Annotated in this window: 110 protein-coding genes and 4 tRNA genes (2 of these 114 running past the window's edge); 62 read left to right on the top strand and 52 right to left on the bottom strand. The window is 62.9% G+C overall.

From position 1 onward, the window contains the following. Nucleotides 1-345: the 3' end of a Re/Si-specific NAD(P)(+) transhydrogenase subunit beta gene (gene pntB, locus PU634_RS12930; protein WP_306761210.1), read on the top strand. Its footprint begins 1,032 nt before the window's first position; only the last 345 of its 1,377 coding nucleotides appear in the window; its start codon lies off the left edge, out of view; the stop codon is at nt 343-345. Between the two features lie 121 nt (nt 346-466). On the opposite strand, the gene uraH is transcribed toward pntB, so the two are convergent. Beyond that, entirely contained in the window at nt 467-874 is a 408-nt protein-coding gene (gene uraH / locus PU634_RS12925) for a hydroxyisourate hydrolase (protein WP_306761209.1), read from the bottom strand. A gap of 184 nt (nt 875-1,058) precedes the next feature. Between uraH and PU634_RS12920 the strand changes: the two genes are divergently transcribed. The 7 genes from PU634_RS12920 to PU634_RS12890 all read left to right on the top strand — a co-directional run bounded on the left by PU634_RS12920 (nt 1,059) and on the right by PU634_RS12890 (nt 7,475). Beyond that, a complete protein-coding gene (locus PU634_RS12920) occupies nt 1,059-1,730 on the top strand; it encodes a heavy metal response regulator transcription factor (protein ID WP_306761208.1) in 672 nt (223 codons plus the stop codon). After that, nucleotides 1,727-3,085, top strand: coding sequence for a heavy metal sensor histidine kinase (locus PU634_RS12915; protein ID WP_306761207.1), 1,359 nt, complete (start codon nt 1,727-1,729; stop codon nt 3,083-3,085). The genes PU634_RS12920 and PU634_RS12915 overlap by 4 nt, the downstream gene beginning before the upstream one ends. 321 nt (nt 3,086-3,406) lie before the next feature. Continuing rightward, nucleotides 3,407-4,087, top strand: a complete 681-nt coding sequence (locus PU634_RS12910; protein ID WP_306761206.1) for an AzlC family ABC transporter permease — start codon at nt 3,407-3,409, stop codon at nt 4,085-4,087. Next, on the top strand, nt 4,080-4,409 hold the full coding sequence (locus PU634_RS12905) for a branched-chain amino acid transporter permease (protein WP_306761205.1): 330 nt from the start codon (nt 4,080-4,082) through the stop codon (nt 4,407-4,409). The genes PU634_RS12910 and PU634_RS12905 overlap by 8 nt, the downstream gene beginning before the upstream one ends. A 56-nt stretch (nt 4,410-4,465) precedes the next feature. Continuing rightward, nucleotides 4,466-5,338: a putative selenate ABC transporter substrate-binding protein gene (locus PU634_RS12900; protein WP_306761204.1), complete on the top strand. Its 873-nt coding sequence runs from the start codon at nt 4,466-4,468 to the stop codon at nt 5,336-5,338. After that, the gene (locus PU634_RS12895; protein WP_306761203.1) at nt 5,338-6,009 is read left to right on the top strand and encodes an ATP-binding cassette domain-containing protein; all 672 of its coding nucleotides are present in this window, start codon (nt 5,338-5,340) and stop codon (nt 6,007-6,009) included. Before PU634_RS12900 ends, PU634_RS12895 begins: the two co-directional genes overlap by 1 nt. Next, entirely contained in the window at nt 6,006-7,475 is a 1,470-nt protein-coding gene (locus PU634_RS12890) for a PhnE/PtxC family ABC transporter permease (protein ID WP_306761202.1), read from the top strand. Before PU634_RS12895 ends, PU634_RS12890 begins: the two co-directional genes overlap by 4 nt. Nucleotides 7,476-7,780: 305 nt before the next feature. Here PU634_RS12890 and fabG read toward each other — a convergent pair whose 3' ends face one another. The 3 genes from fabG to PU634_RS12875 form a co-directional block, all read right to left on the bottom strand. Beyond that, on the bottom strand, nt 7,781-8,533 hold the full coding sequence (gene fabG, locus PU634_RS12885) for a 3-oxoacyl-ACP reductase FabG (RefSeq protein WP_306761201.1): 753 nt from the start codon (nt 8,531-8,533) through the stop codon (nt 7,781-7,783). A gap of 215 nt (nt 8,534-8,748) precedes the next feature. Further along, on the bottom strand, nt 8,749-10,011 hold the full coding sequence (locus PU634_RS12880; RefSeq protein WP_306761200.1) for a urate hydroxylase PuuD: 1,263 nt from the start codon (nt 10,009-10,011) through the stop codon (nt 8,749-8,751). A gap of 430 nt (nt 10,012-10,441) precedes the next feature. Further along, nucleotides 10,442-11,008, bottom strand: coding sequence for a tRNA-uridine aminocarboxypropyltransferase (locus tag PU634_RS12875; protein WP_306761199.1), 567 nt, complete (start codon nt 11,006-11,008; stop codon nt 10,442-10,444). Between the two features lie 197 nt (nt 11,009-11,205). Here PU634_RS12875 and prfC point away from each other — a divergent pair, with 197 nt between their 5' ends. From prfC to deoD, 5 genes are all read left to right on the top strand, one after another. Next, nucleotides 11,206-12,795, top strand: a complete 1,590-nt coding sequence (gene prfC, locus PU634_RS12870; RefSeq protein ID WP_306761198.1) for a peptide chain release factor 3 — start codon at nt 11,206-11,208, stop codon at nt 12,793-12,795. 111 nt (nt 12,796-12,906) lie between these two features. Next, nucleotides 12,907-13,671, top strand: coding sequence for a TatD family hydrolase (locus PU634_RS12865; protein ID WP_306761197.1), 765 nt, complete (start codon nt 12,907-12,909; stop codon nt 13,669-13,671). A 41-nt stretch (nt 13,672-13,712) separates the two neighbouring features. Further along, nucleotides 13,713-14,486: a deoxyribose-phosphate aldolase gene (gene deoC / locus PU634_RS12860; RefSeq protein ID WP_306761196.1), complete on the top strand. Its 774-nt coding sequence runs from the start codon at nt 13,713-13,715 to the stop codon at nt 14,484-14,486. A gap of 34 nt (nt 14,487-14,520) precedes the next feature. Then, entirely contained in the window at nt 14,521-15,738 is a 1,218-nt protein-coding gene (locus PU634_RS12855; RefSeq protein WP_306761195.1) for a phosphopentomutase, read from the top strand. Nucleotides 15,739-15,768: 30 nt separating this feature from the next. Further along, the gene (gene deoD, locus PU634_RS12850) at nt 15,769-16,482 is read left to right on the top strand and encodes a purine-nucleoside phosphorylase (RefSeq protein ID WP_306761194.1); all 714 of its coding nucleotides are present in this window, start codon (nt 15,769-15,771) and stop codon (nt 16,480-16,482) included. Between the two features lie 5 nt (nt 16,483-16,487). Here deoD and PU634_RS12845 read toward each other — a convergent pair whose 3' ends face one another. Next, nucleotides 16,488-17,024 carry a hypothetical protein gene (locus PU634_RS12845; protein ID WP_306761193.1) on the bottom strand — a complete coding sequence of 179 codons (537 nt, stop codon included), beginning with the start codon at nt 17,022-17,024 and terminating at the stop codon, nt 16,488-16,490. A gap of 87 nt (nt 17,025-17,111) precedes the next feature. Here PU634_RS12845 and serB point away from each other — a divergent pair, with 87 nt between their 5' ends. Next, nucleotides 17,112-18,089, top strand: a complete 978-nt coding sequence (gene serB, locus PU634_RS12840) for a phosphoserine phosphatase SerB (protein WP_371319645.1) — start codon at nt 17,112-17,114, stop codon at nt 18,087-18,089. Here the strand turns inward: serB and PU634_RS12835 are convergent. Then, entirely contained in the window at nt 18,049-20,310 is a 2,262-nt protein-coding gene (locus PU634_RS12835) for a PilZ domain-containing protein (protein WP_306761191.1), read from the bottom strand. The genes serB and PU634_RS12835 overlap by 41 nt on opposite strands. Before the next feature lie 71 nt (nt 20,311-20,381). On the opposite strand from PU634_RS12835, the gene radA reads away from it, so the two are divergent. Continuing rightward, on the top strand, nt 20,382-21,749 hold the full coding sequence (radA, locus tag PU634_RS12830; protein ID WP_306761190.1) for a DNA repair protein RadA: 1,368 nt from the start codon (nt 20,382-20,384) through the stop codon (nt 21,747-21,749). A 57-nt stretch (nt 21,750-21,806) separates the two neighbouring features. Here the strand turns inward: radA and PU634_RS12825 are convergent, their stop codons facing one another. Then, complete coding sequence (locus tag PU634_RS12825) at nt 21,807-22,166, bottom strand: PilZ domain-containing protein (RefSeq protein WP_306761189.1); 360 nt, start codon at nt 22,164-22,166, stop codon at nt 21,807-21,809. A gap of 9 nt (nt 22,167-22,175) precedes the next feature. Beyond that, on the bottom strand, nt 22,176-22,640 hold the full coding sequence (gene rsd / locus PU634_RS12820) for a sigma D regulator (protein WP_306761188.1): 465 nt from the start codon (nt 22,638-22,640) through the stop codon (nt 22,176-22,178). A 176-nt stretch (nt 22,641-22,816) separates the two neighbouring features. On the opposite strand from rsd, the gene hemE reads away from it, so the two are divergent. After that, nucleotides 22,817-23,884, top strand: a complete 1,068-nt coding sequence (gene hemE, locus PU634_RS12815; RefSeq protein WP_306761187.1) for a uroporphyrinogen decarboxylase — start codon at nt 22,817-22,819, stop codon at nt 23,882-23,884. 61 nt (nt 23,885-23,945) lie between these two features. On the opposite strand, the gene mepM is transcribed toward hemE, so the two are convergent. Further along, nucleotides 23,946-25,301 carry a murein DD-endopeptidase MepM gene (gene mepM / locus PU634_RS12810; protein ID WP_306761186.1) on the bottom strand — a complete coding sequence of 452 codons (1,356 nt, stop codon included), beginning with the start codon at nt 25,299-25,301 and terminating at the stop codon, nt 23,946-23,948. A 191-nt stretch (nt 25,302-25,492) separates the two neighbouring features. Continuing rightward, entirely contained in the window at nt 25,493-26,464 is a 972-nt protein-coding gene (znuA, locus tag PU634_RS12805) for a zinc ABC transporter substrate-binding protein ZnuA (RefSeq protein WP_306761185.1), read from the bottom strand. Between the two features lie 88 nt (nt 26,465-26,552). Here znuA and znuC point away from each other — a divergent pair, with 88 nt between their 5' ends. Together znuC and znuB are read left to right on the top strand one after the other, a co-directional pair. After that, on the top strand, nt 26,553-27,290 hold the full coding sequence (gene znuC / locus PU634_RS12800; RefSeq protein ID WP_306761184.1) for a zinc ABC transporter ATP-binding protein ZnuC: 738 nt from the start codon (nt 26,553-26,555) through the stop codon (nt 27,288-27,290). Beyond that, nucleotides 27,280-28,068 (top strand): zinc ABC transporter permease subunit ZnuB, encoded by a 789-nt coding sequence (gene znuB / locus PU634_RS12795; RefSeq protein WP_306761183.1) that lies wholly within the window; start codon nt 27,280-27,282, stop codon nt 28,066-28,068. Before znuC ends, znuB begins: the two co-directional genes overlap by 11 nt. 87 nt (nt 28,069-28,155) lie before the next feature. Here znuB and PU634_RS12790 read toward each other — a convergent pair whose 3' ends face one another. Both PU634_RS12790 and PU634_RS12785 read right to left on the bottom strand, forming a co-directional pair. After that, nucleotides 28,156-28,728 carry a uracil-DNA glycosylase family protein gene (locus tag PU634_RS12790; protein ID WP_306761182.1) on the bottom strand — a complete coding sequence of 191 codons (573 nt, stop codon included), beginning with the start codon at nt 28,726-28,728 and terminating at the stop codon, nt 28,156-28,158. Continuing rightward, entirely contained in the window at nt 28,728-29,672 is a 945-nt protein-coding gene (locus PU634_RS12785) for a D-2-hydroxyacid dehydrogenase (RefSeq protein WP_306761181.1), read from the bottom strand. The genes PU634_RS12790 and PU634_RS12785 overlap by 1 nt, the downstream gene beginning before the upstream one ends. Nucleotides 29,673-29,820: 148 nt before the next feature. On the opposite strand from PU634_RS12785, the gene PU634_RS12780 reads away from it, so the two are divergent. After that, a complete protein-coding gene (locus tag PU634_RS12780; protein WP_306761180.1) occupies nt 29,821-30,399 on the top strand; it encodes a YjaG family protein in 579 nt (192 codons plus the stop codon). Between the two features lie 14 nt (nt 30,400-30,413). Here PU634_RS12780 and PU634_RS12775 read toward each other — a convergent pair whose 3' ends face one another. Beyond that, nucleotides 30,414-30,887, bottom strand: a complete 474-nt coding sequence (locus PU634_RS12775) for a MarR family winged helix-turn-helix transcriptional regulator (RefSeq protein ID WP_306761179.1) — start codon at nt 30,885-30,887, stop codon at nt 30,414-30,416. 161 nt (nt 30,888-31,048) lie between these two features. Between PU634_RS12775 and hutC the strand changes: the two genes are divergently transcribed. Beyond that, complete coding sequence (gene hutC, locus PU634_RS12770; protein ID WP_306761178.1) at nt 31,049-31,756, top strand: histidine utilization transcriptional repressor HutC; 708 nt, start codon at nt 31,049-31,051, stop codon at nt 31,754-31,756. Nucleotides 31,757-31,844: 88 nt separating this feature from the next. Here the strand turns inward: hutC and PU634_RS12765 are convergent, their stop codons facing one another. Beyond that, a complete protein-coding gene (locus PU634_RS12765) occupies nt 31,845-32,381 on the bottom strand; it encodes a YaeQ family protein (RefSeq protein WP_306761177.1) in 537 nt (178 codons plus the stop codon). A 254-nt stretch (nt 32,382-32,635) separates the two neighbouring features. Here PU634_RS12765 and hutI point away from each other — a divergent pair, with 254 nt between their 5' ends. Genes hutI through hutH form a run of 3 tightly spaced genes read left to right on the top strand, consistent with a single transcriptional unit; the run spans nt 32,636 to nt 37,122 of the window. Beyond that, entirely contained in the window at nt 32,636-33,841 is a 1,206-nt protein-coding gene (hutI, locus tag PU634_RS12760; RefSeq protein ID WP_306761176.1) for an imidazolonepropionase, read from the top strand. 48 nt (nt 33,842-33,889) lie between these two features. After that, nucleotides 33,890-35,584, top strand: a complete 1,695-nt coding sequence (gene hutU / locus PU634_RS12755) for a urocanate hydratase (RefSeq protein ID WP_306761175.1) — start codon at nt 33,890-33,892, stop codon at nt 35,582-35,584. Nucleotides 35,585-35,589: 5 nt separating this feature from the next. Next, nucleotides 35,590-37,122 (top strand): histidine ammonia-lyase, encoded by a 1,533-nt coding sequence (gene hutH, locus PU634_RS12750; protein ID WP_306761174.1) that lies wholly within the window; start codon nt 35,590-35,592, stop codon nt 37,120-37,122. 51 nt (nt 37,123-37,173) lie between these two features. Here the strand turns inward: hutH and PU634_RS12745 are convergent, their stop codons facing one another. From PU634_RS12745 to PU634_RS12720, 6 genes are read right to left on the bottom strand one after another with little or no spacing between them, the layout of a single operon-like run. Further along, nucleotides 37,174-38,391 (bottom strand): type III PLP-dependent enzyme, encoded by a 1,218-nt coding sequence (locus tag PU634_RS12745; RefSeq protein ID WP_306761173.1) that lies wholly within the window; start codon nt 38,389-38,391, stop codon nt 37,174-37,176. Further along, on the bottom strand, nt 38,388-40,154 hold the full coding sequence (locus tag PU634_RS12740; protein WP_306761172.1) for an IucA/IucC family protein: 1,767 nt from the start codon (nt 40,152-40,154) through the stop codon (nt 38,388-38,390). The genes PU634_RS12745 and PU634_RS12740 overlap by 4 nt, the downstream gene beginning before the upstream one ends. Next, on the bottom strand, nt 40,117-41,286 hold the full coding sequence (locus PU634_RS12735) for an MFS transporter (RefSeq protein WP_306761171.1): 1,170 nt from the start codon (nt 41,284-41,286) through the stop codon (nt 40,117-40,119). Before PU634_RS12735 ends, PU634_RS12740 begins: the two co-directional genes overlap by 38 nt. Continuing rightward, nucleotides 41,283-42,980 carry an IucA/IucC family protein gene (locus tag PU634_RS12730; protein WP_306761170.1) on the bottom strand — a complete coding sequence of 566 codons (1,698 nt, stop codon included), beginning with the start codon at nt 42,978-42,980 and terminating at the stop codon, nt 41,283-41,285. The genes PU634_RS12735 and PU634_RS12730 overlap by 4 nt, the downstream gene beginning before the upstream one ends. Next, on the bottom strand, nt 42,977-44,134 hold the full coding sequence (locus tag PU634_RS12725; protein WP_306761169.1) for an ATP-grasp domain-containing protein: 1,158 nt from the start codon (nt 44,132-44,134) through the stop codon (nt 42,977-42,979). Before PU634_RS12725 ends, PU634_RS12730 begins: the two co-directional genes overlap by 4 nt. 38 nt (nt 44,135-44,172) lie before the next feature. Next, the gene (locus PU634_RS12720; protein WP_306761168.1) at nt 44,173-44,943 is read right to left on the bottom strand and encodes an HpcH/HpaI aldolase family protein; all 771 of its coding nucleotides are present in this window, start codon (nt 44,941-44,943) and stop codon (nt 44,173-44,175) included. A 273-nt stretch (nt 44,944-45,216) separates the two neighbouring features. On the opposite strand from PU634_RS12720, the gene PU634_RS12715 reads away from it, so the two are divergent. From PU634_RS12715 to PU634_RS12705, 3 genes are all read left to right on the top strand, one after another. After that, the gene (locus PU634_RS12715; protein WP_306761167.1) at nt 45,217-47,313 is read left to right on the top strand and encodes a TonB-dependent receptor family protein; all 2,097 of its coding nucleotides are present in this window, start codon (nt 45,217-45,219) and stop codon (nt 47,311-47,313) included. A gap of 121 nt (nt 47,314-47,434) precedes the next feature. Beyond that, the gene (locus tag PU634_RS12710; protein ID WP_306761166.1) at nt 47,435-48,103 is read left to right on the top strand and encodes a metal-dependent hydrolase; all 669 of its coding nucleotides are present in this window, start codon (nt 47,435-47,437) and stop codon (nt 48,101-48,103) included. A gap of 98 nt (nt 48,104-48,201) precedes the next feature. Further along, nucleotides 48,202-49,305 (top strand): phosphoribosylaminoimidazolesuccinocarboxamide synthase, encoded by a 1,104-nt coding sequence (locus PU634_RS12705; RefSeq protein WP_306761165.1) that lies wholly within the window; start codon nt 48,202-48,204, stop codon nt 49,303-49,305. Between the two features lie 268 nt (nt 49,306-49,573). Here PU634_RS12705 and crp read toward each other — a convergent pair whose 3' ends face one another. Continuing rightward, nucleotides 49,574-50,212: a cAMP-activated global transcriptional regulator CRP gene (gene crp / locus PU634_RS12700; RefSeq protein WP_306761164.1), complete on the bottom strand. Its 639-nt coding sequence runs from the start codon at nt 50,210-50,212 to the stop codon at nt 49,574-49,576. Between the two features lie 173 nt (nt 50,213-50,385). On the opposite strand from crp, the gene PU634_RS12695 reads away from it, so the two are divergent. After that, on the top strand, nt 50,386-50,790 hold the full coding sequence (locus PU634_RS12695; RefSeq protein WP_306761163.1) for an OsmC family protein: 405 nt from the start codon (nt 50,386-50,388) through the stop codon (nt 50,788-50,790). A gap of 83 nt (nt 50,791-50,873) precedes the next feature. Here the strand turns inward: PU634_RS12695 and PU634_RS12690 are convergent, their stop codons facing one another. Together PU634_RS12690 and PU634_RS12685 are read right to left on the bottom strand one after the other, a co-directional pair. Then, nucleotides 50,874-51,743, bottom strand: a complete 870-nt coding sequence (locus PU634_RS12690; RefSeq protein WP_306761162.1) for a phosphoribulokinase — start codon at nt 51,741-51,743, stop codon at nt 50,874-50,876. 58 nt (nt 51,744-51,801) lie between these two features. After that, nucleotides 51,802-52,026 carry a YheU family protein gene (locus PU634_RS12685; RefSeq protein WP_306761161.1) on the bottom strand — a complete coding sequence of 75 codons (225 nt, stop codon included), beginning with the start codon at nt 52,024-52,026 and terminating at the stop codon, nt 51,802-51,804. A 144-nt stretch (nt 52,027-52,170) separates the two neighbouring features. Here PU634_RS12685 and PU634_RS12680 point away from each other — a divergent pair, with 144 nt between their 5' ends. The 3 genes from PU634_RS12680 (at nt 52,171) to PU634_RS12670 (ending at nt 54,839) form a co-directional block, all read left to right on the top strand. After that, nucleotides 52,171-52,758, top strand: a complete 588-nt coding sequence (locus PU634_RS12680; RefSeq protein ID WP_306763693.1) for a LysE family translocator — start codon at nt 52,171-52,173, stop codon at nt 52,756-52,758. 77 nt (nt 52,759-52,835) lie between these two features. Next, nucleotides 52,836-53,939 carry a 1-acyl-sn-glycerol-3-phosphate acyltransferase gene (locus tag PU634_RS12675; protein WP_306761160.1) on the top strand — a complete coding sequence of 368 codons (1,104 nt, stop codon included), beginning with the start codon at nt 52,836-52,838 and terminating at the stop codon, nt 53,937-53,939. Between the two features lie 48 nt (nt 53,940-53,987). Continuing rightward, entirely contained in the window at nt 53,988-54,839 is an 852-nt protein-coding gene (locus PU634_RS12670; RefSeq protein ID WP_306761159.1) for a LysR substrate-binding domain-containing protein, read from the top strand. Between the two features lie 429 nt (nt 54,840-55,268). Here the strand turns inward: PU634_RS12670 and PU634_RS12665 are convergent, their stop codons facing one another. From PU634_RS12665 to PU634_RS12650, 4 genes are read right to left on the bottom strand one after another with little or no spacing between them, the layout of a single operon-like run. Beyond that, a complete protein-coding gene (locus PU634_RS12665) occupies nt 55,269-56,108 on the bottom strand; it encodes a 23S rRNA (adenine(2030)-N(6))-methyltransferase RlmJ (protein WP_306761158.1) in 840 nt (279 codons plus the stop codon). Between the two features lie 11 nt (nt 56,109-56,119). Continuing rightward, nucleotides 56,120-56,545 (bottom strand): TIGR02444 family protein, encoded by a 426-nt coding sequence (locus tag PU634_RS12660; protein WP_306761157.1) that lies wholly within the window; start codon nt 56,543-56,545, stop codon nt 56,120-56,122. Further along, entirely contained in the window at nt 56,542-58,440 is a 1,899-nt protein-coding gene (locus tag PU634_RS12655; RefSeq protein ID WP_306761156.1) for an ABC transporter ATP-binding protein, read from the bottom strand. The genes PU634_RS12660 and PU634_RS12655 overlap by 4 nt, the downstream gene beginning before the upstream one ends. Nucleotides 58,441-58,470: 30 nt before the next feature. Next, on the bottom strand, nt 58,471-59,160 hold the full coding sequence (locus PU634_RS12650; RefSeq protein ID WP_306761155.1) for an AraC family ligand binding domain-containing protein: 690 nt from the start codon (nt 59,158-59,160) through the stop codon (nt 58,471-58,473). Nucleotides 59,161-59,222: 62 nt separating this feature from the next. On the opposite strand from PU634_RS12650, the gene PU634_RS12645 reads away from it, so the two are divergent. Both PU634_RS12645 and slyD read left to right on the top strand, forming a co-directional pair. Further along, entirely contained in the window at nt 59,223-59,423 is a 201-nt protein-coding gene (locus PU634_RS12645; protein WP_306761154.1) for a YheV family putative zinc ribbon protein, read from the top strand. Between the two features lie 237 nt (nt 59,424-59,660). Then, entirely contained in the window at nt 59,661-60,179 is a 519-nt protein-coding gene (slyD, locus tag PU634_RS12640; protein ID WP_306761153.1) for a peptidylprolyl isomerase, read from the top strand. A gap of 119 nt (nt 60,180-60,298) precedes the next feature. Here the strand turns inward: slyD and PU634_RS12635 are convergent, their stop codons facing one another. Next, the gene (locus tag PU634_RS12635; protein WP_306763692.1) at nt 60,299-60,514 is read right to left on the bottom strand and encodes a SlyX family protein; all 216 of its coding nucleotides are present in this window, start codon (nt 60,512-60,514) and stop codon (nt 60,299-60,301) included. After that, on the bottom strand, nt 60,507-61,502 hold the full coding sequence (locus PU634_RS12630; protein ID WP_306761152.1) for a WD40 repeat domain-containing protein: 996 nt from the start codon (nt 61,500-61,502) through the stop codon (nt 60,507-60,509). Before PU634_RS12630 ends, PU634_RS12635 begins: the two co-directional genes overlap by 8 nt. Before the next feature lie 178 nt (nt 61,503-61,680). On the opposite strand from PU634_RS12630, the gene PU634_RS12625 reads away from it, so the two are divergent. Together PU634_RS12625 and fkpA are read left to right on the top strand one after the other, a co-directional pair. Next, nucleotides 61,681-62,214, top strand: coding sequence for a hypothetical protein (locus PU634_RS12625; protein WP_306761151.1), 534 nt, complete (start codon nt 61,681-61,683; stop codon nt 62,212-62,214). Nucleotides 62,215-62,376: 162 nt separating this feature from the next. Then, complete coding sequence (gene fkpA, locus PU634_RS12620; protein ID WP_306761150.1) at nt 62,377-63,177, top strand: FKBP-type peptidyl-prolyl cis-trans isomerase; 801 nt, start codon at nt 62,377-62,379, stop codon at nt 63,175-63,177. A 13-nt stretch (nt 63,178-63,190) separates the two neighbouring features. Here the strand turns inward: fkpA and PU634_RS12615 are convergent, their stop codons facing one another. Further along, complete coding sequence (locus PU634_RS12615; RefSeq protein ID WP_306761149.1) at nt 63,191-63,514, bottom strand: GIY-YIG nuclease family protein; 324 nt, start codon at nt 63,512-63,514, stop codon at nt 63,191-63,193. Next, a complete protein-coding gene (locus PU634_RS12610) occupies nt 63,511-63,942 on the bottom strand; it encodes a protein-disulfide reductase DsbD domain-containing protein (protein WP_306761148.1) in 432 nt (143 codons plus the stop codon). Before PU634_RS12610 ends, PU634_RS12615 begins: the two co-directional genes overlap by 4 nt. Nucleotides 63,943-64,055: 113 nt before the next feature. Here PU634_RS12610 and PU634_RS12605 point away from each other — a divergent pair, with 113 nt between their 5' ends. Further along, nucleotides 64,056-64,529, top strand: a complete 474-nt coding sequence (locus tag PU634_RS12605) for an FxsA family protein (protein ID WP_306761147.1) — start codon at nt 64,056-64,058, stop codon at nt 64,527-64,529. A gap of 136 nt (nt 64,530-64,665) precedes the next feature. On the opposite strand, the gene PU634_RS12600 is transcribed toward PU634_RS12605, so the two are convergent. After that, nucleotides 64,666-66,018 (bottom strand): MATE family efflux transporter, encoded by a 1,353-nt coding sequence (locus tag PU634_RS12600; protein ID WP_306761146.1) that lies wholly within the window; start codon nt 66,016-66,018, stop codon nt 64,666-64,668. Nucleotides 66,019-66,215: 197 nt separating this feature from the next. Here PU634_RS12600 and PU634_RS12595 point away from each other — a divergent pair, with 197 nt between their 5' ends. From PU634_RS12595 to PU634_RS12580, 4 genes are all read left to right on the top strand, one after another. Beyond that, complete coding sequence (locus PU634_RS12595) at nt 66,216-66,509, top strand: co-chaperone GroES (RefSeq protein ID WP_094279192.1); 294 nt, start codon at nt 66,216-66,218, stop codon at nt 66,507-66,509. Between the two features lie 32 nt (nt 66,510-66,541). Further along, a complete protein-coding gene (groL, locus tag PU634_RS12590) occupies nt 66,542-68,179 on the top strand; it encodes a chaperonin GroEL (RefSeq protein ID WP_306761145.1) in 1,638 nt (545 codons plus the stop codon). A gap of 244 nt (nt 68,180-68,423) precedes the next feature. After that, complete coding sequence (locus tag PU634_RS12585) at nt 68,424-68,921, top strand: putative pterin-binding protein (RefSeq protein ID WP_306761144.1); 498 nt, start codon at nt 68,424-68,426, stop codon at nt 68,919-68,921. After that, nucleotides 68,918-70,876 carry an EAL domain-containing protein gene (locus PU634_RS12580; protein ID WP_306761143.1) on the top strand — a complete coding sequence of 653 codons (1,959 nt, stop codon included), beginning with the start codon at nt 68,918-68,920 and terminating at the stop codon, nt 70,874-70,876. The genes PU634_RS12585 and PU634_RS12580 overlap by 4 nt, the downstream gene beginning before the upstream one ends. Here PU634_RS12580 and PU634_RS12575 read toward each other — a convergent pair. Then, nucleotides 70,860-71,168, bottom strand: coding sequence for a hypothetical protein (locus PU634_RS12575; RefSeq protein ID WP_306761142.1), 309 nt, complete (start codon nt 71,166-71,168; stop codon nt 70,860-70,862). The genes PU634_RS12580 and PU634_RS12575 overlap by 17 nt on opposite strands. A gap of 9 nt (nt 71,169-71,177) precedes the next feature. Then, nucleotides 71,178-72,197 (bottom strand): EF-P beta-lysylation protein EpmB, encoded by a 1,020-nt coding sequence (gene epmB, locus PU634_RS12570; RefSeq protein ID WP_306761141.1) that lies wholly within the window; start codon nt 72,195-72,197, stop codon nt 71,178-71,180. A 40-nt stretch (nt 72,198-72,237) separates the two neighbouring features. Here epmB and efp point away from each other — a divergent pair, with 40 nt between their 5' ends. Then, on the top strand, nt 72,238-72,804 hold the full coding sequence (gene efp / locus PU634_RS12565; RefSeq protein ID WP_306761140.1) for an elongation factor P: 567 nt from the start codon (nt 72,238-72,240) through the stop codon (nt 72,802-72,804). 64 nt (nt 72,805-72,868) lie between these two features. Here efp and PU634_RS12560 read toward each other — a convergent pair whose 3' ends face one another. Next, entirely contained in the window at nt 72,869-73,912 is a 1,044-nt protein-coding gene (locus PU634_RS12560) for a GMP reductase (protein WP_306761139.1), read from the bottom strand. Between the two features lie 228 nt (nt 73,913-74,140). Between PU634_RS12560 and PU634_RS12555 the strand changes: the two genes are divergently transcribed. Further along, nucleotides 74,141-74,557: a VOC family protein gene (locus PU634_RS12555; RefSeq protein ID WP_306761138.1), complete on the top strand. Its 417-nt coding sequence runs from the start codon at nt 74,141-74,143 to the stop codon at nt 74,555-74,557. 38 nt (nt 74,558-74,595) lie between these two features. After that, complete coding sequence (epmA, locus tag PU634_RS12550) at nt 74,596-75,570, top strand: elongation factor P--(R)-beta-lysine ligase (RefSeq protein WP_306761137.1); 975 nt, start codon at nt 74,596-74,598, stop codon at nt 75,568-75,570. A 74-nt stretch (nt 75,571-75,644) separates the two neighbouring features. On the opposite strand, the gene PU634_RS12545 is transcribed toward epmA, so the two are convergent. The 4 genes from PU634_RS12545 to rsgA all read right to left on the bottom strand — a co-directional run bounded on the left by PU634_RS12545 (nt 75,645) and on the right by rsgA (nt 81,460). Then, the gene (locus tag PU634_RS12545) at nt 75,645-76,133 is read right to left on the bottom strand and encodes a DUF4136 domain-containing protein (protein ID WP_306761136.1); all 489 of its coding nucleotides are present in this window, start codon (nt 76,131-76,133) and stop codon (nt 75,645-75,647) included. A gap of 65 nt (nt 76,134-76,198) precedes the next feature. Further along, entirely contained in the window at nt 76,199-79,519 is a 3,321-nt protein-coding gene (gene mscM, locus PU634_RS12540; RefSeq protein WP_306763691.1) for a miniconductance mechanosensitive channel MscM, read from the bottom strand. Between the two features lie 30 nt (nt 79,520-79,549). Further along, the gene (gene asd / locus PU634_RS12535) at nt 79,550-80,407 is read right to left on the bottom strand and encodes an archaetidylserine decarboxylase (RefSeq protein ID WP_306761135.1); all 858 of its coding nucleotides are present in this window, start codon (nt 80,405-80,407) and stop codon (nt 79,550-79,552) included. 18 nt (nt 80,408-80,425) lie between these two features. Continuing rightward, the gene (gene rsgA, locus PU634_RS12530) at nt 80,426-81,460 is read right to left on the bottom strand and encodes a small ribosomal subunit biogenesis GTPase RsgA (RefSeq protein ID WP_306761134.1); all 1,035 of its coding nucleotides are present in this window, start codon (nt 81,458-81,460) and stop codon (nt 80,426-80,428) included. A gap of 89 nt (nt 81,461-81,549) precedes the next feature. Between rsgA and orn the strand changes: the two genes are divergently transcribed. The 5 genes from orn (at nt 81,550) to PU634_RS12505 (ending at nt 82,981) form a co-directional block, all read left to right on the top strand. Further along, the gene (orn, locus tag PU634_RS12525) at nt 81,550-82,095 is read left to right on the top strand and encodes an oligoribonuclease (protein WP_306761133.1); all 546 of its coding nucleotides are present in this window, start codon (nt 81,550-81,552) and stop codon (nt 82,093-82,095) included. A 174-nt stretch (nt 82,096-82,269) separates the two neighbouring features. Further along, a tRNA-Gly gene (locus PU634_RS12520) sits at nt 82,270-82,345 on the top strand. 136 nt (nt 82,346-82,481) lie between these two features. Beyond that, nucleotides 82,482-82,557, top strand: a tRNA-Gly gene (locus tag PU634_RS12515). Between the two features lie 136 nt (nt 82,558-82,693). After that, nucleotides 82,694-82,769: transfer RNA gene (locus tag PU634_RS12510), tRNA-Gly, on the top strand. A gap of 136 nt (nt 82,770-82,905) precedes the next feature. Continuing rightward, nucleotides 82,906-82,981, top strand: a tRNA-Gly gene (locus tag PU634_RS12505). A 44-nt stretch (nt 82,982-83,025) separates the two neighbouring features. On the opposite strand, the gene bluB is transcribed toward PU634_RS12505, so the two are convergent. Both bluB and queG read right to left on the bottom strand, forming a co-directional pair. After that, nucleotides 83,026-83,679: a 5,6-dimethylbenzimidazole synthase gene (bluB, locus tag PU634_RS12500; protein ID WP_306761132.1), complete on the bottom strand. Its 654-nt coding sequence runs from the start codon at nt 83,677-83,679 to the stop codon at nt 83,026-83,028. Nucleotides 83,680-83,718: 39 nt separating this feature from the next. Continuing rightward, complete coding sequence (gene queG / locus PU634_RS12495) at nt 83,719-84,849, bottom strand: tRNA epoxyqueuosine(34) reductase QueG (RefSeq protein ID WP_306761131.1); 1,131 nt, start codon at nt 84,847-84,849, stop codon at nt 83,719-83,721. Here queG and PU634_RS12490 point away from each other — a divergent pair. The 10 genes from PU634_RS12490 (at nt 84,848) to PU634_RS12445 (ending at nt 96,048) form a co-directional block, all read left to right on the top strand. Next, nucleotides 84,848-86,365: an NAD(P)H-hydrate dehydratase gene (locus PU634_RS12490; protein ID WP_306761130.1), complete on the top strand. Its 1,518-nt coding sequence runs from the start codon at nt 84,848-84,850 to the stop codon at nt 86,363-86,365. The genes queG and PU634_RS12490 overlap by 2 nt on opposite strands. Continuing rightward, nucleotides 86,328-86,795 (top strand): tRNA (adenosine(37)-N6)-threonylcarbamoyltransferase complex ATPase subunit type 1 TsaE, encoded by a 468-nt coding sequence (tsaE, locus tag PU634_RS12485; protein WP_306761129.1) that lies wholly within the window; start codon nt 86,328-86,330, stop codon nt 86,793-86,795. The genes PU634_RS12490 and tsaE overlap by 38 nt, the downstream gene beginning before the upstream one ends. Beyond that, nucleotides 86,792-88,108, top strand: coding sequence for an N-acetylmuramoyl-L-alanine amidase (locus PU634_RS12480; protein WP_306761128.1), 1,317 nt, complete (start codon nt 86,792-86,794; stop codon nt 88,106-88,108). Before tsaE ends, PU634_RS12480 begins: the two co-directional genes overlap by 4 nt. Nucleotide 88,109: 1 nt before the next feature. Next, entirely contained in the window at nt 88,110-89,894 is a 1,785-nt protein-coding gene (gene mutL / locus PU634_RS12475; protein WP_306761127.1) for a DNA mismatch repair endonuclease MutL, read from the top strand. After that, entirely contained in the window at nt 89,884-90,828 is a 945-nt protein-coding gene (gene miaA, locus PU634_RS12470; protein WP_306761126.1) for a tRNA (adenosine(37)-N6)-dimethylallyltransferase MiaA, read from the top strand. Before mutL ends, miaA begins: the two co-directional genes overlap by 11 nt. A gap of 36 nt (nt 90,829-90,864) precedes the next feature. After that, nucleotides 90,865-91,131 carry an RNA chaperone Hfq gene (hfq, locus tag PU634_RS12465; protein WP_306761125.1) on the top strand — a complete coding sequence of 89 codons (267 nt, stop codon included), beginning with the start codon at nt 90,865-90,867 and terminating at the stop codon, nt 91,129-91,131. A 69-nt stretch (nt 91,132-91,200) separates the two neighbouring features. Further along, a complete protein-coding gene (gene hflX / locus PU634_RS12460) occupies nt 91,201-92,499 on the top strand; it encodes a ribosome rescue GTPase HflX (RefSeq protein ID WP_306761124.1) in 1,299 nt (432 codons plus the stop codon). A 50-nt stretch (nt 92,500-92,549) separates the two neighbouring features. Next, a complete protein-coding gene (gene hflK, locus PU634_RS12455; protein ID WP_306761123.1) occupies nt 92,550-93,719 on the top strand; it encodes an FtsH protease activity modulator HflK in 1,170 nt (389 codons plus the stop codon). 3 nt (nt 93,720-93,722) lie between these two features. Next, complete coding sequence (gene hflC, locus PU634_RS12450; RefSeq protein ID WP_306761122.1) at nt 93,723-94,610, top strand: protease modulator HflC; 888 nt, start codon at nt 93,723-93,725, stop codon at nt 94,608-94,610. A gap of 139 nt (nt 94,611-94,749) precedes the next feature. Next, nucleotides 94,750-96,048 (top strand): adenylosuccinate synthase, encoded by a 1,299-nt coding sequence (locus PU634_RS12445; RefSeq protein WP_371319602.1) that lies wholly within the window; start codon nt 94,750-94,752, stop codon nt 96,046-96,048. Between the two features lie 184 nt (nt 96,049-96,232). Here PU634_RS12445 and ispB read toward each other — a convergent pair whose 3' ends face one another. Beyond that, on the bottom strand, nt 96,233-97,207 hold the full coding sequence (gene ispB / locus PU634_RS12440) for an octaprenyl diphosphate synthase (RefSeq protein ID WP_306761120.1): 975 nt from the start codon (nt 97,205-97,207) through the stop codon (nt 96,233-96,235). Nucleotides 97,208-97,441: 234 nt separating this feature from the next. Between ispB and rplU the strand changes: the two genes are divergently transcribed. From rplU to folA, 4 genes are all read left to right on the top strand, one after another. After that, a complete protein-coding gene (gene rplU, locus PU634_RS12435; protein ID WP_014291573.1) occupies nt 97,442-97,753 on the top strand; it encodes a 50S ribosomal protein L21 in 312 nt (103 codons plus the stop codon). A gap of 17 nt (nt 97,754-97,770) precedes the next feature. Beyond that, nucleotides 97,771-98,028, top strand: a complete 258-nt coding sequence (gene rpmA, locus PU634_RS12430) for a 50S ribosomal protein L27 (RefSeq protein ID WP_014291574.1) — start codon at nt 97,771-97,773, stop codon at nt 98,026-98,028. A 118-nt stretch (nt 98,029-98,146) separates the two neighbouring features. Beyond that, complete coding sequence (gene cgtA, locus PU634_RS12425) at nt 98,147-99,313, top strand: Obg family GTPase CgtA (protein WP_306761119.1); 1,167 nt, start codon at nt 98,147-98,149, stop codon at nt 99,311-99,313. 4 nt (nt 99,314-99,317) lie between these two features. Next, the gene (folA, locus tag PU634_RS12420) at nt 99,318-99,803 is read left to right on the top strand and encodes a type 3 dihydrofolate reductase (protein WP_306763690.1); all 486 of its coding nucleotides are present in this window, start codon (nt 99,318-99,320) and stop codon (nt 99,801-99,803) included. Between the two features lie 67 nt (nt 99,804-99,870). Here the strand turns inward: folA and PU634_RS12415 are convergent, their stop codons facing one another. Genes PU634_RS12415 through lptD form a run of 6 tightly spaced genes read right to left on the bottom strand, consistent with a single transcriptional unit; the run spans nt 99,871 to nt 106,566 of the window. Next, entirely contained in the window at nt 99,871-100,686 is an 816-nt protein-coding gene (locus tag PU634_RS12415; protein WP_306761118.1) for a symmetrical bis(5'-nucleosyl)-tetraphosphatase, read from the bottom strand. Next, nucleotides 100,686-101,060, bottom strand: a complete 375-nt coding sequence (apaG, locus tag PU634_RS12410) for a Co2+/Mg2+ efflux facilitator ApaG/CorD (RefSeq protein ID WP_306761117.1) — start codon at nt 101,058-101,060, stop codon at nt 100,686-100,688. Before apaG ends, PU634_RS12415 begins: the two co-directional genes overlap by 1 nt. After that, nucleotides 101,060-101,869 carry a 16S rRNA (adenine(1518)-N(6)/adenine(1519)-N(6))-dimethyltransferase RsmA gene (rsmA, locus tag PU634_RS12405; RefSeq protein ID WP_306761116.1) on the bottom strand — a complete coding sequence of 270 codons (810 nt, stop codon included), beginning with the start codon at nt 101,867-101,869 and terminating at the stop codon, nt 101,060-101,062. The genes apaG and rsmA overlap by 1 nt, the downstream gene beginning before the upstream one ends. Continuing rightward, nucleotides 101,862-102,851 (bottom strand): 4-hydroxythreonine-4-phosphate dehydrogenase PdxA, encoded by a 990-nt coding sequence (gene pdxA, locus PU634_RS12400; RefSeq protein WP_371319601.1) that lies wholly within the window; start codon nt 102,849-102,851, stop codon nt 101,862-101,864. The genes rsmA and pdxA overlap by 8 nt, the downstream gene beginning before the upstream one ends. Then, entirely contained in the window at nt 102,848-104,164 is a 1,317-nt protein-coding gene (gene surA, locus PU634_RS12395; RefSeq protein ID WP_371319600.1) for a peptidylprolyl isomerase SurA, read from the bottom strand. The genes pdxA and surA overlap by 4 nt, the downstream gene beginning before the upstream one ends. Before the next feature lie 23 nt (nt 104,165-104,187). After that, nucleotides 104,188-106,566: an LPS assembly protein LptD gene (lptD, locus tag PU634_RS12390; RefSeq protein WP_306761115.1), complete on the bottom strand. Its 2,379-nt coding sequence runs from the start codon at nt 106,564-106,566 to the stop codon at nt 104,188-104,190. Nucleotides 106,567-106,811: 245 nt separating this feature from the next. Here lptD and djlA point away from each other — a divergent pair, with 245 nt between their 5' ends. Beyond that, nucleotides 106,812-107,615 (top strand): co-chaperone DjlA, encoded by an 804-nt coding sequence (gene djlA / locus PU634_RS12385; RefSeq protein ID WP_306761114.1) that lies wholly within the window; start codon nt 106,812-106,814, stop codon nt 107,613-107,615. A 78-nt stretch (nt 107,616-107,693) separates the two neighbouring features. On the opposite strand, the gene PU634_RS12380 is transcribed toward djlA, so the two are convergent. The 4 genes in view from PU634_RS12380 to rapA are tightly spaced (at most 21 nt apart) and all read right to left on the bottom strand, a layout consistent with a single transcriptional unit that may run on beyond the window. Continuing rightward, a complete protein-coding gene (locus PU634_RS12380; protein ID WP_306761113.1) occupies nt 107,694-108,644 on the bottom strand; it encodes a D-2-hydroxyacid dehydrogenase in 951 nt (316 codons plus the stop codon). Further along, nucleotides 108,577-109,377, bottom strand: coding sequence for an HIT family protein (locus PU634_RS12375; protein ID WP_306761112.1), 801 nt, complete (start codon nt 109,375-109,377; stop codon nt 108,577-108,579). The genes PU634_RS12380 and PU634_RS12375 overlap by 68 nt, the downstream gene beginning before the upstream one ends. Then, nucleotides 109,377-110,036 carry an RluA family pseudouridine synthase gene (locus tag PU634_RS12370; RefSeq protein ID WP_371319644.1) on the bottom strand — a complete coding sequence of 220 codons (660 nt, stop codon included), beginning with the start codon at nt 110,034-110,036 and terminating at the stop codon, nt 109,377-109,379. The genes PU634_RS12375 and PU634_RS12370 overlap by 1 nt, the downstream gene beginning before the upstream one ends. A gap of 21 nt (nt 110,037-110,057) precedes the next feature. Further along, on the bottom strand, nt 110,058-112,036 hold the 3' portion of the coding sequence (gene rapA / locus PU634_RS12365) for an RNA polymerase-associated protein RapA (RefSeq protein WP_306761110.1). It continues 895 nt past the right edge of the window; the window shows 1,979 of its 2,874 coding nt (coding positions 896-2,874); the start codon falls outside the window, past its right edge; it ends in the stop codon at nt 110,058-110,060.

Raw genomic sequence — 112,036 nt, 5'->3', positions numbered from 1 at the left:
GGTCGTCTGCCCGGTCACATGAACGTGCTGCTGGCGGAAGCCAAGGTGCCTTATGACGTGGTGCTGGAGATGGACGAAATCAACGACGATTTCGACGACACCGACACCGTGCTGGTGATCGGCGCCAACGACACCGTCAACCCGGCGGCGTCCGAGGATCCGGCCAGCCCCATCGCCGGCATGCCGGTACTGGAAGTGTGGAAGGCCCAGCAGGTGGTGGTGTTCAAGCGCTCCATGAACACCGGCTATGCCGGGGTGCAGAACCCGCTGTTCTTCCGCGAAAACAGCGTCATGCTGTTTGGCGACGCCAAGGACAGCGTGGACAATATTCTGCGCGCGCTGTAATTCGCACGCTATGCCATTCAGGGGCGCTTCGGCGCCCCTTTTTCGTTCCGGTGAACTAAAAAAGAGAGCCGAAGCTCTCTTTCTTCATACACAGGACCTGGTGTGATTACAGCGGCAGGACTCAGTTGCCGCGGTAGGTAGAGAAGCCGTAAGGGCTCAGCAGCAGCGGCACATGGTAGTGATCCAGCTTGCCGTCGGCGCTGAAGATCACCGGGATCTCGGGGAAAAAGGTGGCGGTGTCATGCTGCTCGAACCAGTCACCGGTTTCAAAGGTCACCTTGTAGGTGCCTTTTTCCAGCGTCTTGCCTTCCGGATAGAGGGCGGTAATGCGGCCCTGCTTGTTGGTGACGGCGCTGTTCAGCTCCACCCACTGGTCGCTCTGTTTTTGCTCCAGCACCACCTTTACATCGGGGGAAGGCAGGCCGTTTTCCAGGTTGAGTACGTGTACGCTCAGCGGGTTGCCGGCGGCCAGGGTGAGGGTGGATACACCGGCCATCATGGCGCCGGCCAGAACATGCTTGAGGTTCATGGTTGTTCTCCTGTCAGGGTAAGAAAGCAGGCTGAAACCGGTCAGTGCCGGTGAGCTGGACGCATTCTGCCCGAGCGTGCCTTGCAAACCCCTTACCGCTTTATTACAAAACCGTCATTCAGCCGTCGGCGCGGTTATCAGGTGATAAACTGCCGGTATTCAATTGCACTGAGTGAGGCCAGCCATGCACATTCTGGTGGTGGAAGACGAAGCCAAGACCGCCGATTACCTGAAGAAGGGCTTTACCGAATCCGGTTATCGGGTGGAAGTGGCCAAAGACGGCCTGGAAGGGCGCTATCTGCTGGAAGAAAGCGGCTTTGATCTGGTGATCCTCGACATCATGTTGCCGGGGCTGAATGGCTGGCAGTTGTTGCAATTTATTCGCAGCAAAAGCGAGACGCCGGTGATCTGCCTGAGCGCCCGGGATGCGGTGGAAGACAAGGTACGCGGCCTGGAGCAGGGCGCCGATGATTATCTGGCCAAGCCGTTCTCCTTTGCCGAGCTGCTGGCCCGGGCCCGCAAATTGTTACGCCGGGGCAAGCCGGCGGAGCCGTTGTTTTACCGGCTGGCGGATCTGCAGCTGGATCCGCTGGCGCGCCGGGTCAGCCGGGGCGGACTGCGCATTGATCTCAGCAACAAGGAATTCACCTTGCTGCAGCTGTTGCTGGCTCATCAGGGCGAGGTGCTGTCGCGTACCTACATCGCCTCCCAGGTGTGGCACATGAATTTCGACAGCGACACCAATGTGGTGGACGTGGCCATTCGCCGGCTGCGGGCCAAAATCGACGACAACTTCGAGCCCAGGGTCATTCACACCGTGCGTGGCATGGGCTATGTGTGCGAGCTGCGGGAGTGAGGCGGCTGTTATCGTCATTAAGCTTGCGGCTGGCGCTGATGTTCGCCCTGGTCAGTGTGCTGCTGCTGGGCAGCCTGGGATTTTACCTTTATTACTCGCTGGAGCGGGAGCTGGCCTGGCGGGACGATCAGAGTCTGCTGGGTCGCCTTGAACACATGCAGGCCCTGCTTAATGGTCGCGACAGCATCGAGGAACTGCGCGACCGGCCCACCCTCTATGCCAATATGCTCGGCAATGAAGACAGCCTGCTGTGGGTGCTGAGGCCGGGCGGCGAGGTACTGATTGCGGTCAATCCGGCGGGGCTGGCCGTGCCTGTTGGTCTTCCGGCCGGACAGACCCGGCTGGGCTATAACGAACAGGGTAATGCCCGGCTGGCCTGGCGCCGGCTGGATCAGGATGATCTCAGTCTGGTGCTGGTGGCGGGCAAGCTGCTGGCGCCCCGTGAGCAGATGCTGGCGGCCTACCGGCTGCGGCTGTTGCTGGCCCTGGCTGGCGGCGCCCTGATGGCTTTTGCCCTGGGCTGGCTGGTGAGCCGGCGCGGACTGGCGCCGGTACGGCGGCTGGCGGCACAGGCCAGGGCCATTGAGGTACGCCGGCTGCACCGGCGGCTGAGTACGCGGCAATTGCCCGACGAGCTGTGCGAGTTGGGGGAGAGCCTCAATCACATGCTGTCCCGGCTGGAAGACGGCTTTGGCCGGCTGTCGCGCTTTTCGGAAGATCTGGCCCACGAAATCCGCACTCCCCTCAGCAATCTTGTGGGCCATACCGAGCACACCCTGCGCCGGGCCCGCAGCAGGGAAGAATACGAAACCCTGCTGGCGTCCCATCTGGAGGAGTACCAGCGGCTGAACCGGATGATCAACAGCATGCTGTTTCTGGCCCGCAGCGAGCAGCCTCAGGCGGACATTAAGCTTGAGCCGGTGGCCCTGGCGCCGCTGATTGAGCAGTTGTGCGAGTACTTTGAAGGCATGGCGGAAGAGGCCGGCACCCCATTGTTGAACCGGGCAGCCGGTGAGGTGCAGGCCGATGAAGAGCTGCTGCGCCGGGCCCTGGCCAACCTGCTGGCCAATGCCCTGCGTTACGGCGAGCCGGGCCGGCCCATTACCATTGGCAGCGAGCACACCGCCAATGGCGTGGCGGTCTTTGTGCACAATAAAGGCCCCGCCATTGCCGCTGAACATTTGCCCCGGCTGTTTGACCGCTTTTACCGCTGCGATCCGTCCCGCACCCAGGGCGGTGACACCGGCGGCCTAGGGCTGGCCATTGTCGACTCCATCATGCAGCTGCACGGTGGCGAAGTGAGCGTTCACAGCGACGACGACGGCACCACCTTTACCCTGCGTTTTCCCGCCTGAGAGAAGCAACAGCAGGGTTGCCTCCACCGACACGCTGCACTTTATGCCACTCAGTAAAAAGCCTACTGCGAACATATTTAATGTTCGGTCAGGCCTTTTACTTCGTCACGGCGAGCTAGCTCGCCCCATGTATGCTCGGCACATGCTTCTGACCGCCATGGATGGCGGAAATGCCGAAAATGCAGGAGCAATTTTTCGGCCCTGGCATGTGACGGTCGGTTACGGCAATCCCTGCTATTGCTTGTTTTGGCTTCGGTTTCGGGTCTTGCCCTCCCATCATTAATCCCTTATTTTCAGACAGTTGGAGAGAGGAGAATAATAATGACAAGCAAGCGCGGGCTGGTGTCGCTGACGCTGCCGGTGATGATGGGATATTTGCCGCTGGGGGCCGTGTTTGGCGTGCTCTGGGTGGATGCCGGGCTGACCTGGTACTGGGCACCACTGATGAGCGTACTGGTGTATGCCGGCGCCATGCAATATCTGGCGGTGGGCCTGCTGGCTGCCGGCATTGGCTGGATCGATCTGGCGGTGGCGTCGCTGCTGGTGAATTTTCGCCATCTTTTCTATGGCCTGTCGCTTTATCATTTGTTGCCCAAAGGCGTGATTGGCCGCAACTACTTCATTTTTGGCATTACCGATGAAACCTATTCCCTGCTCAGTGCCTCGGGCCGAGTGAAAGATCCCGAAACCGCGCTCTGGGTGGTGCTGCTCAACCAAAGTTACTGGGTGCTGGGTACGCTCACTGGCATGGCGCTGGCCCGGGGGCTGCCTCCCGGTCTGCAGGGGCTCGACTTCGCCCTCACCGCCTTGTTTACCGTGCTGGCGGTGGAGCAGATCCGTGCCAAAAAAGACTGGGGGGCCGTGGCGCTGGGTGTGGCGGCGGCGGCAGTGGCCGGCATCTGGGTAAGTGATTACTTCCTGCTGGCGGCCTCCGTCATGCTGGTGCTGGTATTGCTGGCCTGGCCCGAGCGCAAGCAAAAGGAGAAGCCGGCCCATGTCTGATTTCGATTATCTGCAGGCTTCGCTGATCATGGGCGGGGTGACCTTTGCCCTGCGCGCCTTTCCCTTTGTTGCCCGGGGCTTTATCGCTCATCATCACCGCATTCAGGTGCTGGGCCGGCGGCTGCCGGTGGCCATGATGGTACTGCTGACCCTGTATGCGGTGGGCGTACACCACTGGGGCTCGCCCGCCGACGGCCGGGATCAGCTGATCGCCGTGGCGGTGGTGGCGGTGCTGCAGTTGTGGCGGCGCCAGGCGCTGACCAGCATTCTGGCCGGCACCCTGGTGTATATGGCGCTGGTCAACGGCTGGCCGGGGCTCTGATCCCCGGGCCATTTTTCGGCTATAATGGCCGCCCTTCTTGTTAAACGGAACCGAACATGAGCATGTCTGTACCTGCCCGCCTGCTGGGCCTGGCGGCCCTGTGCCTGAGTGGCCTGACCCAGGCCGAAACCTTTGTCTTTACCGCCATCCCCGATCAGGATGAGCGTCGCCTGACCGAGCGCTTTGGCAAGATTGCCGATTACCTGGCCGACAAGCTGGACGTCGACGTGAAATACATTCCGGTGAAGAGCTACCCGGCGGCGGTGAGCGCCTTTCGCAACGATCAGGTGCAACTGGCCTGGTTTGGCGGTCTGACCGGGGTGCAGGCCCGGGAGCTGGTGCCCGGCAGTGAGGCCATTGCCCAGGGAGTGGAAGACACCGCCTTTGTCAGTTACCTGATTGCCCATGAAAGCACCGGCCTCAGTGAAAGTGAGCAGTTACCTGCGGAGCTTGCCGGCAAGCGCTTTACCTTTGGCGACAAGGGCTCCACCTCCGGCCGGCTGATGCCCGAGTTTTTCTTGCGTCAGCACTTTGAGCAGGCGCCCGAGCAGCTGTTCTCCCGGGTGGGTTTTTCCGGTGACCACAACCGTACCATCAGCCTGGTGCAGTCCGGTGCCTATGAGGTAGGCGCGGTCAACTACGCGGTGTGGGATGCGGAGATGGAAAAGGGCAATATCGACCAAAGCAAGGTCAGGGTGATCTGGACCAGCCCCGAGTACCCGGACTACCAGTGGAGCATTCGTGGAGATGTGGATGCCCGCTTCGGTGACGGTTTCAAGGAAAAGGTGAAACAGGCGCTGCTGGAGATGAAAGATCCCGAGCTGCTGGCGGCCTTTCCCCGCTCCGGCTTTGTGAACGCCAGCAATGATGACTACGCGCCCATTCGCGACACCGCCGTGGCCATTGGCATCATGGATCCCGATCAGTAATGAGCGAGCCTGCCAGCCTGTTTCACTTTCATGATGCCAGTCTCGGCTATGCCGGCCGGCCGGTGCTGGAGGCACTGAACCTGGAGGTGAAACAGGGCGACAAAATCGCCCTGCTGGGGGAGTCGGGCACCGGTAAAAGCACCCTGCTGCGCCGGCTGCGCGAGCTTCGCCCCGATGACGTGGCCTGGTGTCCGCAGCAGCCCGGCCTGGTGCCGGTGCTGAGCACCTTCCACAACATTTACATGGGCCGGCTGGCACGTAACCCCTTCTGGTACAACCTGATCAATCTGGTGAAGCCACTGGCCACACCCAGGGATGAGATTGCCGGGCTGGCCAGCCGGCTGGGCCTCTCCGGCCAGCTCTGGCGGCCCGCCGGTGCCCTCTCCGGTGGCCAGCAGAGCCGGGTCAGCCTGGCCCGGGCGCTGTATCAGCAAAGACCGGTGTTTATCGGCGACGAGCCGGTGTCGGCCCTGGACGAACGTCAGGCCGCCGATCTGCTGCAACTGGTATGCGAACGCCACCAGACGGTGGTGCTGGCGCTGCATAACGTGGAGCAGGCGCTCACTCACTGCACCCGTATTGTGGGGCTGCGAAAGGGCAGGCTGGTGCTGGATGCCCCCAGTGAGAACCTGACCGCAGCCCAGCTGCGGGCCCTGTATACCACTCTATGAACGCTCAGGCCTCCATGGGGCGCACCAGCCTGCTGTTTGTGGTACTGGCGCTGTTGTGCCTGCCCTGGGCGGACTTTTCCGTGACCGCCGTGGACCCCTGGTTTGAGCTGGGCCGTCTCGGTGCCGGCCTGCTGCTGCCGGCCTGGCCTGGTGCCTCCGTGCTGCTGTCGGCGCTGGCCAACACCCTGGCCTTTGCCCTGCAGGGAGTGGCGCTGGGGGCCGTGCTGGGTTTGGGGCTTGCCTGTGGTTATCGCAGTGCCGGCGTGCGCCGGCTGGCGGCGGGGCTCAGGGCGGTGCACGAACTGTTCTGGGCGCTGCTGTTCATGCAGTTGCTGGGGCTGTCGGCCCTGGCCGGGGTGCTGGCCATTGCGCTGCCCTATGCGGGCACCTTTGCCAAGATTTACGGCGAGCTGTTTGAAGAAGCGGATCCGGCCCCGGAGCAGGCCCTGCCGGCGGGCTTTGGCCGGCTGAGCCGGCTTGTCTATCTGCAGCTGCCGCTGTGCTGGCGGCAAATGGCCACCTACACCGGTTACCGGCTGGAGTGCGGCATTCGCAGCTCGGCGGTGCTGGGCTTTATCGGTCTGCCGACCCTGGGCTATCACCTGGAATCCCTGCTGCGCCAGGGCTATTACGATGAGGCTGCGGCCTTTTTCTATGCCCTGGTGCTGATCATCGCCACCCTGCGCTGGTGGCTGCGGGGCCGGCTGGTGCCGCTGTATCTGCTGGCGGCGCTGATCTGGCTGCCGCCGGTGGCCAGTCTGAACTGGGCGCTGATGGCCCGCTTTTTTACCGAGGACATTATTCCCGCGCCGCTGAGGGCGGGGGACTGGGCCGGGCTCTGGCCCTGGTGGGCACAGTTGTGGCAGCAGCAGGCGGGGCCGGGGCTGGCCAATACCCTGGTGCTGGCGCTGGTGTCGCTGGTGGTCACCGGTGTACTGGCGCTGGTGTGGTTTCCGGCCATTTCCCGGCGGTTCGGCAATGCCGTCAGCCGCCGGGCCAGCCATGGCTGGCTGGTGCTGATGCGCTCGCTGCCGGAATACCTGCTGGCCTTTGTGGCCATGCTGTTGCTGGGGCCGGGCATGCTGCCGGCCATGCTGGCGCTCGGGCTGCACAACGGCGCCATTATCGCCCACCTGCTGGGCCATCATCTCAATACCCTGAGCCTGCGGGAAGACGCGCCCCGAGGCCTGAACCTGTACTGTTTCGAGGTGCTGCCCCGGCTGTATCGCGCCTTTATGGCCTACAGCCTGTACCGTTTTGAAAACCTGATCCGCGAAACCGCCATTCTCGGCATGCTGGGCATTCCCACGCTGGGCTTTTTTATCGACTCGGCCTTCAGCGAATTCCGCTTTGACCGGGCCATGGCGCTGCTGCTGGTGTGCGCCGGGCTTAACATACTGGTGGATGTGGCAGCCCGACGCCTGCGCCAGCGGCTGCACCTGGGCAACCGCGCCGAGGTGCTGTAACACACTCGCCGGTGAGCACTGCGCTTACCGTCGGACACAACTGCTGCGCCGACACGCCGTAAGGATAAGCCACTCAATGTTTCAACCCGCTGCGAACATACTGAATGTTCGGTCGGGCCGAAACATTTCGTCACGGCGAGCAAGCTCGCCCCATGTAGGCACCGCTGCGCATCTGACCGCCATGGATGGCGGAAATGCCGAAAATGCAGGAGCAATTTTCGGCCTTGGCGCAGAGGGTGCGGCGAAGCAGATACCCTGTGCCCTCCTTGGCGGGCATTACACGGGCTGAAAGGGCGATATTGCACTTACAGCACCAGCCCACCATCGATTTTCAGCACCTGGCCGGTAATGTAACGGGCGCGGGCGCTTGCCAGAAACAGCACGCCTTCGGCGATGTCGGTAGGCTCCCCCAGGCGGCCGAGGGGAATGCGGGCGGTCATTTTCTCCAGCACTTTCTGTGGCACCGCCTGGGTCATCTCGGTGTTGATAAAACCGGGGGCGATGCAGTTGGCCCTGATTTGCGCGCCGCCCCGGGCCAGCTCTCTGGCCCAGCCCTTGGTCATGCTGATCACGCCACCCTTGCTGGCGCCGTAGTTGCTCTGGCCGATGTTGCCGTCGGTGCCCACAATCGAGGAAATGCTGACGATGCTGCCGCTTTGCTGCAGTTTCATCAGCGGCAGCATGGCCTGGGTCATCAGGAACACCCCCTTGAGATTGACGTTCAGCACGCTGTCCCAGTCGGCCTCGGTCATGTTGTCGAGCAGGGCATCCCGGGTGATGCCGGCGTTGTTCACCAGCACGTCAAGGCGGCCGTGATCGGCCAGAATGCGGGCGCTGAGGCGGCTCAGTGCCGCGCTGTCGCACACGTCCAGGGGGACGGCGGTGACGTTGTCATATTCCTTCAGCCAGGCCTCTGCCGGCGCCATGTTGATGTCGCAGGCATAGACCCGGGCCGCTCCGGCCCGGGCCAGGGTTTCGCTGATGCAGCGTCCCAGGCCGCGGGCGGCGCCGGTGACCACGCAGATGTTGTTATGCATATCCCGAGTCGTTGCGTTCATGATGGAGTCCTTCTGGCAATGGATGCATGGGTAAGCGCTCGAGTCTCCATGGTAGCCTAATTTTTGCGCTGCAATATTGTGTTTATACTTTTTATTTAAAGGTATTGCCGATGCATGTTTTGCGGCGCAAATGGAAGGGGTCAAGCGTGGGCGGAAGACGGACACAAAAAAGCCCGCGCGGAGCGGGCTTTCTTTTCTGAACGAAAGGGAAAGGCTTACTGGCCGTTCCAGGCGGCCACCAGGGCGCGCTCTTCGTCGGTCATGCCGGTGATGTTACCCAGCGGCATGTACTTGTTGGCAACCACCTGCTTGACGCGCTCTACCTGCAGCAGCAGGTGTTCTTCGCTGTCCAGCATCACACCCAGGGGGGCGGCGGCAAAGCCGGGCTGAGTAGGGTTGGCGGCGTGGCATTGCACGCAGCGGGCTTCCATCACGTCAAGCACTTGGGCGGTGGTCACGGCGGCAGCGGCCGGAGCGGCGGCTTCTTCACCGGCAGCGGCGGTCTCGGACTGGGTGGCCGCGGGGGCCACGGCGGCCGGAGCAGCCACCGGCTTGGGCGCACCCACCCAGATGGCAACCAGGATCAGCGCCACACCGGCAATCGGGTAACCCGGACGAATATGACCGGCGTGCATCAGTACGAAGTACTGACGGATCAGGGCGCCTGCGAAGATGAACAGGGTCATGATCACCCAGGACAGTTCGTGGCTGTAGGTAAAGGAGTAGTGGTTGCTCAGCATCAGCAGCACCACCGGCAGGGTGAAGTAGGTGTTGTGCACGGAACGCTGCTTGCCGCGCTTGCCGTCCAGCGGGTTCGGTGTTTCACCGGCTTTCAGGGCTTTCACCATGCGGCGCTGGCCGGGAATGATCCAGAAGAACACGTTGGCAGACATGGCGGTGGCCATGACGGCACCGGTCAGCAGGAAGGCGGCACGGCCGGCGAAGATGTGAGTGCTCAGGTAAGCCACCACCACCATCATCACGGCCACGGCAATGGACAGTACGCCGTCGTTTTCCATGTTGGGGCTGATGCGCTTGCACAGCTCGTTATACACGATCCAGCCCAGCAGCAGGAACGCCAGGGCGGCGATGTTGGCCTGCCAGCCGGTCATGTTGGCGGCCCACTCCCAGGGAGAATTGGGATTCACCAGGTAGAAGCTGGGCTTGGTCAGGTACAGCAGGGTGAACAGACCGAAACCGGACAGCCAGGTGGTGTAGGACTTCCAGAAGGACCAGTGCAGGTCTTCGGGCAGTTGCTCGGGGCTGGTTGCATATTTCTGGTTGTGGTAGAAACCACCGCCGTGCACGGCCCACATTTCACCGAACACGCCTTTTTTCTTGCATTCTTCAGACTTGGGCGGACGCAGGCCGTTGTCGAGCATTACGAAGTAAATGGATTCCCCTACCCAGGCGATGGCGGCGATGACGTGCAGCCAGCGGAGCAGCAGGTTACCAAAATCCAGCAGATACGCTTCCATGATGGTCTTACCTTCTCTGTTTCATTTTGTTTTGATTGAGACCCTAGCGCATCGAAACAGATGCCCTGCCAGTGGCGGGAGCTGAGACCACATGCGCTGTAGTGTGCTTCCAAACTGTATACAGTTCAAAAATTAAACTGTTGACAATTTGTGAGGTGATTTTTTTCAAAAACATGAACTTTGTCAACATTCATTAACAGTTATTTTTCTTGCATTTGCAACCTTTTTGCCGCTTTGGGTTCGGTAAAAATGCAGAAAGTTACGGTTAATCAAGAGGTTGAGCCTTGGTGTAGGCGGTGGGCGCCGAACTGCCCGCAGTGCGAGCCCAAAGCGGGCGACATCATAGCGCATTTGGTTACGGCTGCAACCGTACACGGATGCAAAGTGGCGCACGATGTTGCAGGCATCTTGTGTACAGCGGGGCGCCGCTTCATGTTTCATCCCGGCCGCCGGCGTGAAACTGGGCCACCCGGTGGGCCAGCAAGTGATGCAGGGGGGCCGGGTCAAAACCGGGACTGAGCCGGTCCAGTACATGAGCCAGGCTTTCCAGGGTGGACAGCGCCTGACCGCCGGGCCCCTTGCGCATGGTGTAGCGGCTTGCCGGAGCCTGGCTGAAGCTGAGGGCGGGCAGGTCGTTGAGCCAGGGGTTGAGGTGATGCAGCCGCCGGGTCTTGCGCCAGGTGCCGTCGAGCACAATGAGACCGCCGATATCGAGGTGGGCCGGTGCCGTGCTATCGATGTCTGCCGCCTTATCGTTGGGGTAGAGCAGCCACCATCGCCCCCGTGGCAAAGGTGGTGGGGGCGTCATGTGCTCGGCCACCACCCGTTGCAGCTCCGGCAGCGCCAGCTGCAGCAGGGGCACAGTGCTTTTGGCGTGCCTGGCTTCCAGCGGATGCTGCAATATGATCACCGGCAACGGACAGGCCTGAGGGTGAACGTGGGCGCACAGGCAGGTGCGTGCCGGCAGCCGGCAGCGGGGGCAGGTGGCGCGGGACATGAACAGACTCCTGGCAGAAAACGGCCCAGTTTAGCGGCGCTGGCAGCGGCGGGAAAGCCGGGGCGGGCGTCAGATCGATTGTGAAGCGCCGCCGAATAGGTGAAAATACTCCCAGTTCAGTTCAACCCAGCGGATTTCATGTTTTCAGGCGCATCGCCGGCAGCCCCGAGTCCGTGTCAACCCAGAAGATAGTATTCATGTCAAACAGCACCATAGCGCAGGAAATTGCCAAGCGCCGTACCTTTGCCATTATCTCTCACCCGGACGCCGGTAAGACCACCATCACCGAAAAGGTGCTGCTGCACGGCCAGGCCATTCAGACCGCCGGCACCGTCAAGGGCCGGGGCTCGGGCCAGCACGCCAAGTCCGACTGGATGGAAATGGAAAAGGAACGGGGCATTTCGGTCACCACCTCGGTGATGCAGTTTCCCTACAACGACCGCCTGGTGAACCTGCTCGACACCCCGGGGCACGAAGATTTCTCGGAAGACACCTACCGCACCCTGACCGCGGTGGACTCCTGCCTGATGGTGATCGACGCAGCCAAGGGCGTGGAAGACCGCACCCGCAAGCTGATGGAAGTGACCCGGTTGCGCGACACGCCCATCGTCACCTTCATGAACAAGCTCGACCGGGACATTCGCGATCCCATGGAGCTGCTCGATGAGGTGGAAACCGAGCTCAACATCATGTGTGCGCCCATCACCTGGCCCATTGGCAGCGGCAAGCTGTTCAAGGGGGTGTATCACCTGCACCGGGACGAAACCATTCTGTATCAGTCCGGCCAGGGCCACACCATTCAGCAGGTGCGCATCATCAAGGGCCTGGACAACCCGGAGCTGGACGAGGCGGTGGGCGACGGCCTGGCCGAGCAGCTGCGGGAAGAGTTGGAGCTGGTGATGGGCGCGTCCCACGAGTTTGACCAAGAGCTGTTCCTGTCCGGTGAGCTGACTCCGGTGTTTTTCGGTACCGCCCTGGGCAACTTTGGCGTGGATCACATGCTCGACGGCCTCACCGAATGGGCCCCTGCGCCCCAGCCGCGCCAGACCCAGGAGCGGGAAGTGACCGCCGCCGACGACAAGTTCTCCGGCTTCGTGTTCAAGATCCAGGCCAACATGGATCCCCGTCACCGGGACCGTATCGCCTTTATGCGCATCGTCTCGGGCCAGTACACCCAGGGCATGAAAATGAAGCACGTGCGCATCGGCAAGACGGTGAGCATCTCCGACGCCGTGACCTTTATGGCCGGCGACCGGGAGCGGGCCGAGGAAGCCTTTGCCGGCGACATTATCGGCCTGCACAATCACGGCACCATTCAGATTGGTGACACCTTCACTCAGGGCGAAGATCTCAAGTTTACCGGCATTCCCAACTTTGCCCCCGAGCTGTTCCGCCGCATTCGCCTGCGCGATCCGCTCAAGCAGAAGCAACTGCTCAAGGGGCTGGTGCAACTGTCGGAAGAGGGGGCGGTGCAGGTGTTTCGCCCGCTCGACAACAACGATCTGATCGTGGGTGCCGTGGGTGTGCTGCAGTTCGATGTGGTGGTGGCCCGGCTCAAGGCGGAATACAACGTGGATGCTCTGTACGAGTCGGTCAACGTGTCCACCGCCCGCTGGGTGTACAGCAAGGACGCCAAAAAGCTGGATGAGTTCCAGCGCAAGGTATCCGCCAACCTGGCCCTCGACGGCGGCGACAACCTCACCTATATCGCGCCTACCATGGTCAACCTGAACCTGACCCAGGAGCGCTACCCGGACATTCAGTTCAGCAAGACCCGGGAGCACTGAAGCGGTTGCCCGTGTCCCCGTACCATACCGATGCCGGGCTTGCCCCGGCATTTTCTTGCCCGGCTTTCTGATACCCTGAAGTCAGTACATCGTCATTTTCCGGGGTTGCCCGTGCTGCTTACCGACACTCACTGCCATTTCGACTTCGACGCCTTTGCCGATGACCGGCAAGCTCACTGGCTTCGGGCGCAGGCGGTGGGGGTGCGCCGGCTGGTCATTCCGGGCGTGGAAGAGGCCCAATGGCCCGGGCTGCCGGGCCTGTGCTCCGAGCTTGAGGGGGTGCGTTATGCCCTTGGCCTGCATCCCTGGTGGGTCGGCTCGGCCTCGGAGCAGTGGCAGCAGCGGCTGGTAGCGGCGCTGGACCGGGCCGGTCCGGCCTGTGTGGCCATCGGCGAAGCCGGGCTGGACATGGCCTGCAGCGTTCCCCTAGCCGAGCAGGAAGCCGCTCTGGTGTTTCAGCTCAGGCTGGCCTGTGAACGCGGCTTGCCGGTGATCCTGCACAGCCACAAGGCCCACGATTCGCTGCTGAAGTGGCTGCGCCGTTTTACCCCGGTGGGTGGGGTGGTGCACGGCTTTGCCGGCTCGCTGCAACAGGCGCAAGGTTTCTGGAAGCTGGGCATTCACTTAGGCGTTGGCGGCACCATCACCTATGAGCGGGCCCAGAAGACCCGCAACACCGTCGCCGCCATGCCTCTGGAGGCGCTGGTACTGGAAACCGACGCCCCCGATATGCCCCTGTGCGGCTTTCAGGGCCAGCCCAACCACCCCGCGCGCTTGCCACTGGTGTTGCAGGCCCTGGCCGACATTCGTACCGAGCCCCTTGCCGCGCTGGCGACAGAGCTCGAAGCCAACGCCGACCGGCTGTTTGCCTGGTAGCGGGTTTTCCGTACACTGGAGTCAGTCACAGGAGAGCAAGCATGACCGCACCGCAACAGCTGGCCCGCCAGGCCCTGAGCCTGATGGATCTGACCCGCCTGAATGAGCACGATACCGAGGCCGATATTGTCGCCCTGTGTCATCAGGCGGTGACCCCGGCCGGTACCCCGGCGGCGGTGTGCATTCACTCAGCATTTGTGCCGCTGGCGCGCGCCACCCTGGCGGAGCTGGGCGTGGCCGGCAGGGTGCGAGTGGCCACGGTCACCAACTTTCCCGATGGCGGCAGCGATATCGCGCGGGCCGAGCGGGAAACACAGGCTGCCATCGCCGCCGGCGCCGATGAGGTGGATGTGGTGTTTCCCTGGCGGGCGCTGCTGGCCGGCGACGAGCACACCGGTCTGGCACTGGTACGCGCCTGCAGGGCGGCCGGCGGTGCGCGCACTCTCAAGGTGATCATCGAAAGCGGCGAGCTGGGCACGCCGGCGCTGATAAGGCGGGCCAGCGAGCTGGCCATTGAGGGCGGCGCCGACTTTATCAAGACCTCCACCGGCAAGGTGGCGGTGAATGCCACCCTGGAGGCGGCCGGCATCATGCTGGAAGTGATTAAACACAGTGGCCGGCCGGTGGGCTTCAAGGCGGCCGGCGGCGTGCGTACCCTGGCTCAGGCGGCGGACTACCTGCGGCTGGCCGCCGGCATCATGGGGCCGGCGTGGATCACCCCGGCACACTTTCGCTTTGGTGCTTCCGGGCTGCTCACCGAACTGCTGCATCCCCTGCAGTTAACGACCCATGACGGCGGCCCTTCCGCTTACTGACGTTCATTCGGCCCAAGGGCCAGAGGAAGACACCATGAAACGCGCCATCGTACTGGTTCTCGACTCCTTCGGCATCGGTGCCACCTCCGATGCGGCGCGATTTGGCGACGCCGGGGCGGATACCCTGGGCCATATCGCCGCCGCCTGTGCTCAGGGGCGGGCCGACGTCGGTCGTCAGGGGCCGCTGCACCTGCCCAACCTGGCCCGGCTGGGGCTGTTTCACGCCCATGCCGACAGCACGGGCAGTCCGGCCGAAGGGGTGACTCTGCCCGCGGATGTGAGCGGCAGCTACGGCCATGCCCGGGAATTATCGTCCGGCAAGGACACTCCGTCCGGCCACTGGGAGATCGCCGGGGTGCCGGTGCTGTTTGACTGGGGCTATTTCACCGATACTCAGAACAGCTTTCCGCCGGCATTGATCGATGAACTGGTCGAGCGAAGCGGACTGCCGGGCATACTCGGCAACTGCCATGCTTCGGGCACCACCATACTGGAGCACCTGGGTGAGGAACACCTGCGCACCGGCAAGCCGATTTGCTATACCTCGGCGGACTCGGTGTTTCAGGTCGCCTGCCACGAGCAGCATTTTGGTCTGGAGCGGTTGTACGCCCTGTGCGAGACCGCCCGGGAGCTGCTGATGCCCTGGAACATCGGCCGGGTGATCGCCCGGCCCTTTGTGGGCGAGACCGCCGCCGACTTTGTGCGCACCGGTAACCGGCGGGATTACAGCATTGCACCGCCGGCCCCCACCGTGCTGCAAAAGCTGGTGGACGAGCTGAACGGCGAGGTGGTGGCCATCGGCAAGATCGCCGACATCTACGCCCACTGCGGCATTACCCGCACGCTCAAGGCCAGCGGCCACGATGCCTTGTTTGACGCTACCCTGAGCGCGTTGCAGGCGGCCGGCGACAATACCCTTGTCATGACCAACTTCGTCGAGTTCGACTCAAGTTACGGCCACCGCCGCAACGTGGCGGGCTACGCCGCCGCGCTCGAGGCCTTTGACCGTCGTTTGCCCGAGCTGCTGAGCCTGCTGAAACCGGAGGATCTGCTGATCCTCACCGCGGATCACGGTTGCGATCCCACCTGGCCCGGCACCGAGCACACCCGTGAGCACATTCCGGTGCTGGCCACCGGTGCCGGTCTGGTGCCCGGCTCCCTGGGGCGGCGGGACACCTTTGCCGATATCGGCCAGAGCCTGGCGGATTACTTTGGTACCAGTCCGATGGATTTTGGCCGCTCGTTTCTCTGAGCTTCACTTTCACCAAGGGGAACAACAACCATGGCAACACCTCATATCAAGGCGGAACGCGGCGACTTTGCCGACACCATACTGATGCCCGGCGATCCGCTGCGGGCCCAGTACATCGCCGACACCTTTCTCTCCAACGTGCGCCAGGTCAACGCGGTGCGCAACATGCTGGGCTTTACCGGCAGCTACAAGGGCCGGCCGGTGTCGGTGATGGGGCACGGCATGGGCATACCGTCGGTGTCGATCTACGCCAAGGAGCTGATCACCGAGTTTGGCGTGAACACCCTGATCCGGGTGGGCTCCTGCGGCGCGGTGCGTGACGACGTCAGGCTGATGGATCTGGTGATCGGCCTCGGTGCCAGCACCGAGTCCAGGGTCAACCGTACCCGCTTTATGGGCCACGATCTGGCGGCCATCGCCGACTTCGGGCTGACTCAAAACGCAGTGGCCGCGGCCAGCTCGCTCGACGTGCCGGTAAAGGTGGGCAACCTGTTCTCGGCGGATCTGTTCTACACCCCCCAGAGCGAGCTGTTTGAACTGCTCAGGCGTTATGGGGTGGTGGGGGTGGAAATGGAAGCCGCCGGGCTTTATGGCGTGGCCGCCGAATATGGCGCCCGGGCCCTGACCATGTGCACGGTGTCGGATCACATACTGCGGGGGGAACGGCTCAGTGCCGACGAACGCCAGACCGGCTTTGATCAAATGATGGAAGTGGCGCTGGAGTCGGTGCTGCTCGGCGGCTGAGCGGGTTAACCGGCAAGCCTGGTCCGCCGGCGCCACCGTAACAGCGCCCAGGCCAGCAGGGCCCCGGCGGTGCCCGTCAGCGGCAGCAGCCAGCCCAGTTGCCGGTGAAGGTGCCGCCACAGCCGGCGCTGCTCGCCGGTCAGCGCCGATTCCGCCAGCTCCAGTTGCAGAAAGCCGGCCACGCGCTCCGCATCGAGCAGCGGCCGCACATAGGCCCGGCCCGGTGCAGAGGCCGGATTGCCGCTGTCGGCCAGCAGGGCGCCGCCGGCGTCGTACAGTCGGGCCGACAGCACCAGCGGCGAGTGGCTCAGCTCGGTGACCAGCAGTTGCTGTGCCTCCCGGTCTTCCGCCGAAAGCGCGCGCAGCGCCTGAAATTCGGCAAAATCCGCCAGCGCCGAGGCCGAGGTATGGTGAGGCAGCCGCTGCCAGCGCTGGCCCAGCTCGTTCAGGCTCAGCCACTGGCGCGCCGCCAGCAGGGTCAGCAGCAGCGCCAGCAGCCACAGCCAGGGCAGACGCCCGCGGTGTGAGTGAAGGTTTCCCATGGCGGCCAATATTGTCTCTTGCCTGCTTAAAAAGCAATACGCTACCCTGAGCGCCGGTTTGTCGTAGTAAAGGGAACAAAAGTGGCACTGTTGCTCAATGAGCTGCCCGAGCGGGTGGTGGAATGGAAAGAGGCGCTGGCACAGCAAGCATGCCGGTGGCGTGAGGGAGTATGGGAAGCCGGGCGCTTGCCCGAGGTGCAGGGGCGGCTGGTGCTGCTGGCGGAGCGCCTGAGCAAACAGGCCCTGGCCCGCAGCCTGCAAGTGCTGGATGACGCCGGTGTGCGTGTCGAGCTGAGTGCCGTTGACGTGGTGGCCGGACGGGAGCTGGCCAGCCTGCGGTTGTCTGCCTGGTCGCCGGAATTGAAAACGGCGCTGCAGCAGGTGGCCACCAACTGGGATCTGGCCTGTGTGCCGGCACTGCCCGACGCCGGCTCGCCCGGCCTGGTGCTGATGGACATGGACTCCACCGCCATTCAGATTGAATGCATCGACGAGATCGCCGCGCTGGCCGGCGTGGGCGAGGAAGTGGCCGCGGTGACCCGCGCCGCCATGGAAGGGGCCCTGCCGTTTTCCGAAAGCCTGCGCCGCCGGGTGCGGGCGCTGGCCGGCGCCGATGCCGCCATTATTGACGAGGTGATCGGGCGCATGCCGCTGATGCCGGGCCTCACCGAGCTGGTAGCCGGGCTCAAGGCCATGGGCTGGAAGGTGGCCATCGCCTCCGGCGGCTTTGTGCCCTTTGCCCGTCATCTGCAGCAGCAACTGGGGCTGGATGCGGTGTTTGCCAATACCCTTGGCATTGAAAACGGCAAACTCACCGGTGAGGTGCTGGGGGCCATCGTCGATGCCGATGCCAAGGCCAACATTCTGACCGAGCTGGCCCACGAGCACGGCATTCCCCTGACGCAGACCGTGGCCATTGGCGACGGCGCCAACGATCTGAAAATGCTGGCCCGGGCCGGTCTTGGCGTGGCCCTGCATGCCAAGCCACTGGTGCAGGAGCAGGCGCCGGTATGCCTGAACCGGCTCAGCCTGGAAGGGGTGCTGGGCCTGTTGCAGGCGCGCTGAGCCGGCAACGCCGTTGTGCCAGGTCGGTGATATTGAACACCTGGCACTGCAGCGCCAGCTCGGCCAGGCTTTGCTCCAGCAGCTGGGTCTTGTACAGGGAGGCTTCGGTCAGCCGATGCCATTCGGGTACATAAAAGTCGAGCTGGCGCAACTGCAGCCGGTTGACCACCGCCAGGCACACGGTGACCCGGCGCTGGCCGTCCAGCAGGCGCTGTTGCTCGGCGGGATCCGGGTTGAGCTGCAGCTGTGGTGAGCCGGAGCCGGCGGCATCGGCTGCCAGCCAGATTTCTGCCACCAGATGGCTTTTGCCATTGGGCCGTTGCAACGTGGTGGCAATGGATTGCAGCAGCTGGCGGGAGATAAGCCGGCCCAGCTGGGCCTGGCCCTTGTCGTCGGTGAGCAGGGTCATCAGCCGCTGGCGCACCGGGCTGGCCAGGCTGCCCTGTACGTAAAAGCCGCCGTCGTTGCGACCCAGTAAAAAGGCCGGCCCGGCCAGCTGCTGCAGGGCCTGGCGGGTCAGCCACATCATCCAGGCCGGTTGCTGAACGCTTTCCGGACGGGCGCGCAGCTTGTCCTGATTCTGGGCCAGCAGTGCCCTGAAAAACCGGCTGGCGGCGTGGCCCTTGCCCTGATCCTGGGCGTGCAGGTGCAGCACCCGCCCGCCCTCACTCAGGTTTACCAGCCGGTAGGGTAATTTCTTCAGGTTCCAGTCCCGGCCCAGCTTGTTCAGTTCGGGCAGGTTGAGCTGCACCAGAGCGGGCAAGGTGAGCTCCACCGGCTGGTTGAGGGTGAGTTTCAGGCCCTCGACCGAGATGTCTTCGGTCACCCCGTTCACGGTGGCACCTTCCAGCAGCAGTTCCACCGGTGTTTCAAAGCGAAAGCGGGTTTCCCGGCGCTGGGAGGGCTGGCGCAATGACACCAGGCGAATGGGCCTGGGCTCGGGGAGCACGCGAAAGGGCAGTAATGGCCGCGCGTTGGCAGGCAGCGGCGTGGCCAGTTCGGGGGCGGGCAGGGGCGTCAGCCACAGCTGCCACTTCAGCGGTGCCAGCCGCTCCCGCCCCAGGGCATCCAGGTTGTCGGCGATCTGATCGGTAAACAGCACCGGACGAATGCCCAGGTGGTACAGCTGCAGGGTGCCGGCGCGCTGGCCCTCGCTGACAAACTGCCCGAGCAGGTTCTCCTTTTCCAGCCGGTGTTGCTCGGCGGCAAAATAGTAGGTTTCCTTTTTGCCCTGCACGCGAAAGCTGTACAGAAACACCGGCTCGTGCTGGCGTGCGGCCATGTCGAGGACGCAGGCCGGAGGCAGCAGGCTGGCCAGCAGATCCCCCGGCCGTTCATGGCGCCAGCTCTCCAGCAGCTTTTTGCCAAAGCGGTTGCACAGCACTTCCTGCAGCCGGCCCTGTTCGTCGAAGAACAGCGACTGGCCGAGGCCGGTTTCCAGCAGCGCCTGCCCCCAGCACTGGGCGCGGGCGGTATCGAACAAGTCCTGAGCGTCGTGGCCGTACCGGCTCTGGTTTTGCTCGATAAACTGCCCCAGGGCCTGATCCCAGGCGCCGTTCTGCTCGATGCGGCGCAGCTGAATGCGGCCCTTGTCGCCCTGGGGCACGGCGGTCAGCCGGTAGCGTTTGGGCTCCACCAGAGCGCCCATGCCCGGTTGCTGGGCCAGCTCGGGAAAGGACACCGCCACTTCTTCCGGCAGGGTCAGCCTGGAGGGTAGGGTGGCCATCAGGCCGTTGACGGAAATATCCAGGCTGTTGGCCTGAATGTCGCCGTCGTCCAGGTGCAGGTGCACCGGGGTGACAAACTGCAGCCTTGGCTCCTGGCGGCGGGTACCGAAGGAGGGCTGGTGCCAGGGGGTGGCATTGAGCATGGCCGGTTGCTTGCGCATGGCGGCCAGCTCGGCAAGCAGGGTTTCATACAGGCCACGGGTATATTCGCCGTTGTACTGGCCCAGCAGCTGCATGAAGCGCTGCTCCAGCCGGGGCGGCAGCATGTGGTTCAACCCCCGGTGGGGCATGGGCCGGCACTGCCCGGGAAACAGCTTGCGCAGGTCCAGCACCCTCAGGCAGGGCGCCTTGAGCCGGTTGAGCTCGGCCAGCAGCTGATAGCGGGTCTGGCTGTCGGCATCGGGCAGCAGACTGGTCAGCAGGGTTTCCGTGTCCTGCTGGTAGCTCAGGGGAATCATCCGGTTGAGCAGGGCTTTGTAGGGGCTGAAGTCCATTCCGGTGCAAGCTTGAGTGAGCGAAAAACTTGCGCCAGTATAACAGCTTGTGAATCAATGAGTGAGACAGCATGGCCAAGTCCAAGACCGCCTTCGTATGTGGTGAATGCGGTGCCGAATTTCCCCGCTGGCAGGGGCAGTGCTCCGAATGCAAGGAGTGGAACACCATCAGTGAAATCCGGCTGGCACCGGCCACCTCGTCCAGCCGCAACGCCCGCTTCTCCGGCTACGCCGGCCTGCAGGAAAACAGGGTGCAGACCCTGAACGAAATCGCCATGACCGAAATTCCGCGCATCGACAGCGGTTTTCGCGAGCTGGACCGGGTGCTGGGCGGTGGCCTGGTACCGGGCTCGGCCATTCTCATCGGCGGCAACCCGGGGGCGGGCAAGAGTACCCTGCTGCTGCAGGTGATGTGCGGCCTGGCCGGGCGCATGAAAACCCTGTATGTGACCGGTGAAGAGTCGCTGCAGCAGGTGGCCATGCGCGCCCAGCGTCTGGGGCTGCCCCGGGATCAACTGCGCATGCTGTCGGAAACCAGTGTCGAACAAATCTGCCACGTGGCCCGGGAAGAGCAGCCGGCGGTGATGGTGATCGACTCCATTCAGGTGATGCACGTGGCCGACGTGCAGTCGGCGCCGGGCTCGGTGAGCCAGGTGCGGGAAGCGGCGGCCCAGCTGACCCGCTTTGCCAAGCTGCAGGGAGTGGTGATCCTGATGGTGGGCCATGTCACCAAGGACGGCACCCTGGCCGGGCCCAAGGTGCTGGAGCATTGCATCGACTGCTCGGTGCTGCTCGACGGCGCCGCCGACAGCCGTTTTCGTACCCTGCGCAGCCACAAGAACCGCTTTGGCGCGGTGAACGAGCTGGGGGTGTTCGCCATGACCGAAACCGGCATGAAGGAGGTGAGCAACCCTTCTGCCATTTTCCTCAGCCGGGGTGAGGAGCAGGTCACCGGCTCCGTGGTCATGGTGATCTGGGAAGGCACCCGGCCGTTGCTGGTGGAGCTGCAGGCGCTGGTGGACTACTCCCAGCTGGCCAACCCGCGGCGGGTGACCGTGGGCCTGGAGCACAACCGGCTGGCGCTGCTGCTGGCGGTGCTGCACCGCCACGGCGGTATGCAGATGGCGGATCAGGATGTGTTCGTCAACGTGGTGGGCGGCGTGCGGGTGGAAGATACCAGCGCCGATCTGGCGCTGCTGCTGGCGCTGGTGTCGAGCTTTCGCGACAAGGCCCTGCCCAAGGAGCTGGTGGTATTCGGAGAGGTGGGCCTGTCGGGGGAAATCCGGCCGGTGCCCTCGGGCCAGGAGCGGCTGATGGAGGCGGCCAAGCACGGCTTTACCCGGGCCATTGTGCCCTGGGCCAACCGCCCCAAGCAGGCGCCCGAGGGCATGGAAGTGATCCCGGTGAAAAAACTGGAGGAAGCGCTGGCGGCGCTGTAATACCGTCGTACCGGGCTTGACCCGGTACCTTGTCTGTACCGCGCCAGTGGAGGGCGCTCAGCCGCTCTTCAGCAACTGCTCAAACTGCCGTTGCAGCAGTTGCTCGTCGCCCAGATTCAGTTCCACCAGCCGGCGCAGGTGGGTGGCGCTGTCCAGGTCGAGGTGCGCGCATTCCAGCCCCACATCGGCACCTTCGTGGTGACGCTGGCGGCCGGTCATGCGAATGGCGCTGCCGTCTTCGAGAGGAATGCGCAGGCTCAGCGCATCGCCGTCCTGCCCCGGCCAGTCATTCACGACAAGCAGGGCGCCGTGCAGGGACAGATCCCGCACCCGGGCCGGCCACTGCCGGCCCGCCGCATCGGTCAGCCGGGCATCGGCACGGAAGTCAATGCGGCAAAAGGCTCTGCGTTCGGCCATGGGGCCTCCTTACGCCGGGGTGCCGGTATCCAGATGGTCCACCAGATCGATGGCCGACACCAGCCGGTCTTCCAGCGAGAAGCGCTCTTCCAGCAGCTCCCCCAGCCGGTTCAGATCCTGATCCAGCTCCAGCAGGGTGTCGTCGTCGGCCTGGGTGTACTTGTCGTGAAAGTTCAGGGCTTCGTCGGTATTGCGCTTGATGCGCGGATAAATACGCTCAGCCAGCACGCGGGCATTGCCCCGGGATGACTCGTAGGCCGCCAGCACGTGATCGTAAATCTCGAAATGGCCGGCGGAGACATAGTCGACCAGCTGGCCGCAGAATTCGTGCAGCTCGTCCTGTGAGGGAAGGCTGTGATGAGTGGAAAGGCGAATATATTCAACGAGCAGGGCCTGGCGGGCATTGAGAAAGGCGTCCAGTGCCTTGTGAATGCCGCCAAGCCTGGCTTTGGTCTGTTCCAGTTTCCCGAGCATGGTTCCCTCCGTGGGCTGCCTGATGGGCTCAGTACTATAAGTAAAGAAAAGCGGTGCCGTGGTCAATAGCCGGTGGTGATTTCGTGACCATTCCGGGGCCGGGTCCGGCTTTTTCGCGTTCCCGGGCGGTAGTGGTACAATGCGGGCAATTTTGCCACCCGATGCGGAACGACGGAATGAAACCACTCAAGAATGATACCTATCTGCGCGCGCTGATGCGTCAGCCCACCGACTACACCCCGGTATGGATGATGCGTCAGGCCGGCCGCTACCTGCCGGAATACAAGGCCACCCGGGCCCAGGCCGGCGATTTTATGTCGCTGTGCCGCAATGCCGAGCTGGCCTGCGAAGTGACCCTGCAGCCATTGCGTCGCTTTCCGCTGGACGCGGCCATTCTGTTTTCCGACATTCTGACCATTCCCGACGCCATGGGCCTGGGGCTGTATTTTGAAACCGGCGAAGGCCCGCGCTTTGAGCGTCCGGTCACCTGCGCCGCCGACGTGGCGCGTATCGGCGTTCCCGATCCGGAAGACGAGCTGGGCTACGTGATGAACGCGGTGCGCACCATTCGCCGCGAGCTGCAGGGCGAGGTGCCGCTGATCGGCTTCTCCGGCAGCCCCTGGACCCTGGCCACCTACATGGTGGAAGGCGGCAGCTCCAAGGCCTTTACCAAAATCAAGAAGATGATGTATGCCGAGCCGCAGACCCTGCACGCCCTGCTCGACAAGCTGGCCGACAGTGTCACCAGCTACCTTAACGCCCAGGTGGCGGCGGGCGCCCAGTCACTGATGATCTTCGACACCTGGGGCGGCGTGCTCACGCCGCGGGACTACAACGAGTTTTCGCTGCAGTACATGGCCAAGATCGTCGACGGGCTGACCCGCGAGGCCGACGGCCGCCGCGTGCCGGTGACCCTGTTCACCAAGAACGGCGGCCAGTGGCTGGAAGCCATCGCCGCCACCGGCTGCGACGCCGTGGGCCTGGACTGGACCATCAATATCGCCGACGCCAAACGCCGGGTGGGTGACCGGGTGGCGCTGCAGGGCAACATGGATCCGTCCATGCTGTATGCGCCCATTCCCCGCATCGAGCAGGAAGTGGCCGGCATTCTGGAAGGCTTTGGCCATGGCCCCGGCCATGTGTTCAACCTGGGCCACGGCATTCATCTGGATGTGGATCCGGCGCACGCCGGCGCCTTTATTGAGTCGGTGCACCGGCTGTCGCGGCCTTACCACGCGGAGTAAGGACGGGACACACCGAACAAAAAAAGCGCCGAATGGCGCTTTTTTATGACCTGGCGCCGGCTCAGCCGGCGGAGAGTTGCTGCTTGAGCTGTTGCACCCTGACCAGGAACTGCTTGCGGGCATTGCCGGTCAGGCCCTCGGCCATGGGCAGCTTGACCTGCATGGGATCCACCGGCCGGTTGTTGACCAGAAACTCGTAGTGCAGGTGCGGGCCGGTGGAGCGGCCGGTGTTGCCCGACAGCGCGATGCGGTCTCCGCGGCGCACCTTATCACCCGGCTTCACCAGGAACTTGCTCAGGTGCAGGAAGCGGGTGGTGTACTTGCGGCCGTGGCGGATCACCAGGTAGTTGCCGGCCAGCCGGTGGCGGGTCGCCTTGACCACCACGCCGTCGCCCGGCGCCAGCACCGGGGTGCCGGTGGGCACGGCAAAGTCGGTGCCCTTGTGGGGACGAATGCGACCGGTGACCGGATGCTTGCGGTGCAGGTTGAAGTTGGAGCTGATGCGGGAGTGGTGTTTCAGCGGAATGCGCACAAAGCCGCGTTCCATGCTGTTGCCCTGATCGTCATAGAAGTTGCCGTCTTCATGGCGGAACGCCTGGTAGCTGCGGCCGTTGTTGATGATCTCCACCGCCTGCAGCTCGGCCTTGCCGGTGCTCTGGCCTTCCACGAATTCGCGCTTGACCACCACCCGGAAGGTATCGCCCTGGCGCAGATCCCGGGCAAAGTTGAGCTGCCACTGGAACAGGTTGGCGATTTTCTGGATCTGGCCGGCGGACAGCCCCGCACTGCGGGCGCTGAGGTAGAAGCTGCCATTGATGGTGCCCTTGAGGCTGCGGCTTTCCCAGTGGCTTTCCTCGGTCTTCAGCCGGCTTTCATAACCCTCGCCGTTGCGGGTAAAAATGCGGGTCCGCATGATGTCCCGCTGGATCTTGAACTCCTGCAGCAGGTTGTTTTCGTCGATCAGCAGATACAGGGTCTGGCCGGGGCGCAGCCCGTCGAGCACCCGGTTTTCGTCGGCATCCAGCAGCTTGTACATGGTGGCCAGAGGCAGGCCCAGACCGTTGAAAATGGTGCTCAGGGTGTCGCCGTTCTGCACCACGTATTCCTGCCATTCCGGCTCGCTGGCGGCGATTTCGTCCAGCGCGTCCACCGGCTCGGCGGCGCCGATATCATCGTTGGGCAGGGTATAAAATTCGGTGCTGTCGACCTGTTCCTGTTCCTGCGGGTGCTGGGGCACATGCAGGCTGGCGGGAATACTGATGCGCACCGGCTTGTCGGTCAGCTCACCAGGAGTGGGCATCAGGGCCGCGGTGGAGAGGGTCAGGCCGCTGAGCAGGACAATACCGTAAAGGTGTCGCCGGGGCAGGGGCGAGGGCATGTCTTGCAGTCTGCTTTGTATCGGGCGGAGAAAATTCATCCGGATTACCTGTGCCAGTGGAATACTACACGATGCATATTGTGACCGTTTATTGTTCGACGTTTTAATAACCAAATTAAATAAGCTGGTCGTCTTTTATTACTAAATGGCCCGAAAACATCGGGCCACTGGTGTTAGTGCATCATTCATCACGAAAGTTCGGCATTATACAAAAATTCGTGTCCGAGTGTTCATCTTTCATTCAACAAACAAACGGCCATGTCGTTGGCCAACTTGAACATGAAGTCGAAATAGCCTTCGGCGCCGTCCTGAATGTCGCTGGCCAGAGGATCCAGTACCGCCACGCGGGCCTGAGTATCCCGCACCACGGCGTTGATCACGGCGGGACGGAACTGGGGTTCGGCAAACACGCATTCGGCGTTGGCCTGTTTCAGCGCCTGGTGAATGCGTGCCACGGTTTGTGCCCCCGGGGCCCGCTCGGGGTTGACGGTGAAATAACCCAGCGAGGGGATCTGATAGTGGGCTTCCCAGTAGCCATAGGCGTCGTGAAACACAAAATAGCCCTTGCCTCTGGCCGGGGCCAGGCGCTCGGTTACACGGGCATCGGTTTCGTGCAACTTTGACTCAAACAGCGCCAGGTTGTGTTGATATCGATCAAGATTGTCCGGATCCAGCTCTCCCAGGCGCTCGGCGATCAGCCGGGCGATGGCCAGGCCGTTGTGGGGATCCAGCCAGATGTGGGGATCCCGGTCACCATGGTCATGTTCGTCGTGAGCATGAGCCTCATGCTGGGCGATTACGATTTTGCCGTTATCATGAGCCGGCTCGTCACCCTGATGATCGTCATGGTGGCCATGTTCATCTTCATCATGGTGTCCGTGTTCATCCCGGTGTTGCTGTTCGGACGGCAACAGCGGCATCAGCGCCAGGCTGTTGCCACGGTTGGCCAGCAGCGGAGTGAGGAATCCTTCCAGATCAGGGCCTACCCAGATCACCAGATCGGCCTGTTGAATACGGCGCAGATCCGAGGGTTTAAGGGCATAGTCGTGGGGCGATGTGCCGGGTTTAAGCAGCAGCCCGGCGGGCTCGCCGCCCCGAGTGATGGCATTGGCGATCAGTTGCAGTGGCTTGACGGTGGTCAGAACTTCAACGGCACTGGCCTGGCCGGCAAGCAGCAGGGTCAGAAAAAGCAGGGCTCTCATGGCAGGCATTCTCGAGTGATTGTGAATGGAATTCGCGTGAACGAGAATGTTATAATATTACAAATATTGAAGTAAAGGCGCATCGCGAATGACCAAACTGGTAGAGCTGACCGAGGTTGGCCTGGAAGCGGACGGCAACGTCATTCTGGATCGAATATCCCTGAGCCTGCACCGCGGCGAGATCCTCACCGTGGTGGGGCCCAATGGTGCCGGCAAGAGTTCGCTTATAAAGCTGGTGCTGGAATTGCGTCAGGCCTCCCGGGGCACACTGTGGCGCAAGCCGGGGCTGCGGGTGGGCTATGTGCCCCAGAAACTGCACCTGGATCCGGTGTTGCCACTGACGGTGGCACGCTTTCTCAGCCTGTCTCGCGGCCGCCGGCTGACCGTGGCCCAGGCACTGGCCCGGGTGGGCGCCGAGCGGCTGGCCGAGCGGGCCATGCAGGCGCTCTCCGGAGGGGAAATGCAGCGTATTCTGCTGGCACGGGCCCTGATGATGGCGCCCGAACTGTTGATCCTGGACGAGCCGGCCCAGGGGGTGGACGTGCACGGCCAGACCGAACTGTATGCGCTGATCCAGCAACTGGCCGGGGAACTGCAATGCGGAGTGCTCATGGTATCCCACGATCTGCATCTGGTGATGGCCAGCACCCATCGCGTGATTTGCCTGAACCGTCACGTGTGCTGCCACGGTGAGCCCGAGCAGGTGGCCCGCCATCCGGAGTTCGCCCGTCTGTTCGGCCGGCCCGAGCTGGCCCAGCTGGCGGTCTATACCCATCATCATGATTGCGACGACGAGCATCACGGAGACGTGCGCCATGTGGGATAGTTTTCTGCTTTACGCCCTGCTGGCGGGGCTGGGTATTGCCGTGCTGGCCGGCCCCCTGGGCAGCTTTGTGGTATGGCGGCGCATGGCCTATTTTGGCGACACCCTGGCCCACTCCTCCCTGCTGGGGGTGGCCATGGGCCTGCTGCTGCAAATTAACCTGACCCTGGCGGTGCTGGTGGCCTGCCTGCTGCTGGGGGTGTTGCTGGCCGGTTTGCAGCGGGGCAGCCGGCTCAGCACCGACACCCTGCTCGGCATTCTGGCCCATACCGCGCTGTCGCTGGGGCTGGTGGCACTGGCCTTTATGGACAATATTCGTGTGGATCTGATGGCCTACCTGTTCGGGGATCTGCTGGCGATTCAGAGCTCGGATCTGGCCTGGATCTATGGTGGCGGCGCCCTGCTGCTGCTGTTGTTGAGACACTTCTGGAGTCCGTTGCTGTCCGTGACCGTCAGTGAAGAGCTGGCCCGGGTCGAAGGCGTGCCGGTGGAGCGGCTCAAGCTGTTGCTGCTGTTGATGATCAGTGTGCTGATCGCGGTGGCGATGAAGTTTGTGGGGGCGCTGATCATCACCTCGCTGCTGATCATTCCCGCCGCTACCGCCCGCCGCTTCAGCCGCACTCCTGAGCAGATGGCCGCCCTGGCCTCGGGCATTGGCGTGCTGGCGGTGCTCGGCGGCCTGCAACTGTCGGTGAGTTACGATACCCCCACGGGCCCGTCCGTGGTGGTGGCCGCCGCTGCCCTGTTTCTGCTATCACAGCTGGTGCCCAAGCGGGGATAATCGGTTGATGCCACTTTTCTCGTTCCCGCGCCCTGCGTGGGAACGCATGCTGGCTCCTGCGCAACCCCCGTAACAATCTTCCGTCTTTCAGCTTTTCAACACCTCATGCACCCGTGCCCGCAGTGCCGGCAGCTCTTCTCGCTCGAACCAGGGGTTTTTAGTCAGCCAGTAACGGTTGCGGGGCGACGGGTGGGGCAGGGGCAGGCGCTCGGGAGTGAATTCCCGCCAGTGGCGCACCGTTTCGGTGAGGGTGGGGTAACGCTGGCCCAGGTAATAACGCTGGGCGTACTGGCCGATCAGCAGGGTCAGGCGAATGTCGGGCAGGGCCGCCAGTATGCGTGCATGCCAGGCGGGAGCACATTCCGGGCGGGGCGGCAAATCCCCGCTCTTGCCCCGGCCCGGGTAGCAAAAGCCCATGGGCATGATGGCGACTTGCTCAGGGTCGTAAAACACTGTCCGGTCGAGCGCCAGCCAGCGGCGCAGGGTATCGCCACTGGCATCGTTCCAGGGAATGCCGGTTTCATGCACCCGGGTGCCCGGTGCCTGACCGATGATCAGAATGCGCGCGCGTTCCCCCAGCTGCACCACCGGGCGTGGACCCAGGGGCAGGTGAGCCTCGCACAGCCGGCAGGCGCGCACCTCGGCGAGCAGGGTTTTCATCAGTAGCCCAGGTCGAAATTTACCAGCCCTTCCATGGTCTTGCCCTCGATAAACTTGAGGTAATTGCGGCTGAAGCGGGTCACTATCTGATCGGGAAAGCTGTAGCCGGAGTTGTGCGGGGTGATCACCACATTGGGCATGTCCCACAGCGGACTGCTTTCGGGCAGGGGCTCGGTGGCGAACACGTCGAGCACGGCGGCGCCAATGCGGCCGCTGCGCAGGGCGTGCAGCAGGGCGGTCTCATCCACCGCATCACCCCGGCCCACGTTAAAGAACACCACGCCGGGCTTGATGTGATTGAGCCGCTCCTCGTTGAACAGCCGCCGGGTTTCGGGGGTGGAGGGCAGAACACTCACCACCACGTCGGCCTGGGGCAGCACCTTGTTCAGCGCCGGCGGCTGGTAGGTACGATCAAAGTTGGGGGCTTCACGGCCGGTGCGGCTGATGCCGAGCACCTGCATGCCAAAGTGGCGGGCGGTGCCGGCCACGTGCTGGCCAATGCTGCCGGTGCCCAGCACCAGCATGGTCTTGCCCGCCAGGCTCTGGTAGGCGATGGGTTGCCAGTTGTGGTGCCGTTGCTGCTCCCGGTAGTGGCGCAGATGGCGGGTGAGTGACAGCAGGTGGGCAAACACGTATTCGCTCACCAGCGGGCCGAAAATGCCGCGCACATTGGTGAGCAGATAGTCCTGGCGGGTGCCCGGGCTCAGCAGCACATCGACCCCGGCATAGGTGGACTGCACCCACTTCAGTTGCCGGGCTTCCTTCAGCCAGGGGCGAATGCGGGCGGGCTCGCCCAGCAGAATGTCGGCCCGCTCCAGACCGGCCCGAATTTCGTTGTCGTTGCCGGGCATCAGCACGGTCAGGCCCGGCAGGTAGGCCTTGCTCAGCAGATCCCGGTAGTGATGATTGTCCTGGCTGAGCAGCAGCAGGGTATGATTGGCCATACCTGTTCTCCTTGAAATGGGGTGTTCGCCGGTTTTGTGAGACAATGACACAGGCAAAATCTTATACCAGTGTTTCCCCCGCAAACTGTGAGCCCGGGAGCAAACGGCCATCGGGCCGCGGGGGAAACCCAACCACAAGGAATTTCGCGTGTTCGGCGATAAATTTTATAAAAAACTCAACAAACTCTCGCCCTGGCAGCAAACCGTGTTCGCGCTGGCGCTGGCGGAGCGCATGTACCCCAACTACCGGCTGTTTGCCGACACCGCCGGCTTTGGCGACGGGGCGCGTTTTCGCCACTGCCTGGACGTGCTCTGGACCTACCTGACGGTCAAGGGGTCGCGGGTGGATCTCTCTGCCGAGCTGGAGTCTTTCGAGAATGTTATTCCGGATCCGAACAAATTTGAATCCTACGGTGCCTGGCCGGCGCTGGACGCCTGCGTGGCCCTGGGGGCGGCCTACAACTCGGTGATCTGCCGTATTGGCGAGGAAGCGATGGAAGCCAGCAATGCCTCGCTGGGCACGGTGGCCGGCTTTGCCGAGCTGATGGCGGAGCGGGAGCTGGAAGAGCAGGAGCTTTACGAACACGAACTGATGGAAGCGGAAATGGAATTTCAGGTGGAGCTGTTGGAGCGGGTGTCCCAGCCGCGGGAAGCCGCCACCATTCTGGCGGTGCGGGACTTCGCCGCCCAGGGCGGCGTCTCCAATATCGGTATCGGTCTGGAATAGGGGCGGCCCCGTGGTTATTCGTGCAGCAGGCTGCCCACCTGCAACAGGGGGGCCACGTCCAGATCGTGGGCGTTCATCATGGATGAGATGCGCTGCACCGAGGACAGCAGCAGGTTCTGCTCCCATTGTTCCAGCGACTGAAAACGCTGAATAAAGCTTTCCTGCAAGGGCCGGGGGGCGGTTTTCAGCTTTTCCACGCCGGCCTCGGTCAGTACCGCATGCACCTTGCGCTTGTCGGTCTGGCTGCGCTCCCGCCGCACCAGCTGCTTCTGCTCCAGCCGGTCGATAATGGTGGTGGCGGTGGCCTGGCTCATGTTGGTGGCCTGGGCCAGCTTGCGCATGGTGATGTCGCCATGCTCGCTGATGGCCTGCATCAGCAGCAGCTGGGGCCCGGTCAGGCCGGAGGCCTTGCTGAGCTGGCGGGAATGGAGATCGATGGCGCGGATGATCTGGCGCAGGGCCACCAGTACCTCTTCATGTTTTTCCACAATCTACCTGTTTTCTGTTGATGATAAAGGGGGCTCGTTGAAATTGCGCGCACCATAGCGCAAAACCGGCAGGCTGGAAAGTTCCGCATCGTGGTTTGCGCCGACGCACCGTGACCCACCGGTAATTGTATGTACAATTGAGCCATACCGCAGGAGGCACCGTGACCCAGTCGATTCCCCTTTATCAGCAGATTAAACAGCATATTCTGGCCCGTATCGAGTCGGGGGAATACCCGCTGCACCAGCAAATTCCGCCCGAGCAGGAGCTGGCCGGCCAGTTTGGCGTGAGCCGCATGACCGCCCACAAGGCCATTCGCGATCTGGTGCAGGAGGGTTACCTGATGCGCCGGGCCGGGCTGGGTACCTTTGTCACCGAGCCCAAGGCGGAGTCGCCCCTGGCCGACATCAACAACATCGCCGATGAGGTGCGCGGTCGCGGCCATGACTATGCCAACCGGGTGCTGGTGCTCGACAGCCGCCATGCCAACGAGGAAGTGGCGCTGAACATGGGGATGCGGCTCAATTCTAAAGTGTTTCATTCGGTGCTGGTGCATCTGGAAAACGGCGTGCCCATTCAGGTGGAAGAGCGCTTTGTCAATCCCCAGCTGGCGCCGGGCTACCTGCAGTGCGATTTTAACCGCCAGACCCCCAACGCCTACCTGATGGCGCAATGCCCGCTGTCGGACATGGAGCATATTGTTGAGGCCCGGCTGGCACCGGTCAATATCAGTGACTGGCTGCAGATTGCTCACGAGCAACCCTGCCTGCTGGTGACCCGGCGCACCTGGTCGCTGAATCAGCTGGTGAGTTTTGCCCGGCTCTGGCACCCCGGCAACCGCTACAAGCTGAGATCAACACTGAAGTTGTAAGTGATGGGAGCGGGGATTAGGGACTGGGGACCGGAAAAATACACACGCCCCCTTGGTCGTCTAATCCCTATTCCCCAATCCCCCGGTCTTAGCGCCAGCGGGTGAGCAGCAGATCCAGGCTGTGGCTGCCGTCGGTGAGCTGCACTTCCTCATCCTGCAGGGTGGCAAACAAGTCCATGCTGCGCTGACACAGTCCCCCCAGCTGCGCCGGTTGGGGATCGGCCAGGTGAAAAATCTCCAGCCGGGGCAGCTGGCTCAGCTCCACCTTGTGCTTGCTCCACCACTCGTCGGCGCTGCGGCCGCCGTAGCTGTAGACAACCACCCGCTCGGCCCGGGACAGTGCCTGCTTGATGCGCTTGACGCTGGGCTCACCCAGCTCCACCCACAGCACAATGCGGCCATCGGGCGCCTTTTGCCACAGCTCGGGCTCGTCGTCGGTGCTGAGTCCCTTGGTAAAGCTCAGTTCTTCGTCGGCGTGGCGCATAAAGGCCAGCAGCCGCACCATCAGGCGAATGTCGGTTTCGGACGGATGCTGGGCCACGGTCAGGCTGTGAGCCTGGTAATAGTGGCGGGTCAGATCGCTGATATTGATGCGCACCTTGCGCAGGGTGGCGGAAAGGGCCATGCGGGGGTTCCGTGTAAAAGTGCACATAGTAACGGCAAGCGGCGCACCGGGCCAGCCTGCCCCCTTTTCTCCTGCAAGCGGAGCAGCGCGGTAAAGGTGTTTGTGTATATACAAATCCAGTCATCACGCCTTGCATATGTAAAATAATTGTGTGATCAAGCTCCGTTATTCCCACTAATTCTGATATTTTCCTTGCCAGTCGCACCCTTGCTCCTTTAAATGTATATACAAATGCAGCAAGCAAGGAGCCCATCATGTCCCAACCGGATCGCCTCTGGATCAACGTCACCCTGTTTGACGGCCAGAACACCGCCGCCCAGCCCATGGCGGTGGCGATCACCAATGGCCTGATCACGCGTGTCTGTCCCATGAGCGAGCTGCCGGTCGCTGAACAGGCCGCCGGCGAGCTGATCGACGCCGAGGGCCGGGTGCTGACCCCGGGACTGGTGGACTGCCATACCCATCTGGTGTTTGGCGGCAGCCGCGCCGGCGAGTTCGAGGCCCGGCTCGAAGGCAAAAGCTATGAAGAGATCGCCCGTGCCGGCGGCGGCATTCTCAGCACGGTGCGCGCCACCCGCGCGGCCAGTGAAGACGAGCTGTACCAGGCCGCCCTGCCGCGCCTCGAGGCGCTGATGGCCGAGGGCGTGACCACGGTAGAGATCAAGTCCGGTTACGGCCTGACCGTGGAAGACGAACTGAAGATGCTGCGGGTGGCCCGCCGTCTGGGCCGGGAGCGGCCGGTGCGGGTGCTGACCACCCTGCTCGGGGCCCATGCCCTGCCGCCGGAATACCAGGACGATGCCGACGGCTATATCGATCTGGTGTGCAACCGCATGATCCCGGCGGCCGCCGCCGACGGGCTGGCGGATGCGGTGGATGTGTTCTGCGAGGGCATCGGCTTTTCGGTAGCGCAGTGCCTGCGGGTCTATGCCGCCGCCAAGGCTTATGGTCTGGCCATCAAGGGTCATACCGAGCAGCTCTCCAATCTCGGCGGCAGCGCCGCCGCCGCCCGGGCCGGGGCCTTGTCGGTGGATCATATCGAATATCTGGATGACGCCGGGGTTCAGGCCCTGGCCGAGGCCGGCACCGTCGCCACCCTGCTGCCGGGCGCCTTTTACATGCTGCGCGAAACCAAAGTGCCGCCCATTGAACTGCTGCGCCGACATGGGGTGCCCATGGCCCTGGCCACCGATGCCAACCCCGGTACTTCCCCCATTTTCAGTCTGCGGCTGATGCTGAACATGGCCTGTACCCTGTTCCGGCTCACACCGCTGGAAGCCCTGAGCGGGGTCACCGCCCATGGCGCCCGGGCACTGGGGCTGCAGCAGCAGATCGGACGCATTGCTCCCGGACTGCGGGCGGATCTTTGCCTGTGGAACACGAATAACCCGGCGGAACTGGCCTACAGCGTTGGCCTGCCCACCCTGGTCCGGCGGGTATTTGCCGGCCAGGCACTCTGAATTGATGAAACCACCCTATTGATTACGACACTGAAGAGGGAATTTTCCATGTCTCAGCACAACAACCGTCACGACCCCAGCCGCGTGATCAAGGCGCCCACCGGCGTCAATAAAATCTGCAAGAGCTGGCTCACCGAGGCCGCCTACCGCATGCTGCACAACAACCTGCACCCGGACGTGGCCGAGCGCCCCGAGGATCTGGTGGTGTATGGCGGCATCGGCCGTGCCGCCCGCAACTGGCCCTGCTTCGATCGCATTGCCGAGGTGCTGACCCGGCTGGAGGATGACGAAACCCTGCTGATCCAGTCCGGCAAGCCGGTGGGCGTGTTCAGGACCCACGCCGATGCCCCCAGAGTGCTGCTGGCCAACTCCAACCTGGTGCCCCACTGGGCCAACTGGGAGCACTTTAACGAGCTCGATAAAAAGGGCTTGATGATGTACGGCCAGATGACCGCCGGATCCTGGATCTACATCGGCTCTCAAGGGATTGTGCAGGGCACTTACGAAACCTTTGTGGCCATGGCCAAGCAGCACTTCAACGGCGACGCCAGGGGCCGCTGGATCCTTACCGGTGGTCTGGGTGGCATGGGCGGTGCTCAGCCTCTGGCCGCCACCATGGCCGGCTTCAGCTGTATTGCGGTGGAATGCGACGAAACCCGTATCGACTTCCGCCTGCGCACCCGTTATGTGGACAAAAAGGCCTACAGCCTGGATGAAGCCCTGGGCATCATCGACGAGGCCAAGGCCAAGGGCGAGGCGGTGTCCGTGGGCCTGCTCGGCAACTGTGCCGATATCTTCCCCGAGATTGTGGAGCGCGGCATCGTGCCCGACGTGGTAACCGATCAGACCAGCGCCCACGATCCGCTGAACGGCTACCTGCCCAAGGGCTGGACCATGGAATACGCCGCCGACATGCGCCTGAAGGACGAAGCCGCGGTGGTGGATGCCGCCAAGGAGTCCATGGCCATTCAGGTGCGCGCCATGCTGGCGCTGCAGCAGCGCGGCTCGGCCACCACCGACTACGGCAACAACATTCGCCAGATGGCCAAGGAAAAGGGGGTGGAGAACGCCTTTGACTTCCCGGGTTTCGTGCCGGCCTATATTCGTCCGCTGTTCTGCCAGGGCATAGGCCCGTTCCGCTGGGTGGCGCTGTCCGGGGATCCGGAAGACATCTACAAGACCGACGCCAAGGTGAAGGAGCTGATCCCCGATGATCCGCACCTTCACAACTGGCTCGACATGGCCCGGGAGCGGATCAGCTTTCAGGGACTGCCGGCGCGGATCTGCTGGGTGGGCCTCAAGGATCGTGCCCGTCTCGGCCGGGCCTTTAACGAAATGGTCAAAAACGGTGAGCTCAAGGCGCCCATCGTCATCGGCCGGGATCATCTGGACTCCGGCTCGGTGGCCAGCCCCAACCGGGAAACCGAAGCCATGCAGGACGGCTCCGATGCGGTCTCCGACTGGCCGCTGCTGAACGCCCTGCTGAACACCGCCGGCGGCGCCACCTGGGTGTCTCTGCATCACGGTGGTGGTGTGGGCATGGGCTTCAGCCAGCACTCGGGCGTGGTGATAGTGGCAGACGGCACCGAGGCCGCCGATGCCCGCCTGAGCCGCGTGCTGCGCAACGATCCGGGCACCGGGGTGATGCGTCATGCCGATGCCGGTTATGATATTGCCATCGACTGTGCCCGCGAACAGGGCCTGGATCTGCCCATGATTAACGGCTTGAGCAACAAGGACTGAGCACGATGAACACACTGACCATCAACCCCGGAAAAATGACCCTGGCCGAGATGCGCCAGGCCTATGAACAGCCGGTCAAGCTGAGCCTGGATCCATCCACCCACGGCGCCATTCAGGCCTCGGTGGACTGTGTTAACCGCATGGTGGCGGAAGACCGCACCGTGTACGGCATCAACACCGGCTTTGGCCTGCTGGCCAACACACGGATCAAACCCGAGGATCTGGAAACCCTGCAGCGTTCCCTGGTGCTGTCCCACGCCACCGGCCTGGGTGAGCTGGTGAGCGACGATCTGGTGCGGCTGATTATGGTGCTCAAGATCAACGGCCTGGCCCGGGGCTTTTCCGGCATTCGCCTGGAAGTACTGGAAGCCCTGATGGCCCTGGTCAACCATGAGGTCTACCCTTGCATTCCCGGCAAGGGATCCGTGGGTGCTTCCGGGGATCTGGCACCCCTGGCGCACATGAGCTGTGTGCTGCTGGGCGAAGGCCATGCCCGTTACCAGGGCGAGATCATCAGCGCCGGCCAGGCGCTGGAGATCGCCGGGCTCAAACCCATGGGGCTGGCCCCCAAGGAAGGCCTGGCGCTGCTCAACGGCACTCAGGTGTCCACCGCCTTTGCCCTGCGCGGCCTGTTTGAGGCGGAAGATCTGTTCGCCGGCGCCATTGCCGTGGGCGGTCTCACGGTGGAAGCGACCCTCAGCTCCCGCCGGCCGTTCGATGCCCGCATTCACGACGTACGCGGCCAGCGCGGGCAGATCGATGCCGCCGCCGCCTATCGCCATGTGCTGGGCGAGGCCAGCGAGATCAGCCGCTCCCACGTGAACTGCGCCAAGGTGCAGGATCCCTATTCCCTGCGCTGCCAGCCCCAGGTGATGGGTGCCTGCCTGACCCAGTTGCGTCAGGCCGCCGAGGTGCTGCTGATTGAAGGCAATGCCGTGTCCGACAACCCGCTGGTGTTTGCCGACGACAACGACGTGATTTCCGGCGGCAACTTCCACGCCGAGCCGGTGGCCATGGCCGCCGATAACCTGGCGCTGGCCATTGCCGAAATCGGCTCCCTGAGCGAGCGCCGGGTGTCGCTGATGATGGATACCCACATGTCGGGGCTGCCGCCCTTTCTGGTGGAAAACGGCGGGGTCAACTCCGGCTTTATGATCGCTCAGGTGTCGGCGGCGGCCCTGGCCTCCGACAACAAGGCGCTGGCGCACCCGCATTCGGTGGACTCGCTGCCCACCTCCGCCAACCAGGAAGACCATGTGTCCATGGCTCCCAACGGCGGTCGCCGGCTGTGGGACATGGTGGAAAACACCCGGGGCGTGCTGGCCATCGAATGGCTGGCGGCCTGTCAGGGTCTGGACTTCCGTGGCGGCATGAAGACCACCGAGCTGCTGGAACAGGCGCGCCGGACCCTGCGGGAAAAAGTGAGCTATTACGACAAGGACCGCTTCTTTGCTCCGGATATCGAGCAGGCCAACGCCCTGCTCAAGGCCAATGTACTCAGCCATCTGGTACCGGCGGGGCTGCTGCCCAGCCACTGAGTGGCAGGGTGGCAAAAAAATTGAACAGAGGGGGCATTGGCCCCCTCTTTGTTATTGTGCCTCGTCGACGGGCGAGCTGAAGGCGGTGCCGCCGCGCAGAAATATCTGCTCCGGCGCCGGGTGCATCAGAAAGCGCTGGTGGGAAATGTTCCAGGCGTAGGCACCGGCATGGCGGAACACCAGCCAGTCGCCGATGGCCAGCTCAGCGATGGGCTGGCGGCGGGCCAGCACGTCCTTGGGGGTGCACAGCTGGCCCACCAGGGTGACGTTTTCGTTGCGCAGCCGTGGCGGCCGTTCACTCCGCACCAGGTGAAACGGGTGGTCGTGATCCTGGGCGGCCGGGGTGCGAAAGTGATGGGTACCGCCGCGACCGATGGCGAACCATTCGCCGTGGTTGCGCTTGATGTCGAGCACCTCCATCACGTAATAGCCGCAGTAGGCGCTGATGAAACGGCCGCATTCAAAGCGCAGCCGCAGTTTGCCCATGGGCTCCTCGTCGATCAGCTGCCGCAGCGCTTGGCAAAAGCCCGGCCAGTCAAAGCGCCGGTTCGGCTGCCTGTAGTCGACGCCGATGCCGCCACCCAGGTTAATCACCGACAGATCCAGGCCGAAGCGCGCCTGCCAGTCGCCGACGGTGCGCAGGCAGTGCTGGATCAGGGCCAGTTGCACTCGAGGATCCAGCTGGTGGGACATGAGATGAAAATGAAAGCCCTGCAGATCCAGCCGGTCCTGCTCGGCGATCAGCGCCAGCGCCTCGGGCAGATCCTCCGGATCCAGGCCAAAGGGGGTGGGTTTGCCAGCCATGGCCAGGCGCGTGCTGGGCATGCCGTCGAGGGGAATGTTCATGCGCAGCATCAGCGGCACCCGCCGGCCGAGCCGGGCGCCGAGGGCGGCGAGGCGCTGCAGCTCGGTCAGGCTTTCCACATGAATGCACTCCACGCCCAGGGTCAGCGCCTGCTCCAGCTCGGACTCCAGCTTGCCGGGGCCGCCGAACAGCAGTCGTTGCTCGGGGTGGCGCTCGGCCAGCCAGGCCAGTTCGCCGCCGGAGGCCGCTTCAAAGCCATCGACGACGGGCGCCAGGGTCTCGAGGATCGGCGCCATGGGGTTGGCCTTGGCGGCGTAGAACAGCTCGCAGTTGGCGGGCAGCGCCTCGCGCAGCTGGCGGGCGTGGGCGGCGAGGGCGTCCAGATCGTACAGGTAGGCGCACAGGGGCTCGCCGTTGGGCTGTTGCCGGCGCTGGGACAGGTATTGAGTAATGCTGGGGGTCATGAAGGAGCTCTCATCGGGTGGGGCAGCAGGGTGTAGTCGGCCAGGCGATCGGCCTTTTGCAGCAGACGGGTTTTCAGGTTGTTCTTGGCGGGCAGGGGCGCGCCGGCCAGCAGCTCACCGAGCTCGGCCGGCTGGCCGTTGGCCTGGTGCCAGGCCTGCAGCACCGCCGCCAGCCGTTGCCAGGCGGCCTGCTCCAGCCCGGTGTCGCCGTCGGCCAGGTGGAAAATGGCTTCCGACAGATTGTTGACCAGCAGGCAGTAGCCGATGCGGTTCCAGCCCTGCTCGCGGCTGTAGTGCACAGAAGCGCGGGCGCGTTCGGACAGGCCCTGCAGCCGGGACTCGGGCCAGTACTCGGGCAGCAGCTTGGTGCCTTCCAGATCGCGAATCCAGACTCGGCTCGGCAGGCCCTGATCAAAACCGATAAGGGTGTTCTGCAGGTGGGGCTCAAACACCACGCCGTGGTTGAGGCCGGCATCCAGCACGCCGGGCACCAGGGCCGCCAGGTAGGCCTCAAACCAGCTGAGGGCGGCGTGACGGTAGTCCCAGCCCCGCTCTGCGGCCAGGGTCTGCAACGCCTGCACCAGCCGGCTCTGGCCGAACCTGTCCCAGGCGAACAGGGCTCCGGCCAGGGCGGGGGCCGCGTTCTGCTGCAGCCCGGCGGGCAGGTTGTCCCGGTAGAGCAGGCCGAAACATTCCTGCAGGTGGCGCACGTCGTCCTGCTCCTGCGGGGTCGCCAGGGAGGCAAAGTTCAGGGTGGTGGCGGCGGGCTCCCGCATCAGGGCAAAGCCCGGGTTGTCCCGCTCCAGCTGCGCCAGCACCGGCGCCAGGTGTTTGCTCATGAAGACGGCGCTTTCCAGCTCGTACCAGGCGTTCTTGCGCACGCAGTTGGTCAGGCGTACGTGAATGGAGCATTTGAGAAAATAGCGCAACTCGGGCCGGTACAGGGTGCGCACCGAGGAGGTAGGGTACATCGGCAGCCCCCGGGAACCCAGGTAGCTCACCAGACCCTGTTGCTCGGCCCGGTGATAGAGGGGAGACGACAGAATGTGGTGTACCTCCCAGGGATGACAGGGATAGAGGCCGGGCTCGCCGGCCAGTTGCTCCAGCATGGCCAGGGCCGCCGGCTCGCCGCTGTGCTGCCACAGCGCGGGGCTGACGTTAAACCAGCACAGTGGAAATTCGGCGCCCACTTCCGGCGAGCAGGCCAGCAGTTCGTCCATGGGCACGCCGTGGCGGCTCTTGGGGCTGGGGTGCATGGGGTGGCCCCACAGCAGGGCCTGTTCGCTGTCGAGCAGGGTATCCGCCCGGGGTTTTGGCGCCCGTTCCAGAAAGGCGTGGGTAATGGCGGTGCTGTTGGCCAGTTGATCCGCCAGCTCTTGATTGAAGGGGGTGCCGGTCTGCAATGCCATCTCCTGCAGCAGCAGGCGGCCGGCGTCCTCGCCGGACAGCGGCCGCCAGGGCCGGCCGAGGCGCTTGACGAAAGGCATGGAGCTAAAGCGGGCCCGGCCCAGCAGGCTGACCCGGTCGGCGTTCAGGGCCAGCTTGGCCTGGCTGGCGGGCAGGGTCAGGCGCAGGGGGCGGCCCCCGGTGAGCGGGCTGGTCAGGGCACGGGGCAGGTCTCCCTTGGCGTGCCATTCCACCTCGCCGGCAGGCAGGGCGAACTCGCGCAGGTAACAGTTGAGCAGGGCGCCGATGGCGTGGTGTTCGGCCAGGCCGCGCAGGGGATCACTCGGGCGCGCGGTCGGGGTGAGCAGGGTTTCCATTGTGAGCCTCCATGGTAAACACGGTGAGTAACAGCAGGCCGCCGGCACAGGCCGAGGCGGCGGCAATAAAGGGAGTGTGCGTGCCGTGGCCGGCGCTGAGCCAGGCGGCAACCAGGCCCGCCAGCACGCCGGCGGCCTTGCCCACGGCGTCCAGCCGGCCAAACCAGCTGCCGGCCTTGCGGCGCCGGGTCAGCCGTCCGATCAGGCCGTTGAGGCCCTGAAAGCCGAGCCAGATGCCGAGCCCGAACAGCAGCCGGGCCGCCAGCAGGGCGGCCAGGCTGTGCAGCTGGAACTGCCACAGGCAGGCCAGCAGTTGCAGCCCCAGGCCCCAGGCCAGGGCCGGTCGCCAGGGCAGGGCGAGGCGGTGGGCCAGCGGCTGCACCAGCAGGTACACCAGGTGCGGCAGGCTGTAGAGCAGGCCGATCAGCGCCGGCGAGGTGGTCAGTGACTCGGCGTAGGGCAGAAAGTAGGGAAAGGTGGCCACCATGGCGAAGAAGAACAGAAACTGCAGTCCCATCGCCGTCCACCGCCAGTGGGCCGGTGGCGTCGCTTCCTCTGTGGCGTCCGTGAGTTTGCCGGCGCCCTGGTCGGTATCGGGCAGCCGGGCGGCCAGGGCCAGTGCCGCCAGCGGCAGCAGGGTCAGCCCCAGATACAGCTCGCGCACGGAAAACGTGGTCACCAGCAGGCCCAGGCCGATGGGGGCGCAGACCAGCGCCAGCCGGGCGGTGAACTGGGTCCAGCCCAGGGCCTGGGCCAGTTTTTCCCGGCTCAGGCCGGTGGCCAGGTAGCCGTTGGCCGCGGCCAGGGTGCCGCCGAACAGCCCCTGCAGCGCCAGCGCCAGCACAAACCAGCCGAGGGACGGCGCCAGTCCGGCCAGGGCAAAGGCCAGCGCCAGACCGGCCAGGGCGCGCATCAGCGACAGCTTGCAGCCATAGCGGTCGGCGAACCGCCCCCACAGGGGGGCGGACAGGGCGGTCAGTATCGCCGGCAGGCTGTACAGGGTGCCGACCCAGGGGCTGGTCTGGCCCAGCCCGAACTCGGTCAGTAACCGGGGCAGGAACAGCGGCATGCCGAGCACGCTGAAGGCCGCCATGAAATGGCAGGCGAGCACGGCGGTCAGGACTGGATTCATGCGGGCTCCCGCAGGAAGTTGGGTCCGGTGTGGCCGTAGAACTTGTTGATGTCCGCCGCCCCCGAGCGGGCCTTGCTGAGCAGGCTGCCGCTCTGCAGCAGGTACTTGACGTATTGCCGCTCGTCTTCGAACAGCAGGCGTTCGGCCAGTTGCGTGTCCAGCCCCTCGGCGTGCAGGGCGTCGAGCTCCCGGCGCAGGCTTTGGCGCAGCACCGCATAGCCCCAGTCCCGCGCCAGGCAGCCGGCCTCGGCCAGGCCTTCGAGCACGGCGGCCAGATCCAGCTGCAGCGTGATGGTGGTGAACATCTGCCCCAGGGCCAGCTCGTCGGCCACCAGAATGCGCTCGTCGCGCAGTTCATGGAGGCGGGCGGCCAGCTCGGGGTGGGCCTGCTTAAAGCGGGCCGGCCACAACCGGGCGGCGTCGTTGTCCTTCATCATCAGGCTCAGGGGCCGGCCCGGGGTCAGCGACAGCACGGCGTTCTGCTGGTTGGACTCCAGGGCGATGCCGTATTTCAGCCACAGCCGCAGGTGCACCCGGGCCATCAGTTCGCAGTATTGCCGCCACCAGTCCGCCAGGCTCTGCTCGCCCTGATGCTCGAGCAGGGCGGCGATATAGGGCCGGCCATCGGGCAGCGGGCTGCACAGGGCGGCCACCGGTGCCAGGGTTTCCCCCGCTCGCGGCTCGGGGTAACGGCGCAGCAGAAAGGCGTGCAGCCTGTCGTCGCCCAGGTGGCCGGCCACCGACTCGTCCACGTGGCGATAGCTGCCCCTGAGGCGTTCGTCTTCCCGTTCGAGCCGGCTCAGGCAGCGGGCGAACCAGTCGCCGTCGTACAGGGTGCCGGGTTTGATCAGGCGAATGTTTTTCTGGCCCAGGGTGGCCATGGCCAGGGGCATCTTGAGGTGCTCGTTGGGCCGCTCGGCCAGCGCCAGGGTGCGCACCGACAGGGTCGGAATGACCGGCAGAAAGGCGCCGGGGGCCGCCACCGCGCCCTCGGGCAAGGTGTCCAGTTGCTGCCAGGTAAGCGGATGCACCGGAAACAGCACATGGCTGCTGGCCAGGGCGGCGTTCAGGCCCACCTGTTCAAAGCGCGGCCACCAGGCGGGCAGCGGGCCGGTCAGGCAGGCGCGGTCGGCGGGCAGGGCCAGCCAGTGCAGCCGGAACTCGGGGGCGAACTCAGGCGCAAAGGCCTCGAGCTGTTTCCGGCTGAAACCGAACTTGGCCCGGGCCGTAGGGTAATAGGGGTGGTCGAGAAAGCTGGCCACCTGATCCGCGTGCAGCAGGCGCGCGCCCCAGTCGGCGTCAAAGCCGGCGAGCCGGTCGGCCTGCTCGGCAAAGGCCCGGCGACACAGCTCGCCCTGCTCGATGGCGGCGTCCGCCTCGTCCATGTAGGCGGAGTACAGGGCCTGCTCGTCCTCTTCAAGGCCGGCCATCAGCCGTTCAAGCCAGCGCCGGTGGCCGGACTCTTGCCGCCAGTGGCCCTGGTCCAGGCACCACCAGTGGCCGGCGGCGGTGCGCAGCGGCTGCATGTAGTCGCTTTCGCTCACCGCCAGGCGCAGGGGCACGGCCAGGTGATCCAGCTCCAGCCAGAGCTGGCCGTCCTGCTCGACGCGCCGCCCCCGGCTGATCAGCTGGCGCACATCTTCCCGCAGGCAGGCGTCCATGATGCGCCGGCAAATGCGTTCCTGCTCCGTCATGCTTCTATCTCCCACTTCAGTTCGGCTTCGACCTGCTCTTGCAGGGTGTTCAGTGCCGCCGCCGAGTCGGCCTGCAGGTAGAGCACGCCCAGGTAGTCCTTGTTGGAATGGCTGAGCCGAATGCGGTCACCCTGCCGGCGCAGGGGCACATGGCTCAGCCCCGGCCGTGAAGCGGGCGCCGGCGGCACGGTCAGCCGGCCTTCGGACTCGGCCACCAGGTAGCGAATGGCGGCGTGGCGGGACGCCGGCGCCAGGGGCGGCAGGGGCTCGCCCAGGTGCAGCTGCAGTATGGGGCGGAACCAGCCGCCGGGCAGCAGTTCGTCCAGCAGGAACTCCCGGCCGTCGCCGATGCTGCGGTAGTTGATTTCCACCAGCACGGGGCCGGTGTCGGTGAGAATGAATTCGCTGTGGCACACGCCGAAGCCGACGCCAAAGGCCCGCACCTGCTCCAGCGCTGTCTGCTGCCAGGCCCGAGAGATGTCGCCCTGCCAGTGGGCGGCGGTTTCGATGAAGTGGGGCGGGGCGGAGAGGGAGACGTCAAAGCCGCCCACCGCCACCAGATCCCGGCCGTCGCCCAGGGTTTCCAGGGTGAACAGGGGGCCGGCCATGTACTGCTCCAGCAGCAGGGGGGCGGTGCCGCGGCCGGCCAGCAGGGCGGTCAGACCGGTCTGGGTGTCGACCCGGCTGACGTCGAGTGAAGCCACGCCCTGGCTGGGCTTGACCACCAGCGGATAGGGCCAGTCGGCGGCGGCGGGCTCGCCAGGCAGCAGCAGGCGCGACCAGACGCTGGGCAGGCCCAGCTCGGCCAGCCGTTCCCGCATGCGCAGCTTGTCCTTGGCCCGGTAGCACACCTGCCAGGGTTTGGTGGGCAGGCCCAGGGCGTCGGCGACGATGGCGGTGGCGGTCTGCAGGTGATCGCTGTTGGAAAAGACGGCGGCGGGGCGAATGGCCTGCTCGGTCAGCAGATCGAGCACGGCGATGGGGTTGAACACGTCGCACTCGAGCACGCGGGTATCCGCCAGGCGTTCCCGGTGCGCCTGGCCCTGATCGGTGACCAGCACCACCTCATGGCCCAGCTGGCGGGCGGCGGGAACAAAGCCGTCGATGACGGCGCGGTTGACCACATGGGTCAGGATCACGATGGGTAATGACATGCTTGTCCTTGTGAATCGAAACGGAAAATGGGAAGGGCTCAGCCGGCCTGGCGCACCTCGGCCAGCCGCTGTTGCAGGGCGCGGAACAGATAGCCTCTGTCTTCTCCCGCCAGCCAGGCGGTGATGCCGGCCTCGCGCCAGTGGGCGAGCTGCTCCGGGCTGCGCGGGTTGGCGCAAAAGGGCACGCCGGCGTCGCGGCAACGCGCCGCCATGTCGGCGATAAGGGTGGTCACCTCGGGCGCCTGCGGGTGCGGACCCAGGCCCAGATCCAGGGCCAGATCCAAGGCGCCTTCCAGCACCATGTCGACGCCCTCTTGGGCCAGAATGCCGGGCAGGGCCTCGACCCCGGCACGGGATTCGATCATGGGCACCACCAGAATGTTGTCGTTGGCGAGATGAATGTAGTCATCGAGCCCAAGGGTGCCGAAGCCGGTGATGGGACCGCCGGTGATGCCGCGCCGGCCCAGTGGCGGAAAGCGGCAGGCGGCGATGGCGTCGGCCACGGTGGCGGCGCTGTCGACCTGGGGCAGCACTATGCCGCGGGCGCCGGCGTCCAGCAGCCGGCCGATGCGTTTGGCGTCGCCGTCGGGCACCCGCACCAGGGGCGTGCAGCCGGTGCTCAGCACCGCCTGCAGGCTGTGGCGCAGGGTTTCTTCCGACACCAGAAGGTGCTCCATGTCGAGGATCACGAAGTCGTAGCCGGCACGGCCGATCATTTCCGCCAGCCAGGGGCCGGGCACGGAATTGAGCAGTCCGTAAACGGGCTCGTTGCGGCGCAGACGGGATTTAAGCGGGTTGATGGTCAGCATGGTGTCAAGGGTTTAAGTTGATGGTTAATGCAAACTATTCGTATTTGCGATTTGTTTCAACCCCCTGCTTTATGGGGAAATAAACGTATTTGCCTGAGGATGGGGGACGTGCCGTGCCGGCAGCGGCGGAACCGAGCGTGCTGGCGCGCGTAAAAGCCGGGGCCTTTGGGCAGGCGTCAACGGAGCAGGAAAAAAGTTCAATCTTTTATTGAAATATCAAACGGCATAAAAAATAATACGCAAAACTTAATCATTCTCATTTGGGTTGTTTTTATGTCATTTGCAGGGAAAGTAAAGTCAGCCGGCTACCGCCGTCGTCCGCTCAGTATGTTTGTCAGCCTGGCACTGATGCCCGCCATGCCCCTGGCCGCCGCCGAGGTGGCCAGCACCGAGCTGGAGCAGGTGGTGGTGGAAGGCGACTGGCTGGGTACCCCCAGCCAGGAAACCGTGAAAACCTACACCGGTGCCCGTAACGTGGTGGACAGCGAGGAGCTGCACGAGCGGGGTGCCCTCAACCTGGAAGATGCTCTGCGCAGCGTGCCGGGCATCCAGGTGCTGGATGAAACCGGCACCGGCATTTTGCCCAATATCGGCGTACGCGGCCTGAATCCGCTGCGCAGCGAACGGGTGCAGCTGATGGTGGACGGCTACCCGGTGGCCATCGGTCCCTACACCAACGTGGGTGTGTCCTTGTTCCCGGTGACCCTGCCCAGCCTGGAAGCGGTGGACGTGGTGCGCGGCGGTGCCGCCGTGCATTACGGCCCCAACAACGTGGGCGGTGTGCTCAACCTGATCACCAGGCCCATTCCCAATGCCTTTGAGCAAACCCTGCGCGAGCGCCTGTTGATTGCCGAAGACACCGGTCATGTGCTGACCGACACCTACTACCGGGCCGGTGGTTTCGTGACCGACAACCTGGGCCTGCAGTTCCAGGCCAACCTGCAAAAGGGCAACGGTTTTCGGGATCATTCCGATACCGAGGTACAGAACTATATTTTTGATGTCGACTATTTCGCCGACGACATCAACGAGTTCAAGGCCCAGCTGCAGTACTACGATGTGACCGCCGATCTGCCCGGTGCCCTGAGCCCGGCCGCCTATGAGGCCAACCGCAACCAGTCCCAGCGTCCTTACGATGGCTATGATGCCGACATGTGGCGGGGCACCCTGACCTGGATCCACACCCCCAGTGACGATGTGGAATTCCAGTGGCGCAACTTCGCCCACCGGGCGGATCGCACCTTTTTCTTTGGTCAGGATCTGACCTCCGGCGGCAACTGGGCCGATCCCGAGGCAACCAGCAGTCATGTGGCCGACTCACCCCGTATCTTTAACGTGTACGGCACCGAGCCGCGGGTCACCAAGCAGCTGGGCAACCATACCCTGATGTTGGGGGGCCGCTATGTGCGGGAAGAAGTGGAATTTGACGTCAACCGCCTGACTCTGGCCGATGGCAGCTACAACGATACCGTGCGGGACTGGGACTTTACCACCAATGCCTATGCCGCCTATGTGAGCGACACCATCAGCCTGCTGGACGATCGCCTGACCCTGACTCCGGGAGTACGTTATGAAGAGGTACGCACCGATTACCGGGATGACAACTCCGGTGCCATCAGCGACAACCACACCACCGCCTGGCTGCCCGGTCTGACCGTAGGCCTGCAGGCCACCGACGAGGTGTTCCTGTTTGCCAATGCCCAGCGTTCCCTGGTGCCGGTGCAGACCGCCCAGGTGATCCGCGAAGGGGAAGTCGCCAACGAAACCGCCTGGAACTACGAGCTGGGGGCCCGCTGGCAGCCCTACAGCAACCTGCAGACCACCGCCACCCTGTTCCGAATCGACTATCAGGATCAGATCCAGTTCAACAAGGCACAGAATGTGTACGAGAATCTGGGCGAAACCCGCCAGCAGGGCATTGAGCTGGAAAACCGCTGGATGCCGACCGACGAACTGGAACTGGGCCTGGGCTATACCTTCCTCGACAGCGAGCAGCTCAGCGGGGAGCACAATGGCAATGATCTGCCCAATGCGCCCCGTCACCACGTCAGCGCCGATGCCGTGTATCGCACCGGTCTGTGGACCGCCAGCGCCACCGCCCTGTATGCCGGCGAAAGCTTCAGCGATGCCGCCAACACCGTTGAGGAAACGCCCAGCGGCAGTGCCGGCAAGCTGCCGGCCTACACCCTGGTCAACACCCGTCTGGGCCGGGATATTCCCCTCGGCAACGACATGACCCTGAACGTGGGTCTGGGAGTAAACAACCTGCTGGACGACGACGCCTACTTCCGTGGTGCCGACGTCAGCCCGGTGGGCCGCTTGCCCATGCCTGGCCGCACCTATGTGCTGGAAGGTCAGCTCAGCTTCTGAGCCGGACAATCCGGGTCGCATTATTGCACCGTTACAGGGGCTGCTCACGCAGCCCTGTTTTTTTGTCCAGTAGTACCATGCTAGACTCGGCTTCTTTTATGACGCCGGGATAACGTGGTCGATGGCGAATTTCAGAACTCATATTCAGGTGGCCAGCGCCGCCAGCGGTCTGTTGGCCGCCGGACTGGTGTGGGCCGGACAGGTGTCCTTGAGCGAGGGCTGTCTGCTGTGGCTGGCGGGCAGCCTGGGCGGTATTTTGCCGGACATGGATTCGGACTCGTCCCGGGCCTTGGACATCGTGTTCCGGCTGTTTGGTCTGCTGGGCGCCATTCTGGCGCTGCTGTTTGGCCGCCAGCACCTGTCTCTGGTCGACACCCTGGTGGTAGGAGCACTGGCCTATGGCCTGGTGCGCTACCCGCTGTGCTGGGCCTTTGCCCGCTTTACCGTGCACCGGGCCAGCCTGCATTCGCTGCTGGCCAACGCCGTGTTTGGCCTGGTGACCGTGGTGCTGGCCGACCGGCTGTTCGGCCTGGAGCCCGAGCCGGCCTGGCTTGCCGGCCTGTTTGTGTTTTCCGGCGCCGGCATTCACCTGCTGCTGGACGAGCTGTACAGCATCGATCTGGAAGGACGGCGCATCAAAAAATCGTTCGGCACCGCGCTCAAGCTGGTCGAATGGCCGGCACCGCTGCCCAACCTGTTGTTACTGGCGCTGCTGGCGGGAAGCTGGTGGCTGACGCCGGCCCGGCCCGAGCTGCTGGCGCGGCTATTGCCGGTTTTCCACATCTGGTAGAATGGCGGCGCTGACTGAGCCGTGCCCATTACAGAATCAAAATAACGCCGGGCCGGTGTGCAGCGATGCTTCAATACCCCACACACAGGACACAAGTGATGAGCCTCGCAGACAAGGTTTTGGCCGTTAATAACGACCTTCCCATTCGTACTCGCCAGCCGGTGCACAGCGGCAAGGTGCGCTCCGTTTACTGGCTGACCGAAGAAGACAGCCGCCGGCTGATTCGGGAAAAAGGCTACAAGGTGGCCCCCGACGCCCCCCTGGCGATCATGGTGATCAGCGATCGCATTTCTGCCTTTGACTGTATCTGGCACGGCGAACAGGGCCTGAACGGCGTACCCGGCAAGGGCGCGGCGCTCAATGCCATCTCCAATCACTGGTTCCGCCTGTTCAAGGAGCGGGGACTGGCCGACAGCCATATTCTCGACATTCCCCATCCCTTTGTGTGGATCGTGCAAAAGGCCACGCCGGTGAAAATCGAGGCCATCTGCCGCCAGTACATCACCGGCTCCATGTGGCGCAGTTACGAGAAGGGCGAGCGCGAGTTCTGCGGCATTCGACTGCCCGAGGGCCTGAAAAAGGATCAGAAACTGCCCGAGCTGCTGATGACCCCGTCCACCAAGGGCATCTTGCGCGGCATTCCCGGCGTGCCGGAAGCGGATGACGTCAACATCACCCGCCAGAATATTGAAGACAACTTCGCCGCCTTCAACTTCAGAAGCCGGGACGACATCGCCCTGTATGAGCGGCTGCTGAAGGAAGGCTTTGAGGTGATAAGCCAGGAGCTTGCCAAAATCGACCAGGTATTTGTGGATACCAAGTTCGAGTTCGGTTATGTCACCGACGATCAGGGCCATGAAAAGCTGATCTACATGGACGAGGTGGGCACCCCCGACTCCTCCCGCATCTGGGACGGACCGGCCTGGCGGGAAGGGCGCATCGTGGAGAACTCGAAAGAGGACTTCCGCCAGCTGCTGCTCAGGCATTTTCCCGATCCGGACATTCTGCTCAACAAGGAACGCATGCCCGAGCGGGAAGCTCTGGCCCGCGACAATGCGCTGCCGGTGGAGGTGCTGATGAAAATCTCCAGTACTTATGTGGGTATCGCCGAGAAAATCACCGGCCAGAAACTGGTGCTGTCCGACAACCCCAAGGCCGATATCATCGCCATTCTGCGCGACGATTATGGTCTGGTGGACTAATACCAGTTCGACTCAAGCAGCGCTCATGTCCTGGCAACAATGCCACCTTTCAAACACTGTCATACCGGGCTTGACCCGGTATCTTTCTGTCGGAAGACCCTGGCTTTCGCCAGGATGACAGCCTGACCAGATGATTGGCATAAGCCGCCGTCTGCACAGCGTAAAAATGCCGGGAAACCCCGGCATTTTTTATTGTCGTGTGGTGCGAAGGAGCCTGACGTAGCACGCCACCGATTGCGGTGGCGTGTTAGCATGGCAATCAGGCCGCTCAGCGGGTACCGAACACCACTATGGTCTTGCCGTGGGCGGTGATCAGGTTCTGCTCTTCCAGCATCTTGAGGATGCGGCCCACGGTTTCCCGGGAGCAGCCCACGATCTGGCCGATCTCCTGACGGGTGATCTTGATCTGCATGCCGTCCGGGTGGGTCATGGCATCGGGCTGGCGCGCCAGGTTCAGCAGGGTTTCGGCAATGCGGCCGGTCACGTCGAGAAACGCCAGATCGCCCACCTTCTGGCTGGTGGTCTGCAGCCGGGTGGCCATCTGGGCCGACAGCCGCATCAGGATCTCCGGGTTCACCTGGATCAGCTGGCGAAATTTCTTGTAGGAAATTTCGGCCACTTCACAGGGCGACTTGGCCCGCACCCAGGCGGTGCGCACCGGATTTTCGGTGTCTTCAAACAGACCCAGCTCCCCGATAAAATCACCCTGGTTAAGGTAGGACAGGATCATTTCCTTGCCGTCTTCATCCTTGATCAGCACGGCTACCGACCCCTTGACGATATAATAGAGGGTCTCGGCCTTTTCACCCGCGTGGATCAGCGAGCTTTTGGCTGGATATTTGTGAATATGGCAATGTGACAAAAACCATTCCAGGGTCGGGTCACTTTGGGGCTTGCCGATAACCATGAATTTTCCTCTTGAGTCGGCTCGGGCTGCGGGCCCGGCCTTATACCTGATTGCGTGGGTGAGCAGCTAGCATAAAAGGCTTGCGGGCCCGCATCAAGAGCCGGGCCGGTTTTATCCGGCTCGTGAGTCGGGCCTCAATAGGCTAATATGCGGTTTTTTGCGGAGGAGTATTTATGAAAGCCAAGGTCAGCTGGTTGGAAGGCATGTGTTTTGAAGGTGTATCCGAGTCTGGACACAGAATTATGCTGGATGGTACCAATCCGGGCCAGGGCGCCAGCCCCATGGAGTATGTGCTGCTGGGCGCCGGCGGTTGCAGTGCCATCGATGTGGTGGCCATTCTCGAAAAAGGCCGCCAGGCCGTTACCGGCTGCGAAGTGGAGCTCAATGCCGAGCGCGCGGAAAATCCCCCGAAGGTATTTACCGCCATTCACCTGAATTTTATGGTGACCGGCCGTGACCTGTCGGAAAAACAGGTGGAGCGGGCGGTGGCCTTGTCCATGGAAAAATACTGTTCTGTGATCAAGATGCTGGAAAAGGCAGTAGACATTTCGTCTTCCTATGAGATACATCCTGCCTGAGTTATTGTATTAAAAGAATTGAGCAATAATAAAAAACGCCGGATGCAATCCGGCGTTTTTTATTGCAAACATGATTGCTGCCATCAGCGGATTTTTCCGGTCTCCAGCAGTTGTTCCAGCATGGGGCGTAAAATCAGCTCCATGGCAAAGCCCATTTTGCCGCCGGGCACCACTATGGTGTTGCGCCGGGACATAAAGGAGCCGTCGATCATTGCCAGCAGGTAGGGAAAGTCGACGTTCTTGATGCCACGAAAGCGGATCACCATCATGCTTTCGTCCAGGCTGGGAATCACCTTGGCGCTGAACGGGTTGGAGGTGTCCACCGTGGGCACCCGCTGAAAGTTGATATGGGTGCGGGAAAACTGCGGGGTGATGAAGTTGATGTAGTCTTCCATCGAGCGCACGATGGAGTCGGTGACCGCCTCCCGGGAGTGGCCGCGCTCGGCGGTGTCGCGAATGAGCTTCTGAATCCACTCCAGGTTGACGATGGGCACCATGCCCACCAACAGATCCACGTGCTGGGCCACGTTGTGCTCGTCGGTTACCACGCCGCCGTGCAGGCCTTCGTAAAACAGCAGGTTGGTATCGTCGGGCAGCTGCTGCCAGGGGGTAAAGGTGCCCGGCATCTGGTTAAAGGGCACCGCCTCGTCAAAGGTGTGCAGGTAGCGCCGGAACTGACCGGTGCCGGTGTCGCCATATTCCTTGAAAAACTGCTCCAGCAGCTCGAAGTCGTTGGCTTCAGGGCCGAAATAGCTGATGTGCCGGCCCTGCTCCCGGGCCCGGCGAATGGCCACGTCCATTTCCGGGCGGGTATAGCGGTGAAAGCTGTCGCCCTCCAGCACTGCGGCCTTGACCCCGAGCTGGGCAAACATGGACTGAAACACCTCGGTGGAGGTCGATGTGCCGGCACCCGAAGAGCCGGTCACCGCTATGATGGGGTGCTTGGCGGACATGACGAACCTATAAATTGATGAAACCGTGAGTGTTTATACGCAGTGCCGCGGGGGCAGGTCAAGGTTTGTGGCTGAACCTGCCGGCCGGTACTATGTTGACGCTGTCGTGCAGTTCGCTGTAGACGATGACCGCCTCACCGCGCTCAAGTTGTTGTTTTACTTCGAATACTTTTTGTTCAAGGGAGACTTCCCGGTCGCCGTACTCGGTGCCTTCCTGCAGCACGAAATGCTCGATCAAATTGGTCAGGGTGTCTGCGGGCAGTTCACGAAAGGGAATGATCATGGGGCGTTCCTGAAAAAGCCATGGGGATGCCGGCCGGGCCGTCACCGCTGGCGGTGAGCCAAGGTCGAGGAGGAGTAAAATACTGGGCGGCGCCCACAAAATCGAGTAAAACTGAGCGGTTGTTATTTTATGAGCCAATACACGATGGACATCACCCTGCTCGGCCCGGTGGCCGGCTTTGCCCTGGCGGCCTGCGGCACGCCGGGGCCCAACAACCTGCTGCTGGCCAGCTCCGGCACCCGCAATGGTTATTTCGCCAGCCTCAAGCTGTTGCTGGGCATCATGCTGGGCCTGCAGGGGCTGATGCTGCTTACCGCCCTGGGGCTGGGGCGGCTGTTTGAGATGTGGCCGGCGCTGCAGTGGGGGCTCAAGGTGGCGGGCAGCGGCTACCTGCTGTGGCTGGCCTGGCGCATTGCCACGGCGCCGCCCCCCGACAGCGGCGAACGCAGCATGCGCTGGCACCAGGGGGCGTTGTTTCAGTTTCTCAACCCCAAGTCCTGGCTGATGGCCATTTCCGCCATCAGCGGCTTTACCCTGGCCGGCGAGCAGTACTGGTCCTCGGCCCTGGCGGTGCTGGGCGTATTCCTGTTTTTTGGCCTGGTCACCGGCCATCTGTGGACCCTGCTGGGCATGCGGGTGCGCCGCTGGCTGCGCACGGAACGCGACTGGCGTCGTTTCAACGCCCTGATGGGCGGGTTGACCGCCGCTTGTGTGGCGATGATCTGGTACTGATTTGCGGTTAACCGTTAGAGTTTGGGCGCAAAGGGTGTAAAATCTGGCCGGTTTTTTGTCCTCGATCCAAGGCTTTCATGGTTTCTGACACAGATTTGTTTAAAGAGATTCGTCCCTACCGGGACGACGAAGTCGCCGGCGCCCTTGAGCGGCTGATCGCCGACGACGAGTTTATCGGCGCCATTGCCCGCTATCGTTTTGCCGGTCTGTCGCGCCTGGGCGGCGGCCTGGTAAAGAAGTTGATTCGCCTCTATCTGGGCTGGCGCTGGCGTAACGTCAACAGCGTGCACCAGGTGCAGATGGAAGTGGCCGGCTTTATGGAAAAGATGATCGCCAGCACCACCGCCGGCGTTACCTATTCCGGCCTGGAATACCTGCGTCCCGACACCGGCTACCTGTTTATCTCCAACCACCGAGATATCGCCATGGACCCGGCCTTCGTCAACTGGGGCCTTTATACCCACGGCATGGACACGGTGCGCATCGCTATCGGCGACAACCTGCTGCGCAAGCCCTGCTCCACCGAGCTGATGAAGCTCAACAAAAGCTTTATCGTCAAGCGCTCCGCCAGGGGCCCGCGGGAAATGATGAAGGCCTTTGGCGAGCTGTCTGCCTACCTGCGCCATTCCCTCGACGGGCAGCACTCCATCTGGATTGCCCAGAAGGAAGGCCGGGCCAAGGACGGTGACGACAAGACGGATCCGGCCATTCTTAAGATGTTCTACATGGAAGGGAAAAAACGGAAAATTCCCTTTGGCGACTACATTCGCAGCCTTAATCTGGTGCCGGTGTCCATTTCCTATGAATACGATCCCGGCGATGTGGCCAAGGCCCGCGAACTGCATGCCAAGGAAACCCATGGCGCCTATGAAAAGAGCGAGTTCGAGGACATTCAGAGCATAGTGCAGGGCATTACCGGCCAGAAGGGCCGGGTGCACGTGGCCTTTGGTCAGCCGATGACCGGCGACTTCGACAACGCCGACGAGCTGGCGCTGGCGGTGGATCGGGAGATTCACGCCAACTACCGGCTGTTTCCCAGCAACCTGCTGGCGGCCGGCCAGACCGTGGACGTGGACGACGCCGCCCGCCGGGCCTTTGAACAGCACATGAACAGCGTGCCCGCCGAGCTGCGCGAGCGGGTGCTGGCCATGTATGCCCGGCCGGTGCTGAACAAGGATTAAACGCTGAACCCCCGGCTTGTTACCGCCAACCGGCTGAGTGGGCTGCGGGTGTTTGCGGTGGCGGCCCGCCACGGCAGTTATTCCGCCGCCGCCAGTGAGCTGTGCGTCACTCAGGCGGCGGTCAGCCAGCAGATCCGCAATCTTGAAGCATCCCTCGGCTGCCGGCTGTTTGTGCGCCGGGGCGCCGGCATGGTGCTCACCAGTGCCGGCCGCGAGCTGCTGCCCTTTGCCGAGCAGGGCCTGGCCACTTTGGAGCGTGGCCTGGCCCGGCTGGAACATGCCGCCGGCCCGCTGCAACTCAGTGTGCTGCCGTCGCTGGCGGCGCGCTGGCTGATGCCAAGGCTGTGGCGCTTCGCCGAACGACATCCTCGGCTGGAGCTGCGTCTGCATCCCAGCCAGCAGCTGGCCGATTTTGCCGGTGGCGAGGTCGATCTGGCCATTCGTTACGGGGAAGGCAACTATGCCGGCCTGCACAGCGAGTGGCTGATGAGCGACACCGCCTTTCCGGTGTGCTCGCCGGCGCTGGCGGCCCGGCTGCAGCGGGTGGAGGATTTGATCAGCCTGCCGCTGGTGGCCGGACCGGAATACGCCGGGGTGAGCTGGGCCAACTGGCTGGCCCTGAGTGGCCATGAGCACATATTGCCCCGCTGCCGTCAGCTCACCGTGGACGACGGCAACCTGGGGCTGGAAATGGTGCTGGCGGGGCAGGGGGTGGCGCTCAGCCGCTCTGTGCTGGTGGCGGATCTGCTGCGCCAGGGCCGGCTGTGCCGGCCCTTTGCCTCCGAACTCACGCCCAAACACCGCTATTATCTGGTGTGGCGTCCCGACTCCCCTCGTCTCGATGACATTGCCACCGTGCGTGACTGGTTAAAGCAGGAAGCGCTTCAAGACCGGGAATAGGGATTGGGAACTGAGCAGGCGGTCGCTTGCTGAGTTTTGGGCCCACGAAGCAGCTGTGCGGCTGCGCTTCACGACACGCTTCGGTGAATGCCACTCACTAAAAATGCCTGCTGCGAACATACACAATGTTCGGTCAGGCATTTTTACTTCATCACGGCGAGCTAGCTCGCCCCATGGACGCTCGGCACATGCCTTCCCTGACATTTGACGGTCGGCTCCGGCAATCTCCACTGCTGCTTCGGTCAACATCGGCGTCGTCTGCAAACCGTCAGTCAGCTCCGAGTGTTCTTGGGAGGGCAAAGGGTGTCTGCTTCGCCGTGCCCTTCGCGTCAGGGGTGACGCGACGGAGCGTACATGGATGTATTTACAGCGTGCCTTCGAGCTGTGCGCTTTGACCGACGGTAGTGCACTGCTTCGAAAACGATTAGTTTATTTCAGCCATTCCAGAGTAAAGCCGGCCTGATCGTCCTGGGCGAGGGTTCGGCTCAAGGCTGGCAGCAGTCCGGCGAGCTTTTCATCCAGCTTCCAGGGCGGGTTGAGCACTATCATGCCGGAGCCGTGCATGCCAAAGTCGTCGGCCTGGGCCTGTACCTTAAGCTCGGCGCACAGCACTTGCTCAAAACCGAGATTGGCCAAAGCAGTTTTAAGGCCTTCACTGCGATCCACGGCTTTCGCCAGCAGCGGGTACCAGATGGCGTAAATGCCGATGGGCCAGCGCTTGTGGGCCTTTTTGAGGGTATCGGCCACCCGCCGGTAGTCCTCCTTCAGCTCATAGGGCGGGTCAATCAGCACCAGGCCGCGCTTGGGTGTGGGCGGCAGCAGTCCCACCATGCCTTCAAAACCGTCGCGGTGGTGAATGGCGACGCCGTCCCGGCCCAGGTTCTGGCGCAGCAGCTCCACCTCGTTGTGGTGCAGCTCCATCAGGGTGAGCCTGTCCTGGGGGCGCTGAAAGTGCGCCGCCACCAGGGGCGAGCCCGGGTAGTGCTCCAGCGTCTCACTCGCGTTCATGGCACGAATGGCATCAAAATAGCCGGCCAGTTGCGGCCAGTTTTGCTGCTCGTGCCACAGCCGGGCAATGCCACCCTGATATTCCGCCTTCTTCTGGGTCCACTCGTGGCTCAGGGTATAACCGCCGGCGCCGGAGTGAGTGTCGATATAGCTGTAGCCCTTGTCCTTGGCGCACAGTGACTCAAGGATAAAGGTCTGCACCGCGTGTTTGAGTACGTCGGCGTGGTTGCCGGCGTGAAAGGCGTGACGATAACTAAGCATGATGGTTTCTCTTAACCGGCGAGTTTTAGCTGCCACAGGTGAGCGTCGGCCACCTGCAACGAATCAAGATAGGTGAGCAGGGCACCGCTGCCGGGCCCGGGGGCGTGACCGGCCAGAACCGCCAGCAGCTCTTGCTGCTGCCAGCGCTCCAGCTCCAGCTCATGTTGCAGCAGTTGGGCGTAATCGTCGGCATCAAGCTGCGCTTTCAGCCGCCGGCGCAGGGAACGCCAGTGCTGAAACAGGCCGCGGCGGCTTTCAAGCACCGGCCAAAAGGGCGCAAGATCCACGGTCAGTCCCTGCTCTTCCAGCAACAGCAGTAACAGCAGCAGGTTCACATTGGCACCGTACTCATCCTGTAACTCCAGACAGGCGGCGGCCACCCCGGGGCGGCCGTAATGCTGTTCGCTGAACTGCCACAGGGCGTCGGCGCTGATCATGACTGCTCCAGTGCTTCCAGCTGCTCCTGCAGCTCCAGCCATTCCATTTCCGCCTCGGCCAGCTGTTGCTGCAGCGGGCTTTGCTCCTTCAGCAGCTGCTGCAACCGCGCCTTGTGCTCGGTGGCGTAAATGTCCGGATCCGCCAGTTGCTGCTCGATTCCGGCCAGTTGCTGCTGGCAACGCTCCATCTGGCCTTCCAGTCTGGTGATGGCCTTGCGCAGGGGCTGGGTCTGCTGGCGCAGCTCGGCCTGGCGGCGCTTTTCCGCCTTGCGCGCCTGGGCCGAGTTGTCGCCGGCGGTGGGCGTGTCGGCGGGCTGTTCGGCCTTGTCCTGCTCGGTGAGCCACTGGTGGTAGTCGTCGAGATCGCCGTCAAAGGGCTCTACCCGGCCGCCATCGACCAGGTAAAACTCGTCGGTGGTGGCCCGCAGCAGGTGACGGTCGTGGGACACGATCACCATGGCGCCCTCAAAGGCCTGCAGCGCCAGGGTGAGGGCCTCGCGCATGTCCAGATCCAGGTGGTTGGTGGGCTCGTCCAGCAGCAGCAGGTTGGGTTTCTGGTAGACGATCAGCGCCAGCACCAGCCGGGCCTTTTCACCGCCGGAAAAGGGGCCGACGGGCTCTTTCACCTTGTCGCCGTGAAAGTCGAAGCCGCCCAGGTAGTCGCGCAGGCTCTGCTCGGTGGCCCCGGGGTCGAGGCGGGCCAGGTGGGTGAGTGCCGACTCCTGCGGGTGCAGACTCTCCAGCTGATGCTGGGCAAAGTAGCCCAGGGCCACGCCCTTGCTGGCTTCCAGTTTGCCCGCCAGCGGTGCCAGCTCGCCCGCCAGCAGCTTGATAAAGGTGGACTTGCCGGCGCCGTTGCGGCCCAGCAGGCCGATGCGCGAGCCGGGCACCAGGTTGAGCTTGATGTTGGACAGAATTTCCCTGTCGCCGTAGCCGGCGGCCAGTTTCTCCATGGCAATGAGCGGCACCGGCAGGCTGGCCGGCGGGCGAAAGCTGAAGCTGAACGGCGAGTCGACGTGGGCGGGCAGAATGCGCTCCATCTTCTCCATGGCCTTGAGCCGGCTCTGGGCCTGCTTGGCCTTGCTGGCCTTGTAGCGAAAGCGGTCGACGTAGCTTTGCATATGGCTCAGCGCCCGTTGCTGCTTTTCATACAGGGACTGCTGCAGCGCCAGCTGCTCGGCGCGCATGCGTTCAAAGTCGGAATAGTTGCCGGTGTATTCGTTGAGCCGGCTGTTTTCGATATGAATAATGCGGCCCACCACGGCGTCGAGAAAGTCCCGGTCGTGGGAGATCAAAATCAGGGTGCCGTCGTAGCTTTTCAGCCAGCGTTCCAGCCAGATCACCGCATCCAGATCCAGGTGGTTGGTGGGCTCGTCGAGCAGCAGCAGATCGGAGCGGCAGATCAGCGCCTGGGCCAGGTTGAGGCGCATGCGCCAGCCGCCGGAAAAGTCGCTCACCGGCCGGGTGTGGGCCTCGTTGGCGAACCCCAGGCCGTGCAGCAGGGACGCGGCCCGGGCGTGAATATGGTAGCCGCCGTGGGTCTCCAGCCGGCCGTGCAGCTCGGCAATGGCCATGCCGTCGTGGCGTGCCTCGGCGGCCTCCAGCTCCCGGCACAGCCGGCGGTATTGCTGATCGCCGTCAATCACGTAGTCGAGGGCGGAGCAGTTCAGTGCCGGCGTTTCCTGGGCCACGCTGGCCAGCTGCCAGTCGGCGGGCAGGGCGAACTGGCCGCTGTCGACGGTGAGTTCGCCCTTGAGCAGGGCAAACAGGGTGGACTTGCCACAGCCGTTCTTGCCCACCAGGCCGACCTTCTGGCCGCCGTGAATGGTGGCGCTGGCGTCTTTCAACAGGGGGCGGCCGCCCCGAAGCAATTCAATCTGGCTGAGGGTGATCATAGAAACCCGGGTAAATGCAAAAACGGTATTTTAGCCGTTTTTGTCCCCGGTATGACAGGGGCTTCCCAGCCAGTGACGGCAATCCTGCTCGAACTGGGGAAAGGAGGCAAAGCCGTGGGCCCGGGTGAGGGCATCCGGGTCTGCGGCCCTGGGCAGCTCCCGCAGCACCTGCAGCAGGGCATACTGGCGCCGCCAGCTGGCAGCATCGCAGCCAAACCGGTCTCTGAACGCCTGTTGTTCACCGTCCTCCAGGGTAAAGCCGGCGGGATCGGCGGCAATGCGTGCCGTCAGCGGATCCATGGATTCAAACGGCAGCAAGGGCTGGGCTGGCAACTCGTCATGCAGGGCCCGGCACAGGCGGCCATAGGGGCCCTGCCAGGCCTGTTCGCCCTGCCAGCCGGCCAGCCGGCCGGCAATGGCCGCCAGCAGTGCCGAAGGGTGAAGACGACCGGCCTGGGCCGGCTGGGGCAGGCGGCAGGAGAACGCGAAGTGGCTGACCCGGCTGCCGGCCAGAGCGTGCCACGCAAACAGGGTGCCCGCCGGCAGAAAGGCGGCTTCGCCTGTGGTCAGCGGAAAATGCTGACGACCGAGCTGCAACAGGCCCGAGCCTCCGTGCACCAGCAGCAGTACGCCTTTAATGTGGCGACGGCGTTTGCCGGGGGTTAAGTGAGGCAGATCGAAAAGCTGGTGATGAATGCTGTAATGGGCGCTTGCGGTCATTGTGGTTGGTTCGTTTTTGGCGGAGAATTTTAAAAATGATGAACAGTACAGGATCCCGTTCCATGGAAACCCGTCGCAGAAAGCGGTTTATCGCCGGCGCCGTCTGCCCTCAGTGTCAGTCGGCAGACACCATGATGCTGTATATGGAGCATGGTGTCGAGAAGGTCGAGTGCGTGCACTGCGGCCACCATCAAAGCCAGGCGGAAGAAAAAGTGGCGTCTGCCGCCGGTGGCGACCTCATTGGCGTGTTTCGTCCGGAGTAGTGCCAGTCCCTTTGCTTTGTATGCTTTATGGCCGCTTGCCGGTTCGGGACTTGGTGCCGGCCGCTCTTTCGGGATAGACTGGCCCTGCGGCAGAGCGCAAGTTCCATTCCCTGTGTTTTCTTGAATTCTGCCGTCCAATGGCCCTTCGGGGCCATTTTCAGTTTTATGGCCTTCGTTTCATCCAGACGGCCCATCATGTATGCTAGAAACCATCATTTTTAGGCAGGGCGCATTCCCATGAAAGTATCCGACAACACAGTGGTCACTCTGGACTTTTCCGTCAGCAACGCCGATGGCGAGATCCTCGACTCCACCGAAAACAAGCAGCCGCTGCAATATCTGCACGGTACCGGCTACCTGGTGGCCGGTCTGGAACACGAGCTGGCCGGCAAGGTGGCGGGCGAGGACTTTGACGTGACCCTGAGTCCGGAGCAGGCCTACGGTGAATACGACGAATCCCTGGTGCAGTCGGTGCCGGGCGAGCTGTTTGACGGCATGGAAGTGTCCGAAGGCGACACCTTTGTAGCCGAGACCGATGACGGCCACCGCCCGGTGACCATTGTGGAGGTGGCCGAGGAATACGTGAAGGTGGACGGCAACCACCCGCTGGCGGGCATGACCCTGTCGTTCAGGGGCGTGGTGCGTGAAGTGCGCGAAGCCACCGAGGAAGAGCTGGCCCACGGCCATGTACACGGCGAGCACAACCATGGTCATGACCACGAGCACGGCGGCGGCTGCTGCGGTCACCATCACTAAGGGCCGGGCCGTTAGTGAGGGGTGAGGGGCCAAGAGTGAGGTGAATTTCCTCTCACCCCTTACCCCTCACTTTTTCCGTCTTACCCCTCACGTCAAACGTATTCCTCCTCCCGTTTCCCTCAATAATGCGGCGGCGGGGTTTCTTCCGCCTGGCTGGCGATCTGGCCGGGCTGCATTTCCTTGAATTTCTTGCTCAGCAGACTGAGCTGCAGCTTGAGGCGGGCGATCTCGCCGCCCTGAGCGGTGATCTCCCGGTTGAGCTGCTCTATGGTGTCGTCCTGAAAGGCCAGCCGGGTTTCCAGCTGCTCCAGCCGGTGCAGCAGTTCGTCATTCATCATGGTGTTCTCTGTTGGTTAGCGTCCAGGTTTCAGCCAGGCCGGCGGAGCTGACGCTGTACAGCCGGTCTGGTGCCGCAAAGGCGACACTATACACCATGGCACTGGCCGGCCTCAGCTGTGTGTGCAGGCCCACTTGCCGGTGCCCGAGGTGGGCACCGTCGCTGAGCCGCCACAAGTCCAGCCGGCGGGCGGTGCCGCCGGTGGCCAGCTGATCGCCCCGCGCATTGAAGCGGGCGCTGACAAAGGTCTGGCCCCGGGCGGGCACCTGCAGCCGGGCCTGCAGTTCGCCGCCGGGCAGGCGGCGAACTGCTCCCGTGCCCTGAGCATCGGCGCTGAAGGCCAATCGGCCCTGCTGGTCCAGCCGCACCAGGTTTACGCTCTGTTCATGGTGCCAGCGTGCCAGCACGGCGGCATTGGTGGTTTGCCAGAACATCACTTCGCCGTCGTGGCTGGCGCTCAGGGCATAGCGACCATTGGCGGAGAGATCCAGGCTGTTGATGCGGTCCCGGTGGCCGAGAAACTGCAGCCGGCGACCACTGCTCAGGTTCACGTATTCCACCTCACCGCTCTGATAACCCAGCAACAGCTCGCGGCCACCCCCGGCCAGCGCCAGGGCGCGCAGGGGCTGTTCCAGCCGGTAAAAGCCGAGGTTTTCTCCGCTTGCCAGCGACCAGACCGCCACCGTGCTGTCGGTGGCAGTGGCCGCGTGCTGGCCGTCGGGGCTGGTGGCCAGCAGCACCACGGGCGCGGTTTCTTCACCCTGATACCACTGGTAAAGGGGCGTGGCCCCGCCCTGCCGCCAGACCTGCACCGGGCCGTTGCCGCCGGCCACCAGGGTAAAGCGGCCATCGGCGGTGGTGTCGGCCGCCACCACGCTGCCCTTGGCCAGCGGCTGGCGGACGAGGGGCGGCGTGGCCCGGTCACAGCCGGCCAGCAGCAGGCCCAGGGCCAGCAGCGGGGTCAGCAGACGGAAGGATACGGACAAAGGGCATCTGAGCATGGGTCAACGGCGGCCGAACAAAAGTGGTGGTGCCAAGCTTCGCATGTTTTCACGGATTTTTCTTCTGTGACGCGACCGTCCGGTGGCAGGGGGTGAGGCCGTTGAACACTATACTTCGACAGGGGGGAGCGCTGTACCCATTTCTCAACCGGAGACTGGTTTCATGAAAACATCAATGCTGATCCTTACCCTGGCGCTCTGCGGGCTGGCCCAGGCCGCCCCGACGGACGAGCAGAAGCAGGCCCTGCTGGCCGACGCCCTGAAGGCGGCACCGCCCACGCTGCGCGACAGCGTGACCGTGGTGGACTGGGAGCAAAACGTACTGCAGCAAGGCCACGGCGACTATACCTGTTTCCCCACCCCGCCCCGGCTGAATGGCACTGCCCCCATGTGCATGGATGGTCCCTGGAGGGAATGGGCTCAGGCCTGGATGGAGAAAAAAACCTTTCAGGCCAGGGCCATGGGGATCTCCTATATGCTCGCCGGTGACGGCGGTGCCAGCAATACCGATCCTTATGCCGATGGCCCTACCGACGACAATCAGTGGATTGTTGAAGGCCCGCATCTGATGATCCTGGTGCCCGACAACAGCCTGCTCGACACCCTGCCCACCGATCCCGGCCAGGGCGGCCCCTATGTGATGTGGAAAGGCACGCCCTATGCTCACATCATGATCCCCGTCGGCGCCAGAAACTAGCCCGCCCCGAAGCCTGCCGGGGTTCGGGGCAGCCAGGTTGCGACAGCGCGGGACGTGCCGGCCCGGGAGAATTTTTTTCGGCAAGTTGCAACCTGCCGGCAAATCCTTGAGTATAAACCTCTCATTTTTCAAGGTGTCTGTGCACCCGACTCGGAGTTGATAATGAAAAAACTGTTACAGGTCAGCTTGCTGGCAGCCGCCGTGATGGCGGGGTTGAGTGGTTGTAAGGAAGAGCAGGCGGCCTCGACCGCCCCGGCCGCCGAAAATGCGGTGGAGCTGAACAGTTTCGAGGACAAGTCTGCCTACGCCATTGGTCTGTCCATGGGCCGTTACATTGGCTCTACCCTGGAAAAACAGCAGGAGCTGGGCGTGAGCCTGAACAACGAGGTCATTCTGCAGGGCGTGAAGGACGGTTTTGGCAGTGACGGCCAAATGACCGACGAGGAAGTGCAGCAGGCGCTGATGGCCTACGACACCCACATCAACGAGCTGATTGAAGCCAAGACCAAGGAAGAAGCCGCCGCCACCCTGAAGGAGGGCGAGGACTTTCTGAAGGAAAACGCCCAGCGTGACGGCGTGCAGGTCACCGAGTCCGGTCTGCAGTACGAAGTGCTCACCGAGGGCGAGGGCGACAAGCCGGCCGCCGAGGACGTGGTGACCGTGCATTATACCGGCACCCTGGTGGATGGTACCCAGTTCGACAGCTCGGTCGAGCGCGGCGAGCCGGCCAGTTTTCCCCTCAACCAGGTGATTCCGGGCTGGACCGAAGGCGTGCAGCTGATGCCGGTGGGCTCCAAGTACAAGTTCTACATTCCCTCCAAACTGGCCTATGGCGAGACCGGTGCCGGCTCCATTCCCGGCAATGCGGTGCTGATCTTTGAAGTGGAGCTGCTCGACATTGAAAAGGCCGGCGAGGCCGAAGAAGCCGTGGCCGCCAAGACGGAAGAGGCTGCTCAGCAGTAAGCGAGCCCGAGCGTTACTCGGTCAGCACAGAAGGCCCGGCGGTTGCCGGGTCTTCGTTTTTCAGCAGCCATTGTTGCCAGCGGTGTGGCCGGGCCAGTAACTGCTCCTTTTGCTTTCTGGGCAGTCGCTTCAGCCGGTATTCCAGTTTCAGTGCGGTGGCCCGGTCGGCCACCGGCTGGTGCCACACCAGCACGGCCGGGCGGCGCGCCCAGACATAACGGGACGCCCGGCTGCGCATCTGGTTGTGTTCGTGGCAGCGGCGCTCGGGTTCCAGGCTGATGCCGCCATACAGGCTGTTGTCCCGGCAGCGCAGCAGGTAGAGGTGCCACTGGCTCATGGCAGCACCAGTTCAACCTGCTGGGGCGGATAACACAGGCCGGTGGTGCAGCCCTGATAGCCAAGAAGGATACGGGCGTCCGGGCCGGCATCGCGCACCGGTAGCCGAAGCGTCAGCCCGTTGCGGTAAACCTGGCTGTTGCCAAAATACTCGTCATGGTGCGCTTCCCCCTCGGGGGCTTGCCAGGCCATCAGCTCAACGCCCCGGCCCTCGGCACTGAGCTTGTGCCGGTAAAGATAGGCATCGGGGGCGATGGCAATATCGATTTGCAGGGTGTTGCCGTCCAGCTGGTAGCGAACATCAAAGGCCTGTTCTACCGGCAGCACTTGGTTGCCGGTGGAGGGCGAGGGGCCGAACCGTTCCAGCACAAAGGGAGCGAGCATCAGCAGCAGGCCGGTCAGGGCCACGGCGATCAGGACGGGTTTCATGGATATTTTCCTTGATTGACGGAATGCGCACTGGTATTTGAAAACGGACGTGGGCGTCCCCATTTCGTTGGTTTGACCCTATTGTAAGCCGTCAGCGGCAAAAAGAGGTGAGCGTGGGCAGAATACTGTTGTTTTTCATTGGCGCCGGTTTGCTGGAGATCTTCGTGTTTATCGAGGTGGGCGCGGCCATCGGGGCCTGGAGCACCATAGCGCTGATCCTGCTGACCGCCATACTCGGCCTCAGCCTGGTACGCATTCAGGGCCTGCAAACCCTGATGGAGGCCCAGACCAAGCTCAACCGGGGGGAAACCCCGGCCCGGGAAATGGTGTCGGGCATGATGCTGGCCCTGAGCGGTGTGCTGCTGTTGCTGCCGGGGTTTGTGACCGACTTTGCCGGCGTGCTGTTGTTGCTGCCGCCGGTGCGCAACGCCCTGGCCGAGCGCTTTCTGTCCCGGGCCCACATTCGCGGCAACAAGGGTCATACCTTTACCGCCGAGTACTATTACCACAGCGAAACCCGTGTGCACGACCAGGACAAAAAGGGCGTGACCTTTGAAGGCGAAGTCGAGCACAAGGACGACAAGTGATCTCTTGATCCGCTGCAAGCACCAGCCCCTTCGTCATGCCGGCCCTGAGCCGGCATCTTTTTTGAGACAGCAGGGCAACCCGCTTCGGACTGCGGCTCAGGGCCGGAGTGACCACTCTTTCAGCTCCCGGCTACCGTCAACTCAGCGGGTGGCGAATGCCCCAGGGAAAACGCCGCCAGGCGAACAAGCAGGCCACCAGCCCGGCCAGCAGGTTGGCCAGCAGAATGCCGGTGAAAATGCCCTTGGCACCGGCCAGGCCGGCGCCCAGCCAGGCCAGCGGCAGCAGCATGCCAAACAGTCTGACGCCGTTCAGCAACAGCGAAATCACCGATACCCGCAGGCCGTTCAGCGCCGCGCCCAGCAGCATAAAGCAGCCCTGCAGCCCGTAACTGATCGGCACCAGCCGCAGATACTGCTGCAGCAGCGCACCGACCTCGGCGCTGTCGGTAAACTGCCTGGCCAGCCAGGGCGCCAGCCACCACAGCAGGGCAAACACCCCCAGCTGAAACAGCAGGGCAAAGCGCATGGCCAGCAGCAGGCCCTGGCGGCTGCGCCGGTGCAGACCGGCGCCGGTGTTCTGGGAGACAAAAGGGGCCAGCACCGAGCTCAGCGCCATCATTACGATCAGCACCAGCGCCTCAATGCGCGAGGCGGCGCCGAAGGCGGCCACGGTTTCGGTGCCGAAGTCCGCCAGCAGCAGCATCAGCAGGGCGGTGGCTACCGGGTTGAGCACGCTGGTAAAGGAGGCGGGAATAGCCACCTGCAGCAACTGGCGCCAGTGTTGCAGCAAGGTGGTCAGGGCCGGCCAGTGCCAGCTCAACAGCCGCTCCCTGTGCCGCAGCAGGTACAGCGCCACCACCATGGCGATCAGCCAGGAACAGGCGCTGGACATTGCTGCGCCGCGAATACCCAGAGCCGGCAAGGGGCCCAGGCCGAAGATCAGCAGCGGGTCGAGCACGCCGTTGACCAGGCCGGCCACCAGCATCACCAGCCCGGGGGTGCGGGTATCGCCGGTGGCGCGAATGGCGGCGTTGCTCACCATGGGAAGCACCAGCATGGGCGAGGCGGCATACCAGATGGTCATGTAATCGTGGATCAGCGGCATTAGCGCCGGCTCGGCCCCCAGCAGGGTGAACAGGGGATCCAGGCTGGCCAGTCCCAACCCGGCCAGCACCAGCACCAGCACCAGTGCCAGCAGCAGGCTGTGGCTGGTGAAGCGGGCGGCCTCATGGTGGCGGCCGGCCCCCAGTGCCTGACCCAGGCAGGCCGACAGCCCGGCGCCCAGCCCCATGGCCAGGGAGGTGACCACAAAGGTTACCGGAAAGGTGAAGGTCACCGCTGCCAGCGGCGCCGTGCCCAGCAGGCCGATAAAAAAGGTGTCCACCAGATTGAACGCCAGTATCGCCACTATGCCCAGCGCCATGGGGCCGGTCATGCGCGCCAGTTGCGGGCCGATGGGGGCGGTGAGCAGGGAATTGGTGTGGGACACGGAACAACCTTGATGCAGCGGCGAGGGTGAAAACGCGGAGGCCATGATAACGCCCCCCTGCCGATGATTTTAAAAAAATTTTGTCTTTTGCTCTTGAAGGCCGCAAATGCGCTCCCATATAGGAAGGCAACGGAACAAGTTTGCGGCCATTGGCCGTTTATCTATCAAGGTAACAACACTCATCAGGAGAGTTATCGATGAACATTCGTCCATTGCACGATCGCGTCATTATCAAGCGTATTGAAGCCGAGGCCAAGTCGGCCGGTGGCATCGTACTGACCGGCTCCGCCGCCGAGAAATCCACTCGCGGTGAAGTGCTGGCGGTGGGTAATGGCCGCACTCTGGACAACGGTGAAGTGAAAGCCATGTCCGTGAAGGTCGGTGACAAGGTGATCTTCAACGAAGGTTTTGGCGTCAAGACCGAGAAGCTGGACGGCCAGGAAGTACTGATCCTGTCCGAAGGCGACATTCTCGCTATCGTCGAAGAATAATCCGGTTCATCCACTTTTAAGGAAGATAAACAATGGCAGCTAAAGACGTAAAATTTGGTAACGACGCCCGCGTTAAAATGCTGAAAGGCGTAAACATCCTGGCCGACGCGGTCAAGGTGACCCTGGGCCCGAAAGGCCGCAATGTGGTGCTGGACAAGTCCTTCGGTGCCCCCAACATCACCAAGGACGGCGTGTCCGTGGCCAAGGAAATCGAGCTGGAAGACAAGTTCGAGAACATGGGCGCCCAGATGGTGAAGGAAGTGGCTTCCAAGGCCAACGACGAAGCCGGTGACGGCACCACCACCGCCACCGTACTGGCTCAGGCCATCGTCAACGAAGGCCTGAAGGCCGTGGCCGCGGGCATGAACCCGATGGATCTGAAACGCGGCATCGACAAGGCCGTGGCTCAGGCCGTGACCGAGCTGAAGAGCCTGTCCGTGCCCTGTAAAGACACCAAGGCCATTGCTCAGGTAGGTACCATCTCCGCCAACTCCGACGAAAAAGTTGGCACCCTGATCGCGGAAGCCATGGAGAAAGTGGGCACCGACGGTGTGATCACCGTGGAAGAAGGCCAGGGCCTGGAAGACGAGCTGGACGTGGTGGAAGGCATGCAGTTCGACCGCGGCTACCTGTCTCCCTACTTCATCAACAAGCAGGAAACCGGCACCGTTGAGCTGGACGACCCCTTCATCCTGCTGGTGGACAAGAAGGTCTCCAACATTCGCGAACTGCTGCCGGTGCTGGAAGGCGTGGCCAAACAGTCCAAGCCGCTGCTGATCGTGGCCGAAGACGTGGAAGGCGAAGCCCTGGCCACCCTGGTGGTGAACAACATGCGCGGCATCGTGAAGGTGGCCGGCGTCAAGGCCCCGGGCTTTGGTGACCGTCGCAAGGCCATGCTGCAGGACATCGCCATTCTGACCGGCGGTACCGTGATCTCCGAAGAAGTGGGTCTGGAGCTGGAAAAAGCCACCCTGGAAGATCTGGGCCGTGCCAAGCGCGTGGTGATCAGCAAGGACAACACCACCATCATCGACGGTGTGGGTGAGGCCGATGCCATCAATGCCCGCGTGGCGCAGATCCGCCAGCAGATCGAAGAGTCCACCTCCGACTACGATCGCGAAAAGCTGCAGGAGCGCGTGGCCAAGCTGGCCGGCGGTGTGGCCGTGATCAAGGTGGGTGCCGCCACCGAAGTGGAAATGAAAGAGAAGAAGGCCCGCGTTGACGATGCCCTGCACGCCACCCGCGCTGCCGTGGAAGAAGGCGTGGTGCCCGGTGGCGGTGTGGCCCTGGTGCGTGCCGCCGCCAAACTGGGTGCGCTGACCGGCGACAACGAAGATCAGAACGTGGGTATCAAGGTGGCCCTGCGCGCCATGGAAGCCCCGCTGCGTCAGATTGTCACCAACGCCGGTGAAGAAGCCTCTGTGGTGGTGTCCAAGGTGAAGGACGGCGAAGGCAACTTCGGTTACAACGCCGGCAACGACACCTACGGCGACATGCTGGACATGGGTATCTTGGATCCGACCAAGGTCACCCGCTCCGCGCTGCAGTTCGCTGCTTCCGTGGCCGGTCTGATGATCACCACCGAAGCCATGGTGACCGATCTGCCGAAAGACGAAGCCCCGGCCATGCCCGACATGGGCGGCATGGGCGGCATGGGAGGGATGATGTGATTTAAATCACATTATTCCCTGCCGGAAGTTATTTCCGGCTCATTAAAAACCGGACCGAAAGGTCCGGTTTTTTTTTGAAAATGGCGCGCCGGAGTAGCGATGACCTAAATTACACTTCAGTTGCATCAAATGTTTTGGGTATGATGGCCATCTGTCTTGATGGGACATATGAGTCCTTATTGTTGTTCAGGATACTGCTCGAAAGGCCGGATCAACCCCATCCTTTGAGCTGAGGAGAAGACGAATGAAGCTGCTCGGCGTTGTTATGCTGTGGCTGGTGTCATGGAGTGCCCTGGCCGCGGAGCCGGTGATCCTGACCATTTCCGGCAATATCGAGCTGGAAGGGCGCTCCTTTGAACAGGTGGATTTCACCCTGCCCGAGCTGCAGGCATTGCCGCAGGGGGAGGTCACCACCGCCCATCCCTGGTCTGAACAGCCCAACACCTATCGTGGCCTGGATCTGCGTGCCCTGCTCGATACCCTGTTTGCCCACGCCAAAATCAGAACCCTCTACCTGGAGGCGCTCAATGGCTTCAGTGTGGCGGTGGACTGGCAGGAGGTGGCCCCCTACTCGCCGCTGCTGGCCTGGAGTGAAAACGGTCGCCTGATGAGCCGGCGCGACAAGGGCCCGCTGTGGTTGATTCTGCCCTATGATCGAGTGTCCGAGCTGCAGCAGGCGGAGTTTTTGCATTACATGGCCTGGCAGCTCAGGCACATTAAGGTACGAACGGAACCCAAGTGAGGCGATTGTTTATTCCCATTCCCGGCACCGAACATCAGGGTGCCGTGCATTTATTCAAACGGGCCGGCATCTTGCTGCTGTTGTTGTGCATGCTGTTGTTTGGTATCAAGGCTGCCCACTCCCTGCTCGACATTCGCCAGCACAATACCCTGCTGGAGCAGCGCAACTATGAAATGCCCTGGTCACTGATGCAGCTCAAGCTGGAAATGAGCCGCTTTCTCGATGCGGTGCGGCTGCTGCATGCCGGCGCCATCGACCACGACGAGCTGATGTTGCGCTATGACATTCTGTGGAGCCGCACGCCCGTGCTGCTCAGCAATCAGCTGAAAGACACCCTGAGCGATCGCCCCGACTTGTGGCAGCTTATCCAGCAGATTGAAAACCGGGTCAGGGCCATGGAGCCCATGGTCAAGGCCATTCGCTCCGGCTCGCCCGATTATCAGTTGCTGCTGGCGGAGCTCAGCCCCTATACCGAGCCCCTGGCGCGGACCATGACCGCCACCATGCACAGCAATGTGCTGTTTTACGCCGAGTATGATCAGGCCTACCGGGAGCTGGGGCGCGAGCTTTATATCAGCATACTGGGGCTGGCCCTCAGCGGGTTGCTGCTGTTGCTGGCGCTGGTAGCCGAGCTGCTCGGCTACCGTCGTCGGCTGCTGCGCGATCCCCTGACCGGGCTGCCCAATCGCTTCGCCCTGCAACACCGGCTGCAACAGCTGGTTGGCCGTCAGCAGCCGTTCAGCCTGACCCTGCTGGCGCTGAAAGATTATTCGCGCTTTTACCAGCAGTTTGGTTTTGAGGTGGCCGACCGTTTGCAGCAGGCCTTTGCCCGCCGGCTGGAAAGCTGCCTGCTGCCCGAGGAAAGCATCGCCCTGCTGGGCCGGGAAAGCCTGGCGGTGGTGGCCGACGGGGTGCTGGAGCTGTCCGATGTACGGGTGCAGCTGTCCCGCATTCGTCAGGCGCTGAGCATGCCGGAGGCCCATGCCCAGCATGACTTCAGCCTGACGCCGGTGATTGGGGTGGTGCTGTATCCGGCGGACGCGGACACCATGGTAGAGCTGCTGGCCCGGGGGGAGCTGGCGCTGGAGCTGTGCCGGCACGAGCAGCTGCCCTACGTCATCTTTGAGCCTTCCATGCTCAAGGAAATCGAGCGCCGGCAACAATTGGCCGCCGATCTGCCGGCGGCGCTGGAAAGCGACAGCCTGAGCCTGCGCTTTTACCCGCTGGCCACGCCGGCCGGCCAGTGCGCCGGACTGCGGCTGTCGTTGCAATGGCGCCACCCCCGTTATGGCGATATCGGCGACAGCGAGCTGGCCCGGGTGACCGAACAATATCAGTTGTCGGAGCGGCTGCTGCTGTGGGCGCTGAAGCGGGTGGGCGAACTGCTGGCCGACTGGCGCCGAATACAGCCAACGCTGTTTGTCAGTCTGGCGCTGCCGGCCTCGGTGTTTCGCGCTTCCCTTGGCGGTCAGCTTGAAAGCCTGCTGTCCGGCTTCGACCTGGCGGGCAATGCCCTGACGCTGGAGGTGAGCGAGCCCATGCTCATGGATGCGCCGGAACAGGCGCAGGCGGTGCTGGGTGAGCTGCGCCGGCTGGGAGTGCGCATCATGCTGGCGGAGTTCGGCACCGGCTGCTCCCGCTGGGGGCCTCTGGCACGCTTGCCGTTGGACTGGCTGCAGCTGAATGCCTCCTGGTGCAGCGGTATCGAGCAGAACGAGGAGGCGCGCCAGCAGCTTGCCACCCTGTTTGAGCTGGCCCGGCTGCTGGGGGTGCCGCCGGTCTGTTGTGGCGTGAGCAGCGCCGCCGAGCGCGGCGTGATCATGGCCCTGGGCGGCGAGCCGCTGTTGCAGGGCCCCTTTGTCGGCCCGTCGCTGGCGGCCATGGAGGTGAAAAACTGGCTGGAAAGCCTGGCGCCGGCGCGGCTGACCGATCTCGACGTCAGTCGAGGCGCATAAACTGGCTCAGGGTGGTGGCCAGCAGCTGGATCTTGTGCACCATGCGCGCCAGCAGTGCCTGGTATTCCTCTTCCGAGCTGGCCGACAGCATCTCCAGTTCGTCTGCCAGTTCGGCCACGTAGGGCATGAAGTGATCGGCGCGGGTAATGAACTGGCTGTCTTCGCGCAGTACCGCACTGAACCTGGCCTGGCCCCTGGCGCGCAGGGCGGCCAGTTTCTTGTCGGCGTCAATGGCCTGATGATAGAGCTCTTTCAGGGTGTCGTTCAGCCGGTCGATAACCGAATCGTGCATGGTATTTCCTTAACGGGGTTCCAGGTTTAGGTCGAGGGGGGTTTTGCTGGCCTCGCCACCGATTTCCCGCACCAGCCGGGGCACCAGAAAGCCCGGCAGCCGGGCCAGCAACTCGGCCATCAGCGCCCGGGCCCGGTCATCGCTCACGTCGAAGTGAGCGGCCCCGGCCACCTTGTCGAGCTGGTACAGGTAATAGGGCAGGACACCGGCGTCAAACAGCCGTTCCGACAGGGCTTCGAGGGAGTCGGCGTGGTCGTTGACCCCGGCCAGCAGCACGCCCTGGTTGAGCAGGGTAATGCCGGCCCGCTGCCACTGGTGCAGACGGGTGGCCAGGTGCTCGTCAATTTCATTGGCGTGGTTGACGTGCAGCACCAGCACCGGGCGCAGCCGGCTTTGACTCAGGCGATCGCGCAGGTCGTCGGTCAGTCGCTGGGGAATCACCACCGGCAGCCGGCTGTGAATGCGCACGCGTTTAAGGTGGGGCAGGCTTTCAAGCTGGTTCAGCAGGGCGGCAATATGTTCATCCCTGGCCATCAGCGGATCGCCGCCGGAGAGGATCACCTCGTTGATTTCCGGATGGGCGGCAATGTAGTCCACCGCCGGCTGCCAGCCGCCCTGACCCGGGCTGTTGTCGTCGTAGGGAAAATGGCGGCGAAAGCAGTAACGGCAGTTCACCGCGCAGCCACCGCGCAGGATCAGCAACACGCGGGAGCGATACTTGTGTAGCAGCCCGGGCAGGGCACTGTCGTGCTCGTCGAGCGGGTCGGTCACAAAGCCTGGCACCTCGGCGAACTCGTCGGCCAGGGGCAACACCTGGCGCAACAGGGGATCCTGCGGGTTACCCTTTTGCATCTTGTCGGCAAACGGGTAAGGCACGCGCATGGGAAACAGCCGGCGGGCGGCCAGTCCATCCTGCCAGGGGGCAATGTCCAGCTCCAGATAGTCCAGCAGCTGTTCCGGGGTGGTAAAGGCGCGGGCCAGCTCTTTTTGCCAGGGAATATGTAAATCGCTCCCTTTTAGGGGTATCATTGCCGGCATTTTCTGCAACTCTGTCAACTACGAGGGTAAAATGGCCTCCTATAGTACCAATGAATTCAAGTCCGGTCTCAAGATTATGCTGGACGGCGAACCCTGTGCCATTATCGAAAACGAATTCGTCAAACCCGGCAAAGGACAGGCGTTCAACCGCGTGAAAATCCGTCGCCTGCTCAACGGCAAGGTGCTGGAAAAAACCTTCAAGTCCGGCGACACGGTAGAAGGCGCCGACGTGATGGATGTGGAACTGGCCTATCTGTATAACGACGGCGAGTTCTACCACTTCATGAACAACGACACCTTTGAGCAGATCGCCGCCGACGAAAAAGCCGTGGGCGATGCCCGGCTGTGGCTGAAGGAGCAAGACGTCTGCACCCTGACCCTGTGGAACGGCGCCGCCATCTCCGTGACGCCGCCCAACTTTGTGGAGCTGGAAGTGGTTGAAACCGATCCGGGCCTGAAGGGCGACACCGCCGGTACCGGTGGCAAGCCTGCCACTCTGAGCACCGGCGCCGTGGTACGGGTGCCGCTGTTCATTCAGATTGGTGAAGTGCTGAAAGTGGATACCCGCTCCGGCGAGTATGTGTCCCGGGTAAAATAAGCGGTTTACCGAGACAAAAACGGCGCCTTTCGGCGCCGTTTTTTTACGTCTTACGTCAGAGGTTTCACTCCTTGCCGTACACGTTGTTTTCCTGCTCGCGCACGCGAATGAAGGTGGTGCGCTTGGTCAGCTCCTTCAGCCGCTGGGCACCCACATAGGTACAGGTGGAGCGCACGCCGCCGAGAATGTCCTGCACGGTATTTTCCACCGGACCACGGTAGGCCAGCTCCACCGTCTTGCCTTCGGCCGCCCGGTACTTGGCCACGCCGCCGGCGTGTTTGTCCATGGCGCTGGCGGAGCTCATGCCGTAGAACTTCATGAACTGCTTGCCGTCGCGCTCAATCAGCTCGCCGCCGCATTCCTCGTGAGCGGCCAGCATGCCGCCCAGCATCACGAAATCGGCACCGCCGCCAAAGGCCTTGGCCACATCACCAGGGCAGGTGCAGCCGCCGTCGCCGATGATCTGGCCGCCCAGGCCGTGGGCCGCGTCGGCACACTCGATGATGGCGGACAGCTGGGGGTAGCCCACGCCGGTCTTGACCCGGGTGGTGCACACCGAGCCCGGACCGATACCTACCTTGACGATATCGGCACCGCACAGGATCAGCTCTTCCACCATTTCACCGGTGACCACGTTGCCGGCAATAATGGTGTGTCCGGGGCACTGCTCGCGCACGCGGGAAACGAAAGCGGCGAAGTGCTCGCTGTAGCCGTTGGCCACGTCGATGCAGATAAAGCCCAGCTCGTCGGACAGCGCCAGGATCTGCTGCAGTTTTTCAAAGTCGCGCTCGGAGGTGCCGGTAGACACGATCACGTGCCTGAGTACCTCGGCGCCGGATTCGGTGACAAACGCCTGCCATTGTTCTACCGAGTAGTGCTTGTGCACGGCGGTCAGCATCTCGTGCCGGGCCAGGGCTCGGGCCATTTCAAAGGTGGCCACGGTGTCCATGTTGGCGGCGATGACCGGCACCCCGGACCAGCGGCGACCTGAATGCTTAAAGGTGAACTCCCGGTTCAGCTCGACCTGAGCGCGGCTGTTGAGGGTAGAGCGCTTGGGGCGAAACAGCACATCCCTAAAGCCCAGTTTCAAGTCTTCTTCGATACGCATTGGTATTACCTCAGTAAATGACAGGCATAAAAAAACCGGGGGTTTTTTAGGCCCCCGGTTTTCAGCATTCTAGCCACGCGAAACTTTTTTGCAACCATTCCTGACTGTAAGTTCAGAAATATTGTCGGCCGCGGCCCGTTGCTGCGTGGGCCGGTGCTACCGGTGGCGGCTTTTATTTTGATTAAAATTACGCCATCATTGGCTCATTCATCGGACGAGGGCGATGTCATGTTCAGGGTAACGGGGCTGGATCATCTGGTGCTGCGAGTGCGCAATCCGCAGCGAATGCTGGATTTTTACTGCAAGGTGCTGGGCTGCTGTCTGGAGCGTGAAAAAGCCGATATCGGGCTTTATCAGCTGCGCGCCGGCGACCAGCTGATCGATCTGGTGGATATTCGTGGCCCGCTGGGCGGAGATGGTGAGGCCGCCGATCAATGCCGGGCCAACATGGATCACTTTTGCCTGCGCATCGATCCCTTCGATCCCGACGCGCTGCTGAATTACTTCAGCCTGTCGGGGGTGATCTGCGAGCCGCCGGCGCGGCGCTACGGTGCTCAGGGAGAAGGGCCGTCGATCTACCTGTTCGATCCGGAAGGCAACCAGATCGAGCTGAAAGGCGACAGCAGGGCTGCCAGCCGCGACTGATTCGCAGTACACTCGGCGTTTTTGCAGAGTGTTTTTTCATGACGACGTTACCCTGGTTTCCCAGTGCTGAACTTTCCATGCTGCGCCGGCGTGCCGAGCTGCTGGCCTGTATTCGAGACTTTTTTGCCGCGCGTGGTGTACTGGAAGTGGACACGCCCACCCTGGCGGCGGCCGGGGTCACCGATCTGCATCTGGAAAATTTCGTGACCCGCTTTACCGGTCCCGGCATGGCCGGGGGCCAGGATCTCTACCTGCAGACCTCGCCGGAATTTCACATGAAACGGCTGCTGGCCGCCGGCAGCGGACCCATCTATCAGATCTGCAAGTCCTACCGCAACGAGGAGTCGGGGCGGCTGCACAACCCCGAGTTCACCATGCTGGAATGGTACCGGCCGGGTTTTGACCATCACCGCTTGATGGACGAAATGGCCGAGCTGCTGCAAGGGGTGCTGGACTGCAACGAGCCCGAGCGCATCAGTTATGCCGCCGCTTTTGAGCAGACTCTGGGGGTATGCCCGTTGACCGCCTCGCTGGCGGAGCTGCGGAACGCCGGCCGGGGGCTGGGCGCCGATGACTTGCTGGCGCGCGAAGACGACCGCGACACCCTGTTGCAACTGCTGTTTGCCCTGGGAGTGGAGCCGCGCATCGGCCAGCAGGTGCCCTGCTTTGTCTATGACTTTCCCGCCAGCCAGGCGGCACTGGCCCGCATCAGTCCCGCCGATGCCCGGGTAGCCGAGCGTTTCGAGGTGTATTACAAGGGCATTGAGCTTGCCAACGGGTTTCATGAGCTGAGCGATGCCGCCGAGCAGCGCACCCGCTTTGACCAGGACAACGTACTGCGCCGGGCGCGGGGACTGACCGAAAAGCCGGTGGACGAATACCTGCTGGCGGCACTGGCCGCCGGCCTGCCCGATTGCGCCGGGGTGGCGCTGGGCATTGACCGGCTGATCATGCTGGCGCTGGGAGCCGACAGCCTGGAGCGAGTGATCGCCTTTCCGGTTACCCGGGCCTGAGACAGGCGTACAGGTTGCTGTGAGGAGGGAGGGGATTGGTTTTTCTCCTCCCCCCTACTCCTCACCTTGGTATTTCACGGCTCAGGCGGGTAATTCTCCAGCAGCTCTTCCACCTGTTGCATGATGTCGTCACGGCGGGCGTCACCCCGCACCCGTGCGCCGGGAAAGGCGTTGGGGTGGCGGCTTTGCCACAGCACCCGGCCCGAACCGGGCTGTTCCAGCCACAGCACCAGATGCCGCTCCCGGCGGGCGCCATAAACCCGTTCTTCATCCCACAGGTCGTGGTGGCCGAACATGCTGGGCATGGTGGTCAGCAGCCGTACGCTCTCATCCAGCCGGTAGTTCAGCCAGAGCGAGGCCTGCTCCGGCGCGGTGAGGGTGAGCCCACGGGCGGGCAGCAGTGCCTGAGCGGCGGCGGCGATGCGGGCACCGTCCAGAGACGTTTTCTCCATCTCCGGTGCCAGCGCCACCGTCTCAAAGCGGCGAAAGTCGGTGTCTTCCGCGTAATCGTAAGGCGCGGCGCAACCGCCCAGCAGCAGAACAAGCATGAACAGGCGCAACATGACTGCCTCCCGTATTGATGGGGCCCATGTTTCAAGAGTGGGCCCGTCTGTGCCGAAAGGGCAACTCAGTGGCTGTCGCCCTCGCTTTGCCCACGAATAACCGGGCCCTGCTCGCCCACCAGCCGAATGTCCACCTGCTGGTGCGGGATCTGAATATCGTGGCGGCGCAGCCGCTCCAGCAGCAGATTGTGCAGCTCGTGGGTCATGGGCATGCGGTGGCCCATGTCGTTGACATAGACCCGCACCTCATACACCAGCGCCGAGTCGGTCAGCTCCACCAGAAAGGCCTCGGGCACCGGGTTATCGAGGATCAGGCTGCATTCGGCAATGGCTTCCTGCAACAGTGACTGCACCAGCTCCACGTCGGCATCCAGCCGCACCCGTACAAACAGCCGCACCCGGGTAATGGCGTCCGACAGCGACCAGTTGACGAACTGCTCGGTAATAAACGCCTTGTTGGGCACGATGATTTCGCGTCTGTCCCAGTCCACAATGGTGGTGGCCCGGGTCTTGATTTTGGAGATGGTGCCGGTGAGATCCCGAATGGTGACGGTATCGCCGATGCGAATGGGCTTTTCAAACAGAATAATCAGGCCCGACACAAAGTTGGCGAAGATCTCCTGCAGGCCAAACCCCAGGCCCACCGACAGCGCCGCCACCAGCCATTGCAGTTTGGACCAGTCGATGCCCAGCATGGCAAAGGTGGCAAAGGCACCGAATACCAGCACCAGGTACTTGGAAATGGTGGTGATGGCAAAGCCGGTTCCCGGTGACAGATCCAGGTGCTGCAGCACGCTCAGCTCCATCAGTCCCGGCAGGTTGCGGGCGGTGATCAGGGTCAGCACCACCAGAAACAGGGCGATCACCAGATCCTTGAGCGAGATCGGCACCAGGGTGTCTTCCCCGGCCAGGCTGCTCGACACATGCCACACCTCGATGCTGTCGAGAAAGCTGAAGGCGGTATTGATCTCCGACCACAGCACCATCAGGGTGAGAATGTAGCCCAGCATCAGCACAGATCGCAGCAGCCCCAGAGACTGGGCACTGATGGCGTCGAGATCCAGCTCGGCCACGGCGGCGGCCTCGGCTTCCGGGCTGGGCGGGGTTTCATGGGGTTCGTCCCGTTCCTTTTCCTTGCGCTGGGCCAGGATCTCGGCGCGCCGGGCCTTGGCCCGTTCAAAGGCCAGCCGGCGGCGCTGCAGCAGCATCCAGCGGCGTACCGAGAAATAGGCCATCACAAACCCCAGCCCTGCCAGCACCGAGATTTCGAGCTGGCGCAGCAGGGTATGGGCGGTGAACAGATAGCCCATGACGGCGGCGGCCAGTGCCAGCAAGGGGGCCGTGACCAGCAGCCCCCACAGCAGGTGATTGGCCAGGGTCAGGTGTTCCTGGCGGGGCGTGGATACCAGCAGCGGCATGTCCTGGCGATAGAGCCGCCAGGAAAACAGGCTCATCAGCACGCAGGTATAGATAAAGGCCAGCCGTCCCAGGGTGTCGTAGAGGGAAAACTCCCGGAATTCCCGGGAGGTGTACAGCAGCAGCAGCATGGGCAGCAGGCTCAGCATCAGGGTGCGGAACTGGCGCCAGACACGGCGTACCTGCTCGGCGGGCAGGTTGAAATGCATTACCAGCAGACCCCTGGGCAGGGTCAGGTTGCCTACCAGCAGCAGAATGAACACCGGCAGCATCAGCTCCCGCAGCGCCGCCGCCAGCGACACCACGATGGGGGAAGCCAGGGGCGAGTCGATGGCGTGGGACAGCAGCGACAGCAGCGCCGGCAGCGGCAGCGCGGTGAGCAGGCTGAGCAGCAGGGTGTTGAAGGTGTAGCTGTACTTGTCCTGGGTCACGTTGCCAATGCGCGGGCTGATGCGCGCCAGGTAATCCCGCAGGCTGCGCCGGCTCAGCAGCCACAGGTAGAGCACCACCAGGGTGCTGATGCCGTACAGGGTCAGGCTGGCAATTCCCTGTTGCTGCAACGCCCGGGGCAGGGCGGTCCAGGTGGCGGCGCGGGTCAGCCAGTCCAGGGTTTCCAGCAGGGCGGCGGGAAAGCCGCTGCCCACCGGGCGCAGGTCCGGCAGCCAGAACAGCCGTTCTTCGGTCAGAGCCCGAATTTCTTCCAGCTGGCCGTTCTGCCGGCTGTAGGCCACCTTGAGCCGGGTTTGCTCGTGGATCTGGTTGTCGGTGGCGGCCTGCAGCCGCTCCAGCAGCCGGGCACGGGTGGTGAGCAGCTCGTCAAGCAGCAGTAACTGCTCTTCGCTCAGATCCTGCTCCAGGGTCAGCAGCCGGTTGCGATAGCTGTTGTTGGCAATGTCGTCGAGCTCTTCCTGGTAGCCGTAGCGATCCACCCGGCTCTGCACGATGCGGGCTTCCAGCTGGGGCAGGGGATAGGGGGCCGGCAGCTCGCTCAGGCGGTTGCGCAGGTTTTCGCCAAAGCCGCGGCTCACCTCCAGCCATTCGAGCTGCTCCTTGAGGTTGTTCTTGAGGGTGGTGAGTTCGCTCACGGCGCTTTCCACCGCCTGGTTTTCCAGTTGCAGCGACTCTATGGTGCGGCTGCGCTCCACCAGGATGGCGGACAGCTGCTGGTTGCGCTCCTGTTCACGGGCAAGCAGCGGCGAGTCGGTCTGCACCTCGTCGAGCAGCCGTTCGCTTTCGGCAATGGCGGCCTCGGTGGTGGCCCGGCGCAGCTCGTTCTGGCGGTTTTGCAGGGCGTCTATGTACTGGTCGAGATCGGCCAGCCGGCTTTGCAGTATCTCCAGCCTGAGTTTGTTGAGGGTGTCGCGGTTGCCCGACGACAATTGCTCCAGTTCCAGCATCTGAATGCGCCGCTGCAGGGTCTGCTCCCGTACCATGGCCAGTATGCGGTTGGCGTTCTGCTGCCGGCTCTGGTTGTCGGTAAACTGCATCTGATCCAGGTTTTGCTGGGTCTGGCGCAGTTGCTGGCGCAGCTCGTCGAGCTGGTTGTGCAGCCCGCTGTTGCTGAGTTCCTGCAGGTTGAAGGTGTTGGTCAGCTCTTCCCGCTGGCGGCGCAGTTCCAGCCGCCGGGCCTGGGCGTCCACCAGCGCCTGCTCCAGATCCGGACCGTCAAGCAGGGCAATGCTTTCGGTGGAGGTGCGCTTGAGCTTCGCTTTTTGTTGTTCCAGCTTTTTCAGTTCGGCCGGATAGTCCTCCATGAACTTGCGCAGGCTCTCGGTCTGTTGCCGGTAGCGCTCGCCTTCCCGCACCAGTTGCAGTGCCTGGTTATAGCTGTCGCGCAGCTTTTGCAGCTCGGGCTTGTCCCCTTCCGGTATTTCCTTCAGCAGGGCCTCGATATCGGCCACGCTTTGATCCGCCGGCACCGGGGCCGGCAGCAGTAACAGCATGAAAAACAGCAAAATGGGCGCAAACACGGCGGCGTCTCTCAATCAGGCTTGTTCGAATCAGTTCACCAGGCGGCCAAACTCGGTGCCCATGCGGGTGGGGGTGCCGGGAGCCAGTGTGTCGTTAAGTGCCACGGCATTGGGCCCGAACAGGCACACCACGGTACTGCCCAGCTTGAACCGGCCCATTTCCTCCCCCTTGGCCAGGCGCGGCGCGGTATCGGCATCGTAGTCCCAGCGCTGCACCCGCTTGCCCGGGGGCGGGGTCACGGTGCCGGCCCAGACGGTTTCAATGCTGGCGACGATGGTGGCGCCCACCAGCACCATGGCCATGGGGCCGGCCTGAGTGTCAAAAATGCACACCACCCGCTCGTTGCGGGCAAACAGTTCGGGCACGCGCGAGGCGGTGAGCGGGTTGACCGAGAACAGCTCGCCGGGCACGTACACCATGGTTCTGAGCACGCCGTCGAGGGGCATGTGAATGCGGTGATAGTCCCGCGGTGCCAGGTAGATAGTGGCGAAGTCGCCGCCCATAAAGGGCGTGGCCAGGGCCTTGTCACCGCCCAGCAGGGCGCGGGCACTGTAGTCGTGGCCCTTGGCCTGAATGATGCGGCCCTGTTCAATGGACGCCAGCTGGCTGATGGCGCCGTCCACCGGCATGGCCAGCACTTCGTCGCCGTCCACCAGCGGACGCACGCCGTCTTTCAGGGGCCGGGTAAAGAAGTCGTTGAAGCTTTTGTAATGGCCGGGGTCGGAATGAACGGCTTCGCTCATGTCCACGCGGTAGCGGCGAATAAAGGTTTTAATCAGCCACTGGGTCAGCACACCGGCCTCGGCGGCGGCGAGCTTGCCCACCAGGCGGGACAGCAGGTGCTTGGGCAGCAAGTATTGCAGCAAAATCTTGAAATGGTCTTTCATTCTTCTGAGTTCACACGGTCAGGAATTGGGATGATAGCGGTCGGGTTTGTCCGCCATGGCGTTCATAATGCGGTGGTAGCTCTCGAGTCGCTCCGGGTGAATGCGGCCGTCGGCAGCGGCTTGCTGCAACAGGCAGCCGGGGTCGGCGCCATGCTTGCAGTCGCGAAAGCGGCAGCCGCCCAGGTAATCGCGAAACTCGCGAAAACACCAGGCCACCCGCTCGGGCTCCAGATGCCAGAGGGAAAACTCGCGAATGCCGGGGGAGTCGATTAACGAGCCGCCGGAGGGAAAGTGATACAGCCGGGCGGTGGTGGTGGTGTGCTGGCCCAGGCCCGAGTTGTCGGACACGGCCCCGGTCTGGGCCTCCACATGGGGCATGACGGCGTTCACCAGCGAGGATTTGCCCACCCCGGACTGGCCCACAAAGATGCTGGTATGGCTGCTCAGCGCCTGTTGCAGCTCGTTCAGCCCTTCGCCGGTATCGCAGCTCACCAGCAGCACCCGGTAGCCGATGTCGCGGTAGCGCTGCAGATCGCGCTCGGCGTCACGGCGTTGCACGTCGCTCAGCAGATCCACCTTGTTGAGCACCAGCATGGGGGGCATCTCCACGTCTTCGGCGGCCACCAGGTAGCGGTCGATAATATGGCAGCTCAGCTCCGGCAGCACGGCGGAGACCACCACAATCTGATCGATATTGGCGGCCACCGGCTTGATGCCGTCGTAATAGTCGGGGCGGGTCAGTACGGTGGCACGCGGGTGCACCGCCTCCACCACACCGCTGATGCCCTGCAGGGCGTCGGTGCCCGGGCGCCACACCACCCGGTCGCCGGTCACCAGGGAGCCAATGGTGCGGCGCAGGTTGCAGCGATGGATGCCGCCTTCGCTGTCTTCAATATCGGCATGCTGGCCAAAACGGCTGATCACCACCCCTTCCTGGGGCGGGCCCAGCAGAGTGTCGTCGATCACCTCGGCCTGCTGCTTTTTCAGCCGGCGGCTGTGGTTGTCGCTTACACGGCGTTTCTGGCCTTTGCTCAGGCGTTTCTTCTTGGTCACGCTGTCCTCGAACCTGTTTTCACTGCCGGCTATGATACACTTTCCCGTTCAACCTTGTCCTCAATTGCCAAGCCGCAGGAAAGCAACCCATGAGCCAAAGTGCCGAAAACCTGGTATGGATCGATCTGGAAATGACCGGTCTGGAGCCCGACGAACACCGCATTATTGAAATTGCCAGCATTGTTACCGACAAGGAGCTGAACATTCTGGCGGAAGGGCCGGTGCTGGCCATTCACCAGAGCGAGGCGGAGCTGGGTAAAATGGACGACTGGAATGTGCGCACTCACACCGGCTCCGGTCTGGTGGCACGGGTTAAAGCCAGCACCATTACCGAAGCCGATGCGGTGGCGCAGACCCTGGCCTTTTTGCGCCAGTGGGTGCCGCAGGGCAGCTCGCCCCTGTGCGGCAACTCCATTGGCCAGGACCGGCGCTTTCTGGCCCGGCACATGCCGGAGCTGGAAGCCTTCTTTCACTACCGCAATGTGGATGTGAGCACCATCAAGGAGCTGGTGCGCCGCTGGCAGCCGGCGTTATTGGAACAGTTCACCAAAAAGGGCAGTCACCAGGCGCTGGACGACATTCGCGAGTCCATTGCCGAGCTGCAGTTCTATCGCCAGCATGTGTTCACCATTTAACCCGGTTTCGCACGCCTTTTGGTCTTCTGGCGACATTTTCGGCAAACGGTAATCGGGCTCGAAAAAAGGCTTGCATTCGATCGGGGCGTGCTTATAATTCGCCTCCCGTAGCCAAGAGGAAATGCGAAGCAAACCGCTGGCTACGGTTACAAAAGCTTTCACGGTAAAGCCATTGCGGGAATAGCTCAGTTGGTAGAGCACAACCTTGCCAAGGTTGGGGTCGCGAGTTCGAGTCTCGTTTCCCGCTCCAGATTACAACGATAACGTTTCACCAGAACGGTATCTATAAAGCTTAAATGCGGGAATAGCTCAGCTGACACAGAGCTTGACCTTGCTGAAGTTGATGAGGGTCGCACGGCGACTCCATGCACAAGCTGAAAGTTTACGCGGGAATAGCTCAGTTGGTAGAGCACAACCTTGCCAAGGTTGGGGTCGCGAGTTCGAGTCTCGTTTCCCGCTCCAGATTACAACGATGTCGTTTCACCAGAACGGTATCTATAACGCTTAAATGCGGGAATAGCTCAGCCGATACAGAGCTTGACCTTGCTGAAGTTGATGAGGGTCGCACGGCGACTCCATGCACAAGCTGAAAGTTTACGCGGGAATAGCTCAGTTGGTAGAGCACAACCTTGCCAAGGTTGGGGTCGCGAGTTCGAGTCTCGTTTCCCGCTCCAGATTACAACGATGTCGTTTCACCAGAACGGTATCTATAAAGCTTAAATGCGGGAATAGCTCATCCGATACAGAGCTTGACCTTGCTGAAGTTGATGAGGGTCGCACGGCGACTCCATGCACAAGCTGAAAGTTTACGCGGGAATAGCTCAGTTGGTAGAGCACAACCTTGCCAAGGTTGGGGTCGCGAGTTCGAGTCTCGTTTCCCGCTCCAAATTGAAAAGCCGACCTAGTGTCGGCTTTTTGCGTTCAGGGATCTTATCGGTCACCGTAGCCTTCACTGAACACCACCTGCTCCAGCTGTTTGCGTTTTTCCCAGCGCAGGCTTTCCAGTTCCGGTGTGGCCGGAAATTCGGTCACATGGCCAATGCAGAGATAGGCCACCAGCCGGTTGTGCGGTGGAGCCTGCAGCAGCTCTTTCACGCGTTCCGGATCGACAATACTGACCCAGCCCATGCCCAGATTCAGCGCCCGGGCCATCAGCCACATGTTCTGCACCGCGCACACCACGCTGTAAGGCCCCATTTCCGGCATGGCGGTCTGGCCCAGCACCGGCTGTTGCACCGGCTTGTAGAAAACCGCCAGATTGACCGGGGCCTCGGTAATGCCTTCCAGTTTCAGCCGGCGGTACGCCGCCTGGCGGGCATCCTCAAAGCGGGTGGCCTCCCGCTCATTTTCTTGCTGAAAACTCGCCGCCACCTGTTGCTTGACGGCCGGATCGCGCACCACCACAAATTCCCAGGGTTGGGAAAAGCCGACCGAAGGAGCATGCAGAGCCGCCAGCAGCAGCGTTTCTATTGCCTCGTCCGAGACCGGCTGAGCGGTAAAGCGATTGCCGCGGATATCCCGCCGGTGGATGATGATTTCTTCGAGCAGGCGGCGCTCGTCCTGGGAAAACAGTCGGGAAGTCATGGTATTTATGTCAGGTTTTGGGTTATTCGGTAACCGCGGTTAGCGGGCGTGAGCTGGCATGCCCTTGTCCACGGCGCGGATCAGCCGGGCGGTCTTGCGATCCTGACGGGCCAGCTTGTCGGCCTGTTGCGCCAGGGCCCAGTCGATGTGCTCCCGCACCATGTCATCCACCTCGTCCCGTTTTTGCTCCAGGGCAAACACCACCATGGGGCTGGCCGGGGCGTTGCCCAGGGCCACGGCGATGTTGCGCAGCCAGCGCCGATGGCCGATGCGGCGAATGGGACTGCCTTCGGTCATTTTCAGAAAATGGGCCTCGCTCCATTCAAACAGCGCCAGCAGTTGCGGCGCATGCAACGGTGCCCGGGCGGCAAAGTCCGGCTCCCGGCTGGCGTTGGCAAAGCGGTTCCAGGGGCAGATTAGCTGGCAGTCGTCGCAGCCGTAAATGCGGTTGCCCATCAGCGGGCGAAATTCTTCCGGAATGGGGCCGTCCAGCTCGATGGTGAGGTAGGAAATGCAGCGGCGGGCGTCCACCACATAGGGTTCCACAATGGCCTGGGTGGGGCAGATGGTCAGGCAGGCCACGCACTTGCCGCAGCCTTCTTCCGTTTCCGGCTGGTCCACCGGCAGCGGCAGGTTGACCAGCAGTTCGCCCAGAAAGAAAAAGGAGCCCTGCTCGCGGTTGATCACCAGCGAGTGCTTGCCGGTCCAGCCCAGGCCGGCATTTACCGCCAGCGGCCGTTCCAGCAGCGGGGCCGAGTCCACAAAGGGGCGGGCCACCAGCTCACCGGCGCGACATTCTATTTTATCGGCCAGCTTCTTCAGCCGGTTGCGCAGCACCTTGTGGTAATCCCGGCCCAGAGCGTAGCGACTGATGTAGCCCTTGTCCGGGTCGCTCAGCACATGGGCAATGGCCGCGTGCTCGGGCAGATAGTTCATGCGTACCGAAATCACCCGCAGGGTGCCCGGCAGCAGTTCGTGAGGACGGGCACGCATCATGCCATGGCGGGCCATGTAGTCCATGTCGCCGTGATAGCCCTTGTCCAGCCAGTCGGCCAGCAAGGGTTCATGGTCACTCAAATCGGTGCCGGTAATGCCGGCCTGGTCAAAGCCTAGCTCTGCCGCCCAGAGCTTGATATCGTGAGCCAACGCAGCAAAATCGGGAGTGGTCATGAGCATTACCGGTCTGGAAAAGCCCCATAGTTTAACACAAGGGATCTGGCTGCCGGAGCAGATCAAGCAGGGCGAGCGGCAGGCCGCCGCGGCCATGGGCATGACCCTGTTCGAGTTGATGTCCCGGGCCGGTCTGGCCGCCTTTGAGCTGGCCCGCCGGCAATGGCCACAGGCCCGGCACTGGTGGGTATTCTGCGGCGGCGGCAACAACGGCGGTGACGGCTATGTGGTGGCCCGGCTGGCTCGGGCCGCCGGCCTTCGCGTGCAACTGGTACAGCTGGGGGATGCCGAGGCGCTCACCGGCGACGCTGCCACCGCCCGGGATCACTACCGGGCCGACGGCGGCGCCATCGAGACCCTGGAAGCCTTGCAGGGGCAGCCGGATCTGGTGATCGACGCCCTGTTCGGCACCGGCCTCAGCGGCGAGCCCAGAGAGCCGGCCCAACGGCACATTGCCGCCATCAATCGCTTGCGCGTGCCGGTGCTGGCGGTGGATCTGCCTTCGGGGCTGTGCGCCGACAACGGTCACATTCCCGCCGAGGCAGTGGCGGCCGATGTCACCCTCAGTTTTGTCGGGCTCAAGCCCGGCCTGCTCACCGGCCGGGGGCCGGATGTGTGCGGCCAGGTATGGCTGGCGGATCTGGGCATTCAGCACCGGTTGGGGCAGACTCCGGCGCTGCAACTGTTGCACTGGGAGGCGCAACGCGCTTTCTGGCCGCAACGCCGGCGTGCCGCCCACAAGGGGGAGGCCGGCCGGCTGCTGGTGGCGGGCGGCCATGCGGGCATGAGCGGCGCCATTCGGCTGGCGGGGGAGGCGGCGCTGCGCTGTGGCACCGGTCTGGTGCGGCTGGTAAGCCACCCCGAGCATGTGCCGTTTCTCAATCTGACCCGGCCCGAGCTGATGACCGCCGGCTTTCCCGGTTTTGACCAGTGGGAATGGGCCCATGCCCTGGTGCTGGGCCCGGGGCTGGGCCGGGATGACTGGAGCCGGGCACTGCTGGCAGCGGCCCTGAGCGCCGGCAAGCCCATGGTGCTCGACGCCGATGCCCTGCACCTGCTGCAAGGCAGGGTGCCGGCCAATGCGGTACTCACGCCTCACGCGGGGGAAGCCGCGGCCCTGCTGGGCTGTACCGTTGCCGAGGTGGAAAACGACCGGCTCGCCGCGGTGCGGCAATTGCGGGAACAAACCGGCGCCGTGGTGGTCCTCAAGGGCGCCGGCAGCCTGATTGCCGGTGAAGCGGGGCTGGCGCTGTGTCCTCATGGCAATCCGGGCATGGCGTCGGGAGGCATGGGCGATTTGTTATCTGGTATAATCGGCGCCCTGCTGGCCCAGGGCCTGACTCCCGAGGCCGCGGCCCGGCTGGGGGTATGCCTGCATGCTCAAGCCGGGGATCTGGCCGCCGTTCATGGCATGGTCGGCATGCTGGCATCGGATTTGCTTACACCCATTAGACGTCTTATCAATCGAACGGATGAACATGACAACAACAAGCCTGACCCTGACCCTGGCCGATGAAGCCGCCACCCTGGCGCTGGGGGGCGCCCTGGCCCAAAGCGGTGACGATGCCTGTGTCATTTTTTTGCATGGTGAGCTGGGTGCGGGCAAAACCACCTTCAGCCGGGGCGTGATCCAGGCTCTGGGCCACCAGGGCAAGGTAAAAAGCCCCACTTATACCCTGGTGGAGCCCTACCAGTGTGGCGACCGTGCCATTTATCACTTTGATCTGTACCGGCTGGCGGATCCGGAAGAGCTGGAGTACATGGGCATTCGCGATTATTTCGGTGGCAACAGCCTGTGTCTGGTGGAGTGGCCGGAACGAGGCCAGGGCATGCTGCCGCCGCCGGATCTGGACATTACCCTCAGCTATTATGGCGAGGCCCGCCAGGCATTGCTGGAGGCCCACACCGACACCGGTTGCAAACTGCTGAAGGCGATACAAGCATGAGAACCCTGCTGACCCTGTTTTGCCTGCTGTGCTCCATTGGCGCCTGGGCCAACCAGCTGGAAGGCATTCGTATCTGGCCCTCACCCGACAACACCCGCATTGTGCTCGACATGCAGGCCAGGCCCCGGTTCGATCATTTCATGCTGAACAACCCGCACCGGCTGGTGGTGGATCTGGAGCAAACCCAAAACCGGGTGAACTTTGCCGCCATCAAGAACAGCAGCGAGCTGGTGACCCGCATCCGCGACAGCAAACCGTCCCGGGCCGGCAGCTACCGGCTGGTGTTTGAACTCAAGGCCCCGGTCAGGCCGGTGGTGTTTCCGCTGGCCCCGGCGGGAGAATACGGTCATCGCCTGGTGATCGATCTGCCTTATCAGGATCAGAGCCGCAAACCCGCCCCGGCGGTACGCAAACTGGCCCCGGCCGGGCTGCGGGAGCTGGTGGTCGCCATTGATGCCGGCCACGGCGGCGAAGACCCGGGAGCCATCGGCCCGAAGAAAAACCGGGAAAAGCACGTGACCCTGGCCATTTCCCGCCGGCTGGCGGATCTCATCAACAAGGAGCCGGGCATGCGGGCGGTATTGACCCGCACCGGCGACTATTATGTCAACCTCAACAAGCGCTCGGAAATTGCCCGCAAGGCCAGGGCCGATCTGCTGCTGTCCATTCATGCCGACAGCGTGGCCAATCAGGGCCCGCGGGGCGCCTCGGTATGGCTGCTGTCATCCAACCGGGCCAACCGGGAAATGGCCGGCTGGCTGGAGAAACAGGAGCGTCAGTCGGAGCTGCTGGGGGGCGTGGGCGAGGTGATCTCCCAGACCGACGGCAACCCCTACCTGACCCGTACCTTCCTGGATCTGTCGATGGACAAGTCCCGGGCCGACAGCTACGCCATCAGCGAACATATTCTGGCCGAAATGGGCAAGGTGGTGCGGCTGCATAAGCGCAAGCCCGAGCATGCCAGCCTGGCGGTGCTGAAGTCGCCGGACATTCCCTCGCTGCTGATCGAGGCCGGCTTTATCTCCAACCCCCATGAGGAACAGTTGCTGCTGACTGCCTCCCACCAGCAAAAAATTGCTCAGGCGCTGCTCAATGGCATCAAGTCCTATTACCGTCAGAACCCGCCCAACGGCACCATGATGGCGGCCAGTGCCGCCCCCGGCAGCGCCATTCGTCACACGGTGAAAAACGGCGAAAGTCTGTCGGTGATCGCCCGTCGCTATGGGGTGTCGGTCAGTCGCATCAAGGGCCACAACGATCTCAGCTCGGATGTGGTGCGGGTGGGCCAGGTGCTGAACATTCCGGGAAGCTGAGATGCCAATACGCATATTGCCGGCCCGGCTGGCCAACCAGATTGCCGCCGGTGAGGTGGTGGAACGCCCAGCCTCCGTGGTCAAGGAGCTGGTGGAAAACAGCCTGGACGCCGGCGCCACCCGCATCGAGGTGGACATCGAAAAGGGCGGTGCCAAGCTGATCCGCATTCGCGACAATGGCGGCGGCATCGGCAAGGACGAGCTTACCCTGGCGCTGTCCCGCCACGCCACCTCCAAGGTCAGCAGTCTGGAAGATCTGGAGGCCATTCTCAGCCTGGGCTTTCGCGGCGAGGCGCTGGCCTCCATCAGCTCGGTATCCCGGCTGGTGCTCACCTCCCGGCCCGCCGAACAGGAGCAGGCCTGGCAGGCCATGGCCGAGGGCCGGGACATGGCGGTGCAGTTGCAGCCGGCGTCCCATCCGCCGGGCACCACGGTGGAGGTGAGAGATCTGTTCTTCAACACCCCGGCCCGGCGGCGTTTTATGCGCACCGAAAAAACCGAGTTTGGCCATATCGACGAGGTGCTCAGGCGCATCGCCCTCAGCCGCTTTGAGGTGGACATGATCCTGCGCCACAACGGCAAGCCGGTGCGCCAGTACCGGGCCGGCAGGTTGCCGTCCCAGCACGACAAGCGGCTGGCGGCGGTATGCGGGCCGGCCTTTGTGGCCTCGGCGCTGAAGTTCGACAGCGAGCACCATGGCCTGCGCCTGTGGGGCTGGCTGGCGCCCCCTTCGGCGGCCCGCAACCAGCCCGATCTGCAATATACCTATGTCAATGGCCGCATGATGCGCGACAAACTGCTCAACCACGCGGTGCGCCAGGCCTACGGCGACCGGCTGCCGGCCGAGGGCCACGGTGCCTTTGTGCTCTACCTCGAACTGGACGCCCATGAAGTGGACGTGAATGTGCATCCGGCCAAGCACGAGGTGCGGTTTCACCAGGCCCGGCTGGTGCACGACTTTATCTATCAGGTGCTGCACCAGACCCTGGCCGAGGAACACGGTGCGCCACCGGTTGCTGCCGGTGAGCCGGACGCCGGCTATGAGGCCGAGGCCTATGATGCGGCGCCGGTGTCGCCGCCCCGTTACGCGCCCGCCGGCCATGGCTACGGTCAGCGTTCGGAGCGGGCCCGGGAAAGCGGCGTCAGCCAGCGACAGTGGCAAGGGCTCGACAGCCTGATGACCACCCTGCCCAAGGCAGACCCCGCGGCGCCGGCCTCGGTGTCCCCGCCGGTCGCGGAAGGCCCCGCCGACGGTCCCCTGCTGCTGGAGCGGGACCGGTTTCTGGTGGTGCTTTACCGGGGGCGGCTGTGGCTGTGCGAACTCAATCAGGCGCAGGCCTGGCTGGATGGCCGGGCGTTGCTGGCGGCCTGGCAGCAGGGGCTGACCCCCCAGCCGCTGTTGCTGCCGATCCGGCTGGCGCTACCGGGCCGGCAGGGCGACCGGCTCAATACCCACGGCCCCCTGCTGCAAAAGCTGGGCATCGAGTTGAAAACCGGTCCCGGCGACACCATTATTCTCACCCGGGTGCCTCAGCCCCTGCGTCACGCCGATCTGGCCCGGTTGTTTCCCGAGCTGCTGGCGCGGCTGGAGCAGGAAGATGCCCGCCAGCCCGAGGCCCTGTGCCGGTGGCTGACGCAGCAGGCCGCCATCCACGAGGACTGGAGCTGGCGCCGGGCCACGGCCCTGTGGCAACGGCTGATTCCCGAACTGACTGAAGCCCCGCCGGACTTTCTGCGTCCGGTGGACATGGAACCCCAACTGAACAGGTGGACACATGGGGACTAAGCCCCCGGCGATATTCCTGATGGGGCCGACCGCGTCGGGCAAGACCGGCCTGGCCATGGAATTGTGCCGTCAGCTGCCCTGCGACATCATCAGTGTCGATTCGGCTCTGGTGTACAAGGGCATGAACATCGGCACAGCCAAGCCCACGGCCGAGGAGCTGGCGGCCACGCCGCACCGGCTGATCGATCTTATCGATCCGCGCGAGGCCTATTCCGCCGCCGACTTTCGCCGCGACGCCCTGGCCGCCATGGCGGAGAGTACCAAAGCCGGCCGCATTCCGTTGCTGGTGGGTGGCACCATGCTTTATTTCAAGGCGTTGCTGGAAGGGCTGTCGCCGTTGCCCTCGGCCGACCCTGACGTGCGTGCCGGCATCGAGCGTGAGGCCGCCGAGCGGGGCTGGCAGGCCCTGCATCAGCAGCTGGCGGCCATCGATCCGGTGGCGGCGGCGCGCATTCATCCCAACGATCCGCAGCGGCTGTCCCGGGCGCTGGAAGTTTTTCGTATTTCCGGTAAAACGCTCACAGAATTGACGGAAAGCAAGGGTGATCCCTTGCCTTACAAAGTGTTACAGTTTGCGATTGCACCCGCCGAGCGGGCCGAGCTGCACCGGCGCATTGCCGAGCGGTTTCAGCTGATGCTGGAGCAGGGCTTTGAGCAGGAAGTGAGGGCCCTGTATCAGCGCGGCGATCTGCATCCCGATCTGCCCTCCATTCGCTGTGTGGGCTACCGGCAAATGTGGGATTACCTGGCCGGCAATGTTGGCTATGATGAAATGGTGCAGCGCGGCATTGCGGCCACCCGCCAGCTGGCCAAACGGCAGTTAACCTGGCTCAGGGGCTGGCCCGGGCTGATCTGGCTCGACACCGACGACAAGGATGCGGGTCGGCAACTGGTTGACCGTGTGCAACGGGCCTGGCGGCAAACAAAAGAATAATAATTTTTCACTATTACAAAAGATAAGGACAAAAAAATGGCTAAGGGGCAATCACTGCAGGATCCGTTTCTGAACGCGCTGCGTCGCGAGCGGGTTCCCGTCTCCATTTATCTGGTCAACGGCATCAAGTTGCAGGGTCAGATCGAGTCTTTCGATCAGTTCGTTATTCTGCTGAAAAACACCGTCAGCCAGATGGTTTACAAACACGCCATTTCCACCGTGGTGCCGGCCCGGCCGGTGCATCACCTGACCTCTGCCAGTGGCGGTCAGGAGCAGACCGACAGCGAGCAGGGTCAAGATTGAGTCTGAATTTACCCTGTATTCACCGCATGGGTGCGGTGACCAAGCCGGCCATAGCACGGAGGACACACCTTGTTTGAGCGTTATCAGGGTGGCGAGTCCGCCATTTTGGTTCATATCAATTTTACCGACGACAGCGAGCGGGAAGATCTCGAAGAGCTGAAGCTGCTGGCGGACTCCGCCGGCGTGACCACCTGCGCCGTGGTCACTTCCAGCCGGGCCGCGCCCCAGTCCAAGTTTTTTATCGGCACCGGCAAGGTCGAGGAGCTGGCGGCGCTGGTGCACATGCACCAGGCCGACGTGGTGATCTTCAACCACAGCCTGTCGCCGGCCCAGGAGCGCAACCTGGAGCGGGAGGTCAAGTGCCGGGTGCTGGACCGCACCGGTCTGATCCTCGATATCTTTGCCCAGCGCGCCCGCACCCACGAGGGCAAGCTGCAGGTGGAGCTGGCCCAGTTGCGACACCTGTCCACCCGGCTGGTACGGGGCTGGACCCACCTGGAGCGGCAAAAGGGCGGCATCGGCCTGCGCGGCCCGGGTGAAACCCAGCTGGAAACCGACCGTCGTCTGCTGCGCGAGCGCATCAAGTACATTCAAAAACGGCTGGAAAAGGTCTCCCGGCAGCGGGAGCAGGGACGGCGGGCGCGTCAGCGCAACGAGATCCCGACCCTGTCGCTGGTGGGTTACACCAACGCCGGCAAGTCGACCCTGTTCAACCGTCTGACCGAGTCCGACGTGTATGCGGCGGATCAGCTGTTTGCGACCCTGGATCCCACCTTGCGCAAGATTGAACTGCCCGATGCCGGCCCCGTCATTCTGGCCGACACGGTAGGCTTTATTCGTCATCTGCCCCATGACCTGGTGGCGGCCTTCAAGGCCACCCTGCAGGAAACCCGGGACGCGGATCTGCTGCTGCACGTGGTGGACTGTGCCGATGAGCAGATGCGCGATAACATCGACGAGGTCAACTCGGTGCTCGAACAGATCGAGGCCGACGAGATTCCGGTGCTGATGGTGTTCAACAAGATCGACAAGCTGGATCCGCCCGAGCCCCGCATTGAGCGGGATGACGAGGGCCGCCCCAGAGCGGTATGGGTATCGGCGCAACAAGGACTGGGTATTGACGGTCTGCTGAGTGCGCTGAACGAATTGCTGGCCGGCGCTCTGGTGGAGCACCGGCTGACCCTGCCGGCCTCGGCGTCCCGGCTGCGCAGCCGGTTGTATGCCCTGAACGGCATCGTCGCCGAGTCCTTTGGCGAGCAGGGGGAATACGTGGTGGATATACGCCTGCAGCAGGCCGACTGGCATCGCCTGCTCAAACAGGAAGGCGAGCAACTGGAAGGCTTTATAAGCGATCGATTGCCTGAATGATCAATTGCTTGGTAGAGTTAATTTCATAAACCAGAAAGACGGAGATACAAATGGCTTGGAATGAGCCTGGAAATGGTGGCAAAGACCGTGATCCCTGGGGGAATGACGGCAAGCATCAGGGCCCGCCGGATCTGGACAAGGTGATTCGCAACCTGAGCGGAAAACTGGGTGGGTTGCTGGGTGGCCGCGGCGCCGGCAGTGGCGGTGGCGGCATCGGCTCCTTCGGGGTGACCGTAGCGCTGGTGATTGCCCTTGCGGTGTGGGTGGTGAGCGGTTTCTACACCATAGGTGAAGCCCAGCGTGGTGTGGTGCTGCGTTTTGGCAAGTTCTACCAGACGGTGGAGCCCGGCCTGAGCTGGAAAGCCACCTTTATCGACCGGGTCTATCCGGTGGATGTGGAAACCGTGCGTTCACTGCCGGCATCCGGCTTTATGCTGACCCGGGACGAGAACCTGGTACGGGTGGAAATGGACGTGCAGTACCGGGTGATCGAACCCCGTGACTACCTGTTCAACGTCACCAATGCCGACGACAGCCTGCACCAGGCCCTCGACAGCGCCCTGCGTTACGTGGTGGGTCACAGCACCATGGACGATGTGCTGACGGTGGGCCGTGAGCGGGTCCGTCAGGAAACCCGAGAGCTGCTGGAGCAAATCATCGAGCCCTATCAGCTGGGCCTGATGATCCTGGATCTGAACTTCCTGCCGGCCCGCCCGCCGGAAGAAGTAAAGGATGCCTTTGACGATGCCATTGCCGCCCAGGAAGACGAGCAGCGCTTTATTCGCGAGGCCGAGGCCTATGCCCGGGAGATTGAGCCCAAGGCCCGTGGTCAGGCTCAGCGTCTGCTGCAGGAGGCCGAGGCCTACAAGCAGCAGGTGGCCCTGCGCGCCGAGGGTGAGGTGGCCCGCTTCCGCGAGCTGCTGCCCCAGTACCGGAATCAGCCCGAGCTGACCCGCCAGCGTATTTATCTGGAGACCATGGAAGAGATTTACAGCAAGGTCAACAAGGTGGTGGTGGACACGCCCGAAGGCAACAACAGCCTGATGTATCTGCCGCTGGACAAGATCATGGAGCAGCAGGCCCGGCGTGAGGCCAAGGTGGATCCCAATGTGATCACCTCCGATTATTCAAACAACAATGTTCCCTCGGGTCAGGACAGTGGCCAGCTGCGGCCCGGCTCCGACAGAACCAGTATCCGTCCGACGTCAGGGAGAAACTAAGCGATGAAAAGACTGTTAATCGTGGTGCTGGCCCTGGTGGCGATACTGCTGTTTTCCTCGGTGTTTGTGGTGGCTGAAGGGGAGCGCGGCATTGTGCTGCAGTTCGGCAAGGTCAAGCGTGAGCAGGGCTCCGAGCTGCCGGTAGTGTATCAGCCCGGCCTGCACTTCAAGGTGCCGATGATCGATCAGGTACGCAAGCTCGACGCCCGCATTCAGACGCTGGATGACCAGGTGGACCGTTTTGTGACCTCCGAGAAAAAGGATCTGATCATCGACTCCTACGTGAAATGGCGCATCAACAACTTTGCCCAGTACTACCTGGCCACCGGCGGCGGCAACCGGCTGCAGGCCGAAAGCCTGCTGCGCCGGCGGATCAACAACAGCCTGCGTTCCGAGATCGGCAGCCGCACCATTCGCGATATCGTCTCAGGAGAGCGGGGCGATGTGATGGAAAGCGCGCTCAAGGGGCTGCTGGAGTCGTCGTCGGAGCTGGGGATCAAGGTGTTGGATGTGCGCATCAAGCAGATCAACCTGCCCACCGAGGTGTCCAACTCCATCTATCAGCGCATGCGCGCCGAGCGGACCGCGGTGGCCCGTGAGCACCGCTCCGAGGGGCGTGAGCAGGCCGAGGTGATCAAGGCCGAGGCCGACCGCCGGGTGACCGTGATGATCGCCGATGCCCAGCGTAACTCCCGCACCCTGCGGGGTGAAGGGGATGCCGAGGCGGCGAAAATCTACGCCGAGGCCTATGCGGCCGATCCGGAGTTCTTCACCTTCATTCGCAGCCTGGAGGCTTACCGCAAGAGCTTTGAGCAGGGGGGCGACATGATGATCCTCAAGCCGGAAGGCGACTTCTTCCGCTTCCTCAAGGATCCTTCCGGATCCAACTGATCATCAGACACGATAACAAGCCCGGGCAACCGGGCTTTTTATTGCCTGATAATATTTTCGGCAATCCGGCCGTCTGGCAGTTCCGGCCTTGGTCAAAATTTGTTAGACTCCATTTTTAACAACTCGACAGTTAGTGAAAATGGGACAAAACGTTGTTGTACTTGGCACCCAGTGGGGTGACGAAGGCAAGGGCAAAGTTGTCGATCTGCTGACCGACAAGGCTCGTTATGTTGTACGTTATCAGGGCGGCCACAACGCCGGACACACCCTGGTCATCGACGGCAAGAAGACCGTCCTCCATCTCATCCCCTCCGGTATCCTGCGCGACAATTGCACCTGTATCATCGCCAACGGCGTGGTGCTGTCTCCGGAAGCACTGCTCAAGGAAATGGCCGGCCTGGAAGAAAGCGGTGTGCCGGTGCGTGAGCGCCTCAAGCTGAGCGAAGCCTGTCCGCTGATCCTGCCCTACCATGTGGCCATGGATCAGGCCCGTGAAAAGGCCCGGGGCGCCAAGGCCATCGGCACCACCGGTCGTGGCATTGGCCCGGCCTACGAAGACAAGGTCGCCCGTCGCGGCCTGCGCGTGGGCGATCTGTTCGACATGAACACCTTTGCCGACAAGCTGAAGGAAATCGTGGCCTACTACAACTTCCAGCTGAAGGGTTTCTACGGCGAAGAAGAAGTCTCCTACGACGCCGTGCTGGAGCAGGCCAGGGGCTATGCCGAGCTGCTCACCAGCATGGTGGTGGACGTGACCGACATGCTCGACAAGGCGCGTCGCAACGGTGACCGTATCATGTTCGAAGGTGCCCAGGGCACCCTGCTCGACATCGATCACGGTACTTATCCTTATGTGACGTCCTCTAACACCACCGCCGGCGGCGTGGCCACCGGTTCCGGTTTTGGCCCCTGCTACGTGGACTATGTGCTGGGCATCATCAAGGCCTACACCACCCGCGTGGGCTCCGGTCCGTTCCCCACCGAGCTGTTTGACGACGTGGGCGAGCATCTGGGGGTGAAGGGCCATGAGTTTGGTGCCACCACCGGCCGCAAGCGCCGCACCGGCTGGCTCGACATCGTGGCGATGAAACGGGCCATTCAGGTCAACTCCATCACCGGTTTCTGCCTGACCAAGCTTGACGTGCTCGACGGTCTGAAGGAAGTGAAAATTTGTACTGGTTACCGCATGCCCGACGGCTCCGTGCAGGATGTGCCGCCCATGGCCGCCGAAGGCTACGAGACCGTGACTCCTGTGTATGAGTCCATGCCCGGCTGGAGTGAAAACACCGTGGGGGTGACCACCCTGGAAGGTCTGCCCCAGGCCGCGCGCGATTACATCAAGCGCATCGAGGAGCTGACCGGCGTACCGGTAGACATCATCTCCACTGGTCCGGATCGCGCCGAGACCATGATACTGCGCCACCCGTTTGAGGCCTGATGCCTGAACGGAACGCATAAAAAACGCCGGCTCAGTGAGCCGGCGTTTTTGTGTGCACTCGGTTTTCCTTCGTCATTCCGGCCCCGAGCCGGCATTCATTCTGCAGACAACGGTGTGTTGTACTGGTAGCCGTGTTCTGTGCCATGGACTCCGGGTCAAGCCCGGAGTGACGGTAGTCTGGAGATCAGCGGGTGCGTTCCACCGCCATATGGGCCAGATCCACCAGGGCGGCCTTGTGCTCGGATTCGGGCAGCACAGCCAAGGCGGCAATGGCCTTCTGTGCCTCTTCCCGGGCACGCTGCCGGCAGTATTCCAGCGCTTCGGTCTCGGCCAGAATGGCCATGATCTCGTTCAGGTGCTCCATGCCGGTGCGGTTGGCAATGGCGTCGCGAATGCGCTCCCGCTGCGCCGGGGTGCCCTTTTCCATCGCCCGCAGCAGGGGCAGGGTGGGTTTGCCTTCGGCCAGATCGTCGCCCACGTTCTTGCCCATGTCGGCGGCATCGGAGCTGTAGTCCATGACGTCGTCCATCAGCTGAAAGGCGGTGCCCAGGTACTTGCCGTAGTCGAGCATGGCCTGCTCAACGGCCTCGGGCTGGTGAGTCAGTACCGCCGCCAAGCGGGTAGCGGCTTCAAACAGCTTGGCGGTCTTGCAGTAGATCACCTGCATGTAGCTGGCTTCGGTGGTGTCGGGATCATTGCAGTTCATCAACTGCAGCACTTCCCCCTCGGCAATCACGTTGGTGGCTTCACTCAGCAGCTGCATGATGCGCATGCTGTTGAGCTCGGTCATCATCTGAAAGGAGCGGGTGTAGAGGAAGTCGCCCACCAGCACGCTGGCGGCATTGCCGAACAGGGCGTTGGCGGTGTCCCGGCCCCGGCGCAGTTCCGACTCGTCGACCACGTCGTCATGCAGCAGGGTGGAAGTGTGAATGAATTCGAGCAGGGCGGCCAGCTTGATGTGATCCTCACCCTCGTAGCCCAGGGCCCGGGCCGCCAGCACCGTGAGCATGGGCCGCATGCGCTTGCCGCCGGCGCTGACGATGTAAAAGCCCAGCTGGTTAATCAGGCTCACGTCCGATTGCAGCCGGGCCATGATAAGCTCGTTGACCGCGTGCATGTCCTGCTCGGTCAGTTGTTTGATCCTGTTGATATCTACCATAAAGTTATAAGCCGGACGATGCAGTCTGAATTCATTGATGGTAGGATTTTACACGATTCGTCAAAGGGATAAACCTGTCCGGGCAGGCATGGTCTGCAAGGCGGACGGGCATCATTTTTTTGCACCCTCGGCCCTTGTCTCGGGGGATCAATTTGCGTACAATGCGCGACCATTGTAAAACAGTTTTAGTGCACGGCCCTCAGGGGCAAGAGTGCCATATTCGGAGTTAAAATCATGTACGCGGTAATCCAAAGCGGCGGAAAACAGCACCGTGTAGCCGAAGGCCAGGTTGTTCGTCTGGAAAAACTGGACGTGGAAACCGGCGCAGCTGTCGAGTTCGACAAAGTGCTGATGGTGGCCCAAGGTGAAGACGTTAAAGTAGGTGTACCCTACGTAGATGGCGGCAAGGTAACTGCAGAAGTAGTTGCTCACGGTCGTGGCAAAAAGGTCAAGATCGTCAAGTTCCGTCGTCGTAAGCACTCTCGCAAACAGCAGGGTCACCGTCAGTGGTTCACTGAAGTGAAGATCACTGGTATCAGCGCCTAAGAGAGGAGTTAAGTTCCATGGCACACAAAAAAGCAGGCGGCTCTACTCGTAACGGTCGCGATTCAGAAAGCAAACGTCTTGGTGTAAAGCGTTACGGTGGTGAATCTGTCCTGGCGGGCAACATCATCGTTCGTCAGCGCGGCACCAAGTTCCACGCCGGCGACAACGTTGGCCTGGGCAAGGACCACACTCTGTTCGCCAAGGCCGATGGCAAGGTGAAATTTGAGGTTAAAGGTCCCCAGAACCGCAAGTTCGTCAGCATTGTAACCGAGTAAGTTACAATCAGAACTACTGAAAGCCCCGCCAACCGGCGGGGCTTTTTGCTTTATTCAAGGCACGTTCGGCATGTGAGCCGGATAGACAGGCTCAGAAAACGAATGGGAGAGCAGTGAAATGAAATTTGTCGATGAAGCGGAAATCCGCATTGATGCGGGAGACGGCGGTAACGGTTGTGTCAGTTTCCGCCGGGAAAAGTATGTTCCCAAGGGCGGCCCCGATGGGGGCGACGGTGGCGACGGTGGCGATGTCTATCTGCTGGCCGACGAGAACCTCAACACCCTGATCGACTATCACTTCGAGCGCTTCCACAAGGCCGAGCGGGGCGAAAACGGTCGCGGCGGCAACTGCACCGGCAGGCGGGGCAAGGATCTGGTGCTGACGGTGCCGGTGGGTACCCGCGCCAAGGACGAGATGACCGGCGAGATCCTCGGGGATCTGACCCGTCACGGTCAGAAACTGCTGGTGGCCAAGGGCGGTTTTCACGGCCTGGGCAATGCCCGTTTCAAGAGTTCGGTAAACCGGGCGCCGCGACAAAAAACCAACGGCACCCCGGGCGAGGTGCGCAACGTATTGCTGGAGCTGCTGCTGCTGGCCGACGTGGGCCTGCTGGGGCTGCCCAATGCCGGCAAGTCCACCTTTATTCGTGCGGTATCGGCGGCCAAGCCCAAGGTGGCGGACTATCCCTTTACCACCCTGGTGCCCAACCTGGGGGTGGTGCGTTGCGATGGTCAGAAGAGCTTTGTGGTGGCCGACATTCCCGGGCTGATCGAAGGGGCCGCCGACGGTGCGGGCCTGGGCATTCGTTTTCTCAAGCACCTGGAGCGCTGCCGCGTGCTGTTGCACCTGGTTGATGTGCTGCCCGTCGACGGCTCCGACCCGGCCGACAACGCCGATATCATCGTCAATGAGCTGCAGCAATACAGCGAAGAGCTGGCCGCCAAGCCTCGCTGGCTGGTATTCAACAAGCTGGATCTGGTTGACGAGGAGCAGGCCGAGGAAGTGATCGCCCGGGTCACCGAGCTGCTGGACTGGCAGGGGCCGGTATTCCGCATGAGCGCCATCAGCAAGGAAGGCACCCGCGAGCTGACCCAGGCGCTGATGGCCTTCCTGGACGAGCACCCGCGCACTCAGGCAGAGCTGGAAGCGGCCCGGGAGCCGGTCAGCTTCAAGTGGGATGAATACCACCAGGCCGCCATGAACGAGGCGGAGGTAGCTGACGACGAGGATGATGACTGGGATGACGAGGAAGACGACGGTCATGTCATCTATACCCGGGAATAACACCATGACGCTGTCGATGATCGTGGCCATGACTCAAAACGGAGTCATTGGCCGCGACAACGGCATGCCCTGGCACCTGCCGGCGGATCTGGCCTATTTCAAGCAAACCACCCTGGGCAAGCCGGTGGTGATGGGGCGCAATACCCATGAGTCCATCGGCCGGCCGTTGCCGGGACGGCGCAATGTGATTGTCAGCCGCTCCCTGCATGAGGCGCCGGCCGGCACCGAGCTGGTGCCGAGCCCCGAGGCGGCGCTGGCCCTGCTGACGGACGCGGAAGAGGTCATGGTGATGGGCGGCGGCCAGCTCTATGCCGCTTTTCTGCCCCTGGCAGAGCGCCTTTACATCACCCGTATCGACGCTCATATCGACGGTGATACTCATTTTCCGGCGATGAATGAGCAGGACTGGCGGCTGGTGAGTGAGCTGTACCGGCCTGCCGACGAGCGCAATGCCTACGACTGCCGTTTTCAGGTATTGGAACGGATTTAGTCGTAGGCCCGGCTTCAGCCGGGCAAATTGTGCAACAGGTCGCTTTGTTGCCCCAATAAATTGGGGCCTACAAGTACACCGGGCAGGGGGTACTGATACGCTCACCGGTGTCCCAGCATAGCAGGGTCAGGCTGCCACCCCACACACAGCCGGTGTCCAGCGCATGGATGCCGGGTTGCTTGCATTGACCTTCCAGTGCCGCCCAATGGCCAAACACCAGGGGCGGATCCTCATGATGATCCCGCAGCTCAAACCAGGGGCTGAGCCCGCCCGGGGCATCATCGAGGCTGGCCTTGTGCTCAAAGTCAAGACGGCCGTCGGTATGGCACAGGCGCATGCGGGTAAAGGCATTGATGGTAAAGCGCAGTCGTTCGAGATCGTCGAGATCCTCGCGCCAGGCATCGGGCTCATTGCCATACATGTCCCGCAGCCGCTCCCGGTAATGGGCAGAGCGCAGCTCGGCTTCGGCCATGCGGGCTGCTTCCTCGGCCTGTGATACCGTCCACTGGGGCGGAATGCCGGCGTGGGTCATCACAAAGCCGTGTTGCTCATGGCGGGCCAGCAGCGGCTGCCGGCGCAGCCAGTAAAGCAGTTCGGCCCGGTCGGCGGCATGCAGAATATCGTGAATGCGGTCGGCTTTCTTCGGCGCGCGCAGGCCGCTGGCTACCGCCAGCAGGTGCAGATCGTGATTGCCCAGTACGGTGGTGGCGGCATCGCCCAAAGCCATGATGCGGCGCAGACAACCCAGGGAGTCGGGCCCGCGGGCCACCAGATCGCCGGTGAGCCAGAGCTCGTCCCGGGACGGGCTAAAGCTCACCTCGGCCAGCAGCCGGTTCAGTTCGCTCAGGCAACCCTGCAGGTCACCCACAATATAGGTAGCCATCAGTTGATCAGGTTGGGCAGGGCCAGCCGAAAGGCGGGAATGGGGGCTTCAAACTCGCTGCCATCGTCGCGGCGCAGGGTGTAAAAGCCTTCCATGACGCCCACCGGGGTTTCCAGGCTGACGCCGCTGGTGTAGGTGTAGTCGTCCCCGGCGGCAATGGCGGGCTGCTCGCCCACCACACCGCTGCCTTCCACTTCCACCCGTTTGCCGTTGGCGTCGGTGATCAGCCACCGCCGGCTGATCAGGGTGACCCGCTCATCACTCTGGTTGGCGATGGTGATGGTGTAGGCGAACACATAGTGATCGTCTTCCGGCGACGAGCGTTCGGCCAGGTAGCGGGGCACCGGGGTGATGTGAATGGCGGGGGCAGACATCAGGTTTCCTTCTTCTGTGTCAGGGCGTTGGCGAGAGTAACGTATTGCGCCAGGGTCAGTTGCTCCGGGCGGGCCGACGGGCTCAGGCCCAGGGCGCTGATTTCGTCGGCGCTGAACAGGTGGCTCAGGCTGTTGCGAATGGTCTTGCGGCGCTGACCAAAGGCGTCGGCGGTGACCCGGGACAGATCCCGAATGTTGTTCACCGGATGCGGCGGCGTCTCATAAGGCAGCAGTCGCACCACGGCGGAGTCGACCTTGGGCGCGGGCCTGAAGGCTTCCGGGCCCACCTCCAGCACCGGCACCACCTCGCAGTAATACTGGGCCATGACGCTCAGACGGCCATAGGCCTTGCTGCCGGGGCCGGCGGCGAGACGGTTGACCACCTCCTTTTGCAGCATGAAGTGCATGTCGGCCACCAGCGCCGAGAACTCGAACAGGTGGAACATCAGCTGGGTGGAGATGTTATAGGGCAGGTTACCGAAAATTTTCAGCTTCTTGCCCGGCTCGCACAGGCTGGCGAAGTCGAACTTCATGGCATCGGCCTGGTGAATGTTGAGCTTGTCCTTGAGAAACGGATGGGTGGCCAGCCGCGCCGCCAGGTCCCGGTCCAGTTCCACTACGTTGAGACGCTCAATGCGATCGCACACCGGGCCGGTGAGGGCACCCAGGCCGGGGCCGATTTCCACCATGGTGTAGTCGTTGGTCGGATGAATGGCATTGACTATCTGATCGATGGTGTAGTCATCGTGCAGAAAGTTCTGACCAAAACGTTTTCGGGCCTTGTGCCCCTGGTGGACCTTGCTATTCATCGCGTTTTTCTATCATCTCAATGGCTTGGTTAAGGGCACAGATCATGCTGCCCGCGTCTATCTGATCGGTGCCGGCCAGCTCCAGGGCGGTGCCATGATCCACCGAGGTGCGAATAAAGGGCAGCCCCAGGGTAATGTTCACCGCCTTGCCAAAGCCGATGTATTTCAGCACCGGCAGGCCCTGATCGTGATACATGGCGAGGAAGGCGTCGGCATCCTTCATGTTTTTTTCATTGAACACGGTATCGGCCGACAGCGGGCCCACCAGATCCATGCCCTCCTCACGCAGGGCGTTCAGGGCGGGAATGATCACATCGAGCTCTTCCCGGCCCAGGTGGCCGTCTTCCCCGGCATGGGGATTAAGGCCGCACACATAGATGCGCGGATTGGCGAGGCCGAACTTGCTTTTCAGCTCGGCGTGCAGAATGCGGGTGATCTTGGTGAGCCGCTCTTCGGTAATGGCCCGGGACACATAGGCCAGGGGAATATGGGTGGTGACCTGGGCCACGCGCAGGCCGGGGGTGGCCAGCAGCATCACCACGTCGGGCACATTGGCCTGCTGGGCAAAGAACTCGGTGTGGCCACTGAAGGACACGCCGGCCTTGTTGATGATGCCCTTGTTGACCGGGCCGGTGACCACGGCGTCGAACTCGCCGCTCATGTTGCCGTCGGAGGCGCGCTTGAGGGTTTCCAGCACATACAGACCATTGGCCTCGTCCAGCACGCCGGGCTCGGCCGGTTTGGCCAGGGTCACCGGCGCTATGGTCAGAGTGCCGGCCTTTTGCGGCACCGGTTCGGCCTGCGGGTCATAGGGCAGCAGGGTAATGTCACGGCCCAGCAGCTCGGCCCGGGCCTTGATAAGCTCCGGGTCGGCGATCACCACCAGTTCGGCCGGCCAGTCGAGATCGGCCAGCGCCAGCATCAGCTCGGGGCCAATGCCGGCGGGCTCGCCCGGGGTTATGGCTATGCGTTTACAACTCACGATTCACCATCGGTTAATTGAGCGTCGACAATACGGATGTAGGCCTGATCCTTGAGCTCGTCGAGCCAGGTCTGCACTTCCTCGGTAAAGCGACGATTGAAAATCAGTTGATAGGCCCGTTGTTCGGTGGCCTGCTCGGTTGCGTCGGTGACGCGTTTGTCTTCCAGCCGCACCAGGTGCCAGCCGTGCTCGGAGCGGAACGGTGCGCTCAGCTCGCCCGGTTGCAGCCGGGTGACGGTATCACGGAAACTGCTGACATACAGTTCGGGCGAGGCCCAGCCCAGATCGCCACCGTTGACGGCCGAGCCGGGATCCTCGGAAAACTGCTCGGCCAGCTCTGCCATGCTGGCCTCGCCATTGCGAATGGAGCGGGCAAAGCCTTCCAGCATGGTCCTGGCCTTGTCTTCGCTGAGAATGACGGAAGGCTTGATCAGAATATGCCTGGCGCGGACCTCCAGAGCCTGTACCGCCTGGGTTTTGCCACCTTCCATGTCGAGAATGGTGAGAATATGCAGGCCGGCGCCGGAGCGAATGGGGCCGATAATATCACCTTTTGCGTGATTTCTCACCGCCTCGCTGAACAGCGACGGCATTTCGCCCATGGCCATCATGCCCCAGTCGCCTCCTTCCAGGGCCTTGGGACCGGCGCTGTGGGCGATGGCCAGCTTGCGAAAATCGGCGCCGTTTTTCAGCTCGGTCAGCAGCTGTTCGGCCTGGCGATTGACCTGGCGCAACTGCTCGCTGCTGGGATTGGCGGGCAGGGGCAGCAGAATGTTGCCCACCCGGTAGCGGGCACTGCTTTGGCCCTGTTCGCGGATCATCTGCACTACCTGTTTCACTTCCTGATCGGAAATGTTGATGCGCCGGCGCACCTGGTTGCGGGCCAGCTCGCTCATCAGGATTTCATTGCGTACCTGCTCGCGAAAGTCGGCCCAGCTCTGGCCGCTGGCGGTCACGCCGGCGCGCAGTTGTTCCAGGGTCTTGCCTTCACTCCTGGCCACGTTGGTCAGAGCCTGTTCCAGCTGGGTGTCGGTAATGCGCAGCCCCAGCCGTTCCGCCAGCTGCAGTTGCAGGCTTTCCAGAATCAGCCGCTCCAGCGCCTGCTTGCGCAGGCGCTGGTCGTCGGGCAGGGGCTGGCCGGCGGCCTGGGCACTGCGGCGCACCTGATTGACCAGGGCGTCGAGCTGGCTTTCCAGTACCACGTCGTTGTTGACCTGGGCCACGGTGCGGTCCAGTACCTCGGCGGCCTGGCCGGTCACCGACAGCAGGCCAAGACCGGCGGCCATCAGCAGTTGTTTACATCTTTTGTTCATGACAAATCCTGTGCGCAATGAAATCAGTTATTGAGGTTGAACGGGCGATAGTAGGGCAGCAGCTGGGTGCCCGGTTTGAACTCGCCGCTGCCGGTGCCCAGGGAGCTGAAGCCCTTCAGCTCGAAGCGCAGCCCGATGCTGGTTTCCTGAGTGGTGCTGGTGGGGTTGAACAGCTTGTCTTCCTTCTGCCATTGCTCCCACACCAGGCTCACCGCCCAGCAGCAGGAGTCGTAGCGCAGTCCTATCAGAGTATCGATATTGCGATGGAGTTCAATATCCCGGTAATGACCGCCGATCAGTCCCCACTGAGGCGCCAGCGGCCAGAACAGGGTACCGCCCACCTGGTTGAGATCGTCCGCCAGACTGTCGCCGAAGTAACTCTGGTTCAGGTGGCGAAAGCCCAGCTGGGCCAGTTTGCCCTGTTCGTTGTATTCCAGGGTCAGGTTGCCGGCGGCGAGCTGGTTGTTGCGGGTGTCCTGCTGGGCCTCGCCATGCACAAACCAGTTGTTGTCGAGGTTGAGATCGCCCTCAAAGGTGAGAAAGGAGCGCTTGGTTTCGTCCAGCTGCTCGCCCGGATAGAGCCTGACCCTGGGCGGCGTGAAGTTGAACGACTGGGCCAGGGCCAGGCGCAGCCGCTCGGTGCCGCTGTCGTCGTAGATGCGGCTGGTAAAACCGGCGGTCAGCTGGTTGGCATCACTGATGCGATCCAGGCCGGCAAAACGGCGGTCGCTGAACAGGCTGTAGTAGTCCTGACGCATGCTGGTGCTGTCGTACAGACCGATATTGTCCTGATCCTCATAGGGCACATACAGGTACTGGATCTGCGGCTCCAGGGTCTGGGTAAAGTCCTGCTCAAACCAGCGTGTTTCCCGGTCAAACACCAGGCCGCCATTGATGCGCAGCCGGGGCAGCAGGCGGTCCACGCTGGTGTCCAGAGTGTTGGTGTCAAAACCCCAGGTATCTCGGTAATAGGGCGCCAGGGTGGTGGGAATGTCCTGCTCGTAATGGGTGTAATAGGCACCCAGGTCGGCTTTCAGCTGCAGGCCGGGCTGATCGATCAGCGAATAGATCACTCTGGGCTCGGCATGCAGGCGGGTGGCCTGGTAGGCGTTGTCGTTGGCGTTTTCAAAGCGCGACAGCTCAGAGTCCAGCGCCAGATCGAAATCCCCCAGGCCCCGGTAGCTGTTCAGCACCAGCGCCGGCATCAGCTGGAACGGCTGGGTAGGCAGGTCCCCGCGCAGGATCTGGTAGTCACGCACTTCGGTGGTGAGCTGCCAGTGGCGGTCGTAATAGCCGCCCTGCAGCGACTGCAGCAGCTGGTTGTCGACCAGGGCGCCCACCGGCGGGCTGAAGTCATCGATATAGGCATAGTCCCAGCCGGCCACCTGGGTGTAATCGACGGTACCACGCCAGTGGCCGTCAGTGTCAAAGCGGGCGTTGTGGCGCCAGTTGAACAGCCAGCGGGGATCATCGCGCCACTCTTCATTGGCCAGCGGGTTGTTGGCCAGGCTGTCATCCTGGGACAGGTATTCGCCGTAGAACACACCGCTCTGGCCTTCTTCCGGCAGATAGCGAAACTCCAGCTGGGCCATGGTGCCGCGTTTTTCCATGTAACGGGGCGTGATGGTGGCGTCGTAATTGGGGGCGATATTCCAGTAATAGGGCAGGCGAATGTCGGTGCCGTTGCCGCTGCTGATATCAAAGGAGGGGTAGAGAAAACCGCTCTGGCGTTCGTTCTTCACCGGAAACTTGAGGTAGGGAAAATAGAACACCGGCACGTCGCCGAGCCACAGCACCGCGTTCCAGGCCTCGCCAAAGACTTCGTCCTGCTCCACCGATACCGTGCTGGCCTTGAGTTGCCAGACTTCCTCGCCCGGCGGGCAGGTGGTGTAGCTGGCCCCTTTCAGGTCGACCTCGCCCCGCTCACCGGCCAGCTGCACCCGGCGGGCTTGGCCCCGGCCCGGATCGCCGTGCAATTGATAACGGGCCCGATCCAGTTCGGTATCCCTGGTGGTCAGGTTGCCGGTGAGGCGCGTGTCGCTTTCCACGGTAATGGCGCCGTCGCTCAGCTGAATGTTGCCTTCGGCGAGCACGTCGCGGCTTGTCTGCTCCAGCTCCAGATAGTCGCTGCTGAAGCGGCGTTCGCCCTGAATGACCTCGACATCACCCCGGTAGAGAATTTTGCCGTCCCGGGTGGCGTTGAGTACGTCGGCGGTGACGGTAATGGGCGCATTGGGATCCTTGTTGCCTTCTACCCGCAGGGGCACATGGCTGAAGCAGCGGCTGAAAGGCAGCGGACTGGCATCCATGGCCGGCTCATCGAGCCGTTCGGTGCCGGAATACTGGGCCTGGGCCAGGCCGGAAGCGAACAACAGGGGAAGGCCGATAATCCGTATTCTCATGGGGTGATGCTCTCGTTCCTGGTGTTGGCGACACCGCCCGGGGTCCTGCGGGCTGGTTGAGCTTTTGGTGTCATTCTTTTATGGTAGCGGGCTATGATAAAGCATTCTCGCTGCCAGCTCTACGCCGGGCTCGGCCCGAGCGGATCCACCCTCAAAAACCAATTCATATGACATCACGCCCATTGCCCATGCATCACCTTCTTGCCGGCTTCGTGTTTTTCTTCGTTACACGGGGAGACTGTTAAATGCCGGCACATATCAAGGGTAAAATCATCGGCTTCTTGTTCGGCCTGCTGATTGGCAATCTGCCCGGCGCTTTGCTCGGGCTGTGGCTGGGGCATCTGGTTGACAAAAAACTGGCCGGCGCCTGGGGCTTTGTAAAGGATGCCCGGCAGGAATTTCTGTATGCCACCTTTGCCACCATGGGGCACCTGGCCAAGTCCAGCGGCCGGGTGACCACCGAGGAAATCCGGCTGGCGGAGCAGTTGATGACGCAGATGCGCCTGCAGCCCGCGCAAAGGGTCGAGGCCCAGCAGGCCTTTCGCGATGGAAAAGAGGCCGACTTTCCGTTGACCGAGACCCTGCGCCGGTTTCGTACTCAGGTCAGGGACAGCCGCAACCTGCTGCGCTTTTTTATGGAAGTGCAGCTGCAGCTGGTGTTTGCCGACGGCGAGCTGCACCCGGCCGAGCGCCGGCTGCTGCATACCATTGCCGGCGAGCTGGGTTTTTCCGGGCGGGAGCTGGAGCAGTTGCTGGCCTTTGCCGAAGCCCAGTTGCACATGTATCGCCAGGGAGGACGCAGCGGGGCGGGAGGTTTTACGCCTTCGCCCGAAGAGCGGCTGAAGGATGCCTATCGCATTCTGGAAGTGGATGCACAGGCCGACGATGCCACCGTAAAACGGGCCTACCGCCGGCAGATGTCCAAGCATCACCCCGACAAGCTGGTGGCCCAGGGCCTGCCCAAGGAGATGATGGACATGGCCAAGGAAAAGGCTCAGGACATTCAGCAGGCCTGGGAAACCATCAAGGCCGCCCGCAATCTGCGCTGATGTACGTAAGATGCAGGACGTAAGACGTAAGACATGAGGTGAAACGTCCAGGCGTCTCACCTCTTTCGTCTCCACGCATCACACCAGCCGGTTTTGTTCCCGGCCAGCTGCAAAAGCCTCGATATTGTCGATCAGCTGATCCGCCAGCCGCTGCATCGACGCCTGGCTGGCCCAGGCGATGTGCGGTGTCAGAATGAAATTGGGGCAGTCCAGTGCCTGCATCAGCGGGTTGTCAGCGGGCGGCGGCTCGGCGCTGACCACGTCAAAACCGGCGCCGCCGATGCGTTGTTGCTGCAAGGCGTTCAGCAGCGCCTGCTCGTCTACCAGTCCGCCCCGGCCCACGTTGATCAGCAGGGCATCCGGTTTCATCATGGCCAGCTCCCGCTCGCCGATCAGATGGCGGGTAGCGGCGGTGAGCGGGCAGTGCAGGCTGATCACATCGGCCTCGGCCAGCACGCGTTCAAAGGGCAAGCGGCCCTCGGTGGCCGGTTGGCCCTTGCGGGCGGCGACGATGACCTCCATGCCCAGGGCCCGGGCCAGTCGCTCCAGATCCCGGGCAATGGTGCCATAGCCAATCAGCCCCAGGGTCATGTTGTTCAGATCCCGTACCGGGTAGTCGAAATAGCAAAACTGGCCGGCCTGCTGCCAGCGGCCTGCGGTCACCGATGCGCGGTAGGCATGCAGGTTGCGGCTGAGTGCCATCATCAGCGCCAGGGCGTGCTCGGGCACCGCGCTTTGTGAGTAGTTGCGAATATTGCATACCGCCACGCCGGCGGCCCGGCAGGCGGCCAGGTCGATATTGTCGCTGCCGGTGGCGGCCAGGGCGATGAGTTTCAATCCGGGCAGCTTTGCCAGCTCGGCGGCGCCGATGGTCACCTTGTTGACAATGGCCACCTCGGCCTGTTGCAGGCGCGCAACCACCTGCGCCGGCGCGGTTTCCGCATATTCCTGCCAGTGGTGCTCAAAAGTCGGCCGGCGCAGGGTCACGCTCGGCGCCAGGGTGTTCCGGTCGAGAAATACCAGTTTCATGCAAGAGTCTTCCTTTCAGGTAATCGGGGGCACCGGGCGGCAGTGGCAGCCAGCCCTGGCGCACCAGCCAGGCGGCAATCTGCCGCTCCGGATGATTGACGTCATGGAGCGGTTCGGCGGTGTAATCGGCATGCCGGCGGGCGGCGCTGTGCTGGCGCTGCTGGCGGTTGCTGGCTGCGGCCTCATCCTGCAGGCTGAACAGATCCAGCACCGGCCACTCTGACCGCGCCAGGCCGATGGCCAGCATGCGCTGATGTGCGGCAGATCGGGGCTGCGTATCCACTACTATCTGGCCGTCGGGGGGAGGCAGGGTGCCGCCTTCCACCAGTTGTTGATACCAGAGGGTGGCGCTGCCCTGGGTCAGCAGTAACTGAGGCAGTTCCCGTTCGGAGGCCAGGACCGTCGTCAGGCGCCGGCCCAGTTGCGCGAGCCAGTCTTGCTGTTGCTCGGCAATCTGCTCGGAGGCGGGATCGAACCGGCGCTGGTGTTCATCGGGCAGCAGGATCCTGAGCTCCCAGCCGCGTTGCTGCCACCAGGGTGCCATGGCCAGCCAGTGATGAGTCTGCTCCAGCTCCGGCCACACCAGCAGGGCGCCCTGCGCCTCGGGGCGCGCGGCCTCAAAGTAAAGCAGCCGGCCTTCGGGCTGATAGTGTGGTTCGGTGTTCCAGTCGATCTGGGCCCGGGTCGGTGTTACCGCCAGCCAGCCCAGCATCAGCAGCATTGCCGCTCTCATCAGTCGACCTCAAACGGAGCGGGGGCGCTGAACTCCAGCCGGTGCTTGTACCTGGGATGACGAAAGGCCAGCCAGGCGGCATGCAGCTGCAGGTGGGGCGCCATGGTCAGCGCCTCGCCTTCGGCGTAGAGGTTGTCACCCAGTATCGGATGCCCCAGGCTCAGCATGTGCACCCGCAACTGATGGGAGCGACCGGTCACGGGGGTCAGCTCCATCAGGCTGCGTTGCCCTTCGCGGCGCAGGCAACGCCAGTGGGTGAGCGCCTTTTTGCCGTGCTCCAGGCTGACCATGTGCCGGGGGCGGTTGGGCCAGTCGCAGCACAGGGGCAGATCGATACTGCCCTCATTCTCCGCGGGCTGGCCATGTACCCAGGCATAGTAGCGCTTTTCGGTTTCCCGTTCGCGGAACTGGCGGCTCATCTCCCGGTGGGCCTTGGGGTTGAGCGCCATCACGATCACCCCCGACGTGGCCATGTCCAGCCGGTGTACCACCTGCACCGATGGAAACACCCGTGACACGCGCAGTGACAGGCTGTCGAAATGCACCGGATCCCGGCCGGGCACACTGAGCAGGCCACTGGGCTTGTTCAGCACTATGATGCTGTCGTCCTGATACAGGATGTCAAACTGGGGATCCACCGGCGGATCGTAACGCAGCAATACCATGTTCGGGCTCTTTAGTTACTGATGGCTGACCACAATAAACCGGATTGCATCCAGTTTTAAGCGGGTATGACTGAGCAGGCTGTCGAGCTCGGTTTTCAGCTCCTGCACATGATCGATCTCGCTCTGGCGCACGTTGGGGTTGACCCTGGCCAGTTGCTGCAGCCGGCTCAGCTCCTGATCCATGGCCTGGTGCATGCGTGCACGGGCGTCGGCGACCAGTTGCTCCATCTGTTGCTCGGCCAGTGGCTGGGCTGCCTGCAGCTGCTGGTGGATCAGGGCCTGGGAGGCATTGACCAGCTTGCTGCCCAGGTGACGGTTGACCGGACTGAGCTGCTTGTCAAAGGCTTCAAAGCTGACCTTGTCGGCCAGGTTGTTGCCGTTCTTGTCGAGCAGCAGGCGAATGGGCGCCGGCGGCAGAAAACGATACAGCTGGGCGTGATGGGCGGACTCGGCCACAAAGATGGGTTCAACAAACAGGGTGCCCACCGGCAGCGCCTTGTTCTTGAGAATGGCCACCGAGGTGGTACCGATTTCCGAGCCCAGCACCAGATCGATGCCGCCGCGGATCATCGGATGATCCCAGCTCAAAAACTGCAGATCGTCCCGCCCCAGGGCGGTATGCCGGTCAAAGGTGATGCTGGCACCGTCTTCGGGCAGGCCGGGAAAACTGGGTACCAGCATTTGCTCGGTGGGGCGCAGCACGATGGCGTTTTCGCCCTTGTCGTCCTGATGCACGCCCACTTCGTCAAACAGCTTGATGGCAAAAATGGCCAGGGTCGGATCTTCGTCGGTTGCCGCCAGCTGCTCCGCCAGATTGTGTTGCTGCAGGGCGCCGCTGGAGTTGAGCTCCAGCAGCCGATCCCGCCCCAGCTCCATCTGGCTGATCAGGGATTGGGTGATGGCCTGGGTGTCGGCAACCAGCTGGTTCAGGGCTTCAGTATCCTGACCGTGGCCGGCCAGCAGTTCCAGCAGTCGTTCCGATACCTGCTGATACACCGGCTGCCCCACCGCATTGGGCTTGCTGAAGGCATCCATACCCTGCTGATACCACAGGGTCAGCGCCTGCTGGGCGGTGCCTTCCAGATAGGGCACGTGAATGTCGATGTCGTGCTGCTGGCCAATGCGGTCCAGGCGGCCGATGCGCTGCTCCAGCAGATCCGGATTCAGCGGCAGGTCAAACAGCACCAGCTGGTGGGCAAACTGGAAGTTGCGGCCTTCCGAGCCGATCTCGGAGCAGATCATCACCTGGGCGCCGCCTTCCTGCTGGGCAAAGTAAGCGGCGGCCTTGTCCCGCTCCAGCAACGACATGCCCTCGTGAAACACGGTGCCGCGAATGCCCTCCCGGGTGCGCAGCACTTCTTCCAGTGCCAGGGCCACGCCGGCCTTGGCGGTGATGATCAGCACCTTGTTGTTGCGGTTTTCCTTGAGGTAGTCCAGCAGCCATTCCACCCGGCTGTCGAACTGGGTCCAGCTGCTGTCGCCACCTTCGAACTGGCGGTAGATCTCTTCCGGGTACAGGGCCTGCAGTGCCCGGGCGGCGGTGTCCTGATGGCTGCCCATCAGGCCGGCCACGCGAATGGCGGTCTGGTACTGGGCGGGCAGGGGCAGCGGGTGGGTATGCAGCCGGCGCGACGGAAAGCCCTTGATGGCCTGACGGGTGTTGCGGAACAGCAGGCGGCCGGTGCCGTGATGATCCAGCAGCCGGGCCAGCAGTGCCCGGCGTTGCTCGGAAGTTTCCAGGCTGGCATGTTCTTCGCCGTCCATAAAGGGCGCCAGGCGTGCACGGGCGGCGTCGTCCAGCGGTGCGTCGCTCAGCAGTGCCTCGGCGGCCTCGGCCAGCGGGCGGTATTCTTCCTCTTCCGCCAGAAAGGCGTCGTAGTCGTAAAAGCGCTCGGGGTCGAGCAGGCGCAGACGGGCAAAATGGCTCTCGTGGCCCTGCTGATCCGGGGTGGCGGTGAGCAGCAGTACGCCGGGAATGTTTTCGGCCAGGGCTT

This window comes from Oceanimonas pelagia, assembly GCF_030849025.1.
Classification (GTDB): Bacteria; Pseudomonadota; Gammaproteobacteria; order Enterobacterales; family Aeromonadaceae; genus Oceanimonas; species Oceanimonas pelagia.
This window is presented reverse-complemented; position numbering and strand designations above follow the sequence as displayed.

Coding starts and splice junctions, on each gene's coding strand:
- uraH (WP_306761209.1), bottom strand. CDS start 874: ATGAACCTCAAGCATGTTCTGGCCGGCGCCATGATGGCCGGTGTATCC.
- PU634_RS12920 (WP_306761208.1), top strand. CDS start 1,059: ATGCACATTCTGGTGGTGGAAGACGAAGCCAAGACCGCCGATTACCTG.
- PU634_RS12910 (WP_306761206.1), top strand. CDS start 3,407: ATGACAAGCAAGCGCGGGCTGGTGTCGCTGACGCTGCCGGTGATGATG.
- PU634_RS12905 (WP_306761205.1), top strand. CDS start 4,080: ATGTCTGATTTCGATTATCTGCAGGCTTCGCTGATCATGGGCGGGGTG.
- PU634_RS12900 (WP_306761204.1), top strand. CDS start 4,466: ATGAGCATGTCTGTACCTGCCCGCCTGCTGGGCCTGGCGGCCCTGTGC.
- PU634_RS12895 (WP_306761203.1), top strand. CDS start 5,338: ATGAGCGAGCCTGCCAGCCTGTTTCACTTTCATGATGCCAGTCTCGGC.
- PU634_RS12890 (WP_306761202.1), top strand. CDS start 6,006: ATGAACGCTCAGGCCTCCATGGGGCGCACCAGCCTGCTGTTTGTGGTA.
- fabG (WP_306761201.1), bottom strand. CDS start 8,533: ATGAACGCAACGACTCGGGATATGCATAACAACATCTGCGTGGTCACC.
- PU634_RS12880 (WP_306761200.1), bottom strand. CDS start 10,011: ATGGAAGCGTATCTGCTGGATTTTGGTAACCTGCTGCTCCGCTGGCTG.
- PU634_RS12875 (WP_306761199.1), bottom strand. CDS start 11,008: ATGTCCCGCGCCACCTGCCCCCGCTGCCGGCTGCCGGCACGCACCTGC.
- prfC (WP_306761198.1), top strand. CDS start 11,206: ATGTCAAACAGCACCATAGCGCAGGAAATTGCCAAGCGCCGTACCTTT.
- deoC (WP_306761196.1), top strand. CDS start 13,713: ATGACCGCACCGCAACAGCTGGCCCGCCAGGCCCTGAGCCTGATGGAT.
- PU634_RS12855 (WP_306761195.1), top strand. CDS start 14,521: ATGAAACGCGCCATCGTACTGGTTCTCGACTCCTTCGGCATCGGTGCC.
- deoD (WP_306761194.1), top strand. CDS start 15,769: ATGGCAACACCTCATATCAAGGCGGAACGCGGCGACTTTGCCGACACC.
- PU634_RS12845 (WP_306761193.1), bottom strand. CDS start 17,024: ATGGGAAACCTTCACTCACACCGCGGGCGTCTGCCCTGGCTGTGGCTG.
- PU634_RS12835 (WP_306761191.1), bottom strand. CDS start 20,310: ATGGACTTCAGCCCCTACAAAGCCCTGCTCAACCGGATGATTCCCCTG.
- radA (WP_306761190.1), top strand. CDS start 20,382: ATGGCCAAGTCCAAGACCGCCTTCGTATGTGGTGAATGCGGTGCCGAA.
- PU634_RS12825 (WP_306761189.1), bottom strand. CDS start 22,166: ATGGCCGAACGCAGAGCCTTTTGCCGCATTGACTTCCGTGCCGATGCC.
- rsd (WP_306761188.1), bottom strand. CDS start 22,640: ATGCTCGGGAAACTGGAACAGACCAAAGCCAGGCTTGGCGGCATTCAC.
- hemE (WP_306761187.1), top strand. CDS start 22,817: ATGAAACCACTCAAGAATGATACCTATCTGCGCGCGCTGATGCGTCAG.
- mepM (WP_306761186.1), bottom strand. CDS start 25,301: ATGAATTTTCTCCGCCCGATACAAAGCAGACTGCAAGACATGCCCTCG.
- znuA (WP_306761185.1), bottom strand. CDS start 26,464: ATGAGAGCCCTGCTTTTTCTGACCCTGCTGCTTGCCGGCCAGGCCAGT.
- znuC (WP_306761184.1), top strand. CDS start 26,553: ATGACCAAACTGGTAGAGCTGACCGAGGTTGGCCTGGAAGCGGACGGC.
- znuB (WP_306761183.1), top strand. CDS start 27,280: ATGTGGGATAGTTTTCTGCTTTACGCCCTGCTGGCGGGGCTGGGTATT.
- PU634_RS12790 (WP_306761182.1), bottom strand. CDS start 28,728: ATGAAAACCCTGCTCGCCGAGGTGCGCGCCTGCCGGCTGTGCGAGGCT.
- PU634_RS12785 (WP_306761181.1), bottom strand. CDS start 29,672: ATGGCCAATCATACCCTGCTGCTGCTCAGCCAGGACAATCATCACTAC.
- PU634_RS12765 (WP_306761177.1), bottom strand. CDS start 32,381: ATGGCCCTTTCCGCCACCCTGCGCAAGGTGCGCATCAATATCAGCGAT.
- hutI (WP_306761176.1), top strand. CDS start 32,636: ATGTCCCAACCGGATCGCCTCTGGATCAACGTCACCCTGTTTGACGGC.
- hutU (WP_306761175.1), top strand. CDS start 33,890: ATGTCTCAGCACAACAACCGTCACGACCCCAGCCGCGTGATCAAGGCG.
- hutH (WP_306761174.1), top strand. CDS start 35,590: ATGAACACACTGACCATCAACCCCGGAAAAATGACCCTGGCCGAGATG.
- PU634_RS12745 (WP_306761173.1), bottom strand. CDS start 38,391: ATGACCCCCAGCATTACTCAATACCTGTCCCAGCGCCGGCAACAGCCC.
- PU634_RS12740 (WP_306761172.1), bottom strand. CDS start 40,154: ATGGAAACCCTGCTCACCCCGACCGCGCGCCCGAGTGATCCCCTGCGC.
- PU634_RS12735 (WP_306761171.1), bottom strand. CDS start 41,286: ATGAATCCAGTCCTGACCGCCGTGCTCGCCTGCCATTTCATGGCGGCC.
- PU634_RS12730 (WP_306761170.1), bottom strand. CDS start 42,980: ATGACGGAGCAGGAACGCATTTGCCGGCGCATCATGGACGCCTGCCTG.
- PU634_RS12725 (WP_306761169.1), bottom strand. CDS start 44,134: ATGTCATTACCCATCGTGATCCTGACCCATGTGGTCAACCGCGCCGTC.
- PU634_RS12720 (WP_306761168.1), bottom strand. CDS start 44,943: ATGCTGACCATCAACCCGCTTAAATCCCGTCTGCGCCGCAACGAGCCC.
- PU634_RS12715 (WP_306761167.1), top strand. CDS start 45,217: ATGTCATTTGCAGGGAAAGTAAAGTCAGCCGGCTACCGCCGTCGTCCG.
- PU634_RS12710 (WP_306761166.1), top strand. CDS start 47,435: ATGGCGAATTTCAGAACTCATATTCAGGTGGCCAGCGCCGCCAGCGGT.
- PU634_RS12705 (WP_306761165.1), top strand. CDS start 48,202: ATGAGCCTCGCAGACAAGGTTTTGGCCGTTAATAACGACCTTCCCATT.
- crp (WP_306761164.1), bottom strand. CDS start 50,212: ATGGTTATCGGCAAGCCCCAAAGTGACCCGACCCTGGAATGGTTTTTG.
- PU634_RS12695 (WP_306761163.1), top strand. CDS start 50,386: ATGAAAGCCAAGGTCAGCTGGTTGGAAGGCATGTGTTTTGAAGGTGTA.
- PU634_RS12690 (WP_306761162.1), bottom strand. CDS start 51,743: ATGTCCGCCAAGCACCCCATCATAGCGGTGACCGGCTCTTCGGGTGCC.
- PU634_RS12685 (WP_306761161.1), bottom strand. CDS start 52,026: ATGATCATTCCCTTTCGTGAACTGCCCGCAGACACCCTGACCAATTTG.
- PU634_RS12680 (WP_306763693.1), top strand. CDS start 52,171: ATGGACATCACCCTGCTCGGCCCGGTGGCCGGCTTTGCCCTGGCGGCC.
- PU634_RS12675 (WP_306761160.1), top strand. CDS start 52,836: ATGGTTTCTGACACAGATTTGTTTAAAGAGATTCGTCCCTACCGGGAC.
- PU634_RS12665 (WP_306761158.1), bottom strand. CDS start 56,108: ATGCTTAGTTATCGTCACGCCTTTCACGCCGGCAACCACGCCGACGTA.
- PU634_RS12660 (WP_306761157.1), bottom strand. CDS start 56,545: ATGATCAGCGCCGACGCCCTGTGGCAGTTCAGCGAACAGCATTACGGC.
- PU634_RS12655 (WP_306761156.1), bottom strand. CDS start 58,440: ATGATCACCCTCAGCCAGATTGAATTGCTTCGGGGCGGCCGCCCCCTG.
- PU634_RS12650 (WP_306761155.1), bottom strand. CDS start 59,160: ATGACCGCAAGCGCCCATTACAGCATTCATCACCAGCTTTTCGATCTG.
- PU634_RS12645 (WP_306761154.1), top strand. CDS start 59,223: ATGGAAACCCGTCGCAGAAAGCGGTTTATCGCCGGCGCCGTCTGCCCT.
- slyD (WP_306761153.1), top strand. CDS start 59,661: ATGAAAGTATCCGACAACACAGTGGTCACTCTGGACTTTTCCGTCAGC.
- PU634_RS12635 (WP_306763692.1), bottom strand. CDS start 60,514: ATGAATGACGAACTGCTGCACCGGCTGGAGCAGCTGGAAACCCGGCTG.
- PU634_RS12625 (WP_306761151.1), top strand. CDS start 61,681: ATGAAAACATCAATGCTGATCCTTACCCTGGCGCTCTGCGGGCTGGCC.
- fkpA (WP_306761150.1), top strand. CDS start 62,377: ATGAAAAAACTGTTACAGGTCAGCTTGCTGGCAGCCGCCGTGATGGCG.
- PU634_RS12615 (WP_306761149.1), bottom strand. CDS start 63,514: ATGAGCCAGTGGCACCTCTACCTGCTGCGCTGCCGGGACAACAGCCTG.
- PU634_RS12610 (WP_306761148.1), bottom strand. CDS start 63,942: ATGAAACCCGTCCTGATCGCCGTGGCCCTGACCGGCCTGCTGCTGATG.
- PU634_RS12595 (WP_094279192.1), top strand. CDS start 66,216: ATGAACATTCGTCCATTGCACGATCGCGTCATTATCAAGCGTATTGAA.
- groL (WP_306761145.1), top strand. CDS start 66,542: ATGGCAGCTAAAGACGTAAAATTTGGTAACGACGCCCGCGTTAAAATG.
- PU634_RS12585 (WP_306761144.1), top strand. CDS start 68,424: ATGAAGCTGCTCGGCGTTGTTATGCTGTGGCTGGTGTCATGGAGTGCC.
- PU634_RS12575 (WP_306761142.1), bottom strand. CDS start 71,168: ATGCACGATTCGGTTATCGACCGGCTGAACGACACCCTGAAAGAGCTC.
- epmB (WP_306761141.1), bottom strand. CDS start 72,197: ATGATACCCCTAAAAGGGAGCGATTTACATATTCCCTGGCAAAAAGAG.
- efp (WP_306761140.1), top strand. CDS start 72,238: ATGGCCTCCTATAGTACCAATGAATTCAAGTCCGGTCTCAAGATTATG.
- PU634_RS12560 (WP_306761139.1), bottom strand. CDS start 73,912: ATGCGTATCGAAGAAGACTTGAAACTGGGCTTTAGGGATGTGCTGTTT.
- PU634_RS12555 (WP_306761138.1), top strand. CDS start 74,141: ATGTTCAGGGTAACGGGGCTGGATCATCTGGTGCTGCGAGTGCGCAAT.
- epmA (WP_306761137.1), top strand. CDS start 74,596: ATGACGACGTTACCCTGGTTTCCCAGTGCTGAACTTTCCATGCTGCGC.
- PU634_RS12545 (WP_306761136.1), bottom strand. CDS start 76,133: ATGTTGCGCCTGTTCATGCTTGTTCTGCTGCTGGGCGGTTGCGCCGCG.
- asd (WP_306761135.1), bottom strand. CDS start 80,407: ATGAAAGACCATTTCAAGATTTTGCTGCAATACTTGCTGCCCAAGCAC.
- orn (WP_306761133.1), top strand. CDS start 81,550: ATGAGCCAAAGTGCCGAAAACCTGGTATGGATCGATCTGGAAATGACC.
- bluB (WP_306761132.1), bottom strand. CDS start 83,679: ATGACTTCCCGACTGTTTTCCCAGGACGAGCGCCGCCTGCTCGAAGAA.
- PU634_RS12490 (WP_306761130.1), top strand. CDS start 84,848: ATGAGCATTACCGGTCTGGAAAAGCCCCATAGTTTAACACAAGGGATC.
- queG (WP_306761131.1), bottom strand. CDS start 84,849: ATGACCACTCCCGATTTTGCTGCGTTGGCTCACGATATCAAGCTCTGG.
- tsaE (WP_306761129.1), top strand. CDS start 86,328: ATGACAACAACAAGCCTGACCCTGACCCTGGCCGATGAAGCCGCCACC.
- PU634_RS12480 (WP_306761128.1), top strand. CDS start 86,792: ATGAGAACCCTGCTGACCCTGTTTTGCCTGCTGTGCTCCATTGGCGCC.
- mutL (WP_306761127.1), top strand. CDS start 88,110: ATGCCAATACGCATATTGCCGGCCCGGCTGGCCAACCAGATTGCCGCC.
- miaA (WP_306761126.1), top strand. CDS start 89,884: ATGGGGACTAAGCCCCCGGCGATATTCCTGATGGGGCCGACCGCGTCG.
- hfq (WP_306761125.1), top strand. CDS start 90,865: ATGGCTAAGGGGCAATCACTGCAGGATCCGTTTCTGAACGCGCTGCGT.
- hflK (WP_306761123.1), top strand. CDS start 92,550: ATGGCTTGGAATGAGCCTGGAAATGGTGGCAAAGACCGTGATCCCTGG.
- hflC (WP_306761122.1), top strand. CDS start 93,723: ATGAAAAGACTGTTAATCGTGGTGCTGGCCCTGGTGGCGATACTGCTG.
- PU634_RS12445 (WP_371319602.1), top strand. CDS start 94,750: ATGGGACAAAACGTTGTTGTACTTGGCACCCAGTGGGGTGACGAAGGC.
- ispB (WP_306761120.1), bottom strand. CDS start 97,207: ATGGTAGATATCAACAGGATCAAACAACTGACCGAGCAGGACATGCAC.
- rplU (WP_014291573.1), top strand. CDS start 97,442: ATGTACGCGGTAATCCAAAGCGGCGGAAAACAGCACCGTGTAGCCGAA.
- rpmA (WP_014291574.1), top strand. CDS start 97,771: ATGGCACACAAAAAAGCAGGCGGCTCTACTCGTAACGGTCGCGATTCA.
- cgtA (WP_306761119.1), top strand. CDS start 98,147: ATGAAATTTGTCGATGAAGCGGAAATCCGCATTGATGCGGGAGACGGC.
- folA (WP_306763690.1), top strand. CDS start 99,318: ATGACGCTGTCGATGATCGTGGCCATGACTCAAAACGGAGTCATTGGC.
- PU634_RS12415 (WP_306761118.1), bottom strand. CDS start 100,686: ATGGCTACCTATATTGTGGGTGACCTGCAGGGTTGCCTGAGCGAACTG.
- apaG (WP_306761117.1), bottom strand. CDS start 101,060: ATGTCTGCCCCCGCCATTCACATCACCCCGGTGCCCCGCTACCTGGCC.
- rsmA (WP_306761116.1), bottom strand. CDS start 101,869: ATGAATAGCAAGGTCCACCAGGGGCACAAGGCCCGAAAACGTTTTGGT.
- surA (WP_371319600.1), bottom strand. CDS start 104,164: ATGAACAAAAGATGTAAACAACTGCTGATGGCCGCCGGTCTTGGCCTG.
- lptD (WP_306761115.1), bottom strand. CDS start 106,566: ATGAGAATACGGATTATCGGCCTTCCCCTGTTGTTCGCTTCCGGCCTG.
- djlA (WP_306761114.1), top strand. CDS start 106,812: ATGCCGGCACATATCAAGGGTAAAATCATCGGCTTCTTGTTCGGCCTG.
- PU634_RS12380 (WP_306761113.1), bottom strand. CDS start 108,644: ATGAAACTGGTATTTCTCGACCGGAACACCCTGGCGCCGAGCGTGACC.
- PU634_RS12375 (WP_306761112.1), bottom strand. CDS start 109,377: ATGAGAGCGGCAATGCTGCTGATGCTGGGCTGGCTGGCGGTAACACCG.